Origin of the sequence: Elizabethkingia occulta, from assembly GCF_002023715.1 — a bacterium.
Classification (GTDB): domain Bacteria; phylum Bacteroidota; class Bacteroidia; order Flavobacteriales; family Weeksellaceae; genus Elizabethkingia; species Elizabethkingia occulta.
The window spans coordinates 1-115,343 of the sequence record NZ_MAHX01000002.1 but is presented as its reverse complement, the minus strand read 5'-3'; the positions used below and the strand labels follow the sequence as shown (position 1 = coordinate 115,343).

General features: G+C 35.4%; 98 protein-coding genes, 5 tRNA genes and 1 riboswitch. Of the genes, 48 read left to right on the top strand and 55 right to left on the bottom strand.

Annotated elements, in window-relative coordinates; genetic code table 11:
- The first annotated feature begins 243 nt into the window (after positions 1–243).
- Positions 244–1,590 carry a tRNA (N(6)-L-threonylcarbamoyladenosine(37)-C(2))-methylthiotransferase MtaB gene (gene mtaB / locus BAZ10_RS00580; RefSeq protein ID WP_078770371.1) on the top strand — a complete coding sequence of 449 codons (1,347 nt, stop codon included), beginning with the start codon at positions 244–246 and terminating at the stop codon, positions 1,588–1,590.
- Here mtaB and BAZ10_RS00575 read toward each other — a convergent pair.
- Entirely contained in the window at positions 1,587–2,063 is a 477-nt protein-coding gene (locus tag BAZ10_RS00575) for a GNAT family N-acetyltransferase (RefSeq protein WP_078770370.1), read from the bottom strand. The genes mtaB and BAZ10_RS00575 overlap by 4 nt on opposite strands.
- A gap of 111 nt (positions 2,064–2,174) precedes the next feature.
- Positions 2,175–2,651 (bottom strand): GNAT family N-acetyltransferase, encoded by a 477-nt coding sequence (locus tag BAZ10_RS00570; protein ID WP_245803707.1) that lies wholly within the window; start codon positions 2,649–2,651, stop codon positions 2,175–2,177.
- A gap of 195 nt (positions 2,652–2,846) precedes the next feature.
- On the opposite strand from BAZ10_RS00570, the gene BAZ10_RS00565 reads away from it, so the two are divergent.
- The 3 genes from BAZ10_RS00565 (at position 2,847) to BAZ10_RS00555 (ending at position 5,945) form a co-directional block, all read left to right on the top strand.
- Positions 2,847–3,611, top strand: coding sequence for an SDR family NAD(P)-dependent oxidoreductase (locus tag BAZ10_RS00565; protein WP_078770368.1), 765 nt, complete (start codon positions 2,847–2,849; stop codon positions 3,609–3,611).
- Between the two features lie 118 nt (positions 3,612–3,729).
- The gene (kduI, locus tag BAZ10_RS00560) at positions 3,730–4,560 is read left to right on the top strand and encodes a 5-dehydro-4-deoxy-D-glucuronate isomerase (protein WP_078770533.1); all 831 of its coding nucleotides are present in this window, start codon (positions 3,730–3,732) and stop codon (positions 4,558–4,560) included.
- Positions 4,561–4,577: 17 nt separating this feature from the next.
- Positions 4,578–5,945, top strand: a complete 1,368-nt coding sequence (locus BAZ10_RS00555) for an MFS transporter (RefSeq protein ID WP_078770367.1) — start codon at positions 4,578–4,580, stop codon at positions 5,943–5,945.
- 90 nt (positions 5,946–6,035) lie between these two features.
- Here BAZ10_RS00555 and BAZ10_RS00550 read toward each other — a convergent pair whose 3' ends face one another.
- Genes BAZ10_RS00550 through BAZ10_RS00540 form a run of 3 tightly spaced genes read right to left on the bottom strand, consistent with a single transcriptional unit; the run spans position 6,036 to position 9,155 of the window.
- On the bottom strand, positions 6,036–6,635 hold the full coding sequence (locus BAZ10_RS00550) for a DUF1684 domain-containing protein (protein WP_078770366.1): 600 nt from the start codon (positions 6,633–6,635) through the stop codon (positions 6,036–6,038).
- Entirely contained in the window at positions 6,635–8,116 is a 1,482-nt protein-coding gene (gene mqo, locus BAZ10_RS00545; RefSeq protein WP_078770365.1) for a malate dehydrogenase (quinone), read from the bottom strand. Before mqo ends, BAZ10_RS00550 begins: the two co-directional genes overlap by 1 nt.
- Positions 8,117–8,144: 28 nt before the next feature.
- Complete coding sequence (locus BAZ10_RS00540; protein WP_078770364.1) at positions 8,145–9,155, bottom strand: NAD(P)H-dependent glycerol-3-phosphate dehydrogenase; 1,011 nt, start codon at positions 9,153–9,155, stop codon at positions 8,145–8,147.
- A 189-nt stretch (positions 9,156–9,344) separates the two neighbouring features.
- On the opposite strand from BAZ10_RS00540, the gene BAZ10_RS00535 reads away from it, so the two are divergent.
- On the top strand, positions 9,345–10,190 hold the full coding sequence (locus tag BAZ10_RS00535) for a M23 family metallopeptidase (protein WP_078770363.1): 846 nt from the start codon (positions 9,345–9,347) through the stop codon (positions 10,188–10,190).
- Positions 10,191–10,276: 86 nt separating this feature from the next.
- On the opposite strand, the gene BAZ10_RS00530 is transcribed toward BAZ10_RS00535, so the two are convergent.
- The 8 genes from BAZ10_RS00530 to BAZ10_RS00495 form a co-directional block, all read right to left on the bottom strand.
- A complete protein-coding gene (locus tag BAZ10_RS00530; RefSeq protein WP_245803706.1) occupies positions 10,277–11,221 on the bottom strand; it encodes an SH3 domain-containing protein in 945 nt (314 codons plus the stop codon).
- Between the two features lie 62 nt (positions 11,222–11,283).
- Positions 11,284–12,111 carry a 50S ribosomal protein L11 methyltransferase gene (gene prmA / locus BAZ10_RS00525; RefSeq protein ID WP_078770361.1) on the bottom strand — a complete coding sequence of 276 codons (828 nt, stop codon included), beginning with the start codon at positions 12,109–12,111 and terminating at the stop codon, positions 11,284–11,286.
- Between the two features lie 36 nt (positions 12,112–12,147).
- A complete protein-coding gene (tpiA, locus tag BAZ10_RS00520) occupies positions 12,148–12,906 on the bottom strand; it encodes a triose-phosphate isomerase (RefSeq protein ID WP_078770360.1) in 759 nt (252 codons plus the stop codon).
- A 22-nt stretch (positions 12,907–12,928) separates the two neighbouring features.
- Positions 12,929–15,055, bottom strand: coding sequence for a S9 family peptidase (locus tag BAZ10_RS00515; protein WP_078770359.1), 2,127 nt, complete (start codon positions 15,053–15,055; stop codon positions 12,929–12,931).
- A gap of 35 nt (positions 15,056–15,090) precedes the next feature.
- The gene (locus BAZ10_RS00510) at positions 15,091–15,444 is read right to left on the bottom strand and encodes a hypothetical protein (protein WP_078770358.1); all 354 of its coding nucleotides are present in this window, start codon (positions 15,442–15,444) and stop codon (positions 15,091–15,093) included.
- A gap of 45 nt (positions 15,445–15,489) precedes the next feature.
- The gene (locus BAZ10_RS00505; RefSeq protein ID WP_078770357.1) at positions 15,490–16,959 is read right to left on the bottom strand and encodes a M28 family metallopeptidase; all 1,470 of its coding nucleotides are present in this window, start codon (positions 16,957–16,959) and stop codon (positions 15,490–15,492) included.
- 74 nt (positions 16,960–17,033) lie between these two features.
- A complete protein-coding gene (locus tag BAZ10_RS00500; protein ID WP_078770356.1) occupies positions 17,034–18,119 on the bottom strand; it encodes a BT_3928 family protein in 1,086 nt (361 codons plus the stop codon).
- 46 nt (positions 18,120–18,165) lie between these two features.
- Positions 18,166–18,702, bottom strand: coding sequence for a DUF1599 domain-containing protein (locus BAZ10_RS00495; protein ID WP_057267707.1), 537 nt, complete (start codon positions 18,700–18,702; stop codon positions 18,166–18,168).
- A gap of 53 nt (positions 18,703–18,755) precedes the next feature.
- Here BAZ10_RS00495 and folP point away from each other — a divergent pair, with 53 nt between their 5' ends.
- Entirely contained in the window at positions 18,756–19,616 is an 861-nt protein-coding gene (gene folP / locus BAZ10_RS00490; protein ID WP_078770355.1) for a dihydropteroate synthase, read from the top strand.
- A gap of 73 nt (positions 19,617–19,689) precedes the next feature.
- Here the strand turns inward: folP and BAZ10_RS00485 are convergent, their stop codons facing one another.
- Positions 19,690–20,160 (bottom strand): Lrp/AsnC family transcriptional regulator, encoded by a 471-nt coding sequence (locus BAZ10_RS00485; RefSeq protein WP_059322646.1) that lies wholly within the window; start codon positions 20,158–20,160, stop codon positions 19,690–19,692.
- 129 nt (positions 20,161–20,289) lie between these two features.
- Between BAZ10_RS00485 and BAZ10_RS00480 the strand changes: the two genes are divergently transcribed.
- A complete protein-coding gene (locus BAZ10_RS00480) occupies positions 20,290–21,210 on the top strand; it encodes a DMT family transporter (protein ID WP_078770354.1) in 921 nt (306 codons plus the stop codon).
- 36 nt (positions 21,211–21,246) lie between these two features.
- Here BAZ10_RS00480 and BAZ10_RS00475 read toward each other — a convergent pair whose 3' ends face one another.
- Positions 21,247–22,203 carry a hypothetical protein gene (locus tag BAZ10_RS00475; RefSeq protein ID WP_078770353.1) on the bottom strand — a complete coding sequence of 319 codons (957 nt, stop codon included), beginning with the start codon at positions 22,201–22,203 and terminating at the stop codon, positions 21,247–21,249.
- Between the two features lie 104 nt (positions 22,204–22,307).
- On the opposite strand from BAZ10_RS00475, the gene BAZ10_RS00470 reads away from it, so the two are divergent.
- From BAZ10_RS00470 to BAZ10_RS00460, 3 genes are all read left to right on the top strand, one after another.
- Positions 22,308–22,736, top strand: coding sequence for a GNAT family N-acetyltransferase (locus BAZ10_RS00470; RefSeq protein WP_078770352.1), 429 nt, complete (start codon positions 22,308–22,310; stop codon positions 22,734–22,736).
- 129 nt (positions 22,737–22,865) lie between these two features.
- Complete coding sequence (locus BAZ10_RS00465; protein ID WP_078770351.1) at positions 22,866–23,564, top strand: VIT1/CCC1 transporter family protein; 699 nt, start codon at positions 22,866–22,868, stop codon at positions 23,562–23,564.
- 18 nt (positions 23,565–23,582) lie between these two features.
- On the top strand, positions 23,583–23,999 hold the full coding sequence (locus tag BAZ10_RS00460; protein ID WP_078770350.1) for an EamA family transporter: 417 nt from the start codon (positions 23,583–23,585) through the stop codon (positions 23,997–23,999).
- Here the strand turns inward: BAZ10_RS00460 and BAZ10_RS00455 are convergent, their stop codons facing one another.
- From BAZ10_RS00455 to prfB, 6 genes are all read right to left on the bottom strand, one after another.
- A complete protein-coding gene (locus BAZ10_RS00455; protein WP_078770349.1) occupies positions 24,000–24,233 on the bottom strand; it encodes a hypothetical protein in 234 nt (77 codons plus the stop codon). It abuts the gene before it with no gap.
- Positions 24,234–24,372: 139 nt separating this feature from the next.
- On the bottom strand, positions 24,373–25,056 hold the full coding sequence (gene clpP / locus BAZ10_RS00450) for an ATP-dependent Clp endopeptidase proteolytic subunit ClpP (protein WP_009091431.1): 684 nt from the start codon (positions 25,054–25,056) through the stop codon (positions 24,373–24,375).
- 70 nt (positions 25,057–25,126) lie between these two features.
- Positions 25,127–27,046 carry a DNA primase gene (dnaG, locus tag BAZ10_RS00445; RefSeq protein WP_078770348.1) on the bottom strand — a complete coding sequence of 640 codons (1,920 nt, stop codon included), beginning with the start codon at positions 27,044–27,046 and terminating at the stop codon, positions 25,127–25,129.
- Positions 27,047–27,141: 95 nt separating this feature from the next.
- A complete protein-coding gene (locus tag BAZ10_RS00440) occupies positions 27,142–27,819 on the bottom strand; it encodes a DedA family protein (RefSeq protein WP_078770347.1) in 678 nt (225 codons plus the stop codon).
- A 93-nt stretch (positions 27,820–27,912) separates the two neighbouring features.
- The gene (locus BAZ10_RS00435) at positions 27,913–28,389 is read right to left on the bottom strand and encodes a cupin domain-containing protein (protein WP_078770346.1); all 477 of its coding nucleotides are present in this window, start codon (positions 28,387–28,389) and stop codon (positions 27,913–27,915) included.
- A gap of 9 nt (positions 28,390–28,398) precedes the next feature.
- Positions 28,399–29,508, bottom strand: coding sequence for a peptide chain release factor 2 (gene prfB / locus BAZ10_RS00430; protein ID WP_078770345.1), 1,110 nt, complete (start codon positions 29,506–29,508; stop codon positions 28,399–28,401).
- A 177-nt stretch (positions 29,509–29,685) separates the two neighbouring features.
- On the opposite strand from prfB, the gene BAZ10_RS00425 reads away from it, so the two are divergent.
- The gene (locus tag BAZ10_RS00425; RefSeq protein WP_078770344.1) at positions 29,686–30,252 is read left to right on the top strand and encodes a Crp/Fnr family transcriptional regulator; all 567 of its coding nucleotides are present in this window, start codon (positions 29,686–29,688) and stop codon (positions 30,250–30,252) included.
- 173 nt (positions 30,253–30,425) lie between these two features.
- Here the strand turns inward: BAZ10_RS00425 and BAZ10_RS00420 are convergent, their stop codons facing one another.
- Complete coding sequence (locus tag BAZ10_RS00420) at positions 30,426–31,769, bottom strand: AAA family ATPase (RefSeq protein ID WP_078770343.1); 1,344 nt, start codon at positions 31,767–31,769, stop codon at positions 30,426–30,428.
- A gap of 98 nt (positions 31,770–31,867) precedes the next feature.
- Here BAZ10_RS00420 and BAZ10_RS00415 point away from each other — a divergent pair, with 98 nt between their 5' ends.
- The 3 genes from BAZ10_RS00415 (at position 31,868) to alaS (ending at position 36,426) form a co-directional block, all read left to right on the top strand.
- Positions 31,868–32,758, top strand: a complete 891-nt coding sequence (locus BAZ10_RS00415; protein ID WP_078770342.1) for an ABC transporter ATP-binding protein — start codon at positions 31,868–31,870, stop codon at positions 32,756–32,758.
- Between the two features lie 3 nt (positions 32,759–32,761).
- The gene (locus tag BAZ10_RS00410; protein WP_078770341.1) at positions 32,762–33,610 is read left to right on the top strand and encodes an ABC transporter permease; all 849 of its coding nucleotides are present in this window, start codon (positions 32,762–32,764) and stop codon (positions 33,608–33,610) included.
- A gap of 212 nt (positions 33,611–33,822) precedes the next feature.
- Positions 33,823–36,426, top strand: a complete 2,604-nt coding sequence (gene alaS / locus BAZ10_RS00405; protein ID WP_078770340.1) for an alanine--tRNA ligase — start codon at positions 33,823–33,825, stop codon at positions 36,424–36,426.
- 77 nt (positions 36,427–36,503) lie between these two features.
- Here alaS and BAZ10_RS00400 read toward each other — a convergent pair whose 3' ends face one another.
- From BAZ10_RS00400 to BAZ10_RS00390, 3 genes are all read right to left on the bottom strand, one after another.
- A complete protein-coding gene (locus BAZ10_RS00400; RefSeq protein WP_078770339.1) occupies positions 36,504–37,052 on the bottom strand; it encodes a hypothetical protein in 549 nt (182 codons plus the stop codon).
- Positions 37,053–37,338: 286 nt separating this feature from the next.
- A complete protein-coding gene (locus BAZ10_RS00395; protein WP_078770338.1) occupies positions 37,339–38,052 on the bottom strand; it encodes a 3-ketoacyl-ACP reductase in 714 nt (237 codons plus the stop codon).
- A 73-nt stretch (positions 38,053–38,125) separates the two neighbouring features.
- Positions 38,126–38,620 (bottom strand): thermonuclease family protein, encoded by a 495-nt coding sequence (locus BAZ10_RS00390; protein ID WP_244892958.1) that lies wholly within the window; start codon positions 38,618–38,620, stop codon positions 38,126–38,128.
- 101 nt (positions 38,621–38,721) lie between these two features.
- On the opposite strand from BAZ10_RS00390, the gene BAZ10_RS00385 reads away from it, so the two are divergent.
- From BAZ10_RS00385 to ligA, 3 genes are all read left to right on the top strand, one after another.
- Positions 38,722–40,059 carry a carboxylesterase family protein gene (locus tag BAZ10_RS00385; protein WP_078770337.1) on the top strand — a complete coding sequence of 446 codons (1,338 nt, stop codon included), beginning with the start codon at positions 38,722–38,724 and terminating at the stop codon, positions 40,057–40,059.
- A 125-nt stretch (positions 40,060–40,184) separates the two neighbouring features.
- Entirely contained in the window at positions 40,185–42,641 is a 2,457-nt protein-coding gene (locus tag BAZ10_RS00380) for a DUF5686 family protein (RefSeq protein WP_078770336.1), read from the top strand.
- 75 nt (positions 42,642–42,716) lie between these two features.
- The gene (ligA, locus tag BAZ10_RS00375; protein WP_078770335.1) at positions 42,717–44,723 is read left to right on the top strand and encodes an NAD-dependent DNA ligase LigA; all 2,007 of its coding nucleotides are present in this window, start codon (positions 42,717–42,719) and stop codon (positions 44,721–44,723) included.
- A gap of 61 nt (positions 44,724–44,784) precedes the next feature.
- Here ligA and BAZ10_RS00370 read toward each other — a convergent pair whose 3' ends face one another.
- Positions 44,785–45,249, bottom strand: coding sequence for a hypothetical protein (locus BAZ10_RS00370; protein ID WP_165690082.1), 465 nt, complete (start codon positions 45,247–45,249; stop codon positions 44,785–44,787).
- Between the two features lie 193 nt (positions 45,250–45,442).
- Between BAZ10_RS00370 and BAZ10_RS00365 the strand changes: the two genes are divergently transcribed.
- On the top strand, positions 45,443–45,802 hold the full coding sequence (locus tag BAZ10_RS00365; RefSeq protein WP_078720862.1) for a Fur family transcriptional regulator: 360 nt from the start codon (positions 45,443–45,445) through the stop codon (positions 45,800–45,802).
- A 17-nt stretch (positions 45,803–45,819) separates the two neighbouring features.
- Here BAZ10_RS00365 and BAZ10_RS00360 read toward each other — a convergent pair whose 3' ends face one another.
- Positions 45,820–46,305, bottom strand: coding sequence for a DUF6265 family protein (locus BAZ10_RS00360; protein WP_078770334.1), 486 nt, complete (start codon positions 46,303–46,305; stop codon positions 45,820–45,822).
- 241 nt (positions 46,306–46,546) lie between these two features.
- Here BAZ10_RS00360 and BAZ10_RS00355 point away from each other — a divergent pair, with 241 nt between their 5' ends.
- The 3 genes from BAZ10_RS00355 (at position 46,547) to BAZ10_RS00340 (ending at position 50,937) form a co-directional block, all read left to right on the top strand.
- Positions 46,547–48,532 (top strand): heavy metal translocating P-type ATPase, encoded by a 1,986-nt coding sequence (locus tag BAZ10_RS00355; protein WP_078770333.1) that lies wholly within the window; start codon positions 46,547–46,549, stop codon positions 48,530–48,532.
- Between the two features lie 512 nt (positions 48,533–49,044).
- Positions 49,045–49,497, top strand: coding sequence for an HAD domain-containing protein (locus BAZ10_RS00345; RefSeq protein WP_078770332.1), 453 nt, complete (start codon positions 49,045–49,047; stop codon positions 49,495–49,497).
- A gap of 111 nt (positions 49,498–49,608) precedes the next feature.
- A complete protein-coding gene (locus tag BAZ10_RS00340) occupies positions 49,609–50,937 on the top strand; it encodes a sigma-54-dependent transcriptional regulator (RefSeq protein ID WP_078770331.1) in 1,329 nt (442 codons plus the stop codon).
- 4 nt (positions 50,938–50,941) lie between these two features.
- Here the strand turns inward: BAZ10_RS00340 and BAZ10_RS00335 are convergent, their stop codons facing one another.
- Positions 50,942–51,967, bottom strand: coding sequence for an OmpA family protein (locus BAZ10_RS00335; protein WP_078770330.1), 1,026 nt, complete (start codon positions 51,965–51,967; stop codon positions 50,942–50,944).
- 502 nt (positions 51,968–52,469) lie between these two features.
- Here BAZ10_RS00335 and BAZ10_RS19460 point away from each other — a divergent pair.
- The 9 genes from BAZ10_RS19460 to BAZ10_RS00295 all read left to right on the top strand — a co-directional run bounded on the left by BAZ10_RS19460 (position 52,470) and on the right by BAZ10_RS00295 (position 62,070).
- Positions 52,470–52,547, top strand: coding sequence for a potassium-transporting ATPase subunit F (locus tag BAZ10_RS19460; RefSeq protein WP_165698305.1), 78 nt, complete (start codon positions 52,470–52,472; stop codon positions 52,545–52,547).
- Between the two features lie 6 nt (positions 52,548–52,553).
- The gene (kdpA, locus tag BAZ10_RS00330) at positions 52,554–54,248 is read left to right on the top strand and encodes a potassium-transporting ATPase subunit KdpA (protein WP_078770329.1); all 1,695 of its coding nucleotides are present in this window, start codon (positions 52,554–52,556) and stop codon (positions 54,246–54,248) included.
- 24 nt (positions 54,249–54,272) lie between these two features.
- Positions 54,273–56,312 (top strand): potassium-transporting ATPase subunit KdpB, encoded by a 2,040-nt coding sequence (gene kdpB, locus BAZ10_RS00325; RefSeq protein WP_078770328.1) that lies wholly within the window; start codon positions 54,273–54,275, stop codon positions 56,310–56,312.
- A gap of 10 nt (positions 56,313–56,322) precedes the next feature.
- Positions 56,323–56,889: a K(+)-transporting ATPase subunit C gene (gene kdpC / locus BAZ10_RS00320; protein WP_078720650.1), complete on the top strand. Its 567-nt coding sequence runs from the start codon at positions 56,323–56,325 to the stop codon at positions 56,887–56,889.
- 2 nt (positions 56,890–56,891) lie between these two features.
- Complete coding sequence (locus BAZ10_RS00315; RefSeq protein ID WP_185114169.1) at positions 56,892–57,980, top strand: porin; 1,089 nt, start codon at positions 56,892–56,894, stop codon at positions 57,978–57,980.
- 144 nt (positions 57,981–58,124) lie between these two features.
- Positions 58,125–59,234, top strand: coding sequence for a histidine kinase (locus tag BAZ10_RS00310; protein ID WP_059322679.1), 1,110 nt, complete (start codon positions 58,125–58,127; stop codon positions 59,232–59,234).
- Between the two features lie 5 nt (positions 59,235–59,239).
- The gene (locus BAZ10_RS00305) at positions 59,240–60,961 is read left to right on the top strand and encodes a HAMP domain-containing sensor histidine kinase (protein WP_078770327.1); all 1,722 of its coding nucleotides are present in this window, start codon (positions 59,240–59,242) and stop codon (positions 60,959–60,961) included.
- Between the two features lie 81 nt (positions 60,962–61,042).
- Positions 61,043–61,687, top strand: coding sequence for an MgtC/SapB family protein (locus BAZ10_RS00300; protein WP_078770326.1), 645 nt, complete (start codon positions 61,043–61,045; stop codon positions 61,685–61,687).
- Positions 61,688–61,698: 11 nt separating this feature from the next.
- Positions 61,699–62,070 carry a hypothetical protein gene (locus tag BAZ10_RS00295; protein WP_078770325.1) on the top strand — a complete coding sequence of 124 codons (372 nt, stop codon included), beginning with the start codon at positions 61,699–61,701 and terminating at the stop codon, positions 62,068–62,070.
- Between the two features lie 50 nt (positions 62,071–62,120).
- Here BAZ10_RS00295 and BAZ10_RS00290 read toward each other — a convergent pair whose 3' ends face one another.
- Complete coding sequence (locus tag BAZ10_RS00290; RefSeq protein ID WP_078770324.1) at positions 62,121–62,597, bottom strand: copper resistance protein NlpE; 477 nt, start codon at positions 62,595–62,597, stop codon at positions 62,121–62,123.
- Between the two features lie 133 nt (positions 62,598–62,730).
- Between BAZ10_RS00290 and BAZ10_RS00285 the strand changes: the two genes are divergently transcribed.
- Positions 62,731–64,866 (top strand): S46 family peptidase, encoded by a 2,136-nt coding sequence (locus BAZ10_RS00285; protein ID WP_078770323.1) that lies wholly within the window; start codon positions 62,731–62,733, stop codon positions 64,864–64,866.
- Positions 64,867–64,932: 66 nt separating this feature from the next.
- Here the strand turns inward: BAZ10_RS00285 and BAZ10_RS00280 are convergent, their stop codons facing one another.
- From BAZ10_RS00280 to BAZ10_RS00260, 5 genes are all read right to left on the bottom strand, one after another.
- Complete coding sequence (locus BAZ10_RS00280; protein WP_078770322.1) at positions 64,933–67,194, bottom strand: glycoside hydrolase family 3 C-terminal domain-containing protein; 2,262 nt, start codon at positions 67,192–67,194, stop codon at positions 64,933–64,935.
- Between the two features lie 167 nt (positions 67,195–67,361).
- Positions 67,362–68,858: a sodium/proline symporter PutP gene (putP, locus tag BAZ10_RS00275; RefSeq protein ID WP_078770531.1), complete on the bottom strand. Its 1,497-nt coding sequence runs from the start codon at positions 68,856–68,858 to the stop codon at positions 67,362–67,364.
- Between the two features lie 283 nt (positions 68,859–69,141).
- Positions 69,142–72,057: a M16 family metallopeptidase gene (locus BAZ10_RS00270; RefSeq protein WP_078770321.1), complete on the bottom strand. Its 2,916-nt coding sequence runs from the start codon at positions 72,055–72,057 to the stop codon at positions 69,142–69,144.
- A 77-nt stretch (positions 72,058–72,134) separates the two neighbouring features.
- Positions 72,135–73,538, bottom strand: coding sequence for an aspartate ammonia-lyase (gene aspA, locus BAZ10_RS00265; RefSeq protein WP_059322687.1), 1,404 nt, complete (start codon positions 73,536–73,538; stop codon positions 72,135–72,137).
- A gap of 166 nt (positions 73,539–73,704) precedes the next feature.
- Positions 73,705–74,745, bottom strand: a complete 1,041-nt coding sequence (locus BAZ10_RS00260) for an N-acetylmuramoyl-L-alanine amidase (protein WP_078770320.1) — start codon at positions 74,743–74,745, stop codon at positions 73,705–73,707.
- 128 nt (positions 74,746–74,873) lie between these two features.
- On the opposite strand from BAZ10_RS00260, the gene BAZ10_RS00255 reads away from it, so the two are divergent.
- The 6 genes from BAZ10_RS00255 (at position 74,874) to BAZ10_RS00230 (ending at position 75,744) form a co-directional block, all read left to right on the top strand.
- Positions 74,874–74,958, top strand: a tRNA-Ser gene (locus BAZ10_RS00255).
- Positions 74,959–74,974: 16 nt separating this feature from the next.
- Positions 74,975–75,049 (top strand) — tRNA-Pro (locus tag BAZ10_RS00250).
- A 46-nt stretch (positions 75,050–75,095) separates the two neighbouring features.
- Positions 75,096–75,169: transfer RNA gene (locus BAZ10_RS00245), tRNA-Arg, on the top strand.
- Positions 75,170–75,251: 82 nt separating this feature from the next.
- Positions 75,252–75,326 (top strand) — tRNA-Pro (locus BAZ10_RS00240).
- A 42-nt stretch (positions 75,327–75,368) separates the two neighbouring features.
- Positions 75,369–75,442 (top strand) — tRNA-Arg (locus tag BAZ10_RS00235).
- Positions 75,443–75,489: 47 nt separating this feature from the next.
- Positions 75,490–75,744, top strand: a complete 255-nt coding sequence (locus BAZ10_RS00230) for a GIY-YIG nuclease family protein (RefSeq protein ID WP_078770319.1) — start codon at positions 75,490–75,492, stop codon at positions 75,742–75,744.
- 118 nt (positions 75,745–75,862) lie between these two features.
- Here the strand turns inward: BAZ10_RS00230 and BAZ10_RS00220 are convergent, their stop codons facing one another.
- Together BAZ10_RS00220 and BAZ10_RS00215 are read right to left on the bottom strand one after the other, a co-directional pair.
- Positions 75,863–77,014, bottom strand: coding sequence for a serine hydrolase domain-containing protein (locus tag BAZ10_RS00220; RefSeq protein WP_078770318.1), 1,152 nt, complete (start codon positions 77,012–77,014; stop codon positions 75,863–75,865).
- A 130-nt stretch (positions 77,015–77,144) separates the two neighbouring features.
- Positions 77,145–77,687: a GNAT family N-acetyltransferase gene (locus BAZ10_RS00215; protein ID WP_078770317.1), complete on the bottom strand. Its 543-nt coding sequence runs from the start codon at positions 77,685–77,687 to the stop codon at positions 77,145–77,147.
- A 151-nt stretch (positions 77,688–77,838) separates the two neighbouring features.
- On the opposite strand from BAZ10_RS00215, the gene BAZ10_RS00210 reads away from it, so the two are divergent.
- Positions 77,839–78,627, top strand: coding sequence for a PhzF family phenazine biosynthesis protein (locus BAZ10_RS00210; protein WP_078770316.1), 789 nt, complete (start codon positions 77,839–77,841; stop codon positions 78,625–78,627).
- A gap of 345 nt (positions 78,628–78,972) precedes the next feature.
- Here BAZ10_RS00210 and BAZ10_RS00205 read toward each other — a convergent pair whose 3' ends face one another.
- The 4 genes from BAZ10_RS00205 to BAZ10_RS00190 all read right to left on the bottom strand — a co-directional run bounded on the left by BAZ10_RS00205 (position 78,973) and on the right by BAZ10_RS00190 (position 82,896).
- A complete protein-coding gene (locus tag BAZ10_RS00205) occupies positions 78,973–79,314 on the bottom strand; it encodes a hypothetical protein (protein WP_245803705.1) in 342 nt (113 codons plus the stop codon).
- An 83-nt stretch (positions 79,315–79,397) separates the two neighbouring features.
- Positions 79,398–80,765 (bottom strand): hypothetical protein, encoded by a 1,368-nt coding sequence (locus BAZ10_RS00200; protein WP_245803704.1) that lies wholly within the window; start codon positions 80,763–80,765, stop codon positions 79,398–79,400.
- A 233-nt stretch (positions 80,766–80,998) separates the two neighbouring features.
- Entirely contained in the window at positions 80,999–81,910 is a 912-nt protein-coding gene (locus BAZ10_RS00195) for a helix-turn-helix domain-containing protein (protein WP_078770314.1), read from the bottom strand.
- A 47-nt stretch (positions 81,911–81,957) separates the two neighbouring features.
- Positions 81,958–82,896, bottom strand: coding sequence for an NAD-dependent epimerase/dehydratase family protein (locus tag BAZ10_RS00190; RefSeq protein WP_078770313.1), 939 nt, complete (start codon positions 82,894–82,896; stop codon positions 81,958–81,960).
- 188 nt (positions 82,897–83,084) lie between these two features.
- Here BAZ10_RS00190 and BAZ10_RS00185 point away from each other — a divergent pair, with 188 nt between their 5' ends.
- The gene (locus BAZ10_RS00185) at positions 83,085–83,741 is read left to right on the top strand and encodes a hypothetical protein (protein WP_245803703.1); all 657 of its coding nucleotides are present in this window, start codon (positions 83,085–83,087) and stop codon (positions 83,739–83,741) included.
- Between the two features lie 171 nt (positions 83,742–83,912).
- On the opposite strand, the gene BAZ10_RS00180 is transcribed toward BAZ10_RS00185, so the two are convergent.
- The 4 genes from BAZ10_RS00180 to BAZ10_RS00165 all read right to left on the bottom strand — a co-directional run bounded on the left by BAZ10_RS00180 (position 83,913) and on the right by BAZ10_RS00165 (position 88,345).
- On the bottom strand, positions 83,913–84,380 hold the full coding sequence (locus BAZ10_RS00180; protein WP_078770311.1) for a hypothetical protein: 468 nt from the start codon (positions 84,378–84,380) through the stop codon (positions 83,913–83,915).
- Between the two features lie 75 nt (positions 84,381–84,455).
- Positions 84,456–86,732 (bottom strand): cation:proton antiporter, encoded by a 2,277-nt coding sequence (locus BAZ10_RS00175; RefSeq protein ID WP_078770310.1) that lies wholly within the window; start codon positions 86,730–86,732, stop codon positions 84,456–84,458.
- Positions 86,733–86,898: 166 nt separating this feature from the next.
- Positions 86,899–87,612, bottom strand: a complete 714-nt coding sequence (locus BAZ10_RS00170; protein WP_078770309.1) for a LytR/AlgR family response regulator transcription factor — start codon at positions 87,610–87,612, stop codon at positions 86,899–86,901.
- Positions 87,578–88,345: a histidine kinase gene (locus tag BAZ10_RS00165; RefSeq protein ID WP_078770308.1), complete on the bottom strand. Its 768-nt coding sequence runs from the start codon at positions 88,343–88,345 to the stop codon at positions 87,578–87,580. The genes BAZ10_RS00170 and BAZ10_RS00165 overlap by 35 nt, the downstream gene beginning before the upstream one ends.
- Before the next feature lie 106 nt (positions 88,346–88,451).
- Positions 88,452–88,544: riboswitch (TPP riboswitch) on the top strand.
- A 51-nt stretch (positions 88,545–88,595) separates the two neighbouring features.
- Between BAZ10_RS00165 and thiM the strand changes: the two genes are divergently transcribed.
- The 5 genes from thiM (at position 88,596) to BAZ10_RS00140 (ending at position 92,330) form a co-directional block, all read left to right on the top strand.
- Positions 88,596–89,393 carry a hydroxyethylthiazole kinase gene (thiM, locus tag BAZ10_RS00160; RefSeq protein WP_078770307.1) on the top strand — a complete coding sequence of 266 codons (798 nt, stop codon included), beginning with the start codon at positions 88,596–88,598 and terminating at the stop codon, positions 89,391–89,393.
- A 2-nt stretch (positions 89,394–89,395) separates the two neighbouring features.
- Complete coding sequence (gene thiE / locus BAZ10_RS00155) at positions 89,396–90,034, top strand: thiamine phosphate synthase (protein ID WP_078770306.1); 639 nt, start codon at positions 89,396–89,398, stop codon at positions 90,032–90,034.
- Complete coding sequence (gene thiD, locus BAZ10_RS00150; protein ID WP_078770305.1) at positions 90,031–90,864, top strand: bifunctional hydroxymethylpyrimidine kinase/phosphomethylpyrimidine kinase; 834 nt, start codon at positions 90,031–90,033, stop codon at positions 90,862–90,864. The genes thiE and thiD overlap by 4 nt, the downstream gene beginning before the upstream one ends.
- Positions 90,851–91,501, top strand: a complete 651-nt coding sequence (gene tenA, locus BAZ10_RS00145) for a thiaminase II (RefSeq protein WP_078770304.1) — start codon at positions 90,851–90,853, stop codon at positions 91,499–91,501. Before thiD ends, tenA begins: the two co-directional genes overlap by 14 nt.
- Before the next feature lie 139 nt (positions 91,502–91,640).
- Positions 91,641–92,330, top strand: a complete 690-nt coding sequence (locus BAZ10_RS00140) for a CPBP family intramembrane glutamic endopeptidase (protein WP_078770303.1) — start codon at positions 91,641–91,643, stop codon at positions 92,328–92,330.
- A 25-nt stretch (positions 92,331–92,355) separates the two neighbouring features.
- Here BAZ10_RS00140 and BAZ10_RS19175 read toward each other — a convergent pair whose 3' ends face one another.
- A complete protein-coding gene (locus tag BAZ10_RS19175; protein ID WP_245803702.1) occupies positions 92,356–92,952 on the bottom strand; it encodes a helix-turn-helix domain-containing protein in 597 nt (198 codons plus the stop codon).
- Positions 92,953–93,094: 142 nt separating this feature from the next.
- Positions 93,095–94,081 (bottom strand): hypothetical protein, encoded by a 987-nt coding sequence (locus BAZ10_RS19170; RefSeq protein WP_245803701.1) that lies wholly within the window; start codon positions 94,079–94,081, stop codon positions 93,095–93,097.
- 305 nt (positions 94,082–94,386) lie between these two features.
- Between BAZ10_RS19170 and BAZ10_RS00130 the strand changes: the two genes are divergently transcribed.
- Positions 94,387–94,647, top strand: coding sequence for a hypothetical protein (locus BAZ10_RS00130; protein ID WP_078770302.1), 261 nt, complete (start codon positions 94,387–94,389; stop codon positions 94,645–94,647).
- Positions 94,648–94,834: 187 nt separating this feature from the next.
- On the opposite strand, the gene BAZ10_RS00125 is transcribed toward BAZ10_RS00130, so the two are convergent.
- Entirely contained in the window at positions 94,835–95,761 is a 927-nt protein-coding gene (locus BAZ10_RS00125) for a helix-turn-helix transcriptional regulator (protein WP_078770301.1), read from the bottom strand.
- A 99-nt stretch (positions 95,762–95,860) separates the two neighbouring features.
- On the opposite strand from BAZ10_RS00125, the gene BAZ10_RS00120 reads away from it, so the two are divergent.
- Positions 95,861–96,988 carry an FAD-dependent oxidoreductase gene (locus BAZ10_RS00120; RefSeq protein WP_078770300.1) on the top strand — a complete coding sequence of 376 codons (1,128 nt, stop codon included), beginning with the start codon at positions 95,861–95,863 and terminating at the stop codon, positions 96,986–96,988.
- A gap of 822 nt (positions 96,989–97,810) precedes the next feature.
- Here BAZ10_RS00120 and BAZ10_RS00115 read toward each other — a convergent pair.
- The 5 genes from BAZ10_RS00115 to BAZ10_RS00095 all read right to left on the bottom strand — a co-directional run bounded on the left by BAZ10_RS00115 (position 97,811) and on the right by BAZ10_RS00095 (position 106,184).
- A complete protein-coding gene (locus tag BAZ10_RS00115; RefSeq protein ID WP_078770299.1) occupies positions 97,811–99,613 on the bottom strand; it encodes an ATP-dependent nuclease in 1,803 nt (600 codons plus the stop codon).
- Between the two features lie 11 nt (positions 99,614–99,624).
- Positions 99,625–101,271, bottom strand: a complete 1,647-nt coding sequence (locus tag BAZ10_RS00110) for a response regulator receiver domain (RefSeq protein ID WP_078770298.1) — start codon at positions 101,269–101,271, stop codon at positions 99,625–99,627.
- Entirely contained in the window at positions 101,268–104,264 is a 2,997-nt protein-coding gene (locus BAZ10_RS00105; protein WP_078770297.1) for an ATP-binding protein, read from the bottom strand. The genes BAZ10_RS00110 and BAZ10_RS00105 overlap by 4 nt, the downstream gene beginning before the upstream one ends.
- On the bottom strand, positions 104,231–105,430 hold the full coding sequence (locus BAZ10_RS00100; protein ID WP_221407369.1) for a DNA cytosine methyltransferase: 1,200 nt from the start codon (positions 105,428–105,430) through the stop codon (positions 104,231–104,233). The genes BAZ10_RS00105 and BAZ10_RS00100 overlap by 34 nt, the downstream gene beginning before the upstream one ends.
- Positions 105,431–105,791: 361 nt before the next feature.
- Positions 105,792–106,184 (bottom strand): hypothetical protein, encoded by a 393-nt coding sequence (locus BAZ10_RS00095; protein WP_078770296.1) that lies wholly within the window; start codon positions 106,182–106,184, stop codon positions 105,792–105,794.
- A gap of 1,546 nt (positions 106,185–107,730) precedes the next feature.
- On the opposite strand from BAZ10_RS00095, the gene BAZ10_RS18900 reads away from it, so the two are divergent.
- Entirely contained in the window at positions 107,731–107,868 is a 138-nt protein-coding gene (locus tag BAZ10_RS18900) for a hypothetical protein (protein ID WP_165690081.1), read from the top strand.
- A 78-nt stretch (positions 107,869–107,946) separates the two neighbouring features.
- On the opposite strand, the gene BAZ10_RS00090 is transcribed toward BAZ10_RS18900, so the two are convergent.
- Genes BAZ10_RS00090 through BAZ10_RS00080 form a run of 3 tightly spaced genes read right to left on the bottom strand, consistent with a single transcriptional unit; the run spans position 107,947 to position 113,877 of the window.
- Positions 107,947–109,302: a RagB/SusD family nutrient uptake outer membrane protein gene (locus BAZ10_RS00090; protein ID WP_131828780.1), complete on the bottom strand. Its 1,356-nt coding sequence runs from the start codon at positions 109,300–109,302 to the stop codon at positions 107,947–107,949.
- 31 nt (positions 109,303–109,333) lie between these two features.
- Positions 109,334–112,531 (bottom strand): SusC/RagA family TonB-linked outer membrane protein, encoded by a 3,198-nt coding sequence (locus BAZ10_RS00085; RefSeq protein ID WP_078770294.1) that lies wholly within the window; start codon positions 112,529–112,531, stop codon positions 109,334–109,336.
- A gap of 53 nt (positions 112,532–112,584) precedes the next feature.
- On the bottom strand, positions 112,585–113,877 hold the full coding sequence (locus BAZ10_RS00080; protein WP_078770293.1) for a TlpA family protein disulfide reductase: 1,293 nt from the start codon (positions 113,875–113,877) through the stop codon (positions 112,585–112,587).
- A 1,168-nt stretch (positions 113,878–115,045) separates the two neighbouring features.
- Between BAZ10_RS00080 and BAZ10_RS00075 the strand changes: the two genes are divergently transcribed.
- Entirely contained in the window at positions 115,046–115,273 is a 228-nt protein-coding gene (locus BAZ10_RS00075; protein ID WP_078770292.1) for a helix-turn-helix transcriptional regulator, read from the top strand.
- Positions 115,274–115,343 lie beyond the last annotated feature (70 nt).

Here is a 115,343-nt window from a genome sequence, read left to right as displayed (position 1 = left end):
CCAAGACACAATAAAAATAACAGACCATATATTAGAATATAAATGTTTTAACTAGCAATAAATATGAAGTTTATAAATGAATTAGAGGTATAAATATCAGTCATAGATAATAAATAATACCCGGCTATTTAGCTGCATATCTCTTTTGTACACGACAAAGCAATTTGTACATCCATTAAAGTATAAAAGCACCCCGGTATAATTTTATAATTATTTCGTAAATTTGCACTCTCGTTTTTAATTATGGAATCAGGTCTAAAATCAGTTGCATTTCACACATTAGGATGCAAGCTCAACTTCGCAGAAACTTCTACTATTGCCCGTCAGTTAACAGATGCAGGTTATAAGAAGGTCTCGTTTGATGATGCGGCTAATGTTTTTGTGATCAATACATGTTCGGTTACCGAAAATGCAGATAAAGAATGCAAGCTGATTGTAAAGAGAGCTTTAAAAGCTAATCCTGATGGCCTTGTTGTTATTATCGGATGCTATGCCCAGCTAAAACCTGAAGAAATTTCTGAGATTGAAGGTGTGGATCTTGTATTGGGGGCAAAAGAGAAGTTTAATATTCTTAGCTACCTGAACGATTTAGAAAAGTCTGAAGATCTTGCAGAAATACATTCTTGCGAAATTGAAGAAGCAGATTTCTTTATTGGTTCCTATTCCATAGGTGACAGAACCCGAGCATTTCTTAAAGTTCAGGATGGATGCGATTATAAATGTACTTATTGTACTATTCCTTTAGCAAGAGGTATTTCCCGTTCGGATACTGTAGAAAACGTTATTAAAAACGCCCAAGAAATCGCAAGTCAGGATATCAAAGAAATTGTACTAACCGGTGTTAATATTGGGGATTATGGTAAAGGTGAATTCGGAAACAAAAGACATGAACACACTTTCCTTGATCTGGTAAAAGAACTTAACCAGGTAAACGGAATCGAAAGAATCAGAATTTCTTCTATCGAGCCAAACTTACTGAAAGACGAAACTATTGATCTGGTATCAGAGAGTAAAAGTTTTGTACCACATTTTCATATTCCGCTTCAGTCCGGTAGTGATGAAGTTCTGAAAAAAATGAAGCGCCGTTACCTGACACAGCTTTACAGAAACAGAGTTTCTAAAATCCGTGAGGTAATGCCTGACGCATGTATTGGAGTTGATGTTATTGTAGGATTCCCGGGAGAGACTGAGGAAGAATTCATGAAAACCTATCAGTTCCTGAATGAACTTCCTATTTCTTATCTGCATGTTTTCACTTATTCTGAAAGAGAAAACACTGAAGCTACGACTATGCAGGGCGTTGTTCCTGTTGGTGAAAGAAAAAAACGAAACAAAATGCTTCGTATACTTTCAGAGAAAAAGAAAATGGCTTTCTATCAAGCGCAACTTGGTAAAACATTACCAGTGCTTTGGGAACATGAAAACAAAGATGGCTTGATGTATGGCTATACAGAGAACTATGTTCGTGTTCAGAAACCTTTCGATGCATTGAGCATTAACGAAATCGAATTGGTAAAATTGGACAAAATAGAAGCTGACGGAACAGTAAGTATTTTGGCTGCCTTTGATGCATTCCTGGCAAAGGCTTAAAGTTCCTTTACCATTATATACTGCGGTCCCCTTTTTCCTTCATAAATTTCTCCTGAATCCAAGTAACCTGTTTTCAGATAAAGTTTGTAGGCATTTTCATTTGTTGCATTTACACCAAATACAATTTTTTCAACCTCAGGAAACTGTTGTTTTACAAATTCAGGAAGCATAATCATTGCTGACTTAGCGATCCCTTTTCCCTGAAATTTCGGATTCATAGACAAAGCACGGAGCAATACTGCATTAGCATTATCCGAGTAATTCTGAAGATCTGAGGAAAAATCGAGGGAGAAAAAGCCTGCCACATTATTTTCATGTAAGATGGTGTACTGAAAACGTCTTTTATTCTCCATTATTTGAGGATTGTCCAGAATTTCTCTGGGCACAAGTGAAAACTGAGATTGCGTTTCATCTAATATATAAGATGTGAGCGCTTCATAGTGCTCATTATTATAAGGAACAATTTCTGTCATGATTTAATTTTAAATGAATTTACGATATTCCAAAAAACAGTATTCAAACTCCTTCGAATTATTAGGTATTTAAGGATATATACGCTATATAATTAGTATAAAAGTTTGAGATTATAATTCCTTTACCATAATATGTTGTGGTCCTTTAGGTCCGTCGAAACTTTTACCGGAATCCTGATACCCTGCCTTCAGGTACATCTGATAAGCTGATGTATTTTTAAAATTCACACCAAAAGCAATTTCTTTTACATCAGGAAACTGTTTTCTTACCAAATCCGGAAGCTGTATCATCATTTCCTTAGCAATCCCCTTTCCTTGAAATTCGGGATTTAGAGTAAGTGATCTTAACAATGCTACTGTTTCATCCTGAGGCTTGTACCATCTGTCATGTACAAATTCCAGAAGAAAGAATCCTACAGCTTTATCATTATACATAATAGTGTAGTAAAACCGGTCTGTTTCATCATCTATTCTGGGATTGTTTAGTACTTCTGCCGGTACTCTGGAAAACATAGCCTGTTCTTCGGGTAATGTATAAGAGGTAAGGTCTGCAAAATGTTCTGTCTGGTATTCAAGAATTTTAACCATATTAATTGTCATCAGATTTTAGGCTCAAATTTAGACTAATAATCCTTTCTATATTTTAACAAATTGTTAAAAATATCTATTATGGTGATATACATTTATCTTTTTATCACATTATGATGAATAATTCACAGAGGTTGTATTTAGTCATTCATACTTCATAATTAATTTATATATTTGGAAAAACTAAAACCAACCATGACGAACAAATTATTTGACCTTAGCGGCAAAACTGCTCTGGTCACAGGAGGCAATAAAGGTATTGGCCGCGGAATGGCTATAGGCCTTGCTCAGGCAGGTGCTGATATTATTATTGCATCCCGTAGTATAGAAGCCGATTCTGAAATAGAGCAAGAAGTAAAAAAACTGGGAAGAAATTTCCATTTTTATAAAATGGATGCTGAAAACAGGGATAATGTTTATGAATTTATTCAGCAACTCAACTCCAATCATCCCCGCATAGATATTCTCATCAATAACGCCGGAACCATTCTTAGAAAACCTGCTGCAGAACATCCTGACGAATACTGGGATTCTGTAATCAATATCAATCTCGATACACCATTTATCCTGGCTCGTGAAGTAGGTAAAAAAATGATCGATCAAGGGAAGGGTAAAATTATATTTACCTGTTCTCTGCTTAGTTTTCAGGGTGGGATTAATGTTCCGGGATACGCTGCCAGCAAAGGAGCTTTGGCCAGTTTAGTCAAGGCTTTGTCCAACGAATGGTCCTCTAAAGGTGTCAACGTAAACGGTATTGCGCCGGGTTATATTGCGACAGATAATACAGAAGCTTTACGTAACGATGAAGAGCGCAGTAAGGCTATTCTGGACAGAATACCTGCAAGCAGATGGGGGACCCCGGAAGATTTTGCAGGTCCTGCAGTCTTTCTTTCATCTTCAGCCAGTGATTATGTTGACGGTACAATTCTTACCGTCGACGGCGGATGGATGGGACGCTAGGTCCTTTCTATGATCATCTGTGCAATAAATTAAGGAATATGTATTGAGATATTATATAATCAATACAATATTCTTGATGACCACAAAAAAAACTAATAACGATAAAAACATTACAATCATGCAAATTAGATTTGAGAGCAGTCCCCGCGAGGTCAAAACGATGGATACTGCATCTTTGCGCCGGGAATTCCTGGTAGAAAACCTTATGACTGAGGACAACATCAGCCTTACATATTCACACTACGACAGACTTATTGTAGGCGGAACCAAGCCTGTACAACAATCGACAGAACTGAAAACTCATGAAGAACTAAAAGCAGATTACTTTCTTCAGAGAAGAGAATTAGGGATCATTAATGTTGGCGGAAAAGGCTCTGTAGAAGTAGATGGCGAAAAGTATGCACTGGAGAAATTAGATTGCCTGTACGTAGGGAAAGGCGCACAAAAAGTTACTTTTTCCAGTGATAATCCTGCAGACCCTGCAACCTATTACTTATTATCGGCTCCTGCACACAAGGAGTATCCTACAACAAAATATACGAAAGAACAGGCTGCTCCTGTAACACTGGGTGACGGTAAAACATCTAACAGAAGAACAATTTACAAATACATCCACGAAGCTGGTATCCAAAGCTGCCAGCTCGTAATGGGTCTTACTGTTCTGGAAGAAGGCAGTGTATGGAATTCTATTCCGGCACATACCCACACCCGCAGAACTGAGATCTATTTTTATTTTGATCTGAATGCAGATCAGAGATTATTTCACATGATGGGTGAAACTACAGAAACCCGCCACATCATTATGAAAAACCACGAGGCTGTTATTTCCCCATCATGGAGTGTACACTTTGGTGCCGGTACTTCCAATTACGGATTTATATGGGGCATGGGTGGCGAAAACAAACGATATGATGATATGGATCCGGCTCCTTTAGATGTACTTTTATAACCATAAGCATTTAGATTATGGAAAAAAGTATCGGAAAATACAGATGGACAATTTGCGGTCTTTTATTCTTTGCTACAACAATTAATTATTTAGATCGCCAGGTTCTCAGCCTTCTGGCTCCAGAACTTACCCATCAGTTTGGCTGGAGCAACAGCGATTACGGAAATATTACAGCAGTCTTCCAGTTTGTATATGCCATATCCCTGCTCTTTGCGGGAAGGTTTATTGATAAACTAGGGACAAAATGGGGATTTGCAATTGCTATTATCATATGGAGCCTCGGTGCCATGATGCATGCTCATGCGATAGATATTGGCAATGCAGCCAATTCTGTGATGGACTGGATTGGATTGGCAAGCGTTCCTGTATCTATACTAGGATTCGTTATTGCACGGGGAGTACTAGGAATTGGAGAATCCGGGAATTTTCCTGCAGCAATAAAAACAACAGCAGAATATTTCCCTAAAAAGGAACGTGCTTTAGCGACAGGAATTTTTAATTCAGGAAGTAACATTGGTGCTATTTTAGCACCATTAACAGTGCCTGTTCTCTCTGAAAAATACGGATGGGAATCCACATTTATGATAATCGGAGGCATAGGCTTTCTATGGCTTATTTTCTGGTTTATATTATATGAAACACCTGAAAAACAGAAGAAGCTATCTCCTGAAGAACTGGCTTATATCCGTAGTGATGTAGACCAGAGTGTGGACCAAAGTGAAAATCCAGAGGCTGCTAAAAAAGTTCCCTGGTTCAGACTTTTGCAGTATAAACAAACCTGGGCTTTTGCTACAGGAAAGTTTCTCACTGATGGTGTATGGTGGTTTTTCTTATTCTGGCTGCCTAAATATCTGGAAGGACAATACCATCTGACTGGAAAAGAGCTTGCCCTTCCTCTTTTTGTATTGTATAGTATGACAATGGTAGGTAGTATATCCGGGGGGTGGTTCCCAATGTATTTTATCAAGAAAGGTTATCAGGCATATGACGGACGAATGCGTGCCATGCTATTTATTGCCTTATGTCCTTTAATTGTTTTGGCTGCTCAGCCTTTAGGTTCATTCGGCTATTGGGTTCCGGTAATCCTTATTGGCCTCGGTGCTTCTGCACATCAGGCATGGAGCGCCAATATCTTCACTACAGTGTCCGATATGTTTCCAAGAAAAACAGTAGCTTCTGTTACCGGTATTGGAGGAATGGCAGGCGGAATAGGCGGTGTAATTATCTCAAAAATCGGAGGACCTCTATTTGATTTTTACGAAAAACAAGGGAGCATAGAAACAGGATACACCATTATGTTTACTTACTGTGCTGTTGCTTATATTCTGGCTTGGAGTATTATGAAACTTCTTGTTCCGAAGTACAAACCTATTACAGATTTATAGAAAGGAATATTATATATCAAAAAGATTCAAAACAATAAGATTTAGAATCTGTGTTAAGCCAAAAAATCCCCGGAAATATCCGGGGATTTTTTAGTGATAGATATCATCATACTTTACCCCTGCTCTTATTTCCACAGGAAGTTTATTTTCTATAGGGACAATGGGACAGTTATAATCGAAAGCATTATATGCACAATAAGGATTATAAGCTTTATTAAAATCGATAATCAGATTATCTTTCTTAGGAATCTTTAAATCGATATAACGCCCTCCACCATATGTTTCTTTTTCATTCGTTGCATCTCTGAACGGCAGAAAAAGATGATCTTCAAAACCTGGTCTTTTAATCAGATCCTGACTCTGGTATACTTTTAGTGAATACTGCTGTCCTTCCAAAGAAAAAGTAATAGTACCATATTCTTTATACTTTTTCGTTTTTCCGGAAGATGTAGGCAGTTCAAAAACCTCAGCATCTTTTGTCGGAACAAGCTTAGCTTTTACACTGTATTTAAGATCAATATCAAAAAAAGGTATTGCTTTAAAATCCTTTAGCAGATTTCCACGTAATGGCGTTTCCTCAGGATTTTTGTATTCAGCATTCAGGTCAGCCTGAAATTTCTGAATCTCTTTAATCTCGGCTTTTTGTCCAAAAGCAAAGATACTCAGCATAAAAGCTATTAAATACTTCATTAGTATTCCAGTTCAAGTTTTTCTTTTGTATAGTTTCTTACTCTATCTGTAAGCTCAGCACTATCTTTTAGTTTTCTCCCGTAGGTAGGTACCATTTCCAGAAGCTTGTCTCTCCATTCTTTCTGAAGCTTGTCTCCAAAACATTTCTCAAGAATATTGATCATAGCAAAAGCTGCTGTACTTGCCCCCGGAGATGCTCCTAACAGAGATGCTATAGTTCCCTTTTTATTGGTTACAACCTCGGTTCCAAATTCAAGTTTACCACCTTCAGCATCATCTTTTTTAATAATCTGTACTCTTTGCCCGGCAACCATCAGTTCCCATTTATCGGCATTAGCATCTTTAATAAAATCTCTAAGGTGTGCAATTCGTTGATCTTTATTCATTGTTACCTGTCTGATCAGGTATCTCGTCAATGAGAGATTATGCCACCATGCACCGAATAAAGAACGGATATTTTTGAAGTTTACACTTTCTGGTAAATCCAGATAGCTTCCGTTTTTAAGGAATTTAGTAGAAAATCCTGCAAATGGTCCAAAAAGCAATGCTTTTTCTCCATCAATTATTCTAAGGTCCAGGTGAGGTACACTCATTGGCGGAGCATCTACAGTAGCCTGTGTATATACTTTTGCATGGTGCATTGCAATAAGCTCAGGATCTTTAGTTACCAGCCATTGCCCACTAACAGGGAAACCTCCATAACCTTTACTTTCTTCAATACCTGAACTGTCTAAAAGAGGGAGTGCATATCCTCCTGCTCCGATGAAAACAAAATCTGCTTCTACTTCTACAGGGTGATTATTTAATCTGTCTTTTATCTTCATTCTCCATTTACCATTGTTGTCATCAATATCTTTAATCTCGTGGTAACGGAATACTTCAACATTAGAACTTTCTTCAAGGTGTTTTACCAATTTTTTGGTTAATGCCCCAAAATCTACGTCTGTTCCCATTGTTGCTCTTGTAGCTGCTAATTTTTCTGAAGCACTACGTGAACGCATAATTAAAGGAACCCATTCCCTTAATTTATCATGATCTTCAGAAAATTCCATTCCTTCAAACAAATGGGATTTAATCATTGTATCATGACGTTTTTTAAGAAACTCAATATCTTTTTCTCCAAATACAAGACTCATATGCGGACAGGAGTTAATGAATTCTCTAGGAGAATCAATATATCCTTTGCTAATAAGATAAGCCCAGAATTGTTTTGAAATTTCAAATTGTTCTGCAATTTTTTCAGCTTTACTAATATCTACCGAGCCATCTTTCTTCTCAGTAGTATAGTTTAGTTCACAAAAAGCAGAGTGACCTGTTCCTGCATTATTCCACGCAGATGAGCTCTCGCGGGCAACATCTTTTAATCTTTCGAAAAGTGCAATTTTCAGGTTTGGGTCAAACTCGTGTAACATAGTACCCAAAGTAGCACTCATTATACCTCCGCCAATAAGAACGACATCGTATTTAGGTTTCGGATTCATTTTATTATAACAATTTTATATTATAGAATTAGTTAAGTTTCGCTGTTAGTTTCTTAAACTGCTTTTCAGCATTCTTTTCCTCATAAAGGATTTCATACACTGTATTAACAATCGGAAGCTTTAATTTTTTTTCTTTTCCGATCTCATAAATACTTTTTGTTGCATAATAACCTTCCGCCACCATACTCATAGACTGGATTGCTGATTTTACAGTATATCCTTTTCCTATTAAATTCCCCAACATTCTGTTTCGGCTGAATAAAGAATATGCAGTCACCAATAAATCTCCAAGGAAAGCAGACTGGTTTACGTCTCTGGGTTCCGGATAGATTGCATCCAAATACAATTCCATTTCACGGATTGCATTGGAAACATATACGGCATTGAAGTTATCTCCATACCCCAAGCCAGCTGCTATGCCTGCACCAATTGCATAAATATTCTTCAAGACTGCGCTGTATTCGTTTCCTAAAATATCCGAAGATTTATTCACCTTAATAAAATCTGACTCCAGAAGTTTGGCTACTTTGGCAGCATTTTCTTCTTCAGCAGCAGAAACCGTAAGATAAGAAAGTCTCTCCATAGCAACTTCTTCTGCATGACAAGGGCCTGAAATTACGGCCTGACTTCTGAAACCAATATTGTGTTTTTCTCTAAGGAAATGTGCTACAATATCATTTTGTTCCGGTACAATCCCTTTAATTGCAGATACAAATAATTTTCCCTGCAGGTCAACATTCAGAGGTTCTAAAGTCTTACCAAGGTATATAGAGGGAGTTGCAAGAATGATAACATCACAAGCAGATACCAGTTCATTGATATCTGTTGTTATTTGCAACTGTTTCAGGTTAAAAAGTACAGCTGTAAGATATGAAGGATTATGCTTTTTTAGTTCTATCGCTCCTTTTACAAATTCGTTTCTTACACACCAGTGAATCGTTTTACAGTTTTCTGTCAGCATCTTTACTATTGCAGTAGCAAAACTCCCGCTCCCTACAACGCCGACACTAATACCGTTTCCGGATTTCTTCTTAGCCATTATTAGAATTTAGGTTCCACAAATATACAACTTAACAGACAAACCATTCAAGACTTTAGCCTTTATTTATCCAGGAAAAAGAGTCATTATTTTTAACATTAATTAACAGATTTACAACATAATATAACTTTTCTCCGGTAATTTTTTATAATATTTTATTTATTTTTGCCTCCCTAACATTTCAGAGATATGAAACATTTTTTTTCGTCCCGTAGGAATCTTAGATATACTATATATGGTTTATTAGCGGTTGTTCTGGTACAGGCAGTAATTATGATTTACTTTATGAATAAAAAAGATGATAAAGTTTATCAGGTGAATCTGGTACAGATTAAAGACAAAAAGGACAGCCTGGATTATACAGAAGTAAAAAACAATCTTACCCAACTGGACAGAGTTGTAAAAAGTCTTTCTAACTTTTTAACATCTAATAATATTGAAGCTCCACAAATTGAATCTTTGGATGCTGAAAATCTTTCAAACGGCATTTACCTAAGCCAGCAGGCTAACCGATATACACAAGCTCTTGTAGATTATCAAACGAAGCTTCAGCAAATTCCCCTTGGAATTCCAACCAGCGGAGAGATCTCTTCTAACTTTGGTGTCAGAAAGAATCCTATTCCACCCAAAAGAATTGTGATGGCTGGTGTAAACCTTCCTAAAACGGATTCTGCAGGGACTGCAACAGCTACAGTAAAACCGGCTCAGGATCCGGAAGTTATGCAGTTTCATAAAGGTTTGGATATTGCCGTTCCTTTTGGTTCTGATGTAAGAAGTGCTGCACAGGGAACTGTAATATTTGCAGGGCAGAAAGGTGGTTACGGAAACTGTATTATCGTATCTCACGGAAACGGATTAGCTACCTTATATGGACATTTATCAAGTATATTGGTAAGTCCCAATCAGCAAATAAAAGTAGGCGAAGTCATTGCAAAGTCAGGAAATTCCGGACGTTCCACAGGACCTCATCTTCATTACGAAGTACATAAGAATAATACTCCGGTTAACCCAAGATTATTTCTGGGAATTAAATAAACAGGGCAAAAAAATATAACCCTCACATCTGTGAGGGTTATATTTTTATATCGTTCACCAGATTGATGTCCGGTTATACTAAATACTTACTGCAGTTTTTTTCCTTTAAATTTTTTAACTGAAGAACTCATTTCCATAACTCTGTCTCCGTCCCATTCATAGACAGCCGTTTTCGTAAATCCATCCATTTTATACTCATTATTATCCGAATTAGCATTTTCTGCCTCTTCTGTTGTCATGAAAAACTGATTCATAACTTTCATGTGAAAGTCATATTTTTCTATATGATAATACTCTCCTGCATCTGATACTGATTGTAGCAATGGTAATGCCACTAAAAACCCCTCCTTTTTCATAAAGTAGGTTTGCTCATAAGTTGGTATACCACAAGCTTCACCAGAAACAGATACTTGTATAATATAATCAACATTCTTGAACCTTTTAGTTTTGTCAACTTTAAATTCAACCCCTGCTATATTTTCCATGGTACCTGCATTGAAAACTCCAGAACCTAAAAGTTTCCCATTTTCCAGCACACTTACCTCGCCTTTTAACGCATTGCTACTGATGCCTTCTATATCTATAACCTTCTGCGTTCCGCTAACTCCAAAAAGGAATTCTTTTCCATCCACTAGCTTATTGGCTACACTTAGATTCGCTCCCCAGACATATCCTTCTTTCCCATTGTACTGTATTTTATACCACTGGGCGCTTCTTTCCTGTATTTTGTTTATAATATTAGTCTCCTGGATAATTTTTACAGAAGTCCCTTGTGGCAATGCATCCACAACATTTCCGGTTAAACCCGGAAGATCTCTGATATTGGTTTTATCTACAAAAATTTTAGCAGTACTTCCAACTTCTTTGTGAAATATATAATTTTCATAATCTTCTTCCACAGGTACTGCAATAGCTGCCGCATTACTCGCAACATCCCGTGCCTTTACAGCAACTTCGACAGCAGCTGTTTGCTGAGCAAAATAGAAGGAAGAAATATTGAGCGCTAAAAAATAAAATATTTTTCTTTTCATAATCATCATTAATGCTCTCAAAGATAAGAAAAAACCGAATCTTACTAGATTCGGCTTTACTTTTATTTAGTCAGAAGTAATGAAACCCATTCTTCTCTTTGTAACTTCTTCTGCAACTGAAGATTCTGTTCTTTGCAGACCTGTAAAATATCGTCTACATCGAAGAAACATAATCCTGAAAGCAATAAAGAACCTCCCGGCTCCAATACCTCAACATATCGTGGAATATCGGAGATAAGAATATTACGGTTAATATTCGCTAAAATAATCTCGAATTTTTCCTGTCCCAGGTTATCAGCAGTTCCCAATTCTACACGCATTGGTGTATTATTACGTTCTGCATTTTCTCTGGAATTCTCCACAGCCCATTCATCAATATCGATTCCTAAAACATCTGAAGCACCTTTCTTTTTAGCATAAATAGCTAAAACAGAGGTTCCGCATCCCATATCCAGTATTTTTTTTCCCTGGAAATCCATATCCATCATCTGCTGGATCATAAGATATGTAGTAGCATGGTGCCCGGTTCCGAAAGACATTTTCGGCTGAATGATAATTTCTTCTTCAAATCCTTGTGATTCATGGAATTCTGCACGGATTAAAACTTTATCTTCTACATTAATCGGTTGGAAGTTTTTCTCCCATTCTTCATTCCAGTTGATGTTAGGCATTTCTTTATAGGTATAAGAAATTTTCACATCATCATGATTCAGCAGCCACTGATTTTTAAGCTCTTCTTCATTAAGTAATTCCGCCTGAATATAAGCTAAGATCCCATCCGGGTTCTCAGTAAAACTGTCAAATCCCTGCTCTATCAATTCAGCCATCAGAATTTCATTCCAAGGCTCTACAGGTTCTATTTTAAAATCGAATTCTAAGTATTGTGTCATTTATAAAATGTTGCAATTGGCAAAGTTAGCTTAAGTTTAGTCAAAAGCCTTAATAATTGCAGTAAAATCTTCTATTTTCAATGCAGCTCCACCAATAAGACCACCGTCTACGTCTGGTTTGGAGAATATTTCTTTTGCATTGTCCGGTTTTACACTTCCACCATAAAGGATAGAAATTTCATCAGCAACTTCCTGTCCGTATTTAGCAGCAATAAGTGAACGGATATGTGCATGAATTTCCTGGGCTTGCTCTGGTGAAGCCGTTTCACCAGTTCCGATAGCCCAAACCGGCTCGTAAGCGATTACTACTTTTTTAATCTCTTCTGCTGAAAGTGTGAAAAGCGCAACCTCAGTCTGGTTTTTAATAACCTCAAAGTGCTGTCCCGATTTACGTTGCTCCAAAGTTTCCCCGTTACAGTAGATTGGTACGAGACCTTTATCTAAAGCTAATTTCACTTTTCTATTGCAGTGGCTATCAGTTTCTCCGTGGTATTGTCTTCTCTCAGAGTGACCAATAATAGCACCTGTTGCATTAACAGAAGCCAGCATATCAGCTGAAATCTCACCAGTATAAGCTCCGCTGGTGTGTTCCGACATATCCTGAGCAAAAACACCTACGTTATCATTTAGGAAAATATTTTTAGCAGTGGTTATATAAAGTGATGGTGGCGCAATGTATACCTCACAGTTGATGGCATTGTTCTTTTTATATCTGTCTAACTCATGCATTAATTCCTGAGCTTCAGTATAATTTTTATTCATTTTCCAGTTTCCTGCAACGATTTTCTTTCTCATAGTTTATATAAGTTTTGTTAAGTTATTTATTAATTCCTTCTAGTTTGAACATAAAAGCATATACTAAAGCGACATCTTTCAGATAGTCGAATCTTCCTGAAGCTCCACCATGACCGTAATCCATATCGGTTTTCAGCATCAGTACATTTTTATCCGTTTTCATATCTCTCAATCTCGCTACCCATTTCGCAGGTTCAAAATACTGTACCTGAGAGTCATGTAAGCCTGTAGTGACCAATAGATTAGGATAATTTTTCTTTTCTACATTCTCGTATGGAGAGTAAGATTTCATATAGAAATAAGCTTCTTTATTATTAGGATTCCCCCACTCGTCATATTCATTTGTGGTCAACGGAATGCTTTCATCCAGCATTGTATTAACAACATCTACAAACGGAACCTGTGAAATTACACCATTCCACAGTTCGGGTTTCATATTTACGACTGCTCCCATTAAAAGACCGCCGGCGCTTCCGCCCTGGGCATACAAATGCTTTGGAGAAGTATATTTTTGGTCTACCAGGTATTCTCCGGCATCAATAAAGTCAGTAAAAGTATTTTTCTTTTTCATCATTTTACCATCTTCATACCACTGTCTTCCCATTTCCTGTCCACCACGGATATGTGCTATAGCGTAAGCAAATCCTCTGTCCAGAAGGCTTAATCTTGTACTGCTGAATGTAGCATCCATAGAACTTCCGTAAGAACCATAAGCATACAACAGCAACGGAGCTTGCCCATCTTTTTTAAATCCTTTTTTATAAACAATGGAAATAGGAATTTTAGTACCGTCCTTTGCAGTAGCAAAAAGCCTTTCGGTTTCGTAATTCTTTTTATCATACCCACCCAGAACTTCCTGTTGCTTCAGCAATATCCTGTTTCCTGTTTTCAGATTTTGTTCAAACTGAGAACTCGGCGTAATCATAGATGTATAACCGAAACGGAAATTATCTGTATTATATTCCGGGTTTCCTGATGAATAAACAGTATATGCAGGTTCATCAAATTTCAGAAACTCTTTTTTACCAGTTTTTCTGTCATATATCACCAGCTGCGAAAGTCCGTTCTGTCTTTCACTGAATACCAGATAATTTTTAAATTCTGTAATCCCTTCCATTAGTACATCTTTTCTGTGCGGGATAAAGTCTTTCCAGTTCTCAACTCCGGTTTTGTCCAAAGGAGTTTCTACAACTTTAAAGTTTAAAGCATCTTTGTTGGTTGTAATCAGAAATCTGTCTTCTAAAGGTGTAACATCATATATTACATCTTTTATTCTTGGTTGGAACACCTTGAATGTTCCTGCAGGGTTATCTGCATCGAGATACCTGATTTCGGAAGAGGTTGTTGCTCCTGAAGAAATCATAATGAATTTCTCATTCTTAGATTTCCCAACACCAATATAGTTACTTTTATCTTTCTCTTCGTATACCAATACATCCTTTGAAGGATCTGTACCCAAACTATGTCTGAAAATTTTCTCTGTTAAAAGGGTTTCCGGATTTTTTGCTGTATAGAAAATAGTCTTATTATCATTTGCCCAGGTTGCGCCACCTGTTGTATTTATAATACCCAGATCAGTGGTTTTACCTGTAGACAAATCTTTCAGGAAAAGTTTGTACTGTCTTCTGGATACATCATCTACTCCGTAGATCATTTTATTATTATCCGGACTTATACTAAAGCCTACCGCAGAATAATATGGATGTCCTTCAGCAAGTTTATCTACATCTAAAAGTACTTCTTCAGGAGCTTTAAGATCTCCTTTCTTCCGACAGTATTTAAAATATTGCTTACCAGCGTCTGTACGGGTATAGTAGTAATAACCATTTCTGAAAACAGGAACAGATTCATCTTTTTCCTTGATGCGGTTCTTCATTTCCAGGAAAAGTTTCTCCCTGAAAGGCTCCGTATCCTTCATCATCGTTGTCCAGTAAGTATTTTCAGCTTTCAGATAGTCTACAACTTTTTCGGAGTTAGCTCCTTTTTTGAAGTAATCTATCATCCAGTAATAAGGGTCATTTACTTTATCGCCATGAATTTCCCGTATATGTTCCTGCTTTTCAGCAACTGGTGCTTTTATATCAGGAAATTGCTGAGCCTGAAGTATAGTCGTACTCATAAGTATTAATCCTAAGTATTTATTTTTCATATATTCGCTTTTGGTGTTGTGTGTTTTGTCTGGTATTATTTCATCTTCCAGATAGATTTCATCAAGGAATAGAACTGGTGTTCTTCTTCGCTCACTTCGTCGTTTGCTTTAATTAGCTTTTTAGCAAACTGGCGAAAATCTTTTCTTTCTTTTTCTGTAGAATCATCATAAAAGCACTGTGCATGGAATTCAAAATGTTTTTCCCATTCACTTGGGCTTAGATTAGCTATTATTTCTGTTTCAGCATCAAGGCTTACAAAAAATGGAAACTCGTCTTCTATATATTCCTTAATTACTTTTTCTTCTCCGGGATGAAATTTATAATCTACTGCAGATAAAATCATTAACAGGTGATATCCTGCGATTGATTTGTTCGATTTATGTGTCATTTATATATGTTTCTTATTCAAATTTAGTTATTAAAATTCCATATTCTATCTTTCCAAAGAAAAATTCGGAATCAGTCCCGGACGTTGAGGCTCATTGGCTACTTTCCATGAAGTTCTGTACATCCATTCTGTTATCTTATACAACTTCTTATAGTTGATATTTTCGGATTCATCCTGAGGTGTATGATACTGATTGTGTAGAACACTTGTATAGAATATTGCAGGAATTCCGATCCTTGCATATGGAAGATGGTCGCTTCTGAAGTAAAAATATTCTGCATGCTCAGGAGAATCCCAGTCTTTCAGATATTTGAATTTTGTACTTTCATTATTAGCGTCCTCAGCCATCTTTACAAGTTCTTCCGAATTTTTATGTGGTGCATTTCCTCCCAGCAATGCAGCTTCATCGGTATTGTTCCTACCAATCATATCCCCGTTTAGGACTGCTACAATCTGTTCTTGTGGCACTACAGGATGTGATGCATGCCATCTGGAGCCCAGCAATCCCCTTTCTTCAGCACCATGAAAAACAAAAAGAATACTTCTCTTACCAGGTTGCAATTTATAAGCTCTTGCCATTGCCAACATTGCTACGCAAGTACTGGCATTATCATCTGCTCCGTTATAGATTGTATCATTTTTCACAGGATGTCTTATTCCATCGTGATCCTGGTGACCACTAATCAGGACATATTCATTTTTTAATTTCGGATCTGTACCCTCAATTTTACCAATAACATTTACAGAAGGATATCTGTAAGTCTCAGTCATCAGGTTCAATGAAACTTTGGTGTTATTCTTTAACCGGTCTGCATCAGACTTTCTGATCCACAAAACAGGCATGTTATTTTCTACTTTTTCTCTTAAGCCTTCAACACCATAAAGTCCCCTTGTCATCTGCGGGTAAACTTCGGCCCAGCTTTTTTCAGCAATATCATCTGTAATAAATACAATGGCTTTTGCTCCAAGCTTAAAAGCTGTATTATAGTATTTTGCCTTTACAAATCCGGGATAACGTCTCTGGAAAAGAAACATATCTTGTTTTATTCCTTTTGCTGAGCTGTTAACAATAAGTACCTTCCCTTTGATATTTAATTTCTGTAGATCTTCAGGTTCTGCATTTCCAGCATATAGCATATCGGCATTGATATTTGCATTTACAGGCTCAGTTACTAAAAAGTCTTTCCACAATTTTAAATCATGATCTCCAATTTTCAGGCTGCTTTGCGGAGATACCTGATGTCGGTACATTTCAAAAAACTGAAAAAAAGTTCCGTTATCTCCTGCAGGTTTCATTCCGGACTCACTGGCTTTATCCGCCAGCCACATAGATACCTTCAGTTCATCCAAAGTTCCTGCTTCCCTGCCACGGAATTGATCCGCAGCAATCTCGAACATATCTTTTCTAAGATCTGATTCTTTGATAGCCGAAACCAATGGCTTTTTATACTGTTGTGCCTGACCAAAACAAAAAAAGGTCAAACCAATAATCACTTGTAAATATCTCTTTTTCATGTTGTAATTAAAATCAGTTACTCTGTAAAAATATCAAAGCCATCAAGATTCCGAATTATACTGATTCAGTCTTCTTAATTATTAAAATAGTCTTTCGCTTCTTGTTTGAAAACAATTTTTCCGTTTTCAAGAATCAATACAAATGGATTACTTCTCGCTATGGTTTTTATAGCTGTACCATCCATTGTACCATGTGGTACTTTAGTAAAGGTATTCTCCTGTGTAGAAACCGCATATACTTTTGACTTTTTGCTTAACAAGCCGTTTTCAATTTTGTTAATCAGTTCCTTAGAAAGTTTCTCAGGCTTGTAAGTAAAGATCATTACAATCCTTGGCTCATTAAGAATCTGATCTGTAACGTCCTGTCCGTTCGCATCTGTAATTTTGAAATTCTTAATTGTAGAATCATAACCTTGCTTTTTTAATTTCTCCTTAGTCTTATCAGACTCTATCTGCCAGGTTTCATCTTTCCAGATATTGGTAGAAAGGTAATCGTTCTGTGACATTGTTTTCTCTTCCCCTGTCTTAGTATTCTTCAGGGTATAGAAAACTTCATATTCAGAAGGATTGGCTTCTATTTTTGCTTTTTCAGCTTTCAGATCTGTATCTATTTTATAATCCCTGAAATCTATGTAAGGTTCTCCTAAGATCCCTTTCAGTACAATAACGGTAAGGAAAATGCAACTTAGCAAAAACAATGTCATCCTTGGGAAACCACTTTTCAGGAAATGCACTTTATTGCTTTCATCATGCTTATACATTACTAACAGAATAGCAATAAGTACTAACAACACCATATCTTTGGCAAAGGATGTCCACGGAGTCATTTTCAATGCATCACCAAAACATCCACAATCTGTTACCACATTGAAATATGCAGAATAAAACGTAAGGAATGCGAAGAATATACAGATTGCCAAAAGTGAACGCAATGTGCGTTTGATTCTTATTTTCAGTAAGAGCAGAACTCCTAATAAAAATTCTACCGTAACCACCAATATTGCAATTGGTAATGCCAGCTTTTCCAAAAAAGGAATATTAAATACCGAAGGCGAAAAATACTCTTCCAGCTTGAAAGAAAATCCTACGGGGTCAACTGCTTTTACAAAGCCTGATATAATAAATACAATTGCTACAAAAACTCTGATAAATCTTCTCATCTTATACAATATATGGTGTTTGGTATATCAATTTTGCGTTTTGCTATTAATCTGTCATTTTAATCAGACAGAAAACAGCATAGTTCAGCATATCAAAATAGTTGGCATCTAAGCCTTCAGAAACTAAGGTCTTTCCTTTGTTGTCTTCAATCTGTTTTGTTCTCAGTACTTTTTGGTAGATTAAATCGGTAATTGAAGAAATACGCATCTCGCGCCATGCTTCTCCGTAATCATGATTTTTACGCAGCATAAGCTCTTTAGCCTCGTTGGCATAATGATCATAAAGCTTTAGAATCTGTTCCTGATCATCGTCCAATGATTCGGCAAGTCCTTTTTCCAGCTGGATTAATCCTATAATAGAATAGTTAACAATAGCGATGAATTCTCCTTTTTCATCTTCATCCACCATTTTTACAGTAGTCATCTGCAGGGTACGGATACGGTTTACTTTTATATAAATCTGATCTGTAATAGAGCTTGGACGGAGTACTCTCCACGCTGCTCCGTAATCGTGCATCTTTTTACTAAATAAATCTCTGCACCCGGAAATTATTTCATCAAACTGTATTGCTGTATTTTGCATAAATTAGCGTTCTAATGCCAAAGATACAAATTTAGCCTAAAGCGAAAAAGCTGATGAACACTTATAAAAAACAACTTTCTGTAAATCATAATTTTAGTATCAACTGTCGCGGAAAATTAGTTTCCCTTGAAAAACCATTAATTATGGGAATTCTGAATCTTACTCCCGATTCTTTTTCCGATGGCGGGCGTTTTAGTCAGGAAAAGGCTGCTCTGGAACATACAGAAAAAATGATTTCGGAAGGTGCTTCTATCATCGACATCGGACCTCAGTCTACCAATCCCAACTCTAAGCAGATTGATGCAAAGGAAGAAATGGGGCGCTTAGGCAAAGTAATCTCATTACTGAAAAAAGAGTTTCCGGAAAAGCTGATATCTGTTGATACATTTTATGCTGAAACTGTAAAATATGCAGCGGATGAGGGAATGGATATTATTAATGATATTTCAGGCGGGCAATTTGACTCCGAAATGTTTAAAACCGCTGCCGAAACGGGCTTACCCTATATTCTGATGCATATTAATCCGGAATTCGGACAGATGCATGATAAAATACAGTACAAAGATATTACACTCAGCATTAATCAGTTTTTCTGCGAGAAAGTTCGGGAACTCACAGAACTAAGGGTACATGATATTATATTAGATCCTGGATTTGGATTTGGAAAAACAATAGAAGACCAATATAAAATGACTGAAGAAGCTGAATATTTTGGATTCGGAAGACTTCCCCTTTTAATCGGTATTTCCAGAAAGTCCTTTATCTACAAATCTTTAGGCAAATCACCTTTGGAAATTGTAGAAGAAACTCAAAAGCTCCACCTAAAATTACTACACAAGGGAGCAAAAATCCTAAGGGTGCACGATGTTGCCGAAACTAAAAAAACAATTGATCTTTTCCTGAACAATTATTGATTCACCTATTGTTTATGCATTATTGAATCGTTGAATTGTTTATTTTATACTTCGTACTTCTAATTTAGTACTTCTAACTTCCTAAAATAGGTATCTGTAAACCATTTTTTACCGTATGCATATTGACAAACGTTTTAAAACGCTTGATATTGGTATTGCTAAAGAATAACTGCCTTGTCAGCAATTCATATTCCTGCATTGTATTGACAACCATTACCAATACAAAATCTACTTCACCGGTTACATAATAACATTGCTGAATCTGAGGCACCTTGCTAAAGGTTCTCTTAATATCGTCTATAAACTCAATTTTATCCGTGTCCAATTCTACTTCTACAAATAATAGAATCTGTGCTCCTACTTTCTCAGGATCGATCACAGAAATATCCGACGTAATAATCTTATTTTCGCGCATCCGCTTAATACGTCGTTGTACAGCAGCAGCTGAAAGCCCTATCCTATCACCAATATCCCGTTGCGACGTCTGATTATCTTTCTGTAAAATATCCAGAATTTGTAAATCGAATTTATCCAAATCTTCCATAAGCAGGTTTAATATGAAACAAAATTGCAAATAAGTGGTTAAAATTAAAGAAAAAACACATGAGTTTTGAAGTAATTTCGCACAATAAATATCAAAAACTAATTCTTATTCTTAATCCTTCACAACGACATGAGAAGTACAAATACCAAAGGTTTTCTTTTAGCACTTATTGCCGCTTCATTATGGGGAGTATCCGGCACTTTCGGACAATTTCTATTTCAGCAAAGAGGAGTCAGTGTAGAATGGATGATTACTGTTCGCATGCTGATATCAGGCATCATTCTATTGCTTATCGGGGCATTTGGTAAAAATCCCGACTTATTGGCCGTATGGAAGAATAAAAAAGATGCTCTGAAACTGATACTATTCGGAATTACGGGTATGCTAATGGTTCAGTATACTTATTTCGCTGCTATTAAACATTCCAATGCTGCCACCGCTACAGTATTACAATATGCCGGACCGGTAATTATTGCAGTTTATCTTGCTATTAAAAACAGAAAAATCCCCAGATTTATCGATTTTGTAGCCATTGCTTTTGCGGTTCTTGGTACTTTTATACTGGTTACCCATGGTGATATGGGAAGGCTGAATATTTCATCTACCGCTTTATTCTTCGGTATAGCCTCGGCTTTTGCACTTGCTATCTATACATTGCAGCCTATCGCCCTCCTTAACAAATATAATTCGGCGGTAATCATTGGTTGGGGAATGCTGATTGGTGGTATTGCTTTCTCTTTTGTAAAAGCACCGTGGCAGGCCGAAGGGCACTGGGATACACAATCCTATCTTTACACCGCTTTTATTGTAATATTCGGAACATTAATTCCTTTCTATTTTTATCTGACAGCTGTTCAGCTTATTGGCGGGCAAAAAAGCAGTCTTCTGGCATCCGGAGAACCTTTGTCGGCAACAATTATTGCTGTAATGTGGCTACATGTACCTTTTACCTATATCGACTGGATTGGAAGTTTACTCATTATCTCTACAATATTCTTATTAAGCTATGAAACCAAAAAGGAGAAAAACCTGCGTCTTTCGGGTACCTGATCCTTTGCTTTTGACTCAATAAACTAAGCGTCATACTTATTTGCACTTTGCTACGAAGACTGATCCGGGAAGTGGCTTAAAGTCTGGAACTGATTTATTTTCAGACTTTACTTTATCAAACTTCATTAAAACATCGGTATAATGAAAGTCATCACTCTTATAATTTAAACTTTTGGCTGGCGCATAAGGATTGACATATACATTACGCACCGGATCATACTTGTATTGTGATATATCCATTTTTTCGGACATATCATCATTAGTATTATAAGCATAATTAACAATCTTAAAGTCTGCATTATAAGCCATATTAAATGATTCTTCTAAAAACTGCAGCTCTTTTTCATTTTTAAAGAATTCTTTTATATTCTGTTTTTTAACGATTCCACCATCCGCATCGGACAAAGATTTCAATCCTTCCTTTCTTATTTCAAACCGGAATGGATTATAAAAAAGACTCGGACTCATATACTGCATAATAAAGTCGTTGTATCCTGCTGTCTGGAAGTGCTGCATTACATTTGGCACATCCATCTGAGAAGGATTTTCTGATTTAGTCTGATCTATAAAAGTTAAAACTTCAGGCAGCTCTTTGGAACGATGTACATAAGGAAAGTCAAAACAGTTCGCTTCTTTATTAAAAAGACGCTTCATTTTATTTGGAAAGGTGCCAACATAAATATCATTAGAAGTATCATCTCCGGAAATCATTAACCGCATTTCACCTTTAATATCCGGATTTTTTCTGGCATAAAGATAAAACAATGCATCAGGATTTTTAGGCGTTAGTGTGATTATGTTTTTATCAGTGTTCCATGTTCCCTTTATCAATGTACCCATAGCAACAACAAGAAATGTATTGTCTTTTTTGAGAATAAAAGAAATACCACCTTTATTATAAACGCCTTCAATATCTGTATTTTTATATTGAGCAGAAGTCAATATACCTGATACCAAAAGTAATATAACATATAACCTTGTCATAATTTTCATACACTTGCTTTTATTGATTAAATATATGTTTTTTATATGTTCCGGCTGCAAAAAGCAATATATTTATTCTACATAAATCCTGACTTCCAACTTAAATACTTTTTATGAAGATCAAAACCAGTTCCGTAATTACAGAGAATCACGATGAAATCATAACAGGTTTTCTAAACCAGTACAATCAGGAACGTGCTATTTCTTTTGAAAATGAAATCAATGAAGATGTGGAAATTGTCATCTATGATGACGAAAAGATTGTTGGCGGAATCATTGGCCGCTCTTTGTGGGGCACGTTAGAAATAAAACGCCTGGCTGTTCATCCGGAGTACAGACACAAAGGCATAGGATCCAAACTGATATCTGCAGCAGAAACAGAAGCCAAAAGAAGAAAATGCCATTACCTAAGCCTAAATACGTTTTCTTATCAGGCTCCGGAATTTTATGAAAAACTAGGCTTTACAAAGATTGGAACCGAAAAAGATTTTCCACGTGGGTTTTCCCGTTATTTTTATCAAAAGAAAATTATCTTTATTTAGGCGAGTTAAAAATTTTATTTTCTAAAGAAAATCAGTCATGTACATTCCTTATCAGGCAGATTTTTCCCTAAATTTACGTAAACATCAAAATTCTTATTTCTCGAATACTATTTACAAAAAAACCAAAAAATGACACATCATCATTTAGAAAAACATTATGTAAATCGTGTAGGATGGCTAAGGGCTGCTGTTCTTGGGGCTAATGACGGTATTCTGTCCACAACCAGTATTACAATTGGTGTGGCTGCTGCTACGCCTTCCAGAGAAGCAATTATACTGGCTGCACTGGCAGGTCTTGTTGCCGGTGCAATGTCAATGGCTGCGGGAGAATATGTATCTGTAAGCTCTCAGGCTGATACTGAAAAAGCCGATTTGGAAAGGGAAGCTAAAGAGTTGGAACGCATTCCTGAAATAGAACTAAAGGAATTGGCTAAAATATATGAAAGCCGTGGACTAAACCCTGAACTGGCACTAAAGGTAGCTGAAGAATTGACTCGGCACGATGCTTTAGAAGCCCATGCCCGTGACGAATTAGGTATTAACGAGATTACGACAGCAAGACCTTTGCAGGCTGCAGCTTCCTCCTTTGCATCATTTACCGTAGGAGCAATATTACCATTTCTGGTGGCCATATTTGCACCTATACCTCAAATGCTTTATTATGAATACGGTTTTTCCATTATATTCCTCATGATTCTGGGTGCGGTTGCCGCTAAAGCTGGAGGTTCTAAAATAAGTACTGCGGTGATAAGAATTTGCTTCTGGGGTACTGCTGCTATGGCACTAACTGCACTGGTAGGCTATTTGTTTGGAGTCAATGCTTCTTAACCTAAATATTGATTTGTGATGTGGTGGATCTATGCACTTCTCTCTGCTTTGTTTGCTTCTCTTACAGCAATATTTGCCAAAATAGGTGTTTCTAATATCAATTCCAATCTTGCTACTGCCATTCGTACAGTGGTAGTACTGGTTATGATATGGGGAATTGTTATTTTCCGTGGGGAGACAAAAGGAATTGTCAGCCTCTCTAAAACCAATATTATATTTTTAACAATATCCGGAATAGCAACCGGGCTATCCTGGATATTCTATTTTAAAGCTTTACAAATGGGAGATGTCTCTAAAGTAGCTCCTATAGACAAACTAAGCATAGCTCTCACTATTATATTGGCAGCTGTATTTCTGCGCGAATCCATAGACACCAAAACAGCAATTGGTGCAGGATTAATTATTGCCGGAACAATTGTTTTATTGCTAAAATAATTAGTTCTGTGATAGCTTCTCAGTAAATGTTTTATTGAAGACTTCTTTATCTTCTTTCAGCTGCTCTATTGTTTGTGGCAATATATAAGTTGTTACAACCTTTTCATCCTTGTCCAGAAATATAATCTGCTTCTCTTCTCCATCTATCATTTTCTCGAAAACGTCCCACATAGAAGCATCCTGTAGCTTCAGTAATTCAAAAAACTCCTCGGTTCTTATCTGAATATTTTTCATGCTGCAAAAATAAAAAAGCTTCCTTATCTCTCAAAGCTTCCTCAAAAAATATATCAACATTCTGTCTTACTAAATAAAAGAAGGCGTAAAACCTATAGATTTTACGCCTTCCTTCTAAACAAATATGCTGCGAAAAAAATTATTTCTCTTCTTTACGCTGTAATACCTCGTCTACCATACCGAAGCTTTTCGCTTCTTCAGAAGTCATCCAGTAATCTCTGTCGGAAGATTTCTCTACCCATTCGTAAGTCTGTCCTGAGTGGTGAGCGATAATATCGTATAATTCTGTTTTTAATTTCAACATTTCACGAAGGTTGATTTCCATATCGGAAGCTACCCCTTGAGCACCTCCGCTTGGCTGGTGAATCATAACTCTTGAATGCTTAAGAGCAGAACGCTTACCTTTTTCTCCGGCTACTAATAATACAGCACCCATAGACGCTGCCATACCTGTACAGATTGTAGCAACATCCGGTTTAATAATCTGCATTGTATCATATATTCCTAATCCGGCATATACACTACCACCAGGAGAGTTGATATAGATCTGAATATCTTTAGCAGGATCAGCACTTTCCAGGAATAATAACTGAGCTGTTACAATATTGGCAACCTGATCATCTATTCCTGTTCCAAGGAAGATAATTCTGTCCATCATCAAACGGGAGAAAACGTCCATTTGCGCTACATTTAGACGACGTTCCTCCATAATATATGGTGTTAAATTGGTTGGACCATATATACCCATATACTGATCAGCAGCAAGACCATTCACTCCAAGGTGTTTTACTGCGTAATCTCTAAATTCCTTTTTAATATCCATTGAATTAATTTTTCTATTGTGTTACTAATTTTGTTCCAAACGAATATACGGACATTCTGGCAGAAATTAATTACAATATCCTGTATAATACTTTGTCCAGTTCCATTTTAAGTCTGGTGAGCTTTACAATTGTGGCATAATACTGCACATCGTTACCAGGGTCTTCCTGCACTTTCACTTGTAAGTCCTTTATAATCTTTAGTATATACTCTCGCTTATGACGAAGAATAATATCCTGAACCATCTTTTCCACAACATCTTCTTCCGAACTAAAGTAAATATTGAACTTATTCCAGTCACTTAGTTGGTAAGGATCGATCAGTGCATCTGCAACTTTCTGATTCACTTCTTCATCCATCAGACTGAGGAAAAACTGTCCCGAACGCAATTCACTTTTTTCAGCACCTTTACGGATTTCATCTACAATTTTCTGATGCAGAGGAATCTGGATTTCATAAGAATCTTCATCAAAGTGATTTAAAATCTCCTGAATAACAGAGGACTTTACCATCCCCTCTTCTTTCTTCCTTACAATTTCTTTATCACCATACTTCAGCATGAGCTCAACCAGCTTTTCCTCCAATAGCAGCAGCGGATTAATAGTTTCAATCTGGGAAATTTCCACCTTCTCCAGTTTTGGTTGGATTTGCGGTGCTTTAGGTTTTTCCTGATGCTGTATTCCGGTTTTCTGAACCTGAAGTTCGTTGAACAGGTTTTGTTCGGAAACATGTAATAATTTGGATGCCTGTTGTATAAATATCTCCTGCTGAAGATTGTTCGGAACAAAAGCTATACTCTTTACAACTTCTTTTATCAGATCTGCTCTTTTAAAAGGGTCATCTCCGGCATCTTTCTGAAGAACATCTATTTTGAAGTGAATAAAATCTACAGCATGTTCAGCAATATAACTTTTTACATATTCCTGTGGAAAAGCTTTGGCAAAACTATCCGGGTCGTGTCCATCCGGAAATAGCATTACCTTAATATTCATGCCATCTTCCAAAAGTAAATCTATACTTCTGAATGAGGCTTTAATTCCGGCAGCATCACCATCAAACAGAATTGTTACATTAGGCGTCAACCTTTTAATCAGCTTAATCTGCTCTTTTGTTAAAGCAGTACCACTACTGGCCACAACATTTTCTATCCCTGCCTGATGCAATGAAATTACATCCATATAACCCTCCACAAGAAGGCAATGATTTTCTTTAGAAATTGCTTGCTTAGACTGAGCAATTCCGTAAAGTACATTGGATTTATGGTAAATCTCTGTCTCGGGTGAGTTGAGATATTTGGCTGTTTTTACATTACTTTTCAGAATTCTGGCACCAAAGCCCAGTACCCTTCCTGAGAAGCTAAGAATCGGGAAGATTACACGTTCGCGAAAACGATCGATCCCTTCAGGCGCATTTTCCGGAAAAATAGATAATCCGGACTTCTCCAGAAGATCTTTATCATAGCCCTTTTCTTTTGCAGACTTGGTAAAAGCGTTTTTAAGTTCTGGTGAGTATCCTAGCTGGAACTTTTTCAGAATTTCATCATTCAGCCCTCTTTCTCTGAAATATGATAAACCAATATTCTGTCCTTCCTCAGTATCATACAACTGTTCCTGAAAGAAGTTGTTGGCAACCTCATGGATTTTATATAATAGCTCCCGCTGATTACGGGATTCTTTCTCAGCCTCCGATATCTCCTGAACATCTTCTTCTATCTCAATGCCATATTTCTTTGCCAGATGGCGCAATGCTTCAGGATAGGTAAAGTTTTCGATTTCCATAAGGAAAGACACTGCAGTTCCCCCTTTTCCGGAACTGAAATCTTTCCAGATCTGCTTACTTGGAGATACTACAAATGAAGGCGACTTTTCATCATGAAAAGGGCTTAAACCTTTGTAATTTCCACCAGCACGCTTTAGCTGTACATATTCACCAACCACTTCTTCCACTCTTACAGCGGAGAAAATTTTGTCTATCGTGGTTTTCGAAATCATACTAAGTTTTTAAAAAGTAAAAATATTAATTTATTTATTGAAGAAAAAAAGAGATTGCTAAAAGCAATCTCAATCTATCTCTATATCAGGGAAAATTAATTAGACCCTTCTATTTCTTTTTTCTTATCTCCGCCCGCAAGTAATTTGATAAGAACAGGAGCTGTAGTAATAATCACAATAATGATAATAATCCACTCCAAATGTTTTTTCAAATCTATTCCAAACTGAACCTGAAAGAACTTATCCAGATAATGTCCGGCATATACCAAAGAGAATGACCAAAGTACACCTCCAATTACATTATATACCAGAAAACGCCCCTTGTCCATTTTTACGATCCCCGCAACAATAGGTGCAAAGGTTCTTACAACCGGAAGAAATCTAGCCATAATAACAGCTACTTTACCATGGTCTTCAAAGAAATCATGCGCCTTGAACAAATATTTTTTCTTGAAAATCCAGGTATCTTTTCTTTCGTATAGCATTGGTCCACTTTTGTAACCAAACCAATAACCAATCATATTACCAACAATAGCTGCAATAGCTATTAGCGATGCCAGAATTGTAGTGTCTATAAAATCGCTTCCAGTAGATCCGAAACTTTCAGATATAATCTTTGTTGCATATATACCAGAAACGAACAACAAACTATCTCCTGGCAAGAAGAAACCTACAAATAAGCCGGTTTCAGCAAAGATAATAAATAACACAATCCATAGCCCTCCATTTGTAATATAAAAATCGGGGTTAAGCAGGTCTTTCCAACTTTCCATTCAGTAGTTTTATATGATTGACAAATATAAATAAAATTAAAAAATTCTAATGACAGAATCTATTTAATCTTTTGTTAAAATTCCACCCGCACTTTATTTCGCTTCCAGAAGTATCGCCAGCTGGATGCAGTTTTCGTCCGATCGGTTACTCCATGCATGATTCGTGCCACGTTGAATAACAATATCTCCGGGCTTCAGCAAAGTTTCTCCTTCCTCTAAAATCAAATATATTTCACCGGAAAGAATAACAATATAATCCAGTGTTTTCGTCTCATGCATTAATGGATGAGGCTGGCCTTCTTTCACCTCTATTCCCAATTCTTTATCCGGCGGAATGCTTACATACCTAAAATAAGTACCATTTGCGGGTACTTTGGGGATAGGAGTATTCTCTATAACAAGAGTTTTCTCTAAATCTACAGGGAAAGTATCGGTTGACCAGATATCGGAAAGCACAAGACCTTTAATATCTTCATTGATATTGGTTACAATACCATCTTCTGTGATTACAGATTTTCCATCTTTAATACCTGTAACAACTCTTCTTGGGATTTTAGGAATTTCTGACATTTTTCTTCTTTAAAATATATCTTCTTCTGCAGAGCTTTGTCCTTCATTCATTAAGAAGGCTTTTAGGAAAGGTGTAATATTACCATTCATAACACCATCCACATCGGATGTTTCGTAAGCAGAGCGTACATCCTTTACTAGTTTGTACGGGTGCATTACATAGTTACGAATCTGGCTCCCCCACTCAATCTTCATTTTATTAGCCTCAATTTCATTACGGGCTTTCATACGCTCTTCCAATTCAATTTCGTATAGTCTGGATCTTAGGAGCTGCATTGCCTTTTCTTTGTTTTGCAACTGCGAACGGCTTTCGGAGTTTTCTATAATAATACCTGTTGGAGCATGTCGTAGACGTACAGCTGTTTCTACCTTGTTTACATTCTGTCCGCCGGCACCACTGGCACGCATTGTTTCAAACGTAATATCGGCCGGATTAATATTAATCTCAATAGTATCGTCTACCAAAGGATATACATATACAGAAACAAAGCTGGTATGTCTCTTGGCATTGGAGTCAAAAGGAGAAATACGTACCAATCGGTGTACTCCGTTCTCCCCTTTCAGGTAACCAAAAGCATAATCTCCGTCTATTTCCAGTGTTACTGTTTTTACTCCTGCAACATCACCTTCCTGATAGTTGAGTTCTTTTACCTTAAAGCCTTGCTTTTCTGCCCACATTACATACATCCGCATCAACATACTCGCCCAATCGCAGCTTTCTGTTCCGCCCGCACCTGCCGTAATCTGAATTACAGCCGACAGTTCATCACCTTCATTGGATAACATATTACGGAATTCCAGTTCTTCAATTTTTTCAACCAGCTGAGGAAAAGCTTCATCCAGTTCTTTTTCACTTTCAGGATCTTCTTTTGCAAACTCCTGCAGCACTAATAAATCTTCAAAAGTACTTCTGATCTCATCATAACTCTCTACCCATCTCTTTTTTCCACGAAGTTGTTTCAAAAAAACCTCCGCTTCTTTAGGGTCATTCCAAAATTCAGGAGCAGCTGTTTTCTCATCTTCATTAACAATTTCTATCCGCTTTTTTTCAATCTGTAGATATTTATATAGATCATCGATGCGTTTTAGTACATCTTTTGTTTGCTCATTATTTATCATTTCGCAAAGATAAAACTTCGGCAATGAATGCTAAGAATAATTTAATATTTAACAAATAATTCTGATTTTTCAAAAAAACCGCTATATTTACTACTATAGTAGATGTCTGACATGTATCCAACATACAAATACAAATAAATAAAAACACATTTTTTAAACAAACACACAACAAATTTGATGGAAAAAATAAGAGAATTGTTTGATAATATTATCAAGCTAACTGATGCTGAATTTAATTACTATCTACAGAAAATATCCAGTAAAAATTACAAGAAAGGTGATATTATAACACCCAAAGGGAGTGTAGAGCGCTATGCTTACTATATTGAGAAAGGTATTGTCAGGCGTTTTATTGAAAGAGGTGAAACCGAGGCTACTTTCTATTTTGCTTTCGAACGGGACTTTGTCTCTGCGTATGATTCTTTTATTACCCAAACGCCATGCAGATATTCATTACAAGCGTTGGAAGACACCAGTCTTCTGAGAATATCGTGGCATGATGTTCAGGACCTCTACCAGCGATCTGCAAAATGGGATAAAATCGGACGTGTCTTAAACGAACACGCCTATGTAGAAAGGTCTGACAGGGAGTTTTCGCTGCTAACAAAATCTCCTCAAGAGCGATACGAAAGTCTGTTCAAACAAAATCCGGAGGTTATAAAAAGAATTCCATTAAAGTATATTGCATCTTATATCGGGGTCACTCCACAGGCTTTAAGCAGGATCAGAAGGCGGATTTTTTAACCCGAATTCATTTCTCCTATTTAAAAAACCTATATTTTTGTCTTGGTTTTTGACTTTATGGATTAAACTTTTCTCAAATCTCAAACTCACAAATGAAAAAAAGCACCTAGGCTTTGAGAAAAAATTTATTGCCTGATTAATTCAGGCAATATTTTTCTTCGGTTGATTTTATATTAATCTTCATCATCCTGATTAAATCCTATTTTTCGTATAGGTTCTTCTTTAATACGATAATGATCCAACTCTTCACTTAATTTCTGAATACGTAACGGAAATTCTGTAGAAAGATTCTGATTAAATTCTGAAACAAAAACAGCACATTGATTTAGGTAATCAGGAGTAAGCTTTGCTAAAGATTCGCTTAAAGCAGCATTAATTATTTTTTCAGAAATCATAACATTCTGCCCCTGCAAACGCATATATTCGGCATGCAATCTCTTTTTTATTCCCTGAGTAAAATCGATCATCATGGTATTAGAGAATAGCTTCATTTTCTCTGCAACTCCTTCCCAGAAAGGTTTTTTATCTGCTTGGTTATCTCTAAGTATTTTTAGGAGCGGAGAACTTTCTACCAAATCCTTCATCATATGGTAAAGGATTAATTGTGCCCTTTCATCTTCATTGGGTGGAAAAACAGGAATAAGCAAATCAAATCTTCCAGGTGCCAGTATTTCTTCGTCGAATCCGGCAAGAGCATCTGTAGACCCTACAAATAAAGCTTCATCTTTCAGATTATTTTGTATGGCATGCAGAATGGCATTTTTAACCTCTAAAGCTTCAGGTGTCAATACAATATCAGGAGTCTTTTCCAAAGCTACATCTTCAAAATGCTCCATAAACAATAATGTTTTTGGCTTTTTCATTTTACCAAAAAGAAAGTCTTTAAACTTTCTCATTTTTCCGTCATTATAACGCACCGACAGATAATCGTTTCTTACTTCTACGAAATCATAGCCAATCATTTCAGCTATTTTTTTAGCCCAGAAAATCTTACCACTACCAGGAGGCCCATACAAGATTATTCCCGCTGGCTTTGCAATACCCCAATTTTCCAGCTGATTTGGGTTAATAAACGGTTCTATAATATCTGTAACATAAAAAAACAGATCTCTGTATCCTATAAAATTATGTTGTGTAAGCGGTGTTTGTTTGCCAAAATAATTATAAATAAAGTTGTAATCTCCGCCTAGCTTATTGTCTATACCATAGCTGGAAACACTTGTTTTGTAGCCATTAGCCTCAAACAAATTCGGGCACTCTTTTTTCAATACTTCATCTACCTGTTCTACAGGCTTTTTAATGCGCTGGGCGATTTCAGTAGATGTTTTCTCAGCACGAATATCTTCATCGTATTTCTTCAGAAAATCTGCGTTGTCCTGTGCAAACTGTACAAAACTGTCTTTCAGGTTCAGCTGCCCGTCCATAATATCTTCTACCCCCAGATCAAAATCCTGTATAAACTGTTTTATACTCTCTTTAGAAATTGTTAAATCATTAGTAAGTTCCACTAGTTTCATCCGTTTTGAAATTTTAATTCAAGATACAACTATTTCGTCAGGATTTTTTCCAATTGTAACATTTATGTTTTTTTAACTACTATTAAATAAAACTAAAAATGGAAAAAGTTTTATCCGTCAGGAATCTTACAAAGAAATTTAAAAGAACGGTTGTAAACAATATTTCGTTTGATGTTGAACAAGGAAACGTGTATGGACTTCTTGGTCCTAACGGTAGTGGAAAATCAACAACATTCGGAATGCTACTCACAACTATTAATCCGACTTCAGGAGAATGGTACTGGTTCGGTAAAAAGGGAACAAACACAGAAACCTTGAAAAAGATAGGAGCAATTATTGAACAACCGAATTTCTATCCTTATCTAAGTGCTGCTAAAAATCTGAAAATTGTTGCTGAGATTAAAGGAACACCTTATTCAGAAATTGATAAAGTACTTTCTACTGTAGGTCTTCTTGAAAGAAAAGATGATCCTTTCAGAACTTTTTCTCTGGGAATGAAGCAGCGTCTGGCAATAGCTTCCGCACTACTAAATAATCCACAGGTATTAATTTTGGATGAACCTACAAACGGATTAGATCCGGAAGGAATTATTCAGATCCGCAATATTATTTCTGATATTGCCAAAAAAGGCATTACCATTATTATCGCCAGTCACCTTTTGGATGAGATCGAAAAAATATGCAGTCATGTAATTGTACTAAAAGAAGGCAATGCAATATACAGTGGAAGTGTAGACGGAATGACCAATTCTAAAGGTTATTTTGAACTGAAAGCAGACAATAATGATTTACTCCTTAAAGTACTTGAAGAACTTAACCTATTTTCAAACTTGAAGCAGAACGGAGAGGTAATCATTGCCAATATTCATGAAGATTTATCAGCTTCTGAACTCAACAGAAAAATCACCGAAAAAGGGATCTATCTGTCTCATCTTGCCAAAAAGAAACAATCTCTTGAAGCTCAATTCCTGGAACTTGTAAAAAAATAACCCATGAAAAGATTAATTGCAATAGAATACTATAAGAACCTTACTTACAGACCATTCAAAATATTTACAACTCTATATTTTATTACACTAATAGCCCTGTTATTTATCGGGCTTATCGATATAAAATTTTCAGAAGGTTTTGAGATCAATTTAAAAGATCAGGGAATTTATAATTTCCCGGAAATATGGAACTTCACAACCTGGATTGTTGCACTCCTGAAGATATTCCTGGGCCTTATTATTGTTTTTTCCATCTGTCAGGAATTTACAAACCGGATGTTTAAACAAAATACAATTGACGGACTCAGCAGAGAAGAATTTATAGGCTCAAAACTGCTTACAATTTTTATATTCACGTTTATATCGACCCTTATTGTATTCGGTATTACGTTGGCTATAGGACTTTCCTACTCAGAGTCTACACAATCGGATTTAATTTTCAAAGAAATATTCTTTATCGGCCACTATTTCCTGAAGTTGTTCACCTTCTTTAGCTTCCTTATGTTTCTTTCCATTCTGTTAAGAAAATCCATCTTCGTATTGCTTGCTTCTTTTATGTGGTGGATTGCCGAGGCTATTTTTGGAGGTATTGAAAGCTATTCCAAATTCAAAGGATTGAATAATGAGCAGGCAGCAAGTGTAATGCACGATTCATTTTTCATTTCAAAAATTCTTCCGCTGGAAAGTATGTCTCAGCTGATTCCCAATCCAGTGATGAGACTAAAAGCCATGAAAATATTTGGTGTTCCGTATAAATTTGAATACCCTACCGAAAGTGTGATTGCATGTATTTTCTGGTGTGTACTATTCGTTTATGGTTCCTATTATATTTTGAAGAAAAGAGACTGGTAAATCCATTCTGGCTGATATTATATCAGCATAAATATCACATCATACTCAAAAGGAACTTTCCCCTTATTTTTGGGAAAGTTCCTTTTTTTATTTGCCCGAAACAGTACATTATTCTGTTTATTGAACACTTTATTGATATTAGTTTTTTATATCATGATATACAGTATACCACTTTCTTTTAAAATCATTATTTTTGCACATCAAATTTTCATATGACTTCACAAGAAATACGCCAAAGGTTCTTAGATTTTTTTAAAGAAAAAGGACACCAGATCGTTCCTTCCGCACCAATTGTGCTAAAGGATGATCCTACACTGATGTTTTCCAATTCGGGGATGACGCAATTCAAAGATTTTTTCTTAGGCTACAAAGAGCCTTCAAGTCTCAGAATTGCCGATACACAAAAATGTCTTCGTGTTTCCGGAAAACACAATGACCTGGACGATGTAGGCCGCGATACCTACCATCACACAATGTTCGAAATGCTGGGTAACTGGTCTTTCGGTGACTATTTCAAAAAAGAAGCAATAGCCTGGGCGTGGGAGCTTCTTACAGAAGTATATAAGATTTCTAAAGACGATTTGTATGTAACCATATTCGAAGGTGATGCTTCTGAGAATCTGGAAAGAGATCAGGATGCTTATAATTACTGGAAAGAGTATGTTGATGAATCCAGAATCATCAATGGTAACAAAAAAGACAACTTCTGGGAAATGGGTGATACAGGACCATGCGGACCTTGTTCCGAAATCCACGTAGATATTCGTAGCGCTGAGGAAAAAGCTAAAATATCCGGAAGAGAATTAGTAAATCAGGATCATCCGCAGGTAGTTGAAGTATGGAACCTTGTATTTATGGAATTCCTGAGAAAAGCAGATAAATCTCTGGAAAAACTTCCAAAACAGAATGTGGATACAGGTATGGGCTTCGAGCGTCTTTGTATGGCATTACAAGGAAAAGAATCTAACTACGATACAGATGTATTCACACCGCTAATCTCTAAAGTAGAGGAAATTTCCGGTAAAAAATATACTGGTATTCTGGAAGATGAAAAAGATATTGCTATTCGTGTAGTAGTAGACCATATCCGTGCCGTAGCATTTGCAATTGCAGATGGACAGTTACCTTCTAACGGAGGTGCCGGATATGTTATCCGAAGAATTCTAAGACGTGCCATTTCTTATGCTTACAGATTCCTGGATATGAAGGAAGCTTTCCTTTATCAACTTGTAGCTGTACTAAAAGATCAGATGGGATCTTTCTTCCCGGAAATTGTAAAGCAGGAGAAACTGGTTACCGAAGTAATTAAGGAAGAAGAAAACTCATTCCTGAAAACTATTGAACATGGATTGGTAAGACTGGATGCAATTATTCAGGCTACTATAAAAAATAACGAGAAAAACCTCCCAGGTGAACAAGTATTCGAGCTATATGATACTTTCGGATTCCCGGCTGACCTTTCACGTATTATCGCTGAAGAAAAAGGACTGAGTATAGATGAAGCTGGTTTCGAAGAGGAAATGAACAAGCAAAAGCAGCGCTCAAAACAATCTTCAGCTTCTAAAACCTATGACTGGGTTATTTTGGAAGAAAAACCTGAAAACTTTGTAGGTTATGATCTTACTGAAAACGAAGTAAAAATTACCCGTTACAGAAAGATTGAAAATAAAGACGGAGAGTTTTATCAGATTGTACTGGACGAAACTCCTTTCTATGCAGAAGGAGGTGGTCAGGTTGGAGATAAAGGAATCTTAGAAAATGCTACAGAGCGTATTGAAATTCTGGATACCAAAAAAGAAAACAATCTTAACATCTCTTTAATCCCTACTCTGCCACAGGATGCGAAAGCAACTTTTACAGCAAAAGTAGATGTTTCCAAAAGAAAGGATACAGAAAATAACCACTCTGCTACTCACCTTTTACATGAAGCTTTAAGAAATGTCTTAGGAACTCACGTAGAGCAAAAAGGCTCTTTTGTAGGACCAGATTATTTACGTTTCGACTTCTCTCATTTCAGCAAAATGACAGAAGAAGAATGGGCTGCCGTAGAGCAACAGGTAAATGAAAAGATCAGAGAAAATATAGCACTTCAGGAGTACAGAAATATTCCGATTCAGGAAGCAATGGACAAAGGTGCTATGGCCTTATTTGGTGAAAAATATGGTGATAATGTCCGCATGATACAGTTTGGTACATCCAGAGAATTGTGTGGAGGAACTCACGTAAAGAATACAGGAGAAATAGGTCTGTTCAAAATAGAATCTGAAGGTTCGGCTGCAGCTGGAATCCGAAGAATTGAAGCTATTACAGGATCTAAAGCAAGAGAATATTTCGAAACATTAGAAAAAAACTACCAGGAAATAGCACAATTCCTGAAGTCCAAAGATGTCTTAAGATCTGTTCAAAAACTGGTAGAAGAAAACCAATCCTTAAAGTCAGAAATTGAAAGCTTTAAAGCTGAAAAAGCGAAACAGGAAGCTTTACAATGGAAAAATGAATATCAGGATAAAGGCGATAAAAAACTATTGGTAAAGAAAACCTCAATGGACGCTGGTTCTGTTAAAGATATCGTTTTCCAATTGAAGAAAGAAATTCCGGGATCATTGACTATTATCCTGTCCAACGCAGGTGATAAACCAATGATTACAATTGGAGTTTCTGACGATCTTACCCAGACTTATCAGGCCGGAACTTTGATTAAGGATCTTGCTAAAGAAATCCAGGGCGGTGGCGGCGGTGCACCAGCATTTGCTACAGCCGGAGGTAAAAATCTTGATGGATTGGAAAAAGCTTTTGAAAAAGCGATGCAGTTATAATATTATAATTATAAAGATACAAATCAGGCTATGAAATTTTCATAGCCTGATTTTGTATATAAAGCTTATTTGATTTCTTAAAAATCATAGCCAATCTTAAATCCTAAGGATGGGATAGCAGCAATATCAGATCCTTTGACTAAAGATTTACCTATCCCCAGACCAACATAAAATTCATAATTAAAGTTTCTGGCAAAATTTCTCCTAATCCCCCAGTGAGGAATAAGAAAAATAGCATCATTCACCTTAACGTCATAATTAGAAATTGACAACCATCCCGGATTATACATCAGGGAAACATCTAAAAAATTTGCAGCATTATTTCTGATGTTTAAATTTTTACCCTTCCGCCTTGCTATATTATAATAGTAACGGGGAGCCACACTAACTGAAGGTAATATAACATATCCAGTTTCAGGGTAAATTAACCCGCTCCATATAGAAACTAAATTCATAGAAATATCACTTCTCAGAACCAATTTTTCAGAAATTAAAGATTCATTATATACCCCTAATCCTAAAATATTATACTGGATACCTATAAGGTTCTTTTTGAGCAGACCATTTTCCTGTGTATAGAATACAGAAAAAAGTATAAAAAAAATTAATATAGAGATTTTTTTCATTATCTTTTTTTTCAAAAGTAAACAAAATTAATCAAAATAAAAATAATTAGTAAAAAAGCAATTTAATTACATTAATAACAAAATAAAATACATTAAATATAAAATATTAATATCAATTTTAAAATTATATAAATATTTTATTAAAGTTGAAATGAAATAAATAATATCTAAATTGAATAAAAAAATAATTCAATAAATTTTACATCAATAAATCAATTAAAGAAAATTTTATACATAAAAAAAGCTACCTGAATCAGGTAGCTTTTTTATTTTGTCAAATGGTATTTTAAGGATTTGTAGAGAAAATAGAACCATTAGCAACTAGCGCTCTTCTGTTCATTTTTAGGATGTCTCTAACCCACTCTGCAAAGTCTTCCGGTTGTAATACTTTATCTGGATTACCATCTGTTAAACCTGCTCCGATACTCATATCTGATGCTATTGTACTTGGCGTAAGCGTAATCACACGGATATTTTGTTTTCTCCATTCCGCCATCATCGACTGAGAAAGCGATATTACTGCTGCTTTAGAAGCTGCATAGGCAGACATTCCGCCACCACCTTTTAATCCTGCTGTAGAAGCAACATTTACGATATCTCCCTGGCCATTTTCTTTCATAAACGGATATACCGCTTTTGAAGCATAATAAACCCCAAAAAGATTGGTCTTAATTACCTGCTCCCAAACCTCCGAAGACATATCTTCAAGCGTTCCCATATTTCCAATTCCGGCATTGTTTATCAGAATATCTATACTTCCTAACTGGCTTGCAAGATCAGCAATACCTTTTTGTACCTCAGTTTCCTGATCTACATTGAATACTGCATAGGCAGATTTCACTCCCAGCTGCTCTAATTCGGCTACTGTGCTTTTTAAATTTTCTTCATTTCTTCCGGTAATTGCAACGTTTGCTCCTTCATTAGCCAGCGCTAAAGCAACTGCCTTACCTAATCCTTTACCACCACCTGTTACAATGGCGTTTTTTCCCTTTAGATCCATTATGTTATTTTTTATCTGTGTATACAAATTTACAAAAAGCGGCAGGAACTTATGTTTACCAAACATTAAATCCTTAACCTCCGAAACTGTTATTATTTTGTTTTACCTTATTTCTCTGTTGTTTTCTGTACTCCCATGGAGCCATAGCATGTACATCCTGCCACAATCCCTGTTTCTGATTTTTTGCAACTTCTTGTAAATCGCCCAACGATTTATCCTTTGAATAACTATAGTACCACCAGCCTAATCCGGCCTTAATAAGTTCTGCAGACAGATATTTTCCATTATCATAGTATACCTTAGCTATTGATCTTCCATAGCGGTCCGTATCTGTTTCTACGTAAGTAATACTCTTTCCGAAAATTTCCGAAGAAGTAAATTTCTTAGCATTCTTACCAAAGGGCTGCCTGCTCTCCGGACAATCTACCTCTGCCAGTCTCAATGTTTTTTGTACGTTACCCTTTAAAAGAACCACAACAGTATCCCCGTCTTTAATCCCTACTACTCTTGCTACTGTCTGTGCAGACAATAAAACAGGAAATAATAATAGTGCTATTATTTTTTTCATGGCCGCAAAGATAAGCATATACAATACGAATTAGTTTCTTTTACCATCGCTGTTTATTTGAAATTTGTCCGTATTTTTAATCATCAAAAAACACTGTATTTATGCTTTTGGAAGATTACACTTTCAGTATTGGTTCAGAAAAGATTAAAATTCAGGAAGTAAACGGAGTTTTTAAAGCAAAAAACATCCGGTATGCCAAATCAAAACGTTATCAGCTTCCAATACCTGTAAGCATTACTGAAGCATTAGCCTCGGTACCTGTACTGACTCCGGTCTGTCCTCAGCACCAAAGCGCAATGTTGGAAAGGTTGATTGAGCCTACCCGTGTTGAAGATTTTCTGGTTGAAGAATCCCCACAATATCTCTCTGTTACATTTCCAAAAGACATTTCACCAGATGAGCATATTCCTGTTATTGTATGGATACATGGCGGATCTTATGAAATAGGATGCGGAAACCTTCCTACTTCCGATCCTTCGGTTTGGGTGAAAGAACAGCGCATTATTGTTGTTTCAGTTTCTTATCGATTAGGTTTGTTTGGTTTTTTAGGTGGTTATGATGAAAGACCTGCAAATCTTGGTTTATTTGATATTATCGAAGCATTGAAATGGATTAAAACCAACATTTCAGCATTCAGAGGAAACCCCGAAAGCATTACCCTGCTAGGACAATCTTCCGGAGGAGATGCTGTTACCCATCTTATGATTGCTGAGGGTGCAGAAAAGTTGTTTAAAAGAGTTATTATCCAAAGTGCTCCTTTAGGACTTCGTGAGAAACGGCAAAAAATGTCAGAAGAATTTTCAATAAAAACGAGTCCCATTAAAGACGATGAAGACTTTATGAAGATGGTTGATGAGTATTCCAAATTTCGCCCTTCACTATTAAAATACGGATTGAAAGCTGCAATGCCTTTTGCACTACAATACGGTTTCCCACCAATGGCCCCGGAAAATAAGATTCGCAAATTATGGAAAGATAATGCTACAAAATATGACGTCCTTATAGGTATGAATGATGAAGAAACTGCATTCTATCTAAGAACTTCCGGAGCATTACAGAAATACACAGAAAAGGGCTTCGGAAAAAGAATACTGGACAAAACAATACGCCTTACGACCGAAAAGATTTACGGAAAGCCAGCTGCAGAATTTGCTTCGGATTATGCTAAAGCAGGTGGTAATGTGTATTTATTCCGGATCTTTTCCAGATTGGAAAGTAACAAAATAGGTGCAGCACATTGTTTAGATCTCCCTTTATTATTTGGTAATGAAAAAGCATGGAAAAATGCGGAATTACTAAAAGGTATTCCATGGGCGGAAATTGATAAAGTTGGAAAGAAAATACGGGCTATTTGGGCAGAGTTTGCCAAAAATGGATCTGTTTCAGAAAATTCTGACAAACCAGAATCTTTAAAAATATCACAAATAAGTGATAAATAATTTATTTTGGCGAAAACTCTTTATTAGTAAGCATTACAGAACATTTACTTTAACAAAAATTTAAATTTTGTTTGTGTTTTCTGTAACTTTCTTACACATAGCTTTGTCTTATATAAAAACAATATATGAAACAAGCTTTATCTTTTCTTCTTCTCTTCTTTATAAGTTTTTACTTTAGCCAGACTCAGCTAAAAGTTATTAATGCCGATAATAAAAAGCCCGTTTCGGATGCTTCTGTATACTGTGATGACAATCTACTTGGGAAAACCAGCCGGGAAGGTACTCTAACATTTAAAACCAAATGTAAGAAAGTTGATATTCTGGCCAACGACTTCGAAGACGAAGAGGCTACGATAAGCAAAGAAATGCTTGTTTCCCTGAAACCTACTTCCGAAAAAACAAAAAGTATCAATCGGGTCACTATTGCTGATAAAAGCGATCCGCGAGCATTAAAAATTCTGGATGAGCTTCTAAAGCGCTACAAAGAGAACAGTCCACAATCATTAGACTCTTACAATTTCAAATCATACAGCAAAATATCCATTGATTTTGATAAAGACTCTATTGCCACCTATCAGAACTTTATGGCCAAGAGAAATGATTCTATTGGTAAAATTCCGAACAGAAATCTGAAAACTGCGGAAACGAAAAAGAAAGATTCATTAGCCGAAGAAGATTTGGTAAATATGGTACAACACAACCAATATTTCCTTTGGGAAAAAGCCTCCGAACATCTTTTTTCTAAAAGATACGGAGAAAAAACAAATATACTGGATAACAGAATGTCCGGTTTTCCCAATCCTATTTATGAAGCTTTGGCTATGAATGTTTCTAACCTCAACAAAATACCAAAGCAGATAAAACCTGAAAGCAGAACTATTTATCATTACTATATATCCGACACCACAACATTGGATAACCGAAAAACTTATGTAATCAAGTTTAAGGAGATCAATAACAAACTAAGACAGAATCCCAGAAAATATAATGGTTACATCTATGTAGATGCCGAGAACTATGCGCTGAAGAAAATAGAAAGCAACAGTAAAAAAATTAATGAAGGGAATGTAGTATCTGTATGGAAACCAATAAACAATAAATGGTTTCTGGATTCTGAGAATCTGAAAATAAAAATGGGAGACCAAAGCTTTACAACCGGGAAAATACAGGATAGTACTAAAGGTACTGAGAAACCCAAATTAAAGAGAAAAAAGTTTGGGAACTATCTCTATATTAAAAATCAGTTCTTTGGTTTCGAAATTAATAAAGAACAGAAAGCAGACGACTACCGTGGCTATACAATGGCTGTAAAAAATTCCGACGGAAAACTCCTGCAGGAATATAGAACCGACAGCCTTACAGAGAGAGAAAAAGGTACCTATGTAAAGATAGACAGCCTGGTGAAAAAATATGATTTTGATAAAAAAGTAAGTCTCTTTACTAACCTGATGAAAGGAAATCTACGTTACAAAATGCTGGATTTTGATCTGACTAAAATTATTAATTATGATAAATACCAGGGTATAAGACTTGGGGCAAGTGTAAAACTGAATGAGAAATTTGGCAAAACATTTTCTCCTGACGCTTATTTCGGCTATGGTTTCAAAGATCACCACTGGAAATATGGTGCAGGCCTGGATATGAAACTTTCAGATAAAAGAACATCTGTTTTCCGCGTAGATTATTATGATGATGTATTCCCCGCTGGAAGAATAAATACTACATTCTGGGACAATCCAATGAAGCTAAAGGACATCCTTTTAGATATGCACAACGCCAATTTCTTCCGGAGCCAGAAATGGGGAGCATCATTCTTGTACGATCTTTCTAATACACTGAGTGCTAAAGTTAGCATTAATCACGAGAATCAAAATGCGATGTTCGACTATCAGTATCGGGATATGGGCAATAACTTTAAAAATGTTAGCACTACCATTTCTCTCAAATATGCGCCAAACGACAAAAATCTAATGACTCCCGGCGGAAAACTCACCTATGAAAAACACTATCCATATTTCTTTGTAAACTATGAAAAAGGCAGTAAAATATTCGACGGAGATCTTAACTATCACAGACTAGATGCCTTGGCTATTCATCAGTTCGGAACCAAATTAGGTTATACCAATATTAAAGTTTTTGGTGGTTTTTCTTCCGGAACAGCTCCTATTTGGAAAAACTTCGAGATAACAGGACAAACCGGAGATATCAGCAGTAACTGGGCCTCAAAAATCAATAAGCCTTCTAATCTGGGATTTGTAACTATGCCAGCTGGAACGTTCTACGCAGACAAATTTGTTGGTTTTCAGATTTCTCAATCTCTGCCATTCAGATTCAGAACTATTGGAAAAGCTTATTCCAATATAGAACTGGAATATCAGACCGTAGTAGGTAATTTTAAAAACAGTGCCGACCATCAGTTCAATTTTAGAGTGCTGGATCACAACTATCAGGAAGTTGGAATTATATGGAACAGATTTCTGGGCAGTAAATTTGGTGTAGGTTTTTCTTACAGATTAGGCTACTATCAGATGCCGGCATTCAAAGACAATATTGGATTCCAAATCAGATTAAATGCTTTTTAGAAAATTTCTTTTTACAGTTTAAAATATGATTAAAATAGCAGATTGCTTATTTTTGTAAAAACATTTATTGACCCTATGTCCGAAAACATTCAACAACAAATAGAAGAGCTAAGAGAAGAGCTTCATCAGCATAATTACAATTACTATATTCTGGATGAACCTTCTATCTCGGATTTTGAATTCGACGCAAAACTGAAGGAACTTCAGGATCTGGAAGCTCAGCATCCAGAATTCAATGATCCTAACTCACCTACTTTGCGTGTTGGCGGAGGTGTCACCAAAAACTTCCCCACTGTACAACACCAGTTTAGAATGTACTCTCTGGATAATTCATACGACTTTAATGATCTGGAAGATTGGGAGAAACGAATTATAAAAACCATTGACGAGCCTGTAGAGTTTGTTGCAGAACTAAAATATGATGGTGCTTCTATTTCCATTCTTTATGAAAACGGAAAATTATCTCAGGCAGTAACTCGTGGAGATGGATTTCAGGGTGATGAAATTACAAGTAATGTAAGAACGATTTCTGACGTTCCGTTAAAGCTAAAGGGTGAATTTCCTGAACGTTTTTATATGCGTGGTGAGATTTATCTTACCCGTAAGAACTTTGATAAACTTAATCTACTTCGTGAGGAAGAGGGACTCGATCCCTTTATGAATCCACGAAACACAGCTAGTGGAAGCCTTAAAATGCAGGACTCCGGTGAGGTAAGAAAACGTGGACTTTCTGCGGTACTATATCAATATATCGCTGAGAATTTTCCTGCAGAAACTCACTGGGATCTATTGGCAAATGCAAAGCAATGGGGCTTCAGAGTTTCCGAAGATCAGGCAAAATTATGCAGAACGCTGGATGATGTAAAAAACTTCATCAATTACTGGGATCAGGAGAGACATAACCTGCCTTTTGAAATCGATGGTATTGTAATAAAAGTTAATTCACTAAAACATCAGCGTGAATTAGGTTATACTGCCAAATCACCACGTTGGGCTATGGCCTATAAATTTAAGGCCGAAAAGGTAGAAACTGAACTTCTGAGTGTCTCTTATCAGGTCGGAAGAACTGGTGCTATTACTCCTGTAGCCAACCTTCGTCCGGTTTTATTAGCCGGAACTACTGTAAAACGTGCATCACTCCATAACGAGGATATTATAAAAAAATTAGACCTACATGAAAACGATTTTGTTTATGTAGAAAAAGGTGGTGAAATCATCCCTAAAATTGTGGGTGTTAATACCGAGAAAAGGACATCTGAAAGCAAAGAAATAGAATATATAAAGCATTGTCCGGAATGCGGTACTGAACTTGTAAAAATAGAAGATCAGGCTATACATTTTTGTCCGAACGAGCTGCATTGCCCACCACAGGTAGTCGGAAGAATGATTCATTATGTTTCCCGTAAAGCCCTGAATATAGAAAATCTGGGTGGCGAAACTATAGAGCAGCTTTACCGTGAAAAACTAATCGAGAATCCTGCAGATCTTTATACTCTAAACAAGGAACAACTACTTCCTTTAGAACGTATGGCTGAGAAATCTGCACAAAACATTTTGGATGGTGTAGAAAAATCAAAAGAAATACCTTTTGAAAAGGTATTGTACGGAATAGGTATAAAGCATGTAGGAGAAACTGTTGCTAAAAAACTGGTTAAAAACTTCCCAAGTATAGAAGAATTAAAGAATGCAACAGAAGAAGAGCTTTGCCAGGTAGAAGATATCGGTGCAAAAATAGCTGTAAGTATTACCGAATTCTTTGCGAATCAGGAAAACCTTTTGATGATAGAACGTCTGAAAAATTATGGTGTACAACTGGAAAAAGGGGAAAACACTAATGATGTAATCAGTAATGTTCTGGACGGAAAAACTTTCCTGTTCACCGGAAAATTATCTCTTTTCACCAGAGAACAGGCTGAAGAAATGGTAGAAAAACATGGTGGTAAAAATATCTCCGCAGTCTCTAAAAATCTGAACTATCTTATTGTTGGAGAAAAAGCCGGAAGCAAACTGAAAAAAGCTCAGGATATCGGAACCATCACCATTCTGGATGAACAACAATTTTTAGATCTTGTCAATAGCTAAAGGCAAGTCATTTATAAAACCATACGCCTCACAGATTTTAAAATCTGCGAGGCGTTTTTTGTTATTTTTTAGGCAGTTGCACTGCAATCTCGTAAAGTTTTCCCGCCATTAGGAATTTAATTCTCTCTCTTGTTGTTACAGTATTAATACTGCCGTCCCTCAGAATAATAATTCTGTCTCCAGGTGCTATATTCTGATCGGCAAGCCAGTCTTCCGGGGCTACATCATTTTCTTTACGTTTCATGGCTTCCAGAATATCTTCTGCCAACTCCTGAAAACGTTCATCATGAGAATATAAAATTTCATACTCTGCAGGAAGTTTCACTCTGAACACAGCACGGTTACTAATTAGCTTTGCATAATCATCGAATAGCGGATTATCTGCACCGTCTGTAAATCCTATTTCTACAAGATCTCCCTGATGTTCCTGGGCATATAACTCTGCATCCTCGAAAGTCTCAAAGTTTAAGACCAGTTTATAATTATCAAAAGAGTATTCTTGCAGTCTTTTTTTAGCATTTTCCATAATCAGGTTTTTATATATCCATATACAATTTATAAAAAACTGATTATTAATCAATTATAAAACATTCGTTTTAACAAAAATTTAAAATTTATCCTTAAATTTGTTATAACATCAAAAACCTAATTATTAATTTCCTGTGAACACACAAAGAATAGAAAATATCCTCGATAATAAAAAGATTCCCATTACTTCTATGCGGATGCTGGTTTTGGATGCTTTTCTAGAGGCTCCACAAGCTCTTTCGTTGTCCGATTTAGAGGAAAAACTAGCACAGTCTGACCGTAGTACTTTATATCGTACTCTAAAAACTTTTGAAAAAAAAGGTCTTATTCATGGTATTCAGGAACATAATACGACACAGTATCTCTTATGTAGTGATGATTGCAATGAGGAAATCCACCATGACTATCACCTGCATTTTTATTGTACCGAGTGCAAACAGACAACCTGTCTGGAAGAGGTAAGCTTTAGCAATGTTCCGTTTCCTAATGACTATCTGGTAAAAGAATTAAAATTTCTGGCCACAGGTATTTGTAGGGAATGCCGGATATAATTTTCTAATATAATAACCTATCTGAGTCTTTTCATGGGAAAAGTCTGATGCCGTACATTTCCGTTTTTAACACCTGAAATTTCCGCGACTAAAGAATCAGCACTTAGTTTTGTATAAGAAACAGACTGTGGAAAATCGTGCTCAGGATTCCCAAAGACCATTTTACTATCCGTAACAGAATAGGCTTTAAAGCTAACCGGCTTACCATCGTTCTGATTTCTTACCGTGGGAATATAATATAAACTCTCTCCTTCTCGTTTCAACTGAACTGTTTCGAATATAATGGTGTCTGCACCTTTAAGTGCATAACTCTTTCCAGTCAGTTCATTTTCATTTATTTTTTTCCAGGATTCATAGATACTTACACGAGAGGTTTTGTTCTCCCATGTACCGATAAGCCACATAGCTTTATCAATCGGCTTTACGGAATAATGAACCCAACTGCTCACAATAAATACAACAATAATTGTGGACAAGACTATTTTTACAGACCTAGTTTTCATATCAGTTAATCTTATATCAAATATACATAAACCGTATTTCTCCTCTAATATCAAAAACCTTAATATGTTAATAAGATCTTTTTATCGTTTAATAAGATGGTTTCATCGGTAGCTTTCGATATCCGTATGTGATAAAAATACCTTTGAAAAAGATGAATTGTTCAGTCTGTTAGGTATAAAATAAAACTTTGCAATAGGGTTGCATGCCTCTCCTCATTATCTTTGATAAAAATTAAAAGTTATGAGTTCAAATAGCGACTGCTGCAGCACAAAACCGCAGCAACAACACAATCATCAGCATAACGGGGATGGACATGACCACGATCATGGTCACGACCATTCTCATGATAATAGCGAGAAAACAACATTCCAGTTATTTTTGCCAGCTGTGATTTCCTTCGTTCTGCTTATGGTAGGAATCGCATTGGACAATTATATAAAACCTGAATGGTTCCGGGGCTGGATAAGAGTTGTACTATATGTAGCAGCATATATTCCGGTAGGTCTTCCGGTACTAAAAGATGCTGTTAAAAGTATCCGATACAGCGATTTCTTCTCAGAGTTTTTCCTGATGAGTATTGCTACTCTTGGTGCATTTGCCATTGCAGAATATCCTGAAGGGGTTGCCGTAATGCTTTTCTACTCTGTGGGAGAAGTATTCCAAACAATGGCAGTACAAAGAGCTAAAAAGAATATCAAAGGATTACTGGATCAGAGACCGGATGAAATTACAATTCTGGAAAATAACATTCCTAAGACTATTAAGGCTGAAACAGCACAGGTTGGGCAGATTATTCAGCTAAAACCAGGTGAAAAACTGGCTTTAGACGGAGAACTGATCTCGGAAAGTGCATCTTTCAACACAGCAGCTCTTACCGGAGAAAGCAAGCCAGATACTAAAAGAAAAGGTGAAGCTGTACTTGCAGGGATGATCAACCTTACTTCAGTAAGTCAGGTACTCATTCAGAAAGAGTATAAAGACAGCAAGCTTTCCAAAATTCTGGAACTGGTGCAAAATGCCACTTCGCAAAAAGCACCAACAGAATTGTTTATCCGGAAATTTGCTAAAGTATATACACCAATTGTTGTAATATTGGCTATTGCTATCTGTCTGTTGCCTTACTTCTTTGTACAACAATATGAGTTCAGGGATTGGTTATATCGTGCATTGATCTTCCTGGTTATTTCATGTCCTTGTGCCTTGGTTATTTCCATTCCTTTAGGATACTTCGGCGGAATTGGTGCCGGAAGTAAAAACGGAATACTCTTCAAAGGCAGTAATTTCCTGGATGCGTTAGCCAATATTCAGAATGTGGTAATGGATAAAACCGGAACAATGACGGAAGGTGTATTCAAAGTACAAACTGCAAATATTGAAAACGGATTTGATAAAAATGAGATTCTGAAGTACCTGAATGTTATCGAAAGTAAATCTACACACCCTATTGCAACCGCTGTACACGAATATGTTGGTGAAGTAGATCATTCTGTAGTATTAGAAAATACAGAAGAAATTCCGGGACACGGATTGAAGTCTACTATCAACGGGAAAGATTTCCTTGCCGGTAACTTCAAATTAATGGATAAATTCAATATTCAGTATCAGGTTAATCACTCTGCAATTTCTGATACCTTAATAGCTATTGCTTACGGAGGTCAGTTTGCAGGTTATCTGAGTATTTCGGACCAGATAAAACCAGATGCAATAAAAGCTGTTGCAGAGCTTAAAAAACTCAATATAAAAACAACTATGTTGAGTGGTGATAAAACAGCCGTAGTAAAAGAAGTAGCACAAAAGATAGGAATTGAAAATGCCTTTGGTGATCTATTACCGGAAGATAAAGTAGAGAAGGTAAAAGCCATAAAAGCACAAAATGAAACAGTAGCCTTTATTGGAGATGGCGTAAACGATGCTCCGGTTGTTGCTCTAAGTGATGTCGGAATGGCGATGGGTGGATTAGGCAGCGACGCAACTATTGAAACTGCAGATGTCGTTATACAGGACGATCAGCCTTCAAAAATTCCTACAGCCATCAGAATAGGAAAAGAGACTAAGAAAATCGTATGGCAGAACATTATATTAGCCTTTGCTGTAAAAGCTATTGTTCTTGTTCTTGGAGCCGGAGGACTGGCTACGATGTGGGAAGCAGTATTTGCCGATGTAGGTGTAGCGCTCCTAGCCATTCTGAATGCAGTGAGAATACAGAGAATGAACTTTAAAAATTAATATCAGTATAAAATCGCCAGAAAATAATTTCTGGCGATTTTTTTTTATTCAATTTCATTTAAAATATTTTTATAAATTTGATTATCAAACAAATAACATTTTTTTTCATAAAAAATGTAGAATTTGGAAGATAATTTAGACTCAGATTTTTATAACAGGTTAATTGATTTTATTAGAAACACGAACCACGAATTTTTTACTACACAAACTAAAATTTGTTACTCTATAATAGCTAGAATACACAGAAGAGTTTTAGAAGGGTATGGTACCAAATTCGGAGCGATAAAAAAGACCAGCTTAATAAGCTCATTGTCGATGGAAATCATAGATATATTGCTTATAAACTAGCTAATTTTAATTTTGAAATAATACCATGGAATAAAAACTTTAGCGATCCATGTAATACTATCAATGATTTTGTAGTAATAACAAATGAAGATTGGGATATGAATAATGAAAAGAACAGAAAGTATTGCAACGATAACTTTCTTAAAGATTTATAAATACTTTATATGAAACTTTTTTTAGACATAGACGGTGTTATGGTTCATGCCAACCCACATAGACAAGTGGAAATGGAAGATGATGGATTTTATAAATTCAATCATAAGGCTGTTGATGTTCTAAATTCTGTGGATCATCACAATATTGAGTTAGTCCTGTCAACATCACACAGATTCAGATTTAATCTAAACCAGTGGAAGCATATTTTTCATAAAAGGGGCATTAAATTCAATAAAATATCTATTATAAAAGAGGATCTTAACCATAAGCACTCCAGGCGATTTGAAATAGAAAAATGGATTACAGATCACCATATCAGCTCAGATGATGTTATTATAATTGATGATGATAAATCATTGAACAGCCTACCGGAGGATTTAAAAAGAAGATTAATTTTAACCAATCCTTATACCGGATTAACAGACTCTAAGGAATTAATCAGAATTTTAGCAGAGAAGTAAATCCGTTAAAGATAACCAGAAGCAGGTTTCTGGTTATTTTTAATATTTTGAATAGCCTCTTCTGTTTTTCGATGCCGAATAATACGTAAGTTTGCATCTCAATTCTATCATATGCCGGGAACTATCCTCATCATTGACGACGAGCTTAAACTTCTGAAACTTCTGGGAATGATTCTTTCTCAGGAAAACTTTAGCGTAAAGGAAGCTTCAACTGCAAGATCAGCCATGAATATGCTGGAACAGCATGACTTTGACGTTGTGCTGAGTGACGTCCGTCTTCCGGATGCATTTGGTGTAGAGCTTGTAAAGGCTATTAAAACCAAATATCCTGAAAAAGAAGTGATTCTGATGACAGCCTTCGGGAATATTTCAGATGCTGTACAGGCAATGAAGAACGGCGCATATGACTATCTTGTAAAAGGAGATGATAACGAGAAAATTATTCCCCTCGTATACAGAGCCATTGAAAAAGCAAAAGATAACAAATCCCATAATATAGCCCCGGTATGTAAGTTAAAAGGGCTGGATCAAATCCTGGGAACTGCAGAATCTATTCTTCAGGCAAAAAAATTGGCAGAACGGGTTGCCCATACAGACGCTACCGTATTGTTAACCGGAGAAACAGGAACCGGGAAAGAGGTATTCGCCCATGCTATTCATGAAACAGGAAGCCGAAGCAATAAAAATTTTGTTGCGATCAATTGCTCTGCTTTCAGCAAAGAAATTTTGGAAAGTGAACTATTCGGGCATAAACAAGGTGCTTTTACAGGAGCTGTAAGAGATAAAAAAGGACTTGTTGAAGAAGCCAATGGTGGTACATTATTTCTGGATGAGATTGGAGAAATGCCAATGGATTTGCAGGCGAAATTGCTACGCGTACTGGAGACCGGAGAATTTATTAAAATGGGTGAAACGAAAGTATCTACCTCTAACTTCCGTCTTATTGCCGCAACCAACAGAAACCTTTTGGAAGAAGTAAAACAGGGAAATTTCAGAGAAGATCTCTACTTCAGACTCAATGTTTTTGAAATTCACTTGCCGGCATTGCGTGAAAGAAAGGAAGACCTGAAAATTCTTGCCAAAAACTTTATCGATGTCTTCAGTAAAAAAATGAATCTGATTTCAAAAGTTCAGGTTTCCGAAGATTATTATAAAACCTTAAAGAAAAATAACTGGCAGGGAAATATTCGTGAGCTTAGAAACACTGTTGAAAGAAGTCTTATTCTGATGAATAACAATATTCTGGATGCCGACAGCCTTCCTCTATATTCAGAACAAACTTCTGCAGAAACAGATTCATTGAGTATTAAGACTCTTGAAAAAGAACACATCCAGAAAGTATTACAATATACCAAAGGTAATAAAGCCGAAGCTGCGCGACTTTTAGAAATCGGTATAGCAACGTTATATCGTAAACTGGAAGAATACCAGCTAAGATAGAATTTTATATTTTCACTAGTTCTACCCTTCTGTTCTTCGCTTTATTAAGATCACTGTCATTAGCAGCCAAAGGATTATCCTGTCCAAAACCTTTTGTTTGTAGTCTATCAGATTTAATTCCTTTATCTGTTAAATAAGTATATATTGTTGTAGCTCTGTCCAATGATAATTTCTTATTGTGTTCTTTTGTACCATTATTGTCAGTATGCCCTTCTATAGAAAGTTTTAATTCAGGATTTTCATTCAGCAGCTTTAGGATCTCATCCGCCACAATTTTGCCATCTGCTGTAAGAGTAGCTTTATTATTATCAAAATTAATATTCAATACAGCTTTCCCAGACTCGTTAATATCTTTTTTCATCTGGGAAGAAGTAATTTTTTCAACCTTTGGAACTTCAGCTGTTGCTTTCTCCAGAATAGTAATTTTTCCACTTTCTTCGTTCAGCAGAGAAAACTGAATCCATACTTCTTTACTATTGGTACGGATAACATAAGTTTTTATACGATCCAGTCCATTAAAGTCAATTGAATTTCCATATGTAGCAGACATCAGATTTTCTTTTCCTATGCGGTCAATTTCTTCTTTCGGTACAGAAACATTATTAACCTGTACTCCACCCAAATCTAATATTGCTTTTTCATAAGCTTTTTCCACCAAGAGACTATTAAAAGCCGCAGGATCCTTACTTCTGTTTTTTTCGATCGCAACCTTTAGCGCTTTCCCTTCTACCGGAATAAGTTTTCCGTTAACAGCAAAGTATTCCTTGTCAAAATCTTTTATATCCTTCTGTTCAACGGTTCCTTTCCAGTTGCTGCAAACACCGTAACAATAATTTTCCGGCGGATTCAGGTAAGGAAGCACACCTAGGTCTTTATCACTCACAGGAATCTTGGTAATATCAAATTCACCATTATTTTCGGAAGTTTTAACACTTGTTTGAGATACCTCCTGAGATGCTGATACCTCTTCTTTTTTCTTGCCACATGAGATGATTAACACAGAAAGTATTATAAAGGTTATTTTTTTCATATCTACTTTTTAATTAAATAATAATGATTTGTGTTTATTTTAAAATATTCTTCCCAAAACTAATAAAATTATTCTAAATTCAAAGTATTCATTATGTTAAGTCGGAGTTTACAAATCTATGTAAACTTCTTTCTGAACTTTCATTTTATCAATTTGGATAATGAGCCTATCATTTTGATAGGATTTCCTCTGTCAACCACATTCCTAAAAAACACACAATATACTATACAGTAACACTTTAAGAAGATCAATAGTGAATTGGAACTGGTTTTGGCATTTACCAGTCAGATAAAAAATCATGAAAAATGGCAACTTTAAAAAAAACCGGTCAGAAACCCAGCCAGTCTTCTTATACCTGGTTACTAACATTTCTGGCTGCACTCGTAGTCCTAACCTTAATTATTAGAATAATATGATGCTTCTAGTCCTTTTATTACTCAGTATTGTTTTGTTCTGGCTTTTGTATAAAACAGTTCAATTTTTTGATAAAATATAATATATCATGTGGAGTTTATTCATCCTTTCCGTTCTGGCATTCATTTACATCTGTTATGTGCTGATGAAACCTGAAAAATTTTAAATTATTATGAATACAGAAATTTTAGGCATTATTGCCATGTTTGTTCTAACCTTTATCATAGGGCTTTTCTTAGGGAAATATATCGCCCGTGTATATGGTTATGAGAAAACCTTTTTAGACCCGGTTTTTAATCCTGTTGAAAAATTATTTTTCAAAATATCAGGAATAAATCCCAATCGCCAGATGAACTGGAAGCAAAATATGTACGCTATGCTTACCATTAATCTGGTTTGGTTTGTTATCGGGTTCATACTCCTTCAAACCCAGCAATGGCTACCTCTGAATCCCGATGGCAATCCCAATATGTCACCAGACTTAGCCTTTAATACAACTATATCTTTTCTTGTTAACTGTAACCTTCAGCACTATTCCGGCGAAACCGGGGTTAGCTATCTTAGCCAACTTTTTCTGATGTTTCTTCAGTTTGTAACAGCTGCAACCGGTATGGCTGCTATGGCAGTACTTTTTAAAGCTTTCAAAGAAAAAACAACCACAGAGTTAGGGAACTTCTATGATTACTTCATGAAATCCATGACCCGGATTCTGATTCCGATTTCCATTATTGTAGCATTTATATTAGCCGCAAACGGAACTCCTATGATTTTCGAAGGAAAAGATCATATTACAACTCTGGAAGGGCAAAAATCAGATGTTTCAAGAGGTCCTGTAGCAGCATTTGTAGCTATTAAACATCTTGGAACCAATGGTGGTGGATTTTACGGAACTAACTCAGCTCACCCGCTGGAAAACCCGAATTACATTACGAATATAACCGAAATGGCCACTCAGATGATCATTCCGTTTGCTTTAGTATTCGCGCTAGGATTTTACCTTAAAAGAAAAAAATTATCCCAGATCATATTTACGGTGATGACAGTAGGTTTTCTGGCGTTAGCAATTCCGAACGTCATCAATGAAACCGCAGGAAATCCACTAATCACACAAATGGGTGCAGACAGCAGTCTTGGCGCCATGGAAGGTAAAGAAATACGTTTCGGCAGCGCTTCTTCCGGCTACTGGAGTATTGCAACTACTGTAATCTCTACAGGATCTGTAAACTCTATGCACGACAGTACCATGCCGCTTTCCGGAATGAATGAACTTCTGGCAATGATGATTAACTGCTTTTACGGAGGTTGTGGTGTTGGTATTCTCAATTACTTCATCTTCATTATCCTTGCAGTATTTATCAGTGGACTAATGGTCGGCAGAACGCCGGAGTTCCTGGGTAAAAAGATTGAAGCCAAAGAAATGAAAATAGCTATGATTGTAGCTTTATTCCATCCGTTTCTTATTCTGGCAGGAACTGCTCTTACTGCCTATTTACCGGAATTTGGCACCAAAACATTGAACAACCCTGGCTTCCATGGCTTCAGCGAAATGCTATATGAGTTCACTTCTTCTTCAGCAAACAACGGATCCGGATTTGAAGGTCTGGGAGATAATACACCATGGTGGAATATTTCTACAGGAATCGTTCTTCTGCTTTCAAGATTCATCCCAATTATAGGCCCTATAGCTATTGCAGGATGTCTGGCTGAGAAAAAATTCATTCCTGAAGGTTCCGGAACACTGAAAACTGACACATTAACTTTTGGATTTATGACACTTGCTGTCATCATATTAATTGCTGCACTATCCTTCTTCCCTTCTCTTACGCTGGGACCAATCGCAGAACAGCTTCAATATTTCTCCAAATAATAGAACATTTTTAACATTAAAAAAATGAAAAATCAATCTCAAACATTATTTCAAAAAGATTTAGTAAATGAGGCTATAAAACAGTCCTTCGTAAAACTGAATCCGAAAATTATGTTTAAAAATCCGGTTATGTTTCTTGTAGAAATTGGTACAGTTGTTATGTTTATTGTATCATTATTCAGCCTTGCAGGAAATACAAGCCAGGGAAGTTTCGCTTACAACTTTTTAGTATTTATTATATTATTTTTCACTGTTCTTTTCGCCAATTTTGCTGAAGCTATTGCTGAAGCAAGAGGTAAAGCACAAGCAGATTCTCTTCGGAAAACCCGTGAAGAAACTCCTGCAAAGGTTATCACAAATAACCAGCCAGGATTTCAGGTAGAAACCGCACTGAAAAAATCTGCGGAAATGAAACTAGGTGATCTATTTCTGTGCGAAGCCGGAGATCAAATCCCTATGGATGGTGAAATTATTGAAGGGCTTGCTACTATAGATGAGTCGGCAATTACCGGAGAAAGTGCACCAGTTATCCGTGAAGCCGGTGGTGACAAAAGCTCTGTAACCGGTGGTACAAAAGTACTGTCGGATAGAATAAAAGTAAAAGTAACGACTAAACCTGGTGAATCTTTTCTGGATAAAATGATTGCTCTTGTGGAAGGAGCTTCCCGCCAGAAAACACCAAATGAAATTGCATTGACTATACTTCTGGCAGGTTTTACCCTTACATTTATTATAGTTACTGTAACACTGAAACCTTTTGCAGACTATGCGCAAACCCCAATTACTATAGCGGCATTCATTTCCCTCTTTGTTTGTTTAATCCCCACTACAATTGGAGGTTTGCTTTCTGCAATCGGAATCGCCGGAATGGACAGAGCTCTTCGTGCCAATGTAATTACCAAAAGTGGTAAGGCTGTAGAAACAGCCGGAGATATAGATGTATTGCTTCTGGACAAAACCGGAACCATTACTATAGGAAACCGTAAGGCTACCCAGTTCCATCCGTGCCTGGCTGTTGCTAAAGACGATTTTGTAAAAGCTGCTGCTTTAAGTTCTGTTGCAGATGAAACTCCTGAAGGAAAATCAATTATAGAACTTAGTCAGCTGAAATCAGAAGATCTACAGGTAAACAACCCTCATTACATCAACTTTACAGCAGAAACCAGAAGCTCAGGAGTCGATTTCGATGATACCAGAATAAGAAAAGGAGCTTATGATGCTATTAAAAAGCTAACAGAAAAAGCCGGAAATGTTTTCCCTAAAGAAACAGAAGAAGCCGTAATAAGCATTTCTGAAAATGGAGGAACCCCATTGGTAGTATCACTTAATGAAAAAGTAATCGGTGTAATAGAATTACAGGATATCATTAAAACCGGAATTCAGGAACGTTTCCAACGGTTAAGAAAGATGGGTGTAAAAACGGTAATGGTTACCGGAGACAATCCTTTAACAGCAAAATATATTGCGGAAAAAGCAGGTGTAGATGATTTTATCGCAGAAGCTAAACCTGAGGATAAAATGAACTACATCAAAAAAGAACAACAATCCGGTAAACTGGTAGCCATGATGGGCGATGGTACAAATGATGCTCCCGCTCTTGCCCAGGCAGATGTTGGTGTAGCCATGAACAGCGGAACACAAGCCGCAAAAGAAGCCGGAAACATGGTGGATCTGGACAATGATCCTACCAAGCTTATTGAAATCGTAGAGATAGGAAAACAATTGCTGATGACTCGTGGAACACTGACAACTTTTAGTATTGCAAATGATGTTGCTAAATACTTTGCCATAATTCCGGCGCTGTTCATCACCTTTATTCCGGCGCTTCAGAAACTTAATATTATGCAGCTTCATAGCCCGCAGTCAGCTATACTATCTGCTATTATTTTCAATGCTATCATTATCCCGATACTTATCCCGCTTGCACTAAGAGGAGTTGCTTACAAACCGATAGGTGCCAGTGCTCTTCTGAGAAGAAATCTGCTTATCTACGGACTGGGAGGAATCATCGTTCCTTTTATCGGAATAAAAATTATAGATCTGTTAATCAGTGTATTCTTTTAAAGCTTAAAAAATGAAAAATTATATTCTACCTGCCGTAAAACTCACTCTCGTGATGGCAGTTTTAGTAGGCATTTACCTTCTATTTGTTTATGCCGGCTCAAAGGTTCTTCCTACCAACGGAAATGCCGAAATCATCACCTATAAAGGTCAAAAATTCTATAGAAATATAGGACAGGAATTCAAATCTCCGAAATACTTTCACGGACGTCCTTCCTCAGTAAATTATAAAGCCGATGGAAGTGGAGCCAGTAATAAAGCCCCTAGCAATAAGGAGTATCTGGATATTGTACAAAAAAGAATTGATACACTAAAAATGCAAAACCCTGGTATGGAAAGTATAAAAGTACCTGTGGAGCTTATAACTGCCAGCGGCAGCGGATTGGATCCGGATATTTCTCCCGAAGGAGCGCTTTATCAGGTAAAAAGAATTGCTAAAGCCCGCAATCTTTCCGAAGAGCAGGTAAAAGACGTAGTTGCCAAAAACACGACTCCACCGGTTCTTCATCTTCTTGGACCTGCAAAAGTAAACGTATTAGAACTGAACCTGGCATTAGACAACATTAGTACCCGCCCTTAAGTATGCAAAAAAGTATAATAGCCCTTGTGGCATTAGGATTGAGCTTTTCAGTAAAAGCTCAGTCTTCAGACAGTATCTCAACAGATAAAAAAATAACATTCTCTGCTTATGCAGAAGTATTTTACAGTTACAATTTTAATGAACCCAAACAACATATGCATCAAAATTTTCTGTATAATTTCAACCGCCATAATGAGATTAACCTCAACCTGGCTGTTGCAAAGGCAACCTATCAGGATAAACGTGTAAGAGCCAATCTTGCTTTGATGGCCGGCACCTACGCACAGGATAATATGGTTGCAGAGCAGGGAGCACTACGCTATGTTAACGAAGCCAATATTGGAGTGAAAATTTCTGAAAATAAAAATCTATGGATCGATGCGGGGATTATGCCATCGCACATCGGCTGGGAAAGTGCTATCGGAAAAGATAACTACACCCTTACCCGAAGCATTGCTGCTGAAAATTCGCCTTATTTTGAAACCGGTGTCAGACTTTCCTATACAACTGATAACGGTAAGTGGTACCTCAGCGGATTGGTTCTGAACGGATGGCAAAGAATAGCAAAACCTGAAGGCAATCAATCCATATCTTTTGGCCACCAGGTTACTTACAAGCCATCAGAAAAAGTAACCCTGAACAGCAGCTCATTCATCGGAAACGACAAATCCAGAGATGAAAAAAGAATGCGTTATTTCCATGATTTGTATGGCACATTTCAGTTGACAGATAAATTCTCAGCCATTGCAGGTTTCGATATAGGAGCAGAACAGAAAACTAAAGGTAGTAATGCCTATAATATCTGGTACTCCCCTAACCTGTTGCTGAAATATCAAATGGCTCCTGAATGGGCTGTAGCAGGAAGATTAGAATATTACAATGATAAAAACGGAGTGATTATTAACTCTGGTACTCCAAACGGATTTCAAACCTTTGGTTATTCTGTAAATGTGGATTATACTATTTTCAAAAATGTAATGTTCCGGACAGAGGCAAGAGGATTTACTTCAAAAGATGCTGTATTTGCTAAAAATGATAACTTTAAAAAAGCTAATTTTATTATAACATCCAGCCTTAACGTATGGTTTTAAAAAATTACAAATAGAAAGAGAAGTGAGAAATGGTAAAGTTGTTCTTTTGTGTATTTATAACGTTACAGAATAACAAAAAAGCCAAAAGACAACTTTACGATTCCACAATTTTACAATTCATTAAAACATCAATAAATTTAGGTAATGTCATCAGCTGACCATTTTTTACAACTTATCCAGAAGTCCAAACGTGGAAAATTCAAGATATACATCGGAATGAGCGCCGGCGTAGGAAAAACTTTTCGTATGCTTCAGGAAGCCCATACCCTGTTGAGAAACGGTATCGATGTAAAAGCCGGTTTCATTGAAACCCATGGCAGAGAGGAAACCGATGCATTGGCTATAGGAATTCCTACCATTGATAGAAGATCAATATTCTACAAAGGAAAATATCTGGAGGAAATGGATCTTCAGGCAATCATTAATGATCATCCGGAAGTTGTACTGGTAGATGAATTAGCCCATACTAATGTAGAAGGTTCTAAAAATAAAAAACGCTGGCAGGACGTACTGGAAATTCTGGAAAACGGAATTAACGTGATCAGCGCCATGAATATTCAGCATATTGAAAGTCTGAATGAAGATGTGAAAAACATTACCGGTATAGAAGTCTCCGAGCGTGTTCCCGATAAAGTTCTGGCTCTTGCAGATGAAGTTGTAAACATAGACCTTACAGCAGATGAGTTGCTAACCCGTCTGAAAGAAGGAAAAATCTACAAAAAAGAAAAAATTGAAACAGCTCTGGCTAATTTCTTTCAGAGCAATCATATTTTACAATTACGGGAACTGGCCCTGAAAGAAGTGGCAACCCACGTGGAAAGAAAAGTAGAAGCTGAGATAAAAACAGAGAACTTCAAACCGGTCAAATTTCTGGCCTGTATCAGCAGTAACGAAAAAGTAGCCAAAACAATTATCCGGAAAACAGCCCGCCTCGCTAGTTATTACAGCAGTCCATGGACTGTTCTCTATATTCAGAAACCTTCGGAAGGACCGGAAAAAATTGCCCTCGATAAGCAACGATACCTGATTAATAATTTTAACTTAGCGCAAGAATTAGGCGCTAAAGTTGTACGCATGAAAGAAAGCAGTGTTCATCAGGGTATATTGGAATATGTAAACCAACACAATATTACTACAGTATGTATTGGAAAACCTCGCCCCAAACTATGGCAACGTATATCTGGTTACAGTTGGATTTACACTTTAATGAACCGACTGAACGAAAAACATATTGATATTATTATTTTATCCTAAGCGCTATGAAACTTAAAACAAAACTCACTTTAGGAGTCGGGCTTCTGTTTTTACTGATTGTTTTACTTTCAGTAATTGGTGCTTTATATATCAATAAACTAAAATCCGACACAGAAAAAATTCTTACAGCCAATTATAACAGTCTGGAGTATGCTAAAAATATGATGCTGGCACTGGATAAGATAGATACGGATAGTGCTCAGGCCGTAAAAAACTTCAGAATAAATAATGCTTTTCAGGAAAAGAATCTTTCGGAACCGGGAGAGAAAGAGGCAACTCATAGTCTCAATATCCATTTTAAAAAATATTTAGAACAAAAAACAGATGCCGGCGAAAAGCAAATCCGCAGTGATCTGGCAAAAATCATGTCTCTGAATATGAAGGCTATTGAAAGGAAAAGTGATACAGCTATTGTTACTGCTGGCAATGCTACATTCTGGATTGTGAGTCTAGGTACGGTTTGCTTTATGATTGCCTTTACGCTTCTTTTTAATCTACCTCAGACCATTGCCGAACCTATCCGGCAGCTTACATCCAGTATCCGACAGATTGCCGGTAGAAATTATCATGAAAGAGTTCACTTCAAAGGCAGTGAAGAATTCAATGATCTCGCAGATTCATTCAACATCATGGCCGAAAAGCTGGAGGAATATGAGAGCAGTAATCTGTCCAAGCAACTAATGGATAAAAAACGTATTGAAACACTTGTCAACAATATGCACGATGCTGTTATTGGTCTGGATGAAAACCACTTCATCTACATGATCAACGATCAGGCTCTGAGAATAACCAATTTGAAGAAAGAAGAGCTTATGGGAAAAACAGCCCATGAAGTCGCTATAAACAATGATTTGCTTCGGGAGCTTCTCAAGAATATTGATCATCCTTCGGAAGAACCTATAAAAATTGCAGCCGATAATAAAGAGAGTTATTTTGAACAGGATGTAATTCCTATCAATACGATTAAAACAGGTGAGAAAGAAAAGAAAAATATTGGCAAAGTAATCCTTCTTCGCAACATTACACCTTTCAAAGAATTAGATTTTGCCAAAACCAATTTCATTGCTACTATCTCTCATGAACTAAAAACTCCTATTGCAGCTATTAAAATGGGTGTTCAGCTCTTGGGTAATCAGAAATTTGGTACCTTGAATGAACAGCAACAAGAATTATTGAAAAGTATAGATGAAGATGGACAGCGTCTGCTAACCATAACCAGTGAGTTACTTAATCTTTCTCAGGTAGAAAGTGGTAATATACGGCTGAATGTTGAATCTTGTAATCCGGAAGAACTGGTTTATACAGCCGTTAAAAATGTGGAAATGCTGGCAGACCAAAAAAATATCTTCATTACTACAGAAATAAAGACAGAGAAGGAAGACCGTGTAACTGCAGATTTCGATAAAACGGTATGGGTTATTAACAATTTCCTGAGCAATGCTATCAAACATTCATTCCCCGAAGAGAGTATCCGAATTCTTGTAGAGAAAAGAGGTGCCTTTGTGCGGTTTGGTATCTCGGACAGTGGAAAAGGAATTGATGAAAAATATCACCGCCAGATATTCGACCGTTACTTCCAGGTACCCGGAGAACATCAGAGCGGAACAGGACTGGGACTGGCAATCTCTAAAAACTTCATTGAAAAGCAACATGGTGAAATTGGTGTATCCAGTTCTCTGAATCAGGGAAGCACTTTCTATTTCACATTGCCTGTTTCTGATATTTAAATAAAGTATATACCATCAAAAGGCCTGTTACTAAAAATAGTAACAGGTTTTTTTGTACATTTATTTATCATTTTCAGCGCTATGGATATATTTGATAAACTTCCTGTACAGAATGAATTACTGCTTATTATTATTTCTGTTATTATCGGACTTATTATTGGAGCAGAACGGGAATACAGAAATAAATCGGCTGGCCTGCGTACCTTTATTCTGGTATGTTTCGGATCCTGTTTATTCACCATACTTTCTATAAAAATCGGAGTAGAAAATCCGGATCGGTTAGCGGCTAATATCATCACTGGTATAGGATTTCTGGGCGCCGGTGTTATCTTCAAAGATGATAATAAAATTGGCGGGATTACTACAGCTACTACAATTTGGGCTACTGCATCACTGGGTATGTGTGTAGGCTCAGGTTATGTTTATCTGGCATTATTAGGTACCGCTTTGGTAATGGCTATTCTCAGCCTGTTAACCTATCTTCAGGATTATATAGATAACCATCACAAAATACGGGAATATAAAATTACAACCTCATCACAATCTGACTTTGCTTATTGTGAAAGTATATTTAAAAAGCACCATCTGAGCTTTATTATTACCAGACAACAATATGGACAGGGCGTATTGGCTACAACATGGAGACTATCCGGAAAAAACAGACACCACCTGGCATTGATCCAACAACTGATGGATGATGAAAAAATCACTTCATATCAATTTTAAAAAATTCTCTAATGAAGAAAAATACACCACAAGCAGATATCTGGTTAAAAGAGCCGGAGGAACATGATTTTCCTGCTGCACAAGATTATTTAGAACTTCTTTTTGTGCCGGATGAAGCTAAAAAGATCGTTGCAAAACTAAAAAAAGCACCCACTATAAAGAAGAAGTCCAAAGATATATTAAGGGCAAGTAAGCTGGCCTTGCTTCCTGAAACCAATATTCATGTAAAGGAAAATCTGAAAAAGGTAGAAAAGAATAAAAAGCTCTCTCCTATCCTTTTGGTAAGAGGTCAGAATGAACTAATTATTGCCGATGGATATCATCGTTTATGCTGTAGTTACTATCTGACCGAAGATTTGGAGGTTCCTTGCAGACTGGTATAAAAAAACTCCCTGAATGATTTCAGGGAGTTCACTTTTGTTATCAATAAACCTTATTTCTTTTTCAGAATATAAAGATCTTTATTTGGTCCGGTAATTTCTTTTCCGTCCATATCAAGATGGATCAATTGGTTCTCGCCAACGATATATTGTCTTTTACCATCTTTACTTACTAAGGAAATCTTTCCGCCTCTCTTATCCCACTCAAATTTACCTTTATCCTCTGCTTTTGTTTTTTTATCAACATACTCTTCAGTCATTGTATAGGTATTGTCATCCTTCAATGTAATAGTGGTTTTAATTCCAGGGCAGTCTGCACAAGGCAATGTTCCTTCATAAGTCCCGGCCCAGTCTAATGAATTTTGAGAATTGTGACCATCATTAGTAATCGGTTCTACAGATATTGAATCTGTTTTAACTTCGGCTGTTGTCCCTTCAACTCCACTTCCGGGTTGTAGCTCCTTTTTTTGTGAGCATGACACTAATAAAAGTCCAGCTGTAGCAGCAATCAGTAATACATTTTTTTTCATCTTTTAGTTAATTTTAGCTGTGAAATTTATCGCCTACAATCCAAATTTCAAGCCATTTTTACCAACTTACAGAATTTAATATAAACTCAGTCTATCCTAAATATTCTTCGTAAATTGGGGCAAATTTTAGTTTATGAAGAAAAACATCCTACTAGCACTTGCTTTACTCCCCGCAGTAACGGCTTTTGCTCAACAGGCAGGAGGAATGTGGATTCCTACAGAGTTAAATGAAAAGGAAATGAAGGAATTGGGAATGAAGATTTCTGCAAAAGATATTTTCAATACTCAAAAGCCTAGTATTAAAGATGCTGTAGTGCAATTCAATGGAGGCTGTACTGCTGAAATTATATCTCCAAAAGGTTTGTTATTAACAAATCACCACTGTGGTTTTGGACAAATTCAGGCACACTCTACAGTACAGAATGACCTTCTAAGTAACGGCTTCTGGGCAAAAAATATGGGAGAAGAACTTCCTAATCCAGGTGTAGTAGTAGATTTCATTACTGATATTAAGGAGGTAACCAATCAAATTCTTCCGGGTACAGAAAACCTTGCTGCTAAGGATGTAAAAGCTGCAATTGATAAAAATATAGAGGCTGCAAAAGCAAGTTTCAAATTGGAGCCTTCTCAGAAAGTCGTTATCAAATCCATGTATGATGGTAACAAATACTATGCATTCATTATTGAAACTTTCAAAGATATCCGTTTAGTAGGAGCTCCACCTCAATCTATCGGTAAATTTGGTTCGGATACTGACAACTGGGTATGGCCAAGACATACAGGAGATTTCTCTATGTTCCGTATCTATGCGGACAAAAACAATAAACCTGCAGAATATTCTAAAGATAACATTCCATATACTCCGAAATATTCACTTCCGGTATCTGTAAAAGATCTTAAGGAAGGTGACTTCACATTCGTTTTTGGATTCCCGGGAAAAACAACTGAATATCTTCCTTCTGTTGCAGTAGAAAAAATCATTAATGATACAGATCCTGCAAAAATTACAGTACGTGATATTGCGTTGAAAACTCTTGACGAAAAGATGCGTACTGATAATGCAACCCGTATAAAGTATGCTTCTAAATATGCTTCTGTGGCTAACTACTGGAAAAAGTGGATGGGTGAAGTAGAAGGTTTGAAAAAATCTAATGCTGTAGCTAAAAAACAAGCTTATGAGCAAACTCTGGCACAGAAAAACCAGGAAGTAAAAGCAACTATTGATAAATTTAACCAGCTGTATAGCGAGCAGGCGCCTTATGCCCTAAACAACGCTTATTATACTGAGGTTACAAGAAATGCTGAAACATTGCGTCTTGCTAATTATTTTATCACTTATTTTCAGGATGTTGAATCCGGAAAAGCGACTCCGGAATCTACTAAGAAGTTGAAAAATACTTTAACTTCTTTCTATAAAGATTACGAAGGTGAACTGGATGCTAAGGTAACAGCTAAATTATTGGCGCTGTATGTACAGAAAACTCCAGCAGACTTCCTGCCATCAGGTTTTGCTCAGTTTAGTGATGTAAACAAAAACCTTACAGTAATCGAGGACTGGTCTAAAAACTCTATAATCAGTGGACGTAAAGCACTAAATGGCACTTATACAAATCAGAACATTGACAAGATTTTTGCTGATGCTGGTTTTGCCACTGCTATTAAAAACGATCCTTTCTACAAACTGGCTTTATCTATAAAAGATGCCTACTCTCAGAAAGTAGATCCTAAATATGCTTCTTTACAGGCAGAAATTGATGCACTTCAGAAGAAATATATGAAGCAGCAACTGGAAACAGATAAGGATAAGAAATTCTTCCCGGATGCTAACTCTACACTTCGTGTAACTTATGGTGTAGTAAAAGGCTCTAACCCAAGAGATGCAGTAACCTATGGTTACAAAACTCACCTTGCAGGTGTAATGGAGAAATATGTACCTGGAGACTATGAGTTTGACGTTCCTAAAAAGCTTATTGATTTATACAACACTAAAGATTACGGAATGTATAAAGACCAGACTGGTGATGTTCCTGTAAACTTTACAGCAACTAACCATACTACCGGTGGTAACTCTGGAAGCCCTGCATTAGACGCTAACGGAAACCTTGTAGGTCTTAACTTCGACAGACAATGGGAAGGAACTATGAGTGATATTAATTTTGATCCACGTTTCAGCAGAAACATTATGGTGGATACAAAATATGTCCTGTTCATTATTGATAAGTTTGCTGATGCTAAATGGCTGATCAACGAAATGAAGATTGTAAAATAATCTTCATGACTAAAAATAAGAAATGCCGGAATATTCCGGCATTTCTTATTTTTAATTAACCTAATATTACTGAAGTGTAAACTTCACTTTTGTCTTAATATCCGTAGAAGATGCTCCTACCAATGCTTCGAATTCTCCTGGTTCAGCTACCCACTGATGCTTAGCTGCATCAAAGAAGCTTAATGCTGATTTATCAATTGTAAAGCTTACTTCTTTTTGTTCCCCTGGTTTCAAGTTTATTTTCTCAAAACCTTTTAGCTCTTTTATCGGACGTGGTACAGATGATTTAAGATCACTGATGTATAACTGAGCAACCTCAGCACCTTCTCTTTTACCGGTATTTTTAATACTTACCGTAAATGTAATTGTTCCGTCCTGAGTTATCTGTGTTTTATCTGCACGAACTTTTCCATATTCAAAAGTTGTATAGCTAAGACCATGACCGAAGCTGAACAATGGTTTTATATTTTTGGTATCATGCCAACGGTAGCCAACAAAAACACCTTCATTATAAGTAATATTAATCGGATTCTTTTGATCTTTTCCTTTTCCGGCAGCCAATTCGGCTTTATTCCCCGGGTACTCTCCCATCTGATGAGCGGCATTATCTTCCAGTTTTACAGGAAATGTAAATGGTAACTTTCCGGAAGGACTCACATCTCCGGCTAATACAGCAGCAAGAGCATTTCCAGCCTCGGAACCTAAATACCATCCCTGAACAATTGCAGGAACTTCTTTTACCCACGGCATAGAAACAGCATTACCGGAAACCAGTACTACAGCAAGATTTTTATTGGCTTTTGCCAATGCAGCAATCAATTGATCCTGGTTATATGGTAATCCCAATTCTTTTCTGTCGTGTCCTTCACTATCCTGATAGTCGCTTTTATTAAGGCCACCAACAAAGATTACTACATCCGATTTTTTAGCCAATGCAACAGCTTCATTTAATAATTCCGAAGCCGGACGGTCATCTTTCAGATTCTGACCGGATTTCACACCATTATATTCTCCACCAACATCTCCCACATAACCACGTGCATACTGTACGTCGGCTTTTTTACCAAACCTCGATTTAATACCTTCCAGAGGCAGGGTTTCATATTTTACTTTTAATGATGAAGAACCTCCGCCCACTGTCATCATCTTAATCGCATTTTCTCCGATTACCGCAATTTTACGGACTTTATCCGTATTTATTGGCAAAACGTTGTTATTGTTCTGAAGCAATACAATTCCTTCCTCCCCAATCTCTTTGGCAACAGCCATATGATCTTCCGATGCAATGTTACCAAGAGGTTTATTAGGATTCATTGTCGTATTATAGGCAAGACGCAGAATCCTTCTTACTTTATCATCCAGCTCTGTTGTGCCTACCTTTCCGGATTTTATAAGATCCAGATAAGGTTTTGCCAGATAGTAATTGTCATATGCATTTCTGGTCCCTGCAGAAAGTCCGTTTGTCCAACTGCCGAATTCCATATCCAATCCGTTATGAATAGCCTGCTCGGTATTGTTTACAGCACCCCAATCGGATACCACCACACCTTTATATCCCCATTCTCCTTTCAGAATTTTGTTTAGCAGATATTCATTCTGGCTGGCATACTGATTCTTATATTTATCATAAGCTCCCATAATTGTCCATGAATCTCCTTCCTGAACAGCGGCTTTAAATGGTGGTAAATATATTTCGTATAAAGTACGATCGTCTACAATTACATTACTGGTATGGCGGAATTCTTCCTGATTATTGAGTGCAAAGTGCTTCACACTGGTTGCAACTCCATTGGACTGTACTCCTTTGATATATGGAACAACCATCTTGGAAGTGAGATATGGATCTTCTCCCATATATTCAAAATTACGCCCGTTTAACGGTGTTCTGTAAATATTTACACCAGGGCCTAACAGAATATCTTTTTTACGATAACGGGCTTCTTCACCCAAGGCTTTACCGTAATTCCATGACATTCTTTTGTTCCATGTAGCCGATAAAGCTGTAAGAGCCGGATATGCTACAATTGAGTCGTTACTCCAACCTGCCTGATCCCATTCGTCCCATAAAACTTCCGGACGTACACCGTGCGGACCATCTGTAGTCCAGAATTCTGGTATTCCTAAGCGCGGAACTCCGGCAGAACTAAATTTGGATTGTGCATGAAGCATGGCTACTTTTTCTTCCAGTGTCATTCTGGACAGTGCATCTTCAATGCGTTGTTCTACAGGTTTCGATGCATCCAGGTAAGCAGGAACTTGTTTATTTTGCGCCTGTAATCCGGGAGCCAGCAAAGATATCAATGAGGCTAAGATAATTCTCTTCAGCATAGCTATCGTTTTTACTTTATAATTATTAATAATGTAAATGTAATAAATTTTTAAATTGTCTCAAAATGAGATAATAAAAACATGATACAAAAATAAAATAACCAGGGGGATTTGTCTTAAAATTACTATTTCCCTCTGGTTATTTTATGTTATTCTACAGTTATTTATTATTCCTGCATAATTTTATTCACTTCTTCAAATTCACTTTCAATAACCTCATCTGGTTTGTAAGTTAATGTAGAAACTACGAGATTGGTTAACAATGACAAGATAAAGCCAGGAATCATTTCGTACCAGTCTTTAAAAGGATGCTGGATATACACCCAGGCCAATACTGTAATTCCTCCAACCAACATACCTGCAAGACCTCCCTGCCAAGTTGTTTTTTTCCAGAGAAGGGACAACAAAATTAAAGGTCCGAAAGCGGAACCAAAACCTGCCCATGCATTCCCCACAAGATTAAGAATACTATCTTTAGGATTAAGAGACAAAAGCACTGCAACCACAGCTACTAACAGAACTGAAAGTCTGCTGGTAAGTAGGAGTTGTTTTGGTGTTGCATTTTTATTCAGAAAAGCTTTATAAATATCTTCAGTTAATGAACTGGATGTTACTAACAATTGAGAAGAAATGGTACTCATAACCGCTGCAAGAATTGCTGTTAATAAAAATCCTGCAATAAGCGGATGGAACAGAATACGGGAAAAATAAATAAAAATAGTTTCTGCTTCGGTTTTGGAACCATCAAACTTCATCATTGTATCAATATCAAACTTTTGCAGGTAAGCAATCCCGATTAAACCAATTGCTAATGCTCCGGCAACAGTAAAGATCATCCATGTAATTCCTATTCTTCTGGCCTTAACTAGATCTTTTGGTTTGTCTATCGCCATAAAACGCACCAGAATGTGTGGCTGTCCGCAATATCCAAGTCCCCATGCTAATAGAGAAACAATACTAATAGTGGTTGTCCCTCTGAACAAATCTAAATATTTAGGGTCTTTGGTTTTGATAAGAGAAAAAGTCTCACCTATACTTCCGATTTGTGAAATCGCTACAATAGGTACGATAACTAAGGCTAATACCATAATAGTTCCCTGTACAAAATCGGTAAGGCTTACGGCAAGGAAACCGCCCAGAAATGTATACAACACAACAACCAGGCTGGTTAGTAATAAGCCTACAGTATAGTCAATTCCAAAAGCCGATTCAAACAATTTACCTCCGGAAACCATACCCGCGGAAGTATACAATGTAAAAAAGACCAGAATAAAAATTGAGGAAGTAACTTTCAGAAGGTGATTTTTATTTTTAAACCTGTTTTCAAAAAAGACAGGTAATGTAATCGCATTCTGAGCAACTTCCGTATAAATCCTTAGCCGCGGTGCTACAATAATATAATTAAGAAATGCTCCGGTAGTAAGTCCTATAGCAATCCAGGAACTGGAAATTCCTGATAAATACATAGCACCCGGAACGCCCATCAGTAGCCAGCCACTCATATCGGCTGCTCCGGCTGAAAGTGCCGTTACAGCCGCTCCCATTTTCCTTCCTCCAATTAAAAATTCCTCGGAATTGCTTGTTGATTTTTTATAAGAATATACGCCGATACCTATCATTAACAACAGATACAGCCCAACAGAAATCGCTTCGTATATTTGCATATCGTTTTTTATGGTCCCGAATATAGCCATTTTCAAAAAAATACGGTGCCTAATTTTAAGAAAAAATTAAGGTTTTTAGGCAGTAAAATCCGTGTTTAAACTATTTAAACGTCATATTAGTCTCTACTTCAAAAGTGATACAGACATGATAACTTGTAGTAAACCGGATAGATATAAAAAACCTCACAGGCTATAATAGTCTATGAGGTTTTTAAATACCGAAAGTCGTGTTTAATTTTCAATAAAAATCCGGAAAGTTTCCCGGATCTTCATTTTTATATTTTTAATAACCAAAGATTTCTTCCAGGCTTACTTCCCGGAATGTGCCCAGTTTATTAATTGCATTCATATCCAGATTTTCTTTCTTACCGATAATAGCTGTATTAAAGTTAACAGGTTTAACTTCTGTATTATAGAAATTGGATAACTGAGGTAAAGTAAGATCTTTCACTTCATTGTAGATATCTTTACGGACATCATAGTCAATCCCCAGCTTCTTCATTCTAAGGTAGTTGAAATAGATATTACGCTTGGTAATTCTGTTAGAAGCAATCTGCTTTAGTGCAGATCCTTTAGCATTGTCAAACTGTACCTGAATTTGTGGAAGCTCCTCCATCAACTCATTCATTGCGGAAATTGCCTGTGGCAGCTTATTAGCTTGTGTTCCGACATAAGTTGTTACATAATCGTGTTTCTTCAGTTCATCTGGATAAGCATAGTTTACATAAGCAGAATATGCCAATGAACGTGACTCACGGATTTCCTGAAATACAATAGATGATAAGCCTCTGCCAAAATACTCATTGAAAACATTGATTTTACCAAAATTAGCAGGCTTGATTTCTTCTCCACGGCCAATTTTGCTCATCTCCATTTGTACCATATCATAGTTTGTAAAATATACCTGTCCACCGGTTGGCAATTCAGGATATACTTTAGCCTCAGGATATTTCAGACTTGCTTTTTGTATATAACTGCTTACTTCTTTCTCAAAAGCATTAAGGTCTTTACCATAGAAGAATAGTTCGTATGGATATTTTGCAAGAGATTTTATTTTATTCGTGATTTCCTCTGCTTTTATGGCAGTAAGGCGTTCTTTGGAAATAACATCCCTGAATCTTGAATCGGTTCCGAACTTAGCGTAGTTACTCAAAGCAGCCATAATTCGGGCTTTATCTTTCTTCGCTATTTCACGTCCTTCCAGGATTGTTTTTACCGTTTTATTATAGATCTCCTGATCTGGTTTTACATTCTGAATCCAGTGGTTTACTAAAGCAAGACCTTTTCCTATATTTTTCTCTGGTCCAGAAAGTGAAACATTAATTCTGTCTGCACCAATCTGAAGATTGTAAGAGATACCTATTTTATAGAATTCAGCCTTTAATTGCTCCGGAGTATATTTATCTGTTCCCAGATATTCCAATACACTTAGCGCTAATCCCAATTCCTTATCGTTATCAGTCCCAAGGTTAAAGATATAGTTCATCTGTGCTATATCATTTGTTTTATTCTGAATATAACTCAGTTTTACATTTTTAACTGTGGTTTCTTTGATTTCTTTTTTGAAGTCTACAAATACCGGAGCAATATCTGAAACTTTTTCAGAAATGATTTCTTTAAGAAAAGGTGACTGTGAATCTTTGTTCAGCTGAATTGGTGTAATACCAGGATTTTCTACTCTGACTAATTTATCATTTATACCTTTCTCTTTGTAAACAACAACATAATTGTCTTTAAAGAAATCGTTGGCAAACTTTACAATGTCGTCTTTTGTAATCTTAGAATATTCATTGATTTCATTCAGTTCCTGATCCCAACTTCTACCTTTGATATAAGCATCATAAAGATTAGTTGCTAATCCGTCGGCTGTTTCCAGTTGTCTCATTCTGGAGAGTTTCATATCCTCTATAATTGAAGGAATCATCCAGTCCGGAAATTCTCCTTTTTTAATAAGATCTATTTGTTGCAGCAGCAATTGTTTTGCCTCCTGCATATTTTGCCCTTCTTTAGGGACAATAACCATAGTGAAGTATCCATAGGTTTTTAGCGGAGAGTTATAAGCTACTGCACGCAGTGCTTTCTGCTGCTGATTGACATTGGTATCCAAAAGTCCTGCTTCCCCACTATTGCTAAGAATCTGTGCTGTTATTTCTGCCAGATGGGATTCGTTAGAACCGTAGCTGTCTGTTCTCCATGCCATTTGAAGTCTCGGCGTAGTAGGACTTTTTACTGTTTTTTCAACAATTTTAGTCATTGGTTCTTCCGAAACCATCTTCTTCATTGGCAATTCTTTATATTGGAAAGTCCCAAAATATTTGTCTGCCAGTGCAATAGTTTTATCAAAATCAATATCTCCTACCAGTACAACCGCCATATTATTGGGCACATAGTACGTATCGAAATATTTATTGATGGCTACCATTGAAGGATTCTTCAGGTGTTCTGCTGTTCCGATGGTTGTCTGTTGTCCATTTGGGTGTTTCGGAAACAAAGCACTCATCAGTTCATAATTTACAAGTCTACCGTCATTATCCTGCGCACGGTTATACTCTTCATAAACAGCTTCCAGCTCCGTATGAAATAACCTAAGCACTAATCCAGAAAAACGTTCTTTCTCAATTTTGAACCATTTTTCCAACTCGTTGTTGGGGATGTTATTTTTATAAACTGTTTCGTCTAACCACGTATGTGCATTGGTTCCGGTAGCTCCGATAGAAGAAGTAGCTTTGTCGTATTCATTTGCAATTGCATATTTGGAAGCTTCCCGGGAAACAGCATCTATTTTCTTATAGATTTCTCTTTTTTTAGCAGGATCTTTCTCTGCCTTGTGTGCTTCATAAAGATCTGATATCTGCTGAATCAAAACTTTTTCTTTAGTCCAGTCTTTGGTCCCGAGTTTTGAAGTTCCTTTAAATACCATATGCTCTAAATAATGAGCTAAACCGGTATTATCTGAAGGGTCATTATTGGAACCTGTACGTACAGGAATATAGGTTTGGATTCTCGGTGCATCTGTATTCTTAGCCAGATATACTTTCAGACCATTTTTAAGGGTATACACTCTTACATGATCCGGATCGTTGTTTACCGTTTCATAAGTATAACCATTATTATCTTTTAATGTCTGTATTTTAAAATCTTGTGCGTTCATCATATTCATCAACAAAACTAAGGAAAGTGTAGATACTATTTTTCTCATATAGTATTTTTTATGAAAATATATATTTAAAACAAAGAGGAGCAATACTCCTCTTTATTTATCAACATTACTTTATATTAGAATTTCGCGTGTGGATTCAGCATATTCTCGGGTGCTAAAATCTCATCTAATTTTTCTTTGCTCAATAATTCATGCTCTAATACCAGATCGTATACGCTCTTACCTGTATCTAAAGCTTCTTTAGCAATCTTAGTACTATTTTTATATCCTATATATGGATTAAGTGCTGTAACGATACCAATGCTGTTTTTCACCATATTCAGGCAGATTTCTTTATTGGCTGTTATTCCGTCTATACACTTCTCACGAAGCGTATCCATAGCATTTTTCAGAAAACGAATAGACTCCATGATTGACTGTGTAAGAACAGGCTCCATAACATTAAGCTGTAACTGACCAGCCTCTGCTGCAAAGGTTACAGTAAGATCATTACCAATAACTTTGAAGCAAACCTGATTTACCACTTCCGGAATTACCGGATTTACTTTCCCAGGCATAATAGAAGATCCCGGCTGCATTTTTGGTAAATTAATTTCATAGAAACCAGCTCTTGGGCCTGAAGCTAATAATCTAAGGTCGTTACAAATCTTAGAAAGTTTCACTGCCATTCTTTTCATTGCTGAAGAATAGATTACATAAGCTCCTGTATCTGGTGTTGCTTCTACAAGGTCGGAAGCTAATACAACGTCAGCCCCTGAAATCTTAGCTAAGTTCTCTGTACATTTTGTTGCATAATCAGGATGAGCATTTAGCCCTGTACCAATTGCTGTTGCCCCCATATTGGTTTCCAGGAACAAATCTGCATTTGTATTCAGACGGGCAATTTCTTCCTGAAGAGTATTGGCAAAAGCATTAAACTCCTGCCCCATTGTCATAGGTACAGCATCCTGTAGCTGCGTACGTCCCATTTTGATCACATCTTTCAGATCATCTGCCTTTTTTCTAAATGATTGTATCAATAATTCCAAACGTTCCACCAAGGTCTTGTTCAAATTGTATAATGCTATACGGATTGCGGTAGGATAAGCATCATTAGTAGACTGAGAAAGGTTTACATGATCGTTTGGAGAACAGAACTGGTATTCACCCTTCTGGTGTCCCATAAGCTCCAAAGCTCTGTTTGCAATTACTTCATTCGCATTCATGTTCATGGATGTTCCTGCACCTCCCTGGATCATATCCGTTGGAAATTGTTCGTGCATTTTTCCGGCAACAATCTCATCACAAGCTATTGCAATATTTTTATTGATGATCTCATCTAAAAGTCCTAATTCAAAATTAGTCTGAGCCGCTGCTTTTTTAACGAAAGCAAAAGCTTTAATAAACTCCGGATGATCTGATAAATGATCATTGGAAATTTTAAAATTATCTATCGCTCTCTGCGTCTGTACTCCATAGTATGCATTTACCGGAACCTTTAGTTCACCTATCAGATCACTTTCAATTCTGTAATCATTCATTATTCAAAAATTTTAAACTTTAAAGTTAAACCAAATATATTGGATTAGAAAAAAATCATTTATAATAAATCAATTACGAAAAAAAATTCCTACTCCTTATGTTCAGAAGCAGGAATTAAGAAAAATATTAATCAAATGTTTCTTAAAAGAAATATTTTTCAATCGATTATTTTGAAGGATATTTTTGCAATAAAGCCAATAAAGTAGCATAAGTTCCCATATCAAGAACTCCGTCTCCTAATTGCGGCCAGAAATGATACTGGAATGACTGAACAACTAATTTAGTCTGGTTATCCCATTGCCCGGATAAATCAACCTGGTATCCTAATGACTGAAGCTGGCTCTGTACTTTGTAAATGAATGGCGGTGTATTTTTATCGGATTCAAAAGTTCCTGTCTCTAACTGATTAAGGAAACCTGAGCGGGTACCTTCATCATACCACATCCCAATCTGGTATTCATCATATAATTTCTTCCAAGGGAATTTTGGCCCCGGATCCTGCTTTCTGCCGGGTGCAATATCAGAGTGTGCCAAGACATTAGTTGGTGGAATATTATAACGCTGTACAATATCTTTAGCCAATGCTGCTACTTTTCTTATCTGATAGTCCGGGAAATCTGCAAATATTCTCTGACCGGAAGCGTTTGTTGTAAATCCACTGTTTACAATTTCAATTCCAATAGAAGTATCATTTAGATTGGAATCTTTTCTCCAGTTACTTACCCCTGCATGATAGGATCTTTTATTTTCGTCAACAATCTGGTAGATTTCCTGATCGTTGATATCACTTACCAAATAATGAGCACTCACACCTCTTTGTGTTAGAGCTGTAATGGATCTGTCATTATCCAATGCTGTATAATGAAGAATAAGATAACGCTGTCTGAAATTCTGTCCTATAGCCGGAAAGTAATTCTTCGTAATTTGGTAACCGAGTGGTTTAGCTGTTACAATACTACCATAGCTTGCTGTATTATCATTTTTTGTAATGTCAGCAATATTTGTTGTATAAAACTCTACGCCATGATCTTTCTGTATAGCCGGTTTTACTGGTGTCTGCATAGACGGAGTTTGTGTTTTCACACCAACATTCGTGGTATTATTTTTATTTACAGGTAAGTTTTTTTTCTGAGGGGTAACATTTTTAGAAGAACCACAGGAAAAAAGCACTGCACTTAATCCGATGAAATATAATGTATTACGCATCAATAGGTGTTTTAAAGGTTTTTATTTTGTCAAAAATACAAAAAATAAATGCAAAAAAGTTTTGGTAAATTCAAAAATCCGTTCTATATTTGCACTCGCAAACGCAGAACAAAAGATCATTAAAAAAAGGAGGGTTGCCGGAGTGGTTAACGGAGCAGTTTGCTAAACTGTCGACTCGCAAGGGTCGCAAGGGTTCGAATCCCTTACCCTCCGCAGAATAAAAAATATACGGGATGTAGCGTAGTCCGGTCATCGCGCCTGGTTTGGGACCAGGAGGTCGCAGGTTCGAATCCTGCCATCCCGACTTAAAAAAAGCTTTTTGGTTCAAAAAGCTTTTTTTTACTACAAATGGGTGCGTAGCTCAGCTGGATAGAGCATCTGCCTTCTAAGCAGACGGTCACAGGTTCGAATCCTGTCGCGCTCACTAAAGCCTTATCTAATAAGGCTTTTATTTTTTAATATTTTTTTCTGCATTTGTAAAAATCTTTACAGATTTTAAAAATACTCGGGATGTAGCGTAGTCCGGTCATCGCGCCTGGTTTGGGACCAGGAGGTCGCAGGTTCGAATCCTGCCATCCCGACTTTAAAGCTTTTTAGTTCAAAAAGCTTTTTTTATACGCAATGGGTGCGTAGCTCAGCTGGATAGAGCATCTGCCTTCTAAGCAGACGGTCACAGGTTCGAATCCTGTCGCGCTCACTAAAGCCTTTACAGAGATGTAGAGGCTTTTTTGTTTATATTTAGTCATGTGTTTCTGCTATATATTATACTCCTCTGCTCTCGATCAATTTTATATTGGACATTGCTCAGAAGAGCTCAATGAAAGATTGAGAAAACACCTTTCTAATCATAAAGGTTTTACGTCTCGTACTAAAGATTGGGTTATTGCATATTCTGAAACTTTTAACGATAAGAGCTCTGCATATAAAAGAGAACGAGAAATAAAGGCTTGGAAGAGTAAAAAGAAAATTGAAGAACTTATTAAAAGCTCGACCGGATAGAGCATTCCGATTTCAATCGGAACGGTCACAGGTTCGAATCCTGTCGCGCTCGCTTCATAATCATCAGAACTTTTTAATTCTACTTGCTATCCTCCTTTCATACTCCAACAACAGATGCTTATTTTATCGCAGGAATTATATATTTCAATAAGACCGTTTTAGAATCATTTTTTATTTCCCAGTTATTGTAATTTCCTGCTGTTATCACAACTAATAAATTTAACGGCTTACAAAAAAATATCCTTTGCCCACCTTTTCCTTTAGCTTCCTGAATTTCTATTTCTTTATCTTTTATTGTTTCCTTGAATGTCCAAAATTGGAAACCATATCCTGCATTTTTATCTTTTGTAGAAGGTCTTGTTATGGCTGAACTCAGAGATTGCTCTGTCCAATCGGTATTTAAAATGTCTTTATCTTTCCATTTTCCGTCATTCATATACAACATCCCGAATTTAAGCAGATCTCTTGAACGTAATCGAACTCCTGATGCTGCGGCAGGCATATTTTTGACCAACGGAAGCCATTCATATTTATTGATACCTAGAGGGGTAAATAATTCTTGTTCAGCAAATTTATCTATGGTTAAACCACTGACTGATTTTATTATTTCTGCCAATAATTGTGTATTACCGCCATTGTAATTCCATGTAGCACCGGGCTCTGAAACCATTGGTCTGCTCAAAATAAAATCAATTGGATCAGAACTCATATCCATTCTAAGTTCTGTGTTTCTTGGATCTCTATAAGAAATATCTTCATTCCACTTAAGACCACTTGTCATAGTCAGTAAATGACGAATGGTGATTTTTTTCTTTTGCTCATCGAAATCATTCTGATATTGCTTAAAATAGGGAAAAATAGATTCATCAATATTTTTAATAAGTCCTTTTTTTACAGCAATTCCTATACAGGCAGATGTAACACTTTTTGACATACTCCGGCAGTCATGCAAATCCTCAATACCGTGTTCTACATAACCTAGTTTCTTTCCCACAATTTCATCATCTCCCGCAAAATAGTTTTCATAAACCAGCTTATTATCTTTAAGTATGAGTAGGCTGTGTATATTCGGAATAGTATCTGACAATATGAGTTTTGTAAGATTTATTATTTGAACGGTATCCATTCCAGTGTTATATAGGTAATCTACTTTAATACTATCGGATAGTTGAATAGGTTTTGTGTATGAATAATCAGTAGAGCGTTTATAGGACTTTTGGCAACTTAACAAAGACAAAAGCAATAAAAGGTAAATGATATTTTTTTTCATTTTCAATTTTTGATATGGTTGTAGCTAATTCTCAAATATTTGAAAGTTTAACATTACTTTAGAAAATCATCAGAATACAAAAATAATATAATATAAAAACTGTAGTTCTCTACTTATTTTTCACTTCACATCATTTACACTCCTTACTCAAAGTAAAAATATTCAATTCAGGATCTTCTTTGCACGTTTCTATCGATTTTACAAAATCGAATTTTAACAGAAGATTGGTTGAACTCTGATTCTTATAGTGTGTAACAGCAAGTATTTTTTCGAGTTTCAAAGTGTGAAATACGTAGTCAATCACAACTTGAACAGCTTCTGTCATTATACCTTGTCCTTGAAATTTTTTCATTAATTCATATCCTATTTCACAGCTATCATTTTCGGTTGAAAAGTCAAATAAACATATTGTACCAACAAGTGTATTAGTTTCTGTTAAAGTAATTGCCCAATAAAAAGAATTGCCTTCTTTATAATTATTATTAACCTTATTAATGAAACTTATTGCCTCTTCATTTGTTTCACATATTTGCCTGCCAAGAAACTCGTTAATTTCCGAGTCGGAACGCAAAGCAAAAATATCTTGATGATCATCAATTGATAATTGCCTGAGCGTTAATCTTTCAGTTTTCAAAATTGGGAAAACTGCTGAATTCATATCTATCTTGCTCATAATTACTTATATGAAACTAATATACAAAAAGCTATAAGCCGTACAATATGCTGTACAAAATACGAGCAAAATATATCGTTAGAATATCATTAAGACCAAGGCCTCTCCGGAGAATAGCTTATCTTTGTTATTAACCGAAATTTTATCAATTATGAAGCTAGAATTATATCAAATAGATTCTTTTACAGAAGATATTTTCCATGGAAATCCTGCATGTGTTGTTCCGTTAAAAAATTGGTTATCTGATGAGATACTCTTAAAAATAGCCCGTGAAAATGCTGTAGCAGAAACGGCCTTTTTTATCGACAATGGCGATACTATTCATCTAAGATGGTTTACACCTGAAATAGAAATGGATTTGTGTGGGCATGCTACTCTTGCTACAGCTCATTGTTTAGCGTCCATCTTAAACTATCAGAACGACAGAATCATTTTTCAAACCAAAAGCGGCGAATTAACTGTCGATGTAAAAGATGGGTTTTATTATATGGATTTCCCATCAAGAATGCCTGAAACCTCTACTCTTCCTGATACTATAATTAAGTCTCTCAATATTCAGCCCAAAGAAATATTCAAATCAAGAGATTACGTTTTAGTATATGAATCTGAAGAAGACATAAAAAAAATTAAAATTGAAAGATCCATTTTTGATATAATCAATCTGGATCCCGGAGGTGTTGTGGTGACTGCAGCGGGTACTGACAGCGATTTTGTTTCACGATATTTTACACCACAGTCTTCAATTCTTGAAGATCCTGTAACTGGCTCTTCACACTGTTCCCTCATTCCGTTCTGGTCATCGAGATTAGGAAAAAATAAGCTCTTCGCACGCCAGCTATCAGAAAGGGGTGGTCAGCTTTATTGTGAAAACAAAAATGAAAGAGTAATTGTAGCCGGTAAAGCCAGAACCTATTCTATTGGACATCTATGGGTAGAATAATATTGTTTCGATCATGGAAACTAAGTATTTAAATATAGTCCTACTTTGTTTACAAAATTCTGGTATTCCTTTATGAATAGATGAAATAACAAAATAAACTCACTAAGCCTTTACAGAAATGTAGAGGCTTTTTCGTTCCTCAATTTAAATAATTGCTTCTTTTTTTCACTCTAATTCAATCGAATTACAGACTCTAGATTTCATATTTTCAAACCTTTATAAAAATATATAAATCGTTCTTTTACTTCACAAAATATCATGAGAAAAGAAAAACCCCGAGGTTAATCGGGGAAAATCACTATTGACTGATATAGATTTATTGTTTTGTAAACATATATTTAGTTATTATTCCACGATTCCTCTAGAAGTTTCTATGGGATCGCTCACTTCTTTAGTTTTAATATTGTAGGATACTTTTAAAATTTTAGTTTTCAATGGTATAATCCAATAGTAGTATTTCCTTTTATTTTCTTCTGATACTGATTGTTTAGGGTATAGCGTAACCACAAGCATTTTAGTGACAGGAGTAGAGGGAATATTAGAATCGAGAATCCTATAATCTCTATAATATTCAGGATAACCTTTTTTTATTTTAGCAAATGATGCTTCAAAGTCTTTTAATATTTTCATGTACTTCACTTCTCCACCGACAGTGTTAAATTCTTGTACATTTGTTACGCCTTCCATTTGTCCAATTTTTATTTGCTTTAAACGATTTTGACTATAACATATAGTATTCACAGAAGCAAAAAAACATATACATATTATTTTTATTTTCCACATGGCGCTTTTCTATTAAATGTATTATTAGCATCTGTTATTTTATCTTTTTTCTCTTTTGATAAAGCCTTGTAAGCATCAGTTTCTTGTAATCCTGTCCATGCCAGATTTTCATAATCAGTATATTTCAGATTATTATTATCAAAACGAGCTAAGGCACTAGCTATTTTTGGAATGTAATATTCACTCATAAATTTATGTTGTGAATCCCCTGGATTATAAAATTTATTTTTATATGCATCCAGTAAAGTTGGTAAACTTTCGGGATTAATTTCTTTAATGTCCTTATCACCATCCCATCCTGCATTAACTAAATCATGAATCATTTTTGCATGTAACATTTCATGAATATAAACCTTAGCAATACCCACATCTGTTGAACCTAATCCATTTGGATTTAAATCAACTGTAATATATCCTTTTCTTATACCTTCAGAATTTGTTTGTCCCATTGTGAAAAACCCTGGTTTAGCTGGAAGATCTCTTATTCTGAAATATAAATTGAGTATCGAACTATTGCCTTTAAAATTACCTAATAAATTATTAAAAAGTCCTACTCTACTTTTTAGAGTTTTATAAACATCATAAGCACATTTATTATCTCTTAAATTTTTATCATCTACATTTTCATCTACCCATTTGTCAGCCTCTTTGCTTTTAGGCTCATTAGAATTAGGATTTCCACCGCCACCTGGAGAGTTTGGAGAACGCTCACATCCATTGTAAGCTTGACAACCATCACCGTTAGGACGTGTATTTGGAATTCCATTATTGTTAATAATAATTGGTATTGTAATAATTTTAACAGGAACTGTGATAATAACTCCCGGAATTCCAGTACTCCCTCCACTTCCATTACCACCTGTACCTCCAGTATCATCTTTATCATCAGGACCTGGTCTTTTTATTGGCATTGCAGCTATAGCATTGGAAACCTTAAACTTTTTATCGTGCTGAGAAAAAATTTGAAGTATCTCTGAATATCTCTCATAAGTTTTTTCCAGAGGTGTGTATCTTAAATTTGTTCCTTTATTTTCTAAAACAGCCATTACAAGTCCTTTTGTCTTTCCTTCTTTCTTTACAGGAAAGATCATAGCCTTAGTATCTTCTTTATCAGTAAATAATTGGGAATGCATTCTGAAGTCTATAACTCCGAAATTTTCTACTATTGACTTTTGTTGATTCTTATCAATATTATTTACATTAAAATAATTCTGATACAGATAACCAAAACCCTCTGCATAATCTATTTTTTCTCCCGGATACTGAGGGACAAATATTGCAAAAGGTTGTTTGCTTTGATCATTTCTATTATCTAAGTACTCTTCTCTTCGACAGGAGTAAAAAAAGAAGAACATAAATAATCCCCATAATGAAGCTTTAAGTAATTTTTTTTCACGTATACTAAATTTCGTTTTTAAATTTAGTTAAAACTATAAATAATTTTCCATAAAACTATTTAACATAATTTATTTTATACATTTAAATACAATTATTTAATATAAAAAATCCCTCACAAGCTATGTCAGGGAAATATTCAATTCATAAATTTCATTTTAATTATTCGGAAGAAAATTTATGTTTACAGAAATTAATTAAAAGACGCTCTAAACTCCAGCGGAGAGACAGAAGTGCGATTTTTAAACAATCGATGAAAAGATTGAGGATGTTCAAAACCTAAATGATAGGCAATTTCGGAAACAGACATTTCAGTAGTAGACAGCAATTCTTTTGCTTTTTCTATCAATCTGTTCTGAATATGCTGTTGCGTTGTCTGTCCCGTTTGTACCCGAAGCATATCACTGAGATAATTGGCACTCAGATGTAATTGCTCTGCAATAAAATGAACACTGGGAATACCCGTTACAATCTGTTTATCATTTCGGAAGTAATCATCCAGTAAAGCTTCCAGTTTTGAAAGTAAATCGTTGTTAATCTTTTTTCTAGTCAGAAACTGACGGTTATAAAAGCGATCACAATATTTAAATAAAAGATCCAGATTGGAAACCAACAGATCCTGTGTAAAGGAATCCATGTTAGCATCTATTTCTCTTTCTATATTATCTATAATATCCATAATGGACTTCTCTTCTTTCTCGGAAAGATTCAGTGCCTCATTTGCGGCATAAGAGAAATACCCATAATCTTTAATAGCCGATCCCAATGCATATCCATGTAGGAAATCGGGATGTACAACCAGAATAAATCCTTTTACACTATTCAGCAATACATCTTCAAACTGCACTACCTGATGAGGGGCAACAAAGTACATAATTCCTTCATCAAAATCGTAATACTGCTGTCCATATTTGCATTTTCCGCCAGCGCAGTCTTTCTTCAAAACAACAGTATAAAAATCCGTTGTCACCGCACTAAGAATAGTTTCCGGCTCCAGCTTCATATCATCGAAACTGAATACGCTAATAAGTGGGTTTGAAGGTTTCTTCAAGCCTAAAACCTGATGCAGGGTACTTATCGATGAAACTTTTACGGGAGTTTTCATATCTATATAAATTGATATTCAGATTTAACTATCACTAAATTACTGATTTATTTTGTTGTTGGAAACTGCTCTTTTTTAATCTGTTCTATTCCTTGCTTGTAACTGGTAACCTTAAATTCAGGGAATCTTTTTCTGAATTTTGAATCATCAAAAATATTATCATGCTCATATCTTGGAAGAAGTTCCAATAATTCTTTTACTTTTTTATTGAATAAAGCCCCAATTCTAAATATAAACTTTGGTACAACAGAATACTCCAAATCCCTACCATAAATTCCGGAAGCTATTTTGATAAACTCCTTATAGGTTGGGTGGCTTTTTTCTACAGGAAGATGCCACGTCTGCCCAAATGTATCTGGTGTATTACCAATTAAAGCTGTGGCACGGCTTGCATCCGGAGTCCATATTAAACTTCTTTTTTTGTTGGCACTCAATGGTACTTTTAGTTTTTTACCTTCCTTAATATTGTTAAACACCAAAGTATTGGTAATACTTTGGGTTTTACCAGGACCGTAAAATTCAGGCGCACGACAAATAACCGCATCCAGTTCACCAGACTGCATTTCTTTTAAAACCATTTCTGCCATTTCTCTTCTTACCTTACCCTTTCTTCCTACCGGGGCAAATGCTGTACTTTCAGTCAAAATACGATCGTCCTGAGGATACATATAGGTATTGTCGAAGAATACCAATTTTGTCCCGTTAATTTTACAGGCATCTATTACATTACGAAGAATAAGTGAAAACTGCTTTTCCCAAAGCTCAGAACTTATAGGCAATCCTAATGTAAAATAAGCTATTCCACTACCTTTAACTGCTTCAATAGCTTTTTCACGAATGGACAAGTCTGCGGAAAATACCTCATCTGTATCGTTTACTTTTTGAGCATGTCTGCTGACAATGCGTATATCCGAAGTAAAGTTTCTTTTTAGTTCTCTTGCCAGTTCCTCACCAATCTGGCCATTAGCTCCTAATATTGTTTGCATGATGTTTATATTTTAAAAGTCTGATGCTTGGTTATTTTTTACATGACAAAGTTCTAAAGAACAAAAACAATCGGAGTATCCCAATTAAGGTAAGTTGTAACAAAATCTCTGCTGCATAATAATCCCGAAATAAAATAGTAAATTTTAGTATCTTCATACCCTTAGAAAACACATCTAAAACACGATCTATGAAAAAAATATTATCCTACAGTTATATACTTATTTTTTTATCCGCCTTTAATCCGGGATATTCGCAAAACACAAAGATAAATACCTCTAAAGAAAAGCAAGGCACTACCCGATATGATATTATAAAAGCCAGGGCTAGCTTCAATAAAGAAGATCTTCCGGTTAATGAATATCTTACAGACAAACTAAAGCCTATACGGGAAAACTTTAAAAGAATCAATTCCATAGAGAAATGGCATTCAATAAAACAGCGGGATCTTTTTGAATCTACTGAGGGCGGAGAAGCAAAGTATTATTATCAGAAAAATAAACTTGAAAAGATTATTACCAGAATCTTTGGAGAAAGTGGACAAATACTGACTGAATATTACCTTTTAAACGGACAATTGTCATTTGTTTATGAAAAAAACTATAAATACAACAGACCTCTCTTTTATGATACAAAGGCTATGAAAGAAAATAATGATACCGAAGCTTTTGATTTTGATAGGTCTGAAATTACTGAGAACAGAAGCTACTTTGTAAACGGCAAGCTTATTCACATCCTAAACAGTGAGGATTGTGGCGCTCCGTTTAGTAGTGACTATATTGCTGAAGAGCAGAAAAGTATTTTGGAAGAATATCACAAGCTTCTGAAATTAGTCCGGAATAAATAAGGTTGATCACAGCCTATCTAAATATAATTCAAAAAAAAATAGGCTTCGACAGGCTCAGCCTGACACTGTCAAAAGGAAGATATTTTGAAAAAGCAATTTTACTCCGAGTAAAATTTATAGTGAGCCTGACGAACTATTGAAGAATATTAACAATAAAATTTAAGTAGCCTATTAATCGTAATTTATTCCCATAAAGCTGCTGGCACTTCTGGGATCATAAACCGACCACGCATTTCCCCAAGAAAAATTAAATGTGCAGCTAGGGTATGGTGTTTTCTTCTTTTTTGTAGGTTTACCACCTAATATCATCGATAAAAATTGATTATTTCTTTCAAAGACTTTCATCTCCTTTTCCTCGCTCCAGTCATCCCATGTTTTTGCATCTGATTCTTTATGGGTATTCATAAAAATTCTGTCCAGCTTATCTCCCAGAAAGCACAGATCAAAAGACAACTGATAGCCTTTAACATCAACTGCATCAAAATAATACCAGAAATAACCTGTTTTAACATCACGCATTCCGTTATTATAATTCTTGTAAAATTCTGTCTGCTGAAGATCCGACAGTAACATTCCCTTTTGTATCTGCAGGTGATATTCTTTAAGTACTACACTCCCGTTATCTACATTAATTTCCATTGCCACATATTATTGAAGCATAAATATACTTTTATTCTTTAACAGGCAGCGAACTAAAAGGAGCAAAAAACTATATCAGGGATTAGAAATAATCAAAGTAGATGGGATATCGGATAACCAAAGACTTTTAGTATCGATAAGATTTCTCCAGCTTTTACTACTAATCAGCATCAGGTCCTGAGATTCCAAAAATTCTCTTTCTATTGTTCTTTCGTTGTACAATGTAATATGGTTCGGGGCAATCTGTTCGATACTTCTTATCAGCTCACGGATTTCAGTATTTCTTCGGATTTGTCCCACAACATCCAGAATAATAATCTGAGAGTCGTTGTTATTAATCAGTCTTTTTGCATATTCTACAAGGTAGAAATCATTCAGGTCAAAAATCGGAATAAATACTTTTTCGGCATTTTCAAAATTCTTATCAACCATTATCCCTACAGGAATATTGGATTTGTCTAATATACCTAAAGTAAAGTCGTCGAACGGCGAATTATTGAACATATAAGACTTACCTTTTACCGTATTTAGTAGTCTTTCGGGGTTGATTATTTTGGTGGTAAAGCCTAGCAATCTTCCCAGTAAGCTTCCTTCATATATAGATCTTCTGAGCATAATGAGCAACAGGTCATAGTTACCTTTATTGGTAATATTTACAAGATCATTTTCCACATCATTAGAAGCCTTAAACAATGTTGTAATCTGTAATTTGAGTTCATTAGAAGTTTCTACTACAGCTTCGAATTGTTCATTCTCAAAATCCTGCATCTCAAAAGCATGAAGTTCCTGTACCGGAGCAATATTCATTGCAGTAATACTTTTATTACCATTCATCTTATGGGTAAAGTTATCAGCAAGTCTTAATAATGTACTTCCTGATTCCGGTCCGTCGAAGGAAAGTAATACTTTATATTTTCTGCCGTTATCTTCTGCTTCTTCCTCATTTTCGGATTTTTTACCTTTGAAAATATAATTGATAAAATCCAGTGATGGCCCGGTCATAAACGTTGTAAACAAAGCCATAATAACCATCATTGCAAATATCTCCGGACTTAGAACCCCCAAATCATATCCAATATTCAGAACAATAAGCTCCATTAACCCACGGGTATTCATTAAAGCGCCAATAGTCAAACTATCTTTCCAGCCTATACGAAGGAACTTTGCCGTGAGTGCACTTCCTATAAATTTACCGGTAACGGCAACTAAGATAATTAATCCGGCTGTTATCCATAAATGTCCATGATTCAGAAGGCCTATTTCTGTTCTTAATCCGGTAAAAACAAAGAACAAAGGAAGCAATACAACTAATGCTACATCTTCAACTTTTTCTATAAAAATATTTCTGAACTTAGTATTTTCAGGCATGATAGCCCCTGCCATAAAAGCTCCAAATAATGCATGAATACCAATAACTTCGGTTGCATATGCCGAAATAATAAGAATAAGGAAGAATATGGCAACTACAGATTTGCTCATAATTCCTTTTCCGGTCTGTAAATCGGCAATTCTTTTAAGGAACGGACGTACCACTTTAATCATTAAAAACACATACGCAATTGCCATAATAATAACGTAAATAGAACTGGCAAATGAGCCCGCTTTTACAATTGCAATAACCGCTGCCAAAATACACCATGCTGTAATGTCATCGGCTGCTGCACAGGTAATAACAATAGTCCCTAGTTTTGTTTTCTGCAGATTCCGTTCCTGAACAATCCTCGCCAGAACCGGAAACGCTGTAATACTCATTGCTATGGCTATAAAAAGTGCAAATGAGCTAAACTGTACACCATCTGGTGCAAATTCTTTATAAATAAAATAAGAAAGTCCTATTCCTAAGGCAAACGGAATAATAATACTGGCGTGACTAATGACCACAGCATCGTGAGCTTTTTTCCGAAGAACACTAAGGTCAAGCTCCATTCCAACGATATACATAAAGAAAATAAGTCCTATCTGACTCAGGAATTGAAGATTCCCTAAAGATTCTTTTGGAAAAAGAAATGCAGAAAATTCTGGGAAGTATAGACCTAAAAGCGATGGCCCAAGGGCAATACCTGCAATCATTTCACCAATCACCGAAGGTTGCCTCATCTTCATACAGATCCATCCAAAGAGTCTTGCTACCAAAATAATGGTCACAATCTGTATCAGTAGCAAAGCAAGCGGATGATGCAGATTTACCATAAAAGAATCTACAAAATTATCCCATGTAGAACCTCCACTCGTTTTTGATATAATGTTTTCTCCAACCTCTAAAGTTTTACCTTCTATAAAAAACCAATACATTAATCCAGAGAAAAATATGATCGTTACGATATAAAAAATAATATTCCTGTACTTTTGCATTATGTTACTATTTCTTATCTGCAAAATTCAAAAGAAATTTAAAATTTTCAATACTTATTTTTCTAAAATGTAGTGAAAACTCTTTTTTTTGTAATGAAATTTCCGCATCTCGTATTCAGACATTTTCCGGATAATATTTTTTAATATGTCTTAATATCTCAAACATTTAATTACCAAGCTTTTCCAGAAGATCTGCCTTGTAGACTTCGCTAATATGTAATCTGGCAAAGTTTTCTCCATCTTCAGAAATATTGGTAATAATTTCGTTAACAGAAACTACTTTTATAGACTTTAGTGCTACAATTTCTTTCTTGTTGATCTGTGAAAAGTCTTTTTCCGGAAGCATTTCCAATAGTGTTTTGAAATTGATATTCTTCAGAATAATCCCCGTCCCGTCATCCAGAATCAGATCTTTGTCCCTGCTATCTATTTCAGATGTTTTAATATAAGCAATCTGATCTGTGAAAATTCGGCTTTTTCCAAGATTGGTATTCCATTCTATAAAGTTGCTCTTTGGTGTTTCCACAAATTCTTTAGCTTTTGCAAATGCCTGTTGTAGGCGTTCTTTCTTTATAGGCTTTCTTACATAGTCTATAACATTCAGATCAAAAGCTTCGGCAGCATATTCTTTATAAGCAGTTGTAAATATAATCTTCTTATGGGAAATAAGCTCCGCAACCTGTAGTCCGTTTAGTCCCGGCATTTCTATATCGAGAATACACAAATCACAATAGATATCATTAATCTCATCGAGGAAGTATCTCGGATTATTAAATACCCGCACCACTTCTACGCCTTCTATTTGCTCACAAAGAAGCTTGAGATAGCTTATAGCAAGAAGCTCATCATCTAGTATAACGCACCTGATTGTATTTGTCATTGAGATCAATTTTTAAATATGCTGTATATACATTGTTGTGTATATCTTTACTTATAGAAAATTTCTTTTTGTAGAGCATTTTCAGCCTCTGTTCCAGGGATTCTCCACCAAAACCACTATTTCCCTTTTGCAAAGGAGATTTAGGAGAAATTCTGTTTTCAACTTTTATTTCTAATACTCCACCTTTTAAGGAAAGTAAGACAAAAATAAAAGAGTCATCCGCGAGAAAGTCTGTGTGTTTAAAAGCATTTTCAATGAAATCTACAGTAATCAGCGGAGCTAAAACTTTTTCCTTGTACACAGGATCCTGTTTGTCAATCTGAGCTTTTATTCTAAAGTCAAATAATGGATTGACCTTTATTTTATTGATCTCTATCAGATTACTCGTAAAGTCCAGTTCACTTTCAGGAGTTACAAACTTTTCGCTGCTTTCATACAATATATAATCCAACACTCCAGACAATTTATCAAGAGATACATAGGTTTGATAAGCATGGGACTGAACAGAATTCAGAATATTTTTGAAAAGATGTGGATTCAGCTTTGTCTCTATATAATCCAGTCGAATATTACCAAGCCTGTTCTTCAGTACTTTTTTCTCTTCTGATAAGGCTATTTTTTCTTTTTGTAATATCCTTACTTTATAGATTAGAAATCCAGTTACTATTAATAACAGAAGTATTAATAACAGGACTAAAGTATTACCGGAAAGTACAATTCCTTCATGATTCATAAATCATTTCTTGTATTGTGCAAAGATATAGCTTAATTCATTACAAAATATTTACCTTATTTAATGTCACTGTAAATGGTGATCTGTAAAAAGTTTTATACATTTGTGTACGCTTTAGGGGTATTCTGAAAAGAATTGAGAGAGTCCCTTTGAACCTGATACGGCTTACACCGACGTAGGGAAAAGTAAAAAGAAGGCTCCTCGAGCTATCACTTTTGTTTCGGATATTTCCCTAAAGCCAGTTTAATAAATGACTATGGAAGAAATACTCTGGAAACACATTCTGTCAGTAAGACAAAAGTCCACACTTGTACATAACATTACCAATTTTGTTGTAATGAATAATACGGCTAATGCATTATTGGCTGTAGGAGCCTCACCTATTATGGCCCATGCTTTAGCTGAAGTAAAAGAAATGGTTAATATCTCTTCGGCTTCGGTTATCAATATCGGAACTCTCGATGAAATCTGGATAAAATCGATGTTGATTGCAGCAAAAGAAGCCAATGCTATTCAAAGACCATGGGTGCTGGATCCCGTGGGTGCCGGAGCATCTTCTTTTCGGGATGAAACCCTCAGCCAATTATTAAATTACCATCCAACTGTAATTCGTGCAAATGCTTCCGAAATTATTGCACTTGCAAAAGTAAATAAAGCAACAACCAAAGGTGTGGACAGTACAGCTGCCAGCCTGGAAGCTATAGATGCTGCTAAAAATCTCCACGAACAATATGGAGCTATAATCTGCATTTCCGGAGAAACAGATATTATTGTTGACGGAGAAAAATCTCTATTTATAAAAAACGGGCATGTATTAATGACAAAAGTTACCGGATTAGGTTGCTCTGCATCCGCATTAATAGGTGCTTTTATAGCTTGTGTTGAAAATAAAACGGAAGCTGTAGCTGCAGCAATGGCTTTGCTGGCAATTTCTGGAGAAATTGCTGTACAGGAAAGTAATGGTCCCGGAAGCTTACAAATAAACCTTATCGATAAGTTGTACAATATTACCAAAGAGGAATTTATGACTCATATAAAGATATCCTGATTATGGGTATCAATTCTTTATTTCCATACCAACTGTATTTAGTAATCTCAGAAGAAGCTTGTAAAGAAAAAAACTTTCTTAAAGTTGCTGAAGAAGCTATCTTAGGTGGAACCGATATTATTCAGCTCCGTGAAAAAGATTGCTCAACTGAAGATTTTCTGAGAAAGGCTGAACAACTAAAGGAGATAACGGATAAATATAATATTCCGTTAATTATAAATGATAATGCTGAAGTTGCTGAAGCTTTAAATACATCGGGTATTCATGTAGGAAACAATGATATTTCTCCCGTAGAGCTCAGACAACAGAACTTCTGGAAAGACAAACTTATTGGTTATTCTATTGAATACTTCGATCAACTTTCTAATGAACAGACTTATTTTTCAGATTATCTGGGTATAAGCCCTGTATTTGCTACCGCAACCAAAACCGATACAGTGACGGAATGGGGATTAGACGGTATTGCCAGAATCCGTTCTGTAACTACAAAACCATTAGTCGCTATTGGAAATATTTCAGCCAAAAATGCAGTCGAAATTATACAAGCAGGTGCAGACTGTATTGCTGTTGTATCTGCCATTTGCAGTGCAGACAATCCTCAAAAAGCCGCATATGAACTCAAAAACAAAATTTTAAAATGAAAAAATATACTAGCCCCTCCGTTTTAACCATTGCCGGATTTGACGGCAGTGGTGGTGCCGGGATTCAAGCAGATATTAAAACCTTTTCTGCCCTGGGCTGTTTCGCAACATCTGTATTAACCGCTCTCCCGGTACAAAATACACAGGGCGTACGAAAAATATATTCGATTCCAGAACAAGCTGTAGCTGATCAGATTGAAGCAATATTGGATGATATTTTTCCGGCAGCTATCAAGATAGGCATGGTACATACTCCTCAACTAGTCGATACCATTGTTAATACTCTGAGCAAATACGCCAAAATACCGATTGTATTTGACCCTGTAATGGTGGCAACAAGCGGACATCATCTTATAAAAGAAGAAACGATTGCAGCTCTTGTCCAGAAGTTATTTCCTATCGCAGATGTTATAACACCCAATATGGATGAAGCATCAATTCTGGCAAATATACAAGTATGCACACTGGACGATATGTATATAGCTGGTGAAAAAATACTGAATATGGGTTGCAAAAGCATTCTGCTAAAAGGTGGACATCAGGAAACAGATATGATAACTTCATTATATTTTGATAAAACCGGAAGGGTATACACATTTGAAACTGAAAAATTCAAAACGAATAATACTCATGGTTCCGGATGCACCCTATCGTCTGCTATTGCGGCATACATAGCACAGGGTAAAGATTTACACGACGCCGTTTCTATGGGGCAACAATATGTTTTTGATGCTATTAAAAACGGCAAAGACATAGAAATAGGTAAAGGAAATGGCCCACTTAATCATTTTTTTAACCCTCAAAAATTAATTATACATGAAATGGTCTGAATATACATGGAGGCAAATAGAAAAATATTATCAATCTATACTAGACATGCCTTTTGTTACTGAACTGGCAAAAGGAAATCTCCCTAAAGAAAAATTCCAGTTTTATATGGCTCAGGACTCATTATATCTTGAGCATTTTGGACGTGCTCTCGCACTCATAGGTGCCAGAGCATATAATATTCAGGATGTTCTTTCCTTTATCCGTTTTGCAGAAAATGCTATTGTTGTAGAAAATGCATTACACGAATCTTATTTTAAAGATTTTGATGTTACTGAAAAAGGAAGAATGCAACCTGTTTGCCATCACTACGTTCATTTCTTGAAAAGTACCGCTGCATTAGATGCTGTAGAAATTGGAATGGCTGCTGTTTTGCCATGTTTCTGGATTTATCAGAAGGTAGGTGACCATATTTATGGAAGTAGACAATCTGAAGCTAATCCTTATAAAAAATGGATCGACACTTATGCGGGTGAAGAATTTGCTATCGCTGTTCAGCAGGCCATTGAAATCTGTGATAAAGCAGCTGAAAGTACAACTCCGGAAAACAGAACCAGAATGACCGAAGCCTTTATTACAGCAACACAAATGGAATACTATTTCTGGCAAGCTGCTTATGAATTAAAATCCTGGATATAAAAGCAAACCCTGAATTTACTTCAGGGTTTTATTTCTGAAATAATATTGAGTATAAAAAATGAAAAGTAACATTTAAAAAAATAAATTTTAAATATCTGATTTCATTATATTTACATGTAATCCACAAGATAAAATCAATATGGTTGGCATTATAATAGAATTGGCTATTTCGTGGCTTTTACTTTGGTTGTTTGCAAAAACTAATCTCGAAGCTTTAGGGCTTCTTCCATCAAAAAACAGATTAATTAATGCAGGTATCGGTTTATTATTATCCGGAACATGCTGTATACTCTATCATGTATTGAAAACATATCCCGCAGATAACAGTTGGATATTAAATAAACAAATTTCTTTTACAACCATATTAAAAAGTAACTGGTGGACTTTTAAATCAGTATTATTTGAAGAACTAATATTCAGAGGTGCTATTTTATATTTGCTAACAAGGAAATTGAATGTAAAAACTGCATGTCTTTTATCCGCAGCTTCCTTTGGTATCTATCATTTATTTTCTTACAATGCCTTTGGTAATCCGGTACAGATGGTTATTGTATTCTTAATGACAGCAATCTTAGGTCTTGCATTAGCTTATAGTTTTACTAAAACTCAATCCCTTTACTTGCCTGTTAGCTTACACTTCGGATGGAATTTCTTTAATATTGTTGTTTTCTCAAGTGGTCCGCTTGGATCACAACTCTTTATAAAAGCAAATACAAATAAATTACAAGACGGCCTGTCATTAGCAATCTTAATGTTTCAGGCAATAGCATTACCTCTTCTTATATGGTGGTATTTAAGCTATATTTCAAAAAAGCCTAAACAGGTTTAAATTTCTGTCTAGGCTTCATTATAGTTTATTCATTTGTAGATGATTTCATTTCATCTATATCTTTTTTCCTCTTCTTAATAAATTCAGTTGGGCGAAGTCCATTAATTTCCTGAAATAAATCGGAGAAATTCTGCCTTGAGGCTATTCCACACTCATCTGATAACCCTTGAATGGTATAGTTGAGATACTTTTCATTCTCATACATCAGCTGTGTAATATAATTTATTCTCAAAATTCCTAAATATCTACTAAAGTTCATACCTTTTGTCTCATTAATAAATTGAGAAAGATAGGTACTGTTTGTTTCGAAGGTACCCGCAAGTTTATTTAGTGTAACTCCTTTTTCAAGGAATTGTTTTTCTTTTTCAAACTTTTCTAATTTATCCTGAAGATCTTTATAAACATCTTCGCTCATTGTAGATTTACTTTGAGAAGAAAGATTCTCATACGGGACTGAAGATGGTTCATTCTCATGATATTGAAGATTATCTTCGAGTTTTCTATATTTTGTCCTGATTTTCTTTTCGTTCTGATAATATTTCCAAACATTGTAAACCAATACACTCACAATTATACACAAGAGTATAATCATTCCCAATCCCCATTTATTCTGGTTCTCCAATTTATTCTGAATATCTACAAGATTCTGAGTATCATATTCTCTATGTATTTTAGAAGACAGATAAGTAAAATCCCGAGTTAGTATTCCATCAGCTTTTAATAATACTTTAGTATAATATAATTCTCCCTTAGGATCATTATGCCTACGATAAGCTAATCAGAAGCTCATAATTCTCTCTTAATTCTGGCAATATGAAATTATGTTTCTGGAATATTGAATCAACTTTTTTAAATTGCTGTACAGCTTCATCTTCTTTATGAAGACCTAAATAACTTTTACCTATATAAAAATCAACAACTGAAGCCCAGGCAAAATCTTTATTGCCTTCCAAAACAGGAATCGCCTGCCCAAAAGTTTGAATCGCTTTATCAAACTTGTTTTCATGAAATTCGGAAATACCTTTACACTTCAACAGATAGCTAGTCTCCAACGGGTATTCGTTCACTTTATCTCTTTTGATAAACTCTAACCCTTTCTCTGTTAAAAAGTTAGCTTTTTCAAAATTGCCCAAATGAATATAACAGACAATTGCAAGGTGCAGACTATTAAGATATCCCCGACTATTATTATAAATTTCATTCGGGTGCAGATTTCCTATTGTCTTAGGCTCAAAATAAGCAATACATTCATTAAAGAGCCCTAAAGCATCATTATAATATCCTAAATAGCTTTTAACAACCCCTAAATAATAGATTAATTGGCTTTTCTGATAATCATTACTCCCTTTCTTTGAATATTCATAAGCCTTTAGGTATTCATCTAAAGCAGATTTGTATTTTTTTAAATTAAAGTAATAGATTGTTCCCTTAACTAGATAAGCTCTGCTAATAAAATCATTATTCAATGTTTTTGTAGCAACTGCAATACTACTATCGGAATACATTAACTTTTTATCAGTAGTCGATGAGTAATAGATTGCATCTTCATATGCCCGCATCAACTCATCATTGTTTTTTTCTTTTTTTGCCTTTGCAATTAACACATTGATTACACCAAAAGCTCTTTCGTCACTTTCTTCTATATTTTCATATTTTTTCTTCAATTCATCATACGATTGAGCCTTCAGATTTTCATGCAGAAAAACAAAAAAGAGAAGTAAAAAGTAAAATATGTATTTTTTTAATTGCATTGCTGTTTAAAATGGGCAATTTATTTACCCCAAAAATAATGAAAATACCCCAAATAATAATTTATATATCATAAAATAAAATAATAATGAAAAATTAATTTCAAAAACACAAGTAATTAATAGTCAATTATTTAAACTAAAAATAATTGTCCTTATTTATAAATTAGGACGTCTTTATCTATAAATTAACCAATATAGGACTACTATTTCTTGCGGTTAAAGATTATCTCCCATAATTTAGTCAAAGGAAAATGAAAGGGAAATGACCTTCATAAAATCTGGTCAAATATAAAATAAAATCAATTATGAAAAAGTTAATCTTATTAATAGCAACTGGTGTACTTTTATTATCGAATACAGGTTGTAGAGAAGCAGAAGAACTTGGCACAATTGGAGGGTCTACACCTACAAATAATACAGCCAGCGTAAATGATACCAAATTAACAAATGATAATATAATTAAAAATCTAAAAGAGCAACAGACGAGTGATAAAAAAATAAATCCTGTTGCTGAAGTGGCTGAGACAAATGATAAGCCACCTGCAAAGGATAAAATACATTATTAAACTTCGACCAATTTCACATTCATCATACATTTTAATCTTCTTCTTTATGGGGGTTTTCCTATTTGCGAGAGCACTTTTTGGAAAACCTCTGTTAAAGAGGTTTTTTTCGTTTATATCTATTACACTCTCTTCAGATAGCCTTTCAAGATTAAAGAGCGTCCCCGTCTTAGTGTCTTATAATTTAAGTTCAGCTATACATAGTATATTGCTTTGGATTCATTCCAATATGTTGTTTAAATAACCTGGAAAAGTGCCCCAGATTTGTAAACCCTAACTTATACCCTACTTCCGAAACTGAATATTTCCTTTCTTTCAATAATACAGCACCTTCTTTCATTCTTAAATCCTGATAATAGCTAAAAATACTATTCCCAAATATCTGGCTAAATAAACGTTTTAGTTTTGTAGGGCTCATTCCTGCAAAAGCGGATAATTCGCTAATAACCGGAGGTATTCCAAGATCTTCAATAATCAGCGCTCTAATCTTATAAATAGTTTCTATATCCTGGACATTTAGAGCATAAAGTTGCTTCTCATCTCGTTTATCCAATTCCATCAACAATCTGCAAATAAGCTCTTCGGCCTTTACTCTTAAGAAAAATAACTCAAATACCTCTTCAGTCTTATTCGTAATTATATCATTAATTATTTCCTGCAAAGAAGGGTAAAGTACCTGCTCAAAAAGATAAGGCTGTGTATTTTGTAGCAAGCCTTTTAAAATTGGAGACTTTTCATACGAGTAGAATAAATTATCCAGATAGCGAGCATCTATTTCTATATTAATAGTAGCTGTATTGGAATGGATAGAAATAATATCGTCAGTATTCAACCGACTGGTTCCAATCATAACAGAAGGAATTCCTGATTTTGAAAAAATATTCTGGAATTTAAAAAATATCATCTTTCCAGTGACATCTATATCCGGATTCTTGATAGTCAGATCTTCATAAAGCTCATAATTACTTATAATCATTCGGATATGTCCGTTAAAAACAAATCCTCTACAATATCCTTTACCAAATTTGGTGGGGATATCTAACTTTCTATTTTTTATTTCCGCTCCCAGCAAATTGGAAAAAAGCTCAATAACTTTTGGAACTGTAATATCCTTCATTCAATAAAAGTCTTTTACGACTATTTTCATGTCTAATGTAATTATTTTATCTGTAATAATACTTTCAAATTTGTATCGTAATAAAATTAAGATAAAACAATGTTACTAAAAGATAAAAAAATAGCCATTATCGGAGCTGGTCCGGTAGGGCTAACTTTCGCAAAGTTATTACAACAAAAAGGAGTTGATGTAAATGTTTATGAAAGAGATAAAGATTCTAAAACAAGAATTTGGGGAGGAACTCTCGACATCCATAAAGATTCAGGTCAAAAAGCTCTTAAAGAAGCAGGATTATTAGATAAATACTTTGCCCTGGCAACACCAATGGGAGCAACAATTACCGATCAAAAAGGAAATGTCTTATCTGTAAAACAGATCACGTTGGAGAATCAGCATTACAACCCTGAAATTAACCGAAATACACTAAGGACAATGCTTTTGGACAGCTTAACTGAGAATACTGTTATATGGGATCGAAAATGCATTGATATTGAAGTTATGCATGGTAAGTGGTTGTTACATTTTGAGAATGGGACCCATGCGTTTGCTGATTTTGTAATTGAAGCAAATGGTGGTATGTCTAAAATAAGGAAGTATGTAACAGATACTCTTGTTGAAGACACTGGAACGATGATTATCCAAGGTGATATTCCACAACCCGAACTAAATGCAGCTGAGTTCCTCCAGTTTTGCAATGGTAACAGAACAATGACATCATATCAAGGTCATTTATTGGTTGTAAATCCCTGTAATAACAACGAACTATCTTATGGTATAATTTTAAAAAGGCCGGATCCACAGGATATCACCACTACAAATTTACAGGACACAGAAAGTATCCGCGAATTCCTTTTAAATAGATTTATGCGCTGGAATGAGCTTTATAAACAACTATTAAAGTCCACCCCAAATTTCCGAAGCTTACCGATAAGAAAATTCCCACTCGAAAAACCATGGAAAGACAACCGTCCTTTACCAATTACACTTATTGGAGATGCAGCACATTTAATGCCTCCGTTTGCTGGTCAGGGTGTAAACACAGGACTTGTAGATGCTCTTGTATTATCTGAGAATCTTACAAACGGAAAGTTCGAAACTATACAAGCAGCTATTAATGACTATGAACAGCAAATGTTCATCTATGCAGGCAAAGCACAATTGGAATCCTGCGAAAATGAAATATTAATGCAACAACCCGATTTTTCTTTTCAGCAATTGATCATGTAAGTAAATAACAGGAGAAAAATAAGAGTACTTTTAACTTTACATTATAAAAACAAAAAAAGCCTTGATTTCTCAATGCTTTTTTTATTCTGCGGAGAGTGAGGTAAAACCACCTATTCTCTAAATCTCTTTTTTTATCGACATTTTCTGAAATTAAGTTTCAGCTACTCACCGAATTACTCACTTTTGAAATGTAGGTTTTTGATTCGTTTTATTATATCAAATATAGGAAAATATTTATCTCCTTCCTTATATTATAAAGAAAAATATAAAACCCTGAATACAAATCCTAAAACTTCATTGGTCTTTTGGGGATTCTTTTAATCCAGTAAGTATCACACTGGATATTTTAACATAATTTTCTGCTCCATATCTACTCTGCTGAAATATTTTTAAAAGAAAGCGAAGAAAAAACCGAAAAAAAGAAGAAAAGAAAGTCCTCTTTTAAGGGAGTGGGGTGTTGTGTCAAGGTTTTTTGGAAAAAGTTTTTGTGTATTTTTATATACATAAAAACTTTTTCTAAAAACCCGTTAGGGCCTGACCTTGACAAAATTTAGTAGTTGGACTCGGAAGCTCCCTATCTTTGACTTCTTTTTTTATTTTTGTCTCCACAAAATACTAAGTCCATACTAAAAGATCCATGAGCAAATATTATTGTTTTATACTTTGAAAGCACAACATTTGAACAACTAGGAAAGCATTTTATCGTTTTTCCGAAACTAATAACCTTTTGAAAACAAATACGTCCGAATTAAAATTTTCAGCTCCGTTTCGTTCCCAGAAATTTTAAACATAATATCTGATTTTTTCTCGGAAGAATAGATATCAGCCATTGTCAATTATGGAATTAATAGTTTCAATCAGGCTTTGATAATCATTATTTTTAGCATTTACCCACCTCTGGATAAATATTTTTTGAGTATTCAAAATATCTTCAGAAGTATTATTTCCCATCATATATTTTGTGTATATAGAAAACTTCTCTTTAAAGCTGTTAACAGCATTACAATCTTGTATATATTGGGAAAATTTTGAATTATCTAATACAGATTGCGCCATCATACTCGAAAATTCTTCATTCCAAATTACTTCTTCAGGAGTATTTTTAGGTAAATAGAACACATTCCTATTATAATATTCTAAATACTTTTTAAGTAAATCTATTTGTTGTTGTTCATTGCCAGTATTTCCTAAGCTATCTACAGAGAATTTTATTTCTTCACTCGTTTGTTCTCGTATTTTAGATTTTAAAAAATCAACTGTTAAGTCAGATACAGCAAAAGTAGTCCAATTATAATGACTATTATTGGGTTTCTGATCACCATCAAAAAATATATAATTTGAACTATTATTTTCTCTACAAAAAACAGGTATGAATTCTTTTTTAATAACACTTTCTCCGCCCGGATTGAATTTAATATTAAACATATTCCTTGTCTCAAATCCTAGTTCTGAGAGAACGGCCGAAAGTATTTCTTGAGCTAAAGTATCTTCTACTATAATTTCCTTTTTCCTAAGCAAAGGAAACTCTATATGATAAAATGCTTCTTCAGGTGAAAGATTTTCCTTTACTAGAAATCTTTTATTATTAGGGTTTTGATAAAATACTTTAATAGCTTCTTTAGGTAATCCATTTACTAATGAGGGAGAATGGCTTGTCAGAATTATTTGATGTTTCTTAAGTTTTATTTGCTCTAATAAGAAAATTTTCAATCTCTCTTGAGCTCCCGGATGCAATGAAACTTCCGGTTCATCAAGCAAAATGAGAGAATAATTTTGAGCTTCTAAAATTTTAAGGACTAACTTTACTACGGCAATTTCTCCGCTTCCTGCAAAAGCTTCCGAATATCTTGCATGTCCCGTGTTAAAGATAACAGTATAACCAAAATTTCTAAAAAAGGAATGTTCAATATATTCTCCTGAAATATATTCTTTTCCCAATATAAAGGATATCCACTTAAGTTCTTCCTGAGTTAATACCCTTAATGGGTTGTTAATAGCTCCTGCTCGGGTATATACAAATGATTTTCGTCCAGAAATTATATCTTGAAGCTGTTTTGATTTCTTCCGGATAAACTCCTGTTTATTTCTTGTTGAAGTCCTTGAATTGTTTCCAAAATGGAAAAATTTATCAAAAGCACTCAACTCAGCTCTAAAATCAATATAAACAACATCTTTGGCAATTGGAGTATCTCTTCCCCCATCTTCTCTGGATGTCATTCCTGCCCATACTAATGGGCGGCTAGTTTCCCAATAATTAGGGTCATTACTTCTTCTTATCCTTGCCTTGACTACCTCTTTATAAGAATTATCATCTCCTTTAAACCTGTACCAAAAAGAATGTCTCTTTTTCTGATCATCATAATATTCTATTGGGTCTACACTTGTATCAAACCAAAATTCATAAGGAGTTGTTCTGCGAGGGGCTCCATATAAAGCGTGTAAACAGGAAGACTTACCACAACCATTTTGACCAATAAAAACAGTTAGTGGGAATTCAAAATTGATTTTTGTATTTAATTCAAGATTTCTATAAAATGGGAACTGAATAAAATCTATATATTTTTGAACACTTCCAGAATTTTTTATTCTTTTTACTGTATTTATTAATTGATCTAGCTCGTACATTCTTTAAATTTTTAATTCCCAGACCATCTTCTAAGCCATTCAGATAAGTCTAATCCAACCCGTGAAAGTTCAAAAGCTAAAGAATTACTTACATTCTGAGCAAAGTCATTCTTTAATTCGCCTATCCATAACATATCTTTATTATCTCCTCTTTTAAACTTGATTTGGGAATCACTTTCAAATGAGCAAACATTACCATTTTCATGAGTAATAAAATCTACTAATTGTGAGTCGTAGATTTTATAATTAATTTTGAAAAATTTAAACTCACCATCCACTTTAACAACAAAATGAAACTTTTTCGGCGGTTCAACAGCATTTAATTTTAATAAAAGGAATGATCTTTTTCTTTGACTAATTCTAACAGAGTCACATTTAGGTTGAACACAAAGCCAATAGCTTTCTTTTCTCTCTTCCTTCAAGATAGTCCCTAATGTCATTGTAAAATTAGAAATCAAATACCTTGGTTTTATTGTAGTGAGAATTGAGAATTTTATGTCACTCATTTTTGCTTCGTCCGCATCGTTAGCAAAAGTATTTGTAAGATTCTTATGACAGATCTTTGAAAATAATACATTTTCTTCAAATGGAATTTCTTTTTTATAAAAAGTTTTTTCTACTCCATGTAAAACTATGGAATGCAAAGTGTCAATATTAATATTTTCTGGTGGATCGAGGTTTGCAAGCTGTTCTCTATTATCGAGCACAAATGGATAACTTGCATCCCTGTATTGATCCTTTAAAAATAATGGAAGTGCTCGTGTCTTAATAATTGAATTAATTTCACTTTCCTTTATTAAACTTTTGATATCACTACCTATAATTTCTAATAGCTGGTCTTCTGCATCATCCGGGGTTGGTAATAATGATCGATGTGTTAAGTATGCTGGGTCAAGTTTTCTGTTATACGATTCTAATAAGTTATAAGTATTATTTCTAACCTCAGAAATTGCCCTAATCGCTGCTTGTAGTACTAATGCATTGGTTAATTGTGCAAATTCAGAATTTATTATTTCTGGTAATTTTTCTAAATTAACCTCTTTTCTTTTAACTTCTTCAGAAATATGTTTATGATCTTCAGGTAGCTTAAAGTAAATTGAGAGTCTTATCTTATCGTTATGAAAATATAATTCATCTTCATTTTCTTCGTAAGCAATACCTAACTCATCAAGTTTTCTCCTAATAGGAATAACAATTTTTTCTGTATCATATTCTGCTGTAAAAACTATGAGTAATTTCGGAGTTCTATGATTCTCACCTAAAATTTTCTCTATTAATCTTATTGCATAAATTCCTCTTGACTCATCTTCATCAACATCCTCTTCTAACTCCTCTTCAGATAAAACTTTTTTAACCTCTTTTCCATTTTGTTCGGATGGTTCCATGATAATTTTCCAATCTAATACAGTAACATCACAATTTTTCGCTAATGTTAAAACGGTATCTTCATCTTCAATGTTATTATATTTGAAAAATGAGCATGATTTCCCCTTTTTCGCAAATACTTTGGTGATAATATCTGCATTAATTCTATGATCGATCCCTCCATTTATAGGATCTTCAGCATCATTAAAAAAAGGCTGGTCGTCAACAAAACAAATAGTTTTTATGAAATTATCAGCTACGTCAATTGATTCTTCAAAATAATTTTCACTCATTTTTCATCTTGGTTTATTGGTGAGATAACAAAGGTTACTTTCATATCTTTTCTCGGTTCTCCCACATAAATAGTATATCCGGCAGAGCGTAAAACTTCTTTTGATATATATAACCCCATTCCTCTGCCATTATTTTTCTTGGATTGACCAAATTCAAAAATATTTTCATAATCAGCAACAGTAATTTCCGGCCCGTTATTTGAAACATAAAAAATATTTTTGTTCATATCTGCATGTAATCTTACAATTCTTTCGTGATCATCCGTTGTCTGTTTAAGCCAATGAATTGCATTGTCAACAAGGTTTACAAATACGGGGTAGAACTGGGAACGGTATCCCTTGAATTTAATATCGGAAAATGCCTTTGTTCTCTTCAAGTTAATATTATGCCTATCAATTCTACCTCTAAAAACATCTAAAAGGAATAAATATATTTCTTCTCCTTTTATATTTTCTTCCTTTCTATACAATCTACGATTAAGAGGTGTTAAAAGAGATAAATAGGTATCTAAATGTTCAAAATTGGTTCTGATGTTTCTGTAAGTCGAGTCTATTTTATTGTCCACGTCCGCCCATCGTTGTAAATCTCGAATACCATTTCTTAAAGAATTTACAGTACTATTAAATTCATGATGTACAATATTTACAGCTAAACCAAGCTGTGTTAACTCAATGTCAGCAAACATTTTCTCTTTGGCTTCTTCCAATTCTTCTTCAATAGCTTCTGTGATTTGAGCATTAGTTACAATACGTCCAGATTCATCTTTCTCCCAATAAATATTATCTAATTGATGTATAATATTTTCTAAAATAGAATTTGCATAATCTTTTTCCTCAATTATTGGCATTTCTATTTGTTTTATCTCTTCATATATGTCAACATCACTCGTATTGGCTAATTTAATATCTGTTAAACCTATTTTGGTCTGTCTTATTTTTTGTTCAAGATCTCCCATTAATTCTTGGGTCAATCTTCGTACTTTAAACGATATTTCCTCAGCAATGTTTCTTGCTTCATCAAACCTTTTCTTTGTAGTGTCTTTAGCTTCTTCCGAAATTAAATCAACATGCTTTTCAATTCTTTTCCGTCTACTTATCTCAATATTAAGTTCGTGCTGAAATTTGTTTAATAATTCTTCAATTTTCTTATCAGCGTTATTAAAATATTCGTTACTGATTCGACTGTATTCTTCTAAATATGATTCCCAATTTCTTCGTTGTTCTCTTGTAAGGCTAAAAGCTCTTGGAGCCATAACTTTATTTTTAACTCTTAATTCGGTTAACTTTTTTCTACCTTCAAACTCATAATCAATAAGTTTTTGACTTGCTTCATCAGGATCAGCTATATAAGCTATTGATCCCATATTTTTTTCAGTAGAATGTAAAATTTCGTCGATACTATTTTGTAGATCACCAGATTGAACACTTTCAAAAAAAGTATTTATTTCTCCTAAAAACTTATCCTTTCTTTCTTTTGCTCTTTTTTCTCTTTGCTCTTTAGCTTTGTACATTTTTTCTCTTTCTTTTCTTATTGTTAAGAAAGTCGATGTAAAGTCACCATTGCCTTTTTCCCTGAAAAAGTCATTAGCAAGTTGTACAAAAAAATTTTTTAAGATATCTCTTAATTGACGGTAAGCTTTGTTTTCTATGAATCCTTCACGCCCGGCTTTTTCAATAAGCTCTGGATTCTCTGCTTTTGAGATGTCCACAATACCAATCATTCTTCTATAGGAAAAGAAATAATAACTTGCACTCTTTGATCTGTTTTTTTCAATATCTAAAAAATCAAAATTATTATCTCCATAAGGCAATATCCTTATTCCATCTCGATAGATATATAAACCTCCATAACGATCTAATTTACTCCTGATTGGACTATACAATCCCTGTTCTAATAATGATTGTTTTAGATCTCCTTGTAAGTATGCGGTTTCAATCGAAAATTTTCCACAAGAAGTTTTTCTAAAATTATTTCCAGACCATATTATTTTATGATTATCAAAATCATTATCATAAACCTTCACATTCCCAACAAATTGTCCAAATTCGTCAAACTCACCTTTAAAATGATGGTCCATAATTTTAAACTCGGCAGGACTAATAAACGATTCCTCACCAATCAGATCATAGTAAATCCCATCATCTCCTCTGTAATCTCTAAAAGCTGTTTCGATATTAGGTTTTGGATGATCTGGTGTCATTGTATTTGTAAAACCAATAAGCATCTTCTCTAAGCTTGAAGCTTCATCTCTTACCTCTTTATCTCCATCAATATTTGCATTTAAATTATCATCGCAAGGCGAAATATAAAAATGTGTTCCTGATTTTTCAGTTAATGTTAAATTATTTGGTAACCAATCCATTAATTCAAAAGGATCACAATTAAAAGAATTTATTTCATCTTTTAATTTGATAAAATCCTTATATTCAATATCATTATTATCAGCAATTTTTTGTAGATGTTCAATCACTAACAATTTCATATTTTCGATTTCTTCAACCGTTAAAAAATTGTTTTCAGGTTCAATAACGGGAATAAAAACTTGGTCTAAGTTAATTCCCGGGCATTCAAATACTCCCCAATTTATAAAGGCAGCTATCAAGGGCATCAGTTTTCCTTCTCTCTCTGCTCTTGATAAAATTAAAACTTGTTTCCCTATTGATGCAATTGCCAATCTACCAATGCCCTTCTCTCCCATTATGGGTCTTAGGGCTTTATTTAAAGCGGTGGGTGGTGGAGGCGTTTTATGATTAGCAAACTTACTTTCTGTGGCTAGAACCAACCATCTTTTTTCAAAATCATCTTTGGTCATACCAAGACCATCATCTCTCAATATAAAGAGTTGCTCTTTTCTAAAATAATCAACTTCTACATGATCAGCATAAGCATCATGAGCATTTTTGAAAAGTTCGTTAATTGCCGTGGGAATTCCTGCAATCTGCTGTCTCCCTAGTAGATCTATTGCTCTTGCTCTTGTTTTGAATTGCGCCATAATTTCCAATGTTCAAAAATTGTTACCCCAATAGCTTTAGCTAATTTGGGAGGAACTGCATTACCGATCATTGTCGCTACAGTACCTTTGTTAGAAGAGTAAAAGTTATAATTTAAAGGAAATGATTGCAATGTAGCACCTTCTCTTAAGGAAATAGCTCTATCTTGCTCTGGATGTGAATAACGCCCCGTGCTTGTATATATAAATCTTGTTGTAATAGTTGGAGCAGGTCTATCCCAATACATTCTTCCGTAAACATCGTAATGACCATCATGCTCCTTATAGCATTCTAATTGTAAATCTTTATTATGCTCCCAATTTTTTCTAGAACCACCATCTTTAGGTGTATGTTTTAATCTTTGTAGATTTAAATCGCTAACTCTTGAAACGGTATGCATATATATTGAATTATCAATAAAACCTGCTTCAACTTTTGGAAAAAGCTTTTCATTACCAATAGCTTTTTTCACTGTCATTATATTATCCTTTTTTTTATCTTGTAAAGGTAATTTAATCTCAGAATTAAGTCTTGAGGCTATTAAAATAAAACGTCTTCTATTTTGAGGAACGTTAAAATATTTTGCATTAACAACTTTCTGATCAAAAACGTACCCCTCCTTTCTTAGAGATTTTTTAAAATTATGTATTGGACTTCCTACTTTTGTTTCCAAACCAGGAACATTTTCAATGAAAACAAAACCAGGTCTATAATGAAGAACAAATTCTTTAAAATCCTCAAGTAATAATCTGCTCTTTTGGGATTTCGTTTTATCAGATTTTAAATTAGAATAATACTGACATGGACTACACCCTACAAAAATTAGATTATTATCATTCTTTTTAACTTCAACATATTTAGTCAAGTCTTCTGGAGCCAAATTTGAAACATCCTCATTAATAAAAATTGCATGATTATTTTTTACGTATGTATCTTGAAATTTAGGATCAATATCAACTCCTGCGAGCACTTTTATTCCTACTTCTCCAAAACCACAAGTTACTCCTCCTGCACCGCAAAAAAAATCTATAGCCTTTAGTTCATTTGTTATTTCCATAAATAGAAAATTCGTAATATACAAAAATATATAAAATATATCTTTTCTAACAGTATTTTTATGCCGTTTAGTAAAAACTTTAATCTCATCAACCTGAGGTGTAAGTTTCATATAATAAGATTTGATAATATATTAGGTTAATTAAGAAATCTTTAGAACCATGCATAGAAAGTGTACAAACATCATTGTATTTCAATTTAAAAAAATTATCTTATCTTTTCATCAGGCTTCAATTTTCCTACGAAATCCAGAGTGATTACTTAACTTCCTATTTAATTTAATGGATGGATTGTGAAACAGCAGATAGTTAATATAACCCGAAGAATTACGATTCTCCAGACATTTGAATAGATTTTATCAATACACTTCACTTTATCACAGCAAAAGCTGAGTAAATTTCTAATATAAACTGTTCATGTTATCAATTACATATATTTATAGGTAGACAGATAAAATTTGTTACAGCCTATCATTAGCTGGATTTGAAACTAGGTCTATTACACATTACGATTAACGAATAGATTTTTGTGAAAATTACGTTTTGGTGTTCCTTTAGTTCAATGATTGTTTTCAAATTTTCACTGAAACTTTTTAGCTCCCCTTTACTTATAAATTTTTGAATATTGGCTATTTTAGCTATCTGATTAATGTTGTTTTCGACCTTTGCAAAAATATTGTCCTGTTTTTCAATAAATGCCAATATTTTTCTCCTTTCATCATCAAAAATTCTACCCTCCACGGAGTCAATAATTAAACTGCTCAAAGAAATTTGTCGTTTGGAACAAAGCTTTTTCCAGTTTTCTTTCCGGTATTTTTGAATTCTTATGAAAATACGTTCTTCTTTTCCATTATTCTTCGTTTGCATATAATAATCAGCTTAGAATTTCTTTGTAAAATTGAGGCATAATAATCCTGAAAACAATAGTATATAAGGGACTTGGCCTAAATAAGATGAATCTGGACTCATCTGGAATATATAAAGATTAAAAAAGAATATACTGGGTTAATCTGGAATATTGTATCTGATTTTCCCAAAATAAAAAAACTGAGTTCCGAAGTTTTTCCACCTTTTTGCAAAAAAGGCAAGAGAGTCTTTGTAGGGAAAACTTGAAAAGTTTGTACGTACAAAGACACATCTTGCTAGAAAAAAACCGCATAATTTTCAGAGCTCTAAAAAAGTAAAAACAGAACAGCTAACATGTTATAATTATGATTTAATCTGAGATTTCTTGTTATTGAAAGAAAAAAAGACGGCAAATTATGGCGGGAAGACCTGCGTAATTTTTACGCAGGCTATTCATGAAGCTGTATCTATTTTACTCACCCTTGGTCATAGCCTACTACTTTTTCACCCATGTTCTATAGTAAGATGGGTAAAAATTACTCAGGTTAGAGAAATAGGTGGGTAATTTTTATGCAGGCTGTAATTATTTTAAAAATGTGTCTAGTCCTGAAAAAAGTTTACACTGTCCTGATCGGAGCAGTCTCTTTTATTTATCAGAGATTTTTTTGGTACGGCAGTTATTTTAATAATACCCTCAGAAATGACTATCACATAAAAAGACTATGAATTATTAAAATAAGACCTGAGTGATAAGAATTACGCAGGTTCTCTGCTAACCTATATCTATTTTACTCATTTTTGGACGCAACCTGTTACTTTTTCACTCACGTTCCACAACAGGGTGGTTAAAAATCACTCAGGTTAGAGAAATAGGTGGGTAATTTTTACGCAGGTTGTAATTATTTAAAGTGAATCATGGAAGGAATTAAACTATATTGATGGACAGATTAATAAAAGAATGTTCTCCTTTGTCGGAAACAGATTGAAGGATTCCAAAACCCTTTTAATTCCGATATTCTTTTTTATTTCTTTACAGTTCATTTTTTCTTTTTTCAATGCAAATTTTCCCGTCTCTTTTCCTTTTAAATAAAAAAAGACTTTTAATTACTTTTAATATACTTTTAGTGATTAACCACATCCCCTTATGACAAAGCATCCATATTCAATCTGGAATGAGTACAATTCCGAATTCTCCATGAGCGCAATTCCGAAACATAAATGAGTGCAATTCCGAAAAAACAGCTTTTACCAGATGAGTACAATTCCGAATCTGATTTTATTTTCTTCTGTTATTTTTACCTTATCTACAATTTTCAAAGGCTTTACAATACCTAAATGAGTGCAATTCCGAAATTGGACTCATAAAAATTCCAATTTTAACAATTTCTTAACTTTAGCGAGCGCAATTCCGAATTCCGAATGAGTACAAATCCGAAATACGGATGAGTGCAATTCCGAAATTAAAGAATAACAGGGTAGCTGTTTGGTAGTATTTCTGTCATTTTCGTTTCTCTGTATAATCGTATAATAAGTTCCTGTATTTTGCTTAAAAAAACGCTCTCTGAAAATGTATAGATTATTTCAGAAGACACAGGTATACAGTAATAGTACTAAGCCTTATTTTTTGGTTATATCCCCAAACACCGCACTTTCCGGTAAGACAAATGCTCAGGTACTTTCGATCAGTATGGATCGTAGACCTTAATTTATAACAAAGGTTGGCAAAATTGCCAACCTTTAATTTTTCAAGCCAGTTTATTATACTTAATAGCAATTTATTATTCTATCTGCGATTCTGTGGCATCCCCGACAATTTAATAATTTCCTCCGGAATAGCTATAGCATAACGAGGATCATTAGGTGGTAAAGAGTATTGTTTATTTTCAATAGTTCTTGTTAAGGTAATATTAGCTCCATCACGGTTGTATCTTTTCAAATCCGCCCAGCGAATCCCTCTAAACAATAGCTCCTTTTGTCTCTCTTTCCTAATAAGCTGTAATGCCTCTTCTTTGGAATTAGCAACAAAAGGGATAAATGTTTCGGCTTTCCATCTGGTGATTAGAAGATCATTAAGCATTTTCATAGATTTGGTAACATCACCAGTCTGAGCATAAGATTCTGCTGCGATCAAATACAGCTCATCCACTGCAACGCTGGTCATTTTCCCCGAAGAACCTCCTGTGTAGTTTCCTTTAAAGATAATATCTCCATTAGGGTTTACCCTAAAATAAATAAGTTTTCTAAGATCATTTTCATGATATAATTGAAATAAATTTAATGGAACCTTAGCTACTGTAAAACGTACAGGTCCTGAGATACGCATTGTAGTTCTTAATAAAACTTCAGCGTTCATATCCTTAATAGGATAAGTATCTGATGATTTTAGTGTATTAAAATCCATTAAAGTATTTTGCAGTTCTAATGCCTGTAAGGCATATTGTAAAGCTTTTTCATAATCTCCTATATATAAATAAGTTCTTGCCAAATACCCAAGTGCTGTAATCTTTGAGGGTCTGCTGGCAGCTATCTGCTTTACAGGCAGTAATTCCACAGCCTGAGTTAAATCCTTTAAAATCTGATCATAAGTCTGTTTAACCGATGACCTTACCGAAGTCTGGTTCATATCAGAATCTAACCGGAGTGGTAAACCTAAATCCTGTCCTGCGGTTGCCTCATTATAAGCCACACACCATATCTGCGCAGCATCCAGATAGCGTATGGCACGCAGTGCTAATGCCTGACCTTTTACATTCTCAGCTCCTGAAATATGATAGGTTTCCAAATTGTCAAGCACTGCATTACTTACATAAATAGCCTTGTAACAAGAATACCAGTCATTTCCTACCCCTTGATTGGTCGACACATAATCAGGCTGCCATGTATACAATCTTTTATCTTCATTATATTCCAAGGCGTTATAATCGCTATCTGATAAATAAAATTCATCAGAGGAAGTCATCCCACTGGAAGCAAAATCTCCCAATACATCTGTTATCCTATCCAATAATGCCTGATTATCTTCAAGGGTTTGAGGAGTAGCCAGCTGTGAGTCAGATTTTTCATCTAAAAACCTGCTACAGCCCGTTAACACTACTAATACAGATAAAAATCCAAATATTTTTTTTAATGTTTCTTTCATAACATAATAATATTGTATTGAAATAATCAGGTTAGAATTTGGCACGAAGCCCTATTGTATAAACAGCCGGAGGTCTTAATCCATTAAGCCCAAGATTATAATCCGGGTCTATTCCACTTTTATTAGCCCTCCATAAAATCCCCAGGTTGCTTAGGTTCACAAATACACTCAGGTTTTCAAAAACAGGAGACCCGAAAAGAGCTTTGTCAAAAGTATATGTGAGGTTGATATATTGTAATCGTATATGATCTCCTTTTTCAACAAGTATACTTGATCCGCTATAGAATGCATCCCTGTTAGCATCACTCTGATAATTATTGGATGGTACATTGGTAAAGGCTTCATCACCCTCTTTTTGCCACCTGAAGGCATAATCACTATGTCCAGTCCAGCTGGTAAATAAGTTGGTATAGTTTATTGAATTTCTTCTAAACCAGTATCCAAACTTGTAAGAAATACCTATATCCATACTAAAGTTTTTGTAGCTAAAGGAGTTCACAAATGAGCCATAGACCGTAGGAACCGCTGAACCGTAGAATTCTAAATCCTGAACTGAAGTACCTACACCCACCATTTGGGAATAATCCTTACTGACCTGTCCGTTAAGATACCCCTGCGGGTCTCCGGTTTTAGGATCTAATCCAGCCCATTTATACGCAAATATAGAATAGACAGGTAATCCCTCTACTCCCGATATGGGTACGGAAGAGCCATTCCCTATGAATTGGCTCGCCAGAGGATCTGCCAGATAATATTTTGTGACCTTATCTCTGTAAGTACTGAAGTTTAGAATAGTATTCCATTTTACTGCTCTGTCAATATTCATGGTCTTTAGTTCAACGTCTATTCCATGTCCGCTTGTCTCTGCTACATTGGAAAGCATATAGTCTATACCTGTTGTGTAATCCATTTGTCTGGGGCCAAAAAGGTTGGTTCCTTTTTTAGTAAAATACTCAACAGAGCCACTTATTCTGCTGTTTCGAGAAGAGAAATCTACCCCTGCATTAATCATTCTGGAAGTTTCCCAACGCAGCCTTGGATTAAAATAATTGTCAAAACGAGCCACTGATGTTCCGGTGTAACGGGATTTATCCGTATCAAAAGCGATGGTACTTACAGCGACCATTGCAGGATCTATATTTCCATTAAATCCATAAGATGCTCTCAATTTTAAATAAGGAAGCCATTCTGCGTGATAAAAATTCTCTTTGGAAATTTCCCATAGCGTTCCCACTGACCAAAAGGGATTCCACTGGTCATTGGTATTTAACCCAAACAAATTGCTGGCATCCCTGCGAAAGCTTCCCGAAATAGTATACTTGTTATCAAAAGTATAGGCAGCATTTGCAAACAGAGAAACAAAACGAGTCGTTCTCTTTCCAAGGGATTGCCCCCTTTGGATAAATTCCATACTACCCGTAGGAAGAAGTGTATACTGCCGGGTATAATCAACACTACTGGAAGCCATACTGTTTTCATTATACCCATAGTAACGGTTATATTCGTAGCTTCTTACCGCATCACGGCTCTCTGCTCCTGCAATTGCTGTGACGCCGTGTTTATGCCATTTACCTGTATAGTTTAATTGCCCTCTTACATTATTGATAATGGTTAATGTTCCTGACTTATCTAAAATCCCGCCCTTTGGAACAATAAAATTTGTGTTTCCGTTGGTATCTATCTGCGCAAAACTGTTTACATAATTTCTGGCAAAGTAACTTTGTGAATTATGAAGGCTTTCTGTAATATCATTCTGTCTCTGATACTGGTATTTGAATTCGGCTTCAAGTCCTCTTAGAATTTTATAATTAACAGAAGCGTTAATCATCACTTCCGTTCCATTAGTCTTTGCAGAGTCATTCTGCCAGTCTAAAAGTGGATAATAATTCCAATCTAAAAGCTTTCCTGATCCAAAACTATCTTTATAATTCTGATCATAGCCCTTTGTCACTATACTCGGATTACCTTCGCTGTCTGCCAGCTGCATATAGGGCACTGCTGAGTTTCTTGCCATTGTAATCCCTCCATAGCTTATGCGCCCACTCTCTGTACGGGTATCTGTATAATATATTCCGGTATTTACAGTTAATTGTTTTATAGGACGCCACGTATTCTGGAAACGAAGATTGGTTCTGGTATATTTCTCTCCAAGATTTCCTTTGTTGTCATCATATCCAATTCCGGATGTCCATGAAAATTTTGGGGCTCCACCTGCAATGTTTAAAAAGTACTGTCTTTTTTCAGAAGGCAGATACATATACCGTCTGTACTGATCTCTGGCATCAATATTCCTTAAAACCCCAATCTGACGGTTAACTTCCTCCTCACTCATAAGCCCCTTTCTCTGCTTGTTCAGTAGATCTACCACCGGAGATAAAGCCGGATGTGATGAAGAGTTAATATCACTATCATAGTAACCTCTTTTAAAGAGTTCCGTTTCAACATCTATAAAATCTGATGATGAAATGGTCTTTAGGTAATTGAAATCAGGTTTTGGGCTTATGCTTGTATTAGCTGTGAACTCTAGTGACAGTAGCTGGCTGAATTTCCCACTCTTTGTTGTAATGACAATAACCCCATTGGCAGCTCTCGCTCCCCAAATACTTGCCGCAGATGCATCTTTTAGTACCGTAATACTTTCAACCATATTGGGATTGATATTACCAATGTCTCCCTCATAAGGAAAATTGTCTACGACAATCAATGGTGATTTAGGACCATTGATTGTACTGATACCCCGAATCATCAATTGAGGAGTTCCTGAGGTTCCCCTGTCTATTGTTACTCCGCTTATCATATTGGAGAGACGATCCAAAACATTGGTGCCAACCTGTTGGTTTAGAAGTTTGTTATCTGCATGAGAATAAGATCCCGTGGCTCTTTCCTTTGAAATTTTCTGATATCCGGTGGCTATATTTACAGCTTCTATATCCGTAAACTTAGCTGTTAGCATAATTTTTACGGGTATACTTTGAGGAAGGTTTAATTCTATGGTTTTGGATTCATATCCCAGAACTGAAGCTATAACTTCAATTTTGTTTTCTTTTGTCTCAAGCCTGAAAAAGCCATTACTATCTGTGATTACTGCGGTACTGCTATTTTTTAAAGCTATGGTAACATTTTTTAGTGGGACTTTGCTTAATTCATCAAATACTTGTCCGGAAATAGTATGTTGAGCCATAAGTGATATACTACTGCATAGTATCAATGGCATGAGTATTTTTTTCATAGTATATTATTAGAGTTTTATTATTGAGGGCTAAAGAATAGTGGGTAGTCTCTTTATGATTTATCCTTAATGACAAGTACATCTATATCCCTGTCAGCCTCAATGAGATCAAGATCATATTTTGAAAGCGCTTTGCTTAAAGAGACAGGATCTGAAATATCCAATAGCTTTAAGTCCATATTTCCTGTATATCCTGTTTCATCAATAATGGGCAGTTTTATTTCAGGAATTCCATTAATACTGTTGACAAAAGCATACATAGAAATATTTTGTAAGTCTGATTCTGAGGTTGAAAATCTATATTTCATTTCACCCCCTTTGGTGGCAATCTTATCTTTTTGCGAGGTTCTTCTAAGAATCAGACATTTTACCTTCCTTTTTTCTATACTGGCGGAATAATCTGCAAATTGGCTAAGGTTTTTAAGCATCATCGGATAGAGTGAATCGGATAGTGATACCGGAACGATGTATTCGTAATTATAAAGATTATAATCCTCCACACGTCCTTCGGAATTCTTTATATAATCCAGTGCAGCCCCATTCTTTGCTTCTATAACTATTCTTTTATTACTAAAAGATTCTTTTCGTTGTTGAAAGATTTCATCGGTAATAGCGGTAAAGATCTCCAGTAATGAGAGATTGGTAAACTGACGGCCATATACAATATTTCCTTTTCTATGGAAGCCTGAACCGAAACCTATACTTCTTATCCTTCCTTTTGAAAGAAGTGAATAATTTGTAAGGCTGGTTCCTTTCTCCTGATCGAAACTTTCTGATAACATTAAAGGTCTTTCCCTACTCATGTATACAACGGTCTGAAGACTGGAACTTTCTCCTTTTAATACTTCATTTATGGTATTTTCATTTACCTGAGCCCCATCAGTGGTATTAAGTAGTTTTCCGTCCTTAATCCATATAATATAAGGGACTCCTTTATGAGGAAATTGAGAATGCAGAATTTTATCTCCCGCTACGGAAAGTATCTCCTTATACCTCTGTCCATTTTTAGAGGCGAAAAATTTTTCCAGAGTGGCTCTGTCCTGATTGCTGACAGCCAGTATTTTTATCTTGCCATTAAACTTCTTTTGAAGTTCTTCCATTTTAGGAAAGCCTGTAAGGCACGCACTACACCATGTATTCCAGAAGTCAAGTAAGATCAATTTATCTTTATCTTCGGATAATTTTATAGTTTTCTGTGGATGATTGACAACCTCCATTGGGGCTGTCCAAACAGAACTTGGCAAAGCATCACCTATTTTCAGAGTTTTTTTTTGTGAATATGCCAAGGCAGCTACTATCACTGCTAAAATAAGGGACACACGCCCCCTGCAAAAGAAATTTTTCATACTTTTGATGAGTTTAAATAAACTATTTCTGATTACTCTTCCTCACTTTATGTAAATGCTACTTCACGAGGTGCTGGAAGAGTTTGTTTTTTCACGCTTAAAGATGCATTGGTAGTGTTCCAATGATGAATACAAAGTTATTGGTATATCATAGGCAGGTAGAATTGTATTTTGAAAAAGCAGGGAAAATATACCTCATAACTATATTCCCCTTGCTAAGTGCAAAAAGTCTGGTCGATAAGACGAGAAAGATTTCATAAATAAGGATTGCTCCCGCAATGGTTGTACACCCATTGTAACTCTCATACTCTAATACATAACTAATCTGGCCACTCTTCCTATCCTGTGTAATTTTGTGATATAGGGAGTTTGATAGACTTTTCTATGTAATACTGTCAAAATTTATTTATTGGACTTTACCAATTTTTGTCTAAATTTTAATTTTTGACATTCTCACAGGCTAATTAATGGTTTTTGTTTTCTTACCTGAGCAGGGAAAATATAAATACACTTCCCCTTACCACAGGCAAAATTTGATTGATATGAATGTTTGAATGTTTTTATTCTGAAAAACAGCTCTATACCAATGTTCTTTTACCTTTGAAGAATCAGAATTTGGCAGTTATAGAACAAAATACTACTTTTAAGGTGCGAGTTTAAAAGAAGACCAAATTTAGTGGCAGGCGTATTTTGTAAATCCATATTGAAACATACCTCACATTAATGTTAGGTATAGAGCTGATGGTCTTTATTGAAAATAGAGGGTTAACCTGACGGTTCCTTAGTTGGAGGGGTGGATAATTTCGTTCTCATATTAACTTTTTTAAATATTGGTATAGAACGATGTTTTCTGTATGAAGAGTTTCCTTGTAAAAAAGCAAGGAGCGGTCTCACACTTTCAATCCGCTGGGCGACCAAGCCCATCATTAATTTTTAATTAATGATTTCCATTGAAAGTTAACGTGAGAACCGCCCACATGCGTATGCAAAGTTAATAAACTTTTTAAACATGGAGCGATTTCACGATCCTCTCGTTGGTTTTTGGTCTTTTTGCGGAACGAGAAAATATCGTCAATTAATGCCTCTGTGGCTTAATTATCAAATCTTTAAAGCAAATATAATAATAATTCTTAAATGTGGCAAATAAACCACAAATATTTTACTTATAATGACGGACAAATATCTAAAAACATATAAATATGTTGGTGCAAAAATTAAGGAAAGACGATTAGAATTAAATTTGACCCAAGAACAACTGTCTGAGAAAATACCAAAAATGGATAGGTCAAAAATTAGTGATATGGAAAATGGTAAAGAGGATTTTCGTTTTTTAACATTATTAAAAGTATGTGATGCATTACATATTAGCCTTTTTGATTTATTGAATAAAGAATAACTTCAGTCAACATAAATTGGGATAGTCAAAATCACAGAATTTACCGATTCTAAATAAAGTTAAAAAAACG

Bases quoted from the DNA above. Each gene is read 5' to 3' on its own strand.
- mtaB (WP_078770371.1), top strand. From the start codon at position 244: ATGGAATCAGGTCTAAAATCAGTTGCATTTCACACATTAGGATGCAAG.
- BAZ10_RS00575 (WP_078770370.1), bottom strand. From the start codon at position 2,063: ATGACAGAAATTGTTCCTTATAATAATGAGCACTATGAAGCGCTCACA.
- BAZ10_RS00570 (WP_245803707.1), bottom strand. From the start codon at position 2,651: ATGGTTAAAATTCTTGAATACCAGACAGAACATTTTGCAGACCTTACC.
- BAZ10_RS00565 (WP_078770368.1), top strand. From the start codon at position 2,847: ATGACGAACAAATTATTTGACCTTAGCGGCAAAACTGCTCTGGTCACA.
- kduI (WP_078770533.1), top strand. From the start codon at position 3,730: ATGCAAATTAGATTTGAGAGCAGTCCCCGCGAGGTCAAAACGATGGAT.
- BAZ10_RS00555 (WP_078770367.1), top strand. From the start codon at position 4,578: ATGGAAAAAAGTATCGGAAAATACAGATGGACAATTTGCGGTCTTTTA.
- BAZ10_RS00550 (WP_078770366.1), bottom strand. From the start codon at position 6,635: ATGAAGTATTTAATAGCTTTTATGCTGAGTATCTTTGCTTTTGGACAA.
- mqo (WP_078770365.1), bottom strand. From the start codon at position 8,116: ATGAATCCGAAACCTAAATACGATGTCGTTCTTATTGGCGGAGGTATA.
- BAZ10_RS00540 (WP_078770364.1), bottom strand. From the start codon at position 9,155: ATGGCTAAGAAGAAATCCGGAAACGGTATTAGTGTCGGCGTTGTAGGG.
- BAZ10_RS00535 (WP_078770363.1), top strand. From the start codon at position 9,345: ATGAAACATTTTTTTTCGTCCCGTAGGAATCTTAGATATACTATATAT.
- BAZ10_RS00530 (WP_245803706.1), bottom strand. From the start codon at position 11,221: ATGAAAAGAAAAATATTTTATTTTTTAGCGCTCAATATTTCTTCCTTC.
- prmA (WP_078770361.1), bottom strand. From the start codon at position 12,111: ATGACACAATACTTAGAATTCGATTTTAAAATAGAACCTGTAGAGCCT.
- tpiA (WP_078770360.1), bottom strand. From the start codon at position 12,906: ATGAGAAAGAAAATCGTTGCAGGAAACTGGAAAATGAATAAAAATTAT.
- BAZ10_RS00515 (WP_078770359.1), bottom strand. From the start codon at position 15,055: ATGAAAAATAAATACTTAGGATTAATACTTATGAGTACGACTATACTT.
- BAZ10_RS00510 (WP_078770358.1), bottom strand. From the start codon at position 15,444: ATGACACATAAATCGAACAAATCAATCGCAGGATATCACCTGTTAATG.
- BAZ10_RS00505 (WP_078770357.1), bottom strand. From the start codon at position 16,959: ATGAAAAAGAGATATTTACAAGTGATTATTGGTTTGACCTTTTTTTGT.
- BAZ10_RS00500 (WP_078770356.1), bottom strand. From the start codon at position 18,119: ATGAGAAGATTTATCAGAGTTTTTGTAGCAATTGTATTTATTATATCA.
- BAZ10_RS00495 (WP_057267707.1), bottom strand. From the start codon at position 18,702: ATGCAAAATACAGCAATACAGTTTGATGAAATAATTTCCGGGTGCAGA.
- folP (WP_078770355.1), top strand. From the start codon at position 18,756: ATGAACACTTATAAAAAACAACTTTCTGTAAATCATAATTTTAGTATC.
- BAZ10_RS00485 (WP_059322646.1), bottom strand. From the start codon at position 20,160: ATGGAAGATTTGGATAAATTCGATTTACAAATTCTGGATATTTTACAG.
- BAZ10_RS00480 (WP_078770354.1), top strand. From the start codon at position 20,290: ATGAGAAGTACAAATACCAAAGGTTTTCTTTTAGCACTTATTGCCGCT.
- BAZ10_RS00475 (WP_078770353.1), bottom strand. From the start codon at position 22,203: ATGAAAATTATGACAAGGTTATATGTTATATTACTTTTGGTATCAGGT.
- BAZ10_RS00470 (WP_078770352.1), top strand. From the start codon at position 22,308: ATGAAGATCAAAACCAGTTCCGTAATTACAGAGAATCACGATGAAATC.
- BAZ10_RS00465 (WP_078770351.1), top strand. From the start codon at position 22,866: ATGACACATCATCATTTAGAAAAACATTATGTAAATCGTGTAGGATGG.
- BAZ10_RS00460 (WP_078770350.1), top strand. From the start codon at position 23,583: ATGTGGTGGATCTATGCACTTCTCTCTGCTTTGTTTGCTTCTCTTACA.
- BAZ10_RS00455 (WP_078770349.1), bottom strand. From the start codon at position 24,233: ATGAAAAATATTCAGATAAGAACCGAGGAGTTTTTTGAATTACTGAAG.
- clpP (WP_009091431.1), bottom strand. From the start codon at position 25,056: ATGGATATTAAAAAGGAATTTAGAGATTACGCAGTAAAACACCTTGGA.
- dnaG (WP_078770348.1), bottom strand. From the start codon at position 27,046: ATGATTTCGAAAACCACGATAGACAAAATTTTCTCCGCTGTAAGAGTG.
- BAZ10_RS00440 (WP_078770347.1), bottom strand. From the start codon at position 27,819: ATGGAAAGTTGGAAAGACCTGCTTAACCCCGATTTTTATATTACAAAT.
- BAZ10_RS00435 (WP_078770346.1), bottom strand. From the start codon at position 28,389: ATGTCAGAAATTCCTAAAATCCCAAGAAGAGTTGTTACAGGTATTAAA.
- prfB (WP_078770345.1), bottom strand. From the start codon at position 29,508: ATGATAAATAATGAGCAAACAAAAGATGTACTAAAACGCATCGATGAT.
- BAZ10_RS00425 (WP_078770344.1), top strand. From the start codon at position 29,686: ATGGAAAAAATAAGAGAATTGTTTGATAATATTATCAAGCTAACTGAT.
- BAZ10_RS00420 (WP_078770343.1), bottom strand. From the start codon at position 31,769: ATGAAACTAGTGGAACTTACTAATGATTTAACAATTTCTAAAGAGAGT.
- BAZ10_RS00415 (WP_078770342.1), top strand. From the start codon at position 31,868: ATGGAAAAAGTTTTATCCGTCAGGAATCTTACAAAGAAATTTAAAAGA.
- BAZ10_RS00410 (WP_078770341.1), top strand. From the start codon at position 32,762: ATGAAAAGATTAATTGCAATAGAATACTATAAGAACCTTACTTACAGA.
- alaS (WP_078770340.1), top strand. From the start codon at position 33,823: ATGACTTCACAAGAAATACGCCAAAGGTTCTTAGATTTTTTTAAAGAA.
- BAZ10_RS00400 (WP_078770339.1), bottom strand. From the start codon at position 37,052: ATGAAAAAAATCTCTATATTAATTTTTTTTATACTTTTTTCTGTATTC.
- BAZ10_RS00395 (WP_078770338.1), bottom strand. From the start codon at position 38,052: ATGGATCTAAAGGGAAAAAACGCCATTGTAACAGGTGGTGGTAAAGGA.
- BAZ10_RS00390 (WP_244892958.1), bottom strand. From the start codon at position 38,620: ATGAAAAAAATAATAGCACTATTATTATTTCCTGTTTTATTGTCTGCA.
- BAZ10_RS00385 (WP_078770337.1), top strand. From the start codon at position 38,722: ATGCTTTTGGAAGATTACACTTTCAGTATTGGTTCAGAAAAGATTAAA.
- BAZ10_RS00380 (WP_078770336.1), top strand. From the start codon at position 40,185: ATGAAACAAGCTTTATCTTTTCTTCTTCTCTTCTTTATAAGTTTTTAC.
- ligA (WP_078770335.1), top strand. From the start codon at position 42,717: ATGTCCGAAAACATTCAACAACAAATAGAAGAGCTAAGAGAAGAGCTT.
- BAZ10_RS00370 (WP_165690082.1), bottom strand. From the start codon at position 45,249: ATGGAAAATGCTAAAAAAAGACTGCAAGAATACTCTTTTGATAATTAT.
- BAZ10_RS00365 (WP_078720862.1), top strand. From the start codon at position 45,443: ATGCGGATGCTGGTTTTGGATGCTTTTCTAGAGGCTCCACAAGCTCTT.
- BAZ10_RS00360 (WP_078770334.1), bottom strand. From the start codon at position 46,305: ATGAAAACTAGGTCTGTAAAAATAGTCTTGTCCACAATTATTGTTGTA.
- BAZ10_RS00355 (WP_078770333.1), top strand. From the start codon at position 46,547: ATGAGTTCAAATAGCGACTGCTGCAGCACAAAACCGCAGCAACAACAC.
- BAZ10_RS00345 (WP_078770332.1), top strand. From the start codon at position 49,045: ATGAAACTTTTTTTAGACATAGACGGTGTTATGGTTCATGCCAACCCA.
- BAZ10_RS00340 (WP_078770331.1), top strand. From the start codon at position 49,609: ATGCCGGGAACTATCCTCATCATTGACGACGAGCTTAAACTTCTGAAA.
- BAZ10_RS00335 (WP_078770330.1), bottom strand. From the start codon at position 51,967: ATGAAAAAAATAACCTTTATAATACTTTCTGTGTTAATCATCTCATGT.
- BAZ10_RS19460 (WP_165698305.1), top strand. From the start codon at position 52,470: ATGTGGAGTTTATTCATCCTTTCCGTTCTGGCATTCATTTACATCTGT.
- kdpA (WP_078770329.1), top strand. From the start codon at position 52,554: ATGAATACAGAAATTTTAGGCATTATTGCCATGTTTGTTCTAACCTTT.
- kdpB (WP_078770328.1), top strand. From the start codon at position 54,273: ATGAAAAATCAATCTCAAACATTATTTCAAAAAGATTTAGTAAATGAG.
- kdpC (WP_078720650.1), top strand. From the start codon at position 56,323: ATGAAAAATTATATTCTACCTGCCGTAAAACTCACTCTCGTGATGGCA.
- BAZ10_RS00315 (WP_185114169.1), top strand. From the start codon at position 56,892: ATGCAAAAAAGTATAATAGCCCTTGTGGCATTAGGATTGAGCTTTTCA.
- BAZ10_RS00310 (WP_059322679.1), top strand. From the start codon at position 58,125: ATGTCATCAGCTGACCATTTTTTACAACTTATCCAGAAGTCCAAACGT.
- BAZ10_RS00305 (WP_078770327.1), top strand. From the start codon at position 59,240: ATGAAACTTAAAACAAAACTCACTTTAGGAGTCGGGCTTCTGTTTTTA.
- BAZ10_RS00300 (WP_078770326.1), top strand. From the start codon at position 61,043: ATGGATATATTTGATAAACTTCCTGTACAGAATGAATTACTGCTTATT.
- BAZ10_RS00295 (WP_078770325.1), top strand. From the start codon at position 61,699: ATGAAGAAAAATACACCACAAGCAGATATCTGGTTAAAAGAGCCGGAG.
- BAZ10_RS00290 (WP_078770324.1), bottom strand. From the start codon at position 62,597: ATGAAAAAAAATGTATTACTGATTGCTGCTACAGCTGGACTTTTATTA.
- BAZ10_RS00285 (WP_078770323.1), top strand. From the start codon at position 62,731: ATGAAGAAAAACATCCTACTAGCACTTGCTTTACTCCCCGCAGTAACG.
- BAZ10_RS00280 (WP_078770322.1), bottom strand. From the start codon at position 67,194: ATGCTGAAGAGAATTATCTTAGCCTCATTGATATCTTTGCTGGCTCCC.
- putP (WP_078770531.1), bottom strand. From the start codon at position 68,858: ATGCAAATATACGAAGCGATTTCTGTTGGGCTGTATCTGTTGTTAATG.
- BAZ10_RS00270 (WP_078770321.1), bottom strand. From the start codon at position 72,057: ATGAGAAAAATAGTATCTACACTTTCCTTAGTTTTGTTGATGAATATG.
- aspA (WP_059322687.1), bottom strand. From the start codon at position 73,538: ATGAATGATTACAGAATTGAAAGTGATCTGATAGGTGAACTAAAGGTT.
- BAZ10_RS00260 (WP_078770320.1), bottom strand. From the start codon at position 74,745: ATGCGTAATACATTATATTTCATCGGATTAAGTGCAGTGCTTTTTTCC.
- BAZ10_RS00230 (WP_078770319.1), top strand. From the start codon at position 75,490: ATGTGTTTCTGCTATATATTATACTCCTCTGCTCTCGATCAATTTTAT.
- BAZ10_RS00220 (WP_078770318.1), bottom strand. From the start codon at position 77,014: ATGAAAAAAAATATCATTTACCTTTTATTGCTTTTGTCTTTGTTAAGT.
- BAZ10_RS00215 (WP_078770317.1), bottom strand. From the start codon at position 77,687: ATGAGCAAGATAGATATGAATTCAGCAGTTTTCCCAATTTTGAAAACT.
- BAZ10_RS00210 (WP_078770316.1), top strand. From the start codon at position 77,839: ATGAAGCTAGAATTATATCAAATAGATTCTTTTACAGAAGATATTTTC.
- BAZ10_RS00205 (WP_245803705.1), bottom strand. From the start codon at position 79,314: ATGGAAGGCGTAACAAATGTACAAGAATTTAACACTGTCGGTGGAGAA.
- BAZ10_RS00200 (WP_245803704.1), bottom strand. From the start codon at position 80,765: ATGTTCTTCTTTTTTTACTCCTGTCGAAGAGAAGAGTACTTAGATAAT.
- BAZ10_RS00195 (WP_078770314.1), bottom strand. From the start codon at position 81,910: ATGAAAACTCCCGTAAAAGTTTCATCGATAAGTACCCTGCATCAGGTT.
- BAZ10_RS00190 (WP_078770313.1), bottom strand. From the start codon at position 82,896: ATGCAAACAATATTAGGAGCTAATGGCCAGATTGGTGAGGAACTGGCA.
- BAZ10_RS00185 (WP_245803703.1), top strand. From the start codon at position 83,085: ATGAAAAAAATATTATCCTACAGTTATATACTTATTTTTTTATCCGCC.
- BAZ10_RS00180 (WP_078770311.1), bottom strand. From the start codon at position 84,380: ATGGAAATTAATGTAGATAACGGGAGTGTAGTACTTAAAGAATATCAC.
- BAZ10_RS00175 (WP_078770310.1), bottom strand. From the start codon at position 86,732: ATGCAAAAGTACAGGAATATTATTTTTTATATCGTAACGATCATATTT.
- BAZ10_RS00170 (WP_078770309.1), bottom strand. From the start codon at position 87,612: ATGACAAATACAATCAGGTGCGTTATACTAGATGATGAGCTTCTTGCT.
- BAZ10_RS00165 (WP_078770308.1), bottom strand. From the start codon at position 88,345: ATGAATCATGAAGGAATTGTACTTTCCGGTAATACTTTAGTCCTGTTA.
- thiM (WP_078770307.1), top strand. From the start codon at position 88,596: ATGACTATGGAAGAAATACTCTGGAAACACATTCTGTCAGTAAGACAA.
- thiE (WP_078770306.1), top strand. From the start codon at position 89,396: ATGGGTATCAATTCTTTATTTCCATACCAACTGTATTTAGTAATCTCA.
- thiD (WP_078770305.1), top strand. From the start codon at position 90,031: ATGAAAAAATATACTAGCCCCTCCGTTTTAACCATTGCCGGATTTGAC.
- tenA (WP_078770304.1), top strand. From the start codon at position 90,851: ATGAAATGGTCTGAATATACATGGAGGCAAATAGAAAAATATTATCAA.
- BAZ10_RS00140 (WP_078770303.1), top strand. From the start codon at position 91,641: ATGGTTGGCATTATAATAGAATTGGCTATTTCGTGGCTTTTACTTTGG.
- BAZ10_RS19170 (WP_245803701.1), bottom strand. From the start codon at position 94,081: ATGCAATTAAAAAAATACATATTTTACTTTTTACTTCTCTTTTTTGTT.
- BAZ10_RS00130 (WP_078770302.1), top strand. From the start codon at position 94,387: ATGAAAAAGTTAATCTTATTAATAGCAACTGGTGTACTTTTATTATCG.
- BAZ10_RS00125 (WP_078770301.1), bottom strand. From the start codon at position 95,761: ATGAAGGATATTACAGTTCCAAAAGTTATTGAGCTTTTTTCCAATTTG.
- BAZ10_RS00120 (WP_078770300.1), top strand. From the start codon at position 95,861: ATGTTACTAAAAGATAAAAAAATAGCCATTATCGGAGCTGGTCCGGTA.
- BAZ10_RS00115 (WP_078770299.1), bottom strand. From the start codon at position 99,613: ATGTACGAGCTAGATCAATTAATAAATACAGTAAAAAGAATAAAAAAT.
- BAZ10_RS00110 (WP_078770298.1), bottom strand. From the start codon at position 101,271: ATGAGTGAAAATTATTTTGAAGAATCAATTGACGTAGCTGATAATTTC.
- BAZ10_RS00105 (WP_078770297.1), bottom strand. From the start codon at position 104,264: ATGGCGCAATTCAAAACAAGAGCAAGAGCAATAGATCTACTAGGGAGA.
- BAZ10_RS00100 (WP_221407369.1), bottom strand. From the start codon at position 105,430: ATGAAACTTACACCTCAGGTTGATGAGATTAAAGTTTTTACTAAACGG.
- BAZ10_RS00095 (WP_078770296.1), bottom strand. From the start codon at position 106,184: ATGCAAACGAAGAATAATGGAAAAGAAGAACGTATTTTCATAAGAATT.
- BAZ10_RS18900 (WP_165690081.1), top strand. From the start codon at position 107,731: ATGTATAGATTATTTCAGAAGACACAGGTATACAGTAATAGTACTAAG.
- BAZ10_RS00090 (WP_131828780.1), bottom strand. From the start codon at position 109,302: ATGAAAGAAACATTAAAAAAAATATTTGGATTTTTATCTGTATTAGTA.
- BAZ10_RS00085 (WP_078770294.1), bottom strand. From the start codon at position 112,531: ATGAAAAAAATACTCATGCCATTGATACTATGCAGTAGTATATCACTT.
- BAZ10_RS00080 (WP_078770293.1), bottom strand. From the start codon at position 113,877: ATGAAAAATTTCTTTTGCAGGGGGCGTGTGTCCCTTATTTTAGCAGTG.
- BAZ10_RS00075 (WP_078770292.1), top strand. From the start codon at position 115,046: ATGACGGACAAATATCTAAAAACATATAAATATGTTGGTGCAAAAATT.